This is a genomic window from Flavobacterium sp. N2820 (assembly GCF_025947285.1).
Taxonomy (GTDB): domain Bacteria; phylum Bacteroidota; class Bacteroidia; order Flavobacteriales; family Flavobacteriaceae; genus Flavobacterium.
This window is the reverse complement of record NZ_CP110008.1, coordinates 518,443-633,785: the sequence shown is the minus strand read 5'-3', so window position 1 is coordinate 633,785 and position 115,343 is coordinate 518,443. Positions and strand designations below refer to the sequence as shown.

General features: G+C 31.4%; 111 protein-coding genes and 1 tRNA gene (2 of these 112 only partly in view). 66 read left to right on the top strand and 46 right to left on the bottom strand.

From position 1 onward, the window contains the following. The 8 genes from OLM52_RS02980 to OLM52_RS02945 all read left to right on the top strand — a co-directional run. On the top strand, positions 1–716 hold the 3' end of the coding sequence (locus tag OLM52_RS02980; RefSeq protein ID WP_264549663.1) for a S41 family peptidase. Its footprint begins 1,309 nt before the window's first position; the window shows 716 of its 2,025 coding nt (coding positions 1,310–2,025); the start codon falls outside the window, past its left edge; it ends in the stop codon at positions 714–716. 8 nt (positions 717–724) lie between these two features. Next, positions 725–1,759, top strand: coding sequence for an LIC11966 family surface protein (locus tag OLM52_RS02975; protein WP_264549662.1), 1,035 nt, complete (start codon positions 725–727; stop codon positions 1,757–1,759). 82 nt (positions 1,760–1,841) lie between these two features. Next, the gene (locus OLM52_RS02970; RefSeq protein WP_133606656.1) at positions 1,842–2,561 is read left to right on the top strand and encodes a YebC/PmpR family DNA-binding transcriptional regulator; all 720 of its coding nucleotides are present in this window, start codon (positions 1,842–1,844) and stop codon (positions 2,559–2,561) included. A 135-nt stretch (positions 2,562–2,696) separates the two neighbouring features. Next, positions 2,697–2,912: a hypothetical protein gene (locus OLM52_RS02965; protein WP_264549661.1), complete on the top strand. Its 216-nt coding sequence runs from the start codon at positions 2,697–2,699 to the stop codon at positions 2,910–2,912. Further along, positions 2,893–3,324: an RDD family protein gene (locus OLM52_RS02960; RefSeq protein WP_264549660.1), complete on the top strand. Its 432-nt coding sequence runs from the start codon at positions 2,893–2,895 to the stop codon at positions 3,322–3,324. The genes OLM52_RS02965 and OLM52_RS02960 overlap by 20 nt, the downstream gene beginning before the upstream one ends. Positions 3,325–3,473: 149 nt before the next feature. Then, complete coding sequence (locus tag OLM52_RS02955; protein ID WP_264549659.1) at positions 3,474–4,307, top strand: hypothetical protein; 834 nt, start codon at positions 3,474–3,476, stop codon at positions 4,305–4,307. Positions 4,308–4,370: 63 nt separating this feature from the next. After that, positions 4,371–4,934 (top strand): hypothetical protein, encoded by a 564-nt coding sequence (locus OLM52_RS02950; RefSeq protein WP_264549658.1) that lies wholly within the window; start codon positions 4,371–4,373, stop codon positions 4,932–4,934. Between the two features lie 76 nt (positions 4,935–5,010). After that, positions 5,011–5,373: a hypothetical protein gene (locus OLM52_RS02945; RefSeq protein ID WP_264549657.1), complete on the top strand. Its 363-nt coding sequence runs from the start codon at positions 5,011–5,013 to the stop codon at positions 5,371–5,373. Between the two features lie 32 nt (positions 5,374–5,405). Here OLM52_RS02945 and ung read toward each other — a convergent pair whose 3' ends face one another. Then, positions 5,406–6,068: a uracil-DNA glycosylase gene (ung, locus tag OLM52_RS02940; protein ID WP_264549656.1), complete on the bottom strand. Its 663-nt coding sequence runs from the start codon at positions 6,066–6,068 to the stop codon at positions 5,406–5,408. A gap of 83 nt (positions 6,069–6,151) precedes the next feature. Here ung and OLM52_RS02935 point away from each other — a divergent pair, with 83 nt between their 5' ends. Both OLM52_RS02935 and OLM52_RS02930 read left to right on the top strand, forming a co-directional pair. Further along, positions 6,152–8,320: an endonuclease MutS2 gene (locus OLM52_RS02935; protein WP_264549655.1), complete on the top strand. Its 2,169-nt coding sequence runs from the start codon at positions 6,152–6,154 to the stop codon at positions 8,318–8,320. Between the two features lie 260 nt (positions 8,321–8,580). Beyond that, entirely contained in the window at positions 8,581–9,003 is a 423-nt protein-coding gene (locus OLM52_RS02930) for a thiol-disulfide oxidoreductase DCC family protein (RefSeq protein WP_264549654.1), read from the top strand. A 235-nt stretch (positions 9,004–9,238) separates the two neighbouring features. Here OLM52_RS02930 and aroC read toward each other — a convergent pair whose 3' ends face one another. Beyond that, on the bottom strand, positions 9,239–10,300 hold the full coding sequence (aroC, locus tag OLM52_RS02925; protein WP_264549653.1) for a chorismate synthase: 1,062 nt from the start codon (positions 10,298–10,300) through the stop codon (positions 9,239–9,241). A gap of 122 nt (positions 10,301–10,422) precedes the next feature. Here aroC and OLM52_RS02920 point away from each other — a divergent pair, with 122 nt between their 5' ends. Both OLM52_RS02920 and OLM52_RS02915 read left to right on the top strand, forming a co-directional pair. Then, positions 10,423–11,214 (top strand): hypothetical protein, encoded by a 792-nt coding sequence (locus OLM52_RS02920; protein ID WP_264549652.1) that lies wholly within the window; start codon positions 10,423–10,425, stop codon positions 11,212–11,214. Between the two features lie 65 nt (positions 11,215–11,279). Next, positions 11,280–11,771: a porin family protein gene (locus tag OLM52_RS02915; RefSeq protein WP_264549651.1), complete on the top strand. Its 492-nt coding sequence runs from the start codon at positions 11,280–11,282 to the stop codon at positions 11,769–11,771. Positions 11,772–11,814: 43 nt separating this feature from the next. Here OLM52_RS02915 and OLM52_RS02910 read toward each other — a convergent pair whose 3' ends face one another. From OLM52_RS02910 to OLM52_RS02850, 13 genes are all read right to left on the bottom strand, one after another. After that, a complete protein-coding gene (locus OLM52_RS02910; protein ID WP_264549650.1) occupies positions 11,815–12,246 on the bottom strand; it encodes a protease complex subunit PrcB family protein in 432 nt (143 codons plus the stop codon). After that, positions 12,239–13,375 (bottom strand): N-acetyl-alpha-D-glucosaminyl L-malate synthase BshA, encoded by a 1,137-nt coding sequence (gene bshA, locus OLM52_RS02905; RefSeq protein WP_264549649.1) that lies wholly within the window; start codon positions 13,373–13,375, stop codon positions 12,239–12,241. Before bshA ends, OLM52_RS02910 begins: the two co-directional genes overlap by 8 nt. A gap of 63 nt (positions 13,376–13,438) precedes the next feature. Continuing rightward, positions 13,439–13,894, bottom strand: a complete 456-nt coding sequence (locus OLM52_RS02900; RefSeq protein ID WP_264549648.1) for a DUF1801 domain-containing protein — start codon at positions 13,892–13,894, stop codon at positions 13,439–13,441. Positions 13,895–13,927: 33 nt separating this feature from the next. After that, positions 13,928–16,816: a glycoside hydrolase family 3 N-terminal domain-containing protein gene (locus tag OLM52_RS02895; RefSeq protein WP_264549647.1), complete on the bottom strand. Its 2,889-nt coding sequence runs from the start codon at positions 16,814–16,816 to the stop codon at positions 13,928–13,930. Positions 16,817–16,898: 82 nt separating this feature from the next. Continuing rightward, positions 16,899–17,381 (bottom strand): ABC transporter ATPase, encoded by a 483-nt coding sequence (locus OLM52_RS02890; protein WP_264549646.1) that lies wholly within the window; start codon positions 17,379–17,381, stop codon positions 16,899–16,901. Between the two features lie 2 nt (positions 17,382–17,383). Then, the gene (locus tag OLM52_RS02885) at positions 17,384–17,995 is read right to left on the bottom strand and encodes a hypothetical protein (RefSeq protein ID WP_264549645.1); all 612 of its coding nucleotides are present in this window, start codon (positions 17,993–17,995) and stop codon (positions 17,384–17,386) included. Between the two features lie 4 nt (positions 17,996–17,999). Next, positions 18,000–18,659 (bottom strand): hypothetical protein, encoded by a 660-nt coding sequence (locus OLM52_RS02880; protein ID WP_264549644.1) that lies wholly within the window; start codon positions 18,657–18,659, stop codon positions 18,000–18,002. Position 18,660: 1 nt separating this feature from the next. Then, the gene (locus tag OLM52_RS02875; RefSeq protein WP_264549643.1) at positions 18,661–19,452 is read right to left on the bottom strand and encodes a (Fe-S)-binding protein; all 792 of its coding nucleotides are present in this window, start codon (positions 19,450–19,452) and stop codon (positions 18,661–18,663) included. 72 nt (positions 19,453–19,524) lie between these two features. Continuing rightward, the gene (locus OLM52_RS02870) at positions 19,525–19,971 is read right to left on the bottom strand and encodes a phosphoheptose isomerase (RefSeq protein ID WP_264549642.1); all 447 of its coding nucleotides are present in this window, start codon (positions 19,969–19,971) and stop codon (positions 19,525–19,527) included. Between the two features lie 17 nt (positions 19,972–19,988). Beyond that, positions 19,989–21,314 carry a (Fe-S)-binding protein gene (locus OLM52_RS02865; protein ID WP_264549641.1) on the bottom strand — a complete coding sequence of 442 codons (1,326 nt, stop codon included), beginning with the start codon at positions 21,312–21,314 and terminating at the stop codon, positions 19,989–19,991. A 10-nt stretch (positions 21,315–21,324) separates the two neighbouring features. Next, positions 21,325–22,278, bottom strand: a complete 954-nt coding sequence (locus tag OLM52_RS02860) for an MlaD family protein (protein ID WP_264549640.1) — start codon at positions 22,276–22,278, stop codon at positions 21,325–21,327. A gap of 33 nt (positions 22,279–22,311) precedes the next feature. Then, a complete protein-coding gene (locus OLM52_RS02855) occupies positions 22,312–23,427 on the bottom strand; it encodes an N-acetylmuramoyl-L-alanine amidase family protein (RefSeq protein WP_264549639.1) in 1,116 nt (371 codons plus the stop codon). Between the two features lie 2 nt (positions 23,428–23,429). Next, on the bottom strand, positions 23,430–24,515 hold the full coding sequence (locus OLM52_RS02850) for an N-acetylmuramoyl-L-alanine amidase family protein (RefSeq protein ID WP_264549638.1): 1,086 nt from the start codon (positions 24,513–24,515) through the stop codon (positions 23,430–23,432). 86 nt (positions 24,516–24,601) lie between these two features. Between OLM52_RS02850 and OLM52_RS02845 the strand changes: the two genes are divergently transcribed. Together OLM52_RS02845 and OLM52_RS02840 are read left to right on the top strand one after the other, a co-directional pair. Beyond that, positions 24,602–27,271 (top strand): putative LPS assembly protein LptD, encoded by a 2,670-nt coding sequence (locus tag OLM52_RS02845; protein ID WP_264549637.1) that lies wholly within the window; start codon positions 24,602–24,604, stop codon positions 27,269–27,271. A 25-nt stretch (positions 27,272–27,296) separates the two neighbouring features. Continuing rightward, a complete protein-coding gene (locus tag OLM52_RS02840; protein ID WP_264549636.1) occupies positions 27,297–27,677 on the top strand; it encodes a RidA family protein in 381 nt (126 codons plus the stop codon). Between the two features lie 35 nt (positions 27,678–27,712). Here the strand turns inward: OLM52_RS02840 and glmM are convergent, their stop codons facing one another. Further along, positions 27,713–29,110 (bottom strand): phosphoglucosamine mutase, encoded by a 1,398-nt coding sequence (gene glmM / locus OLM52_RS02835; protein WP_264549635.1) that lies wholly within the window; start codon positions 29,108–29,110, stop codon positions 27,713–27,715. Between the two features lie 185 nt (positions 29,111–29,295). Here glmM and OLM52_RS02830 point away from each other — a divergent pair, with 185 nt between their 5' ends. The 4 genes from OLM52_RS02830 to OLM52_RS02815 all read left to right on the top strand — a co-directional run bounded on the left by OLM52_RS02830 (position 29,296) and on the right by OLM52_RS02815 (position 35,485). Next, positions 29,296–29,883: an ACP phosphodiesterase gene (locus OLM52_RS02830; RefSeq protein WP_264549634.1), complete on the top strand. Its 588-nt coding sequence runs from the start codon at positions 29,296–29,298 to the stop codon at positions 29,881–29,883. Between the two features lie 52 nt (positions 29,884–29,935). Then, positions 29,936–31,753 carry a chloride channel protein gene (locus OLM52_RS02825; RefSeq protein WP_264549633.1) on the top strand — a complete coding sequence of 606 codons (1,818 nt, stop codon included), beginning with the start codon at positions 29,936–29,938 and terminating at the stop codon, positions 31,751–31,753. An 85-nt stretch (positions 31,754–31,838) separates the two neighbouring features. Further along, the gene (gene uvrA / locus OLM52_RS02820) at positions 31,839–34,673 is read left to right on the top strand and encodes an excinuclease ABC subunit UvrA (protein WP_264549632.1); all 2,835 of its coding nucleotides are present in this window, start codon (positions 31,839–31,841) and stop codon (positions 34,671–34,673) included. Between the two features lie 86 nt (positions 34,674–34,759). Beyond that, positions 34,760–35,485 (top strand): TIGR00730 family Rossman fold protein, encoded by a 726-nt coding sequence (locus OLM52_RS02815; protein WP_264549631.1) that lies wholly within the window; start codon positions 34,760–34,762, stop codon positions 35,483–35,485. Positions 35,486–35,525: 40 nt separating this feature from the next. Here the strand turns inward: OLM52_RS02815 and OLM52_RS02810 are convergent, their stop codons facing one another. Next, entirely contained in the window at positions 35,526–35,999 is a 474-nt protein-coding gene (locus OLM52_RS02810; protein ID WP_264549630.1) for a hypothetical protein, read from the bottom strand. Between the two features lie 90 nt (positions 36,000–36,089). Continuing rightward, entirely contained in the window at positions 36,090–38,057 is a 1,968-nt protein-coding gene (locus OLM52_RS02805) for an endonuclease (RefSeq protein WP_264549629.1), read from the bottom strand. A 256-nt stretch (positions 38,058–38,313) separates the two neighbouring features. Between OLM52_RS02805 and OLM52_RS02800 the strand changes: the two genes are divergently transcribed. The 14 genes from OLM52_RS02800 (at position 38,314) to OLM52_RS02735 (ending at position 55,112) form a co-directional block, all read left to right on the top strand. Then, positions 38,314–41,064, top strand: coding sequence for an aminopeptidase (locus OLM52_RS02800; protein WP_264549628.1), 2,751 nt, complete (start codon positions 38,314–38,316; stop codon positions 41,062–41,064). 184 nt (positions 41,065–41,248) lie between these two features. Continuing rightward, positions 41,249–43,651, top strand: a complete 2,403-nt coding sequence (locus OLM52_RS02795; RefSeq protein WP_264549627.1) for a thiamine pyrophosphate-dependent enzyme — start codon at positions 41,249–41,251, stop codon at positions 43,649–43,651. Between the two features lie 206 nt (positions 43,652–43,857). Continuing rightward, positions 43,858–45,258, top strand: a complete 1,401-nt coding sequence (locus OLM52_RS02790; RefSeq protein WP_264549626.1) for an anthranilate synthase component I family protein — start codon at positions 43,858–43,860, stop codon at positions 45,256–45,258. 80 nt (positions 45,259–45,338) lie between these two features. Continuing rightward, positions 45,339–45,902, top strand: coding sequence for an anthranilate synthase component II (locus tag OLM52_RS02785; RefSeq protein WP_264549625.1), 564 nt, complete (start codon positions 45,339–45,341; stop codon positions 45,900–45,902). A gap of 94 nt (positions 45,903–45,996) precedes the next feature. Beyond that, positions 45,997–46,989 (top strand): anthranilate phosphoribosyltransferase, encoded by a 993-nt coding sequence (trpD, locus tag OLM52_RS02780; RefSeq protein WP_264549624.1) that lies wholly within the window; start codon positions 45,997–45,999, stop codon positions 46,987–46,989. A 2-nt stretch (positions 46,990–46,991) separates the two neighbouring features. After that, a complete protein-coding gene (trpC, locus tag OLM52_RS02775; RefSeq protein ID WP_264549623.1) occupies positions 46,992–47,777 on the top strand; it encodes an indole-3-glycerol phosphate synthase TrpC in 786 nt (261 codons plus the stop codon). Then, on the top strand, positions 47,774–48,418 hold the full coding sequence (locus OLM52_RS02770; protein ID WP_264549622.1) for a phosphoribosylanthranilate isomerase: 645 nt from the start codon (positions 47,774–47,776) through the stop codon (positions 48,416–48,418). The genes trpC and OLM52_RS02770 overlap by 4 nt, the downstream gene beginning before the upstream one ends. Positions 48,419–48,422: 4 nt before the next feature. Further along, positions 48,423–49,610, top strand: a complete 1,188-nt coding sequence (gene trpB / locus OLM52_RS02765; RefSeq protein WP_264549621.1) for a tryptophan synthase subunit beta — start codon at positions 48,423–48,425, stop codon at positions 49,608–49,610. 125 nt (positions 49,611–49,735) lie between these two features. Next, entirely contained in the window at positions 49,736–50,503 is a 768-nt protein-coding gene (gene trpA / locus OLM52_RS02760; protein ID WP_264549620.1) for a tryptophan synthase subunit alpha, read from the top strand. A gap of 184 nt (positions 50,504–50,687) precedes the next feature. Beyond that, on the top strand, positions 50,688–51,323 hold the full coding sequence (locus OLM52_RS02755) for a peroxiredoxin (RefSeq protein WP_264549619.1): 636 nt from the start codon (positions 50,688–50,690) through the stop codon (positions 51,321–51,323). A gap of 74 nt (positions 51,324–51,397) precedes the next feature. Next, positions 51,398–51,706: a thioredoxin family protein gene (locus OLM52_RS02750; protein WP_264549618.1), complete on the top strand. Its 309-nt coding sequence runs from the start codon at positions 51,398–51,400 to the stop codon at positions 51,704–51,706. A gap of 131 nt (positions 51,707–51,837) precedes the next feature. Then, on the top strand, positions 51,838–52,095 hold the full coding sequence (locus tag OLM52_RS02745) for a DUF6952 family protein (RefSeq protein ID WP_008257653.1): 258 nt from the start codon (positions 51,838–51,840) through the stop codon (positions 52,093–52,095). Between the two features lie 122 nt (positions 52,096–52,217). Further along, a complete protein-coding gene (locus tag OLM52_RS02740) occupies positions 52,218–53,858 on the top strand; it encodes a S41 family peptidase (protein ID WP_264549617.1) in 1,641 nt (546 codons plus the stop codon). A gap of 183 nt (positions 53,859–54,041) precedes the next feature. Next, positions 54,042–55,112 (top strand): TlpA disulfide reductase family protein, encoded by a 1,071-nt coding sequence (locus OLM52_RS02735; RefSeq protein WP_264549616.1) that lies wholly within the window; start codon positions 54,042–54,044, stop codon positions 55,110–55,112. Positions 55,113–55,258: 146 nt separating this feature from the next. On the opposite strand, the gene arsB is transcribed toward OLM52_RS02735, so the two are convergent. From arsB to rpsA, 11 genes are all read right to left on the bottom strand, one after another. Next, on the bottom strand, positions 55,259–56,290 hold the full coding sequence (gene arsB, locus OLM52_RS02730; protein WP_264549615.1) for an ACR3 family arsenite efflux transporter: 1,032 nt from the start codon (positions 56,288–56,290) through the stop codon (positions 55,259–55,261). A gap of 4 nt (positions 56,291–56,294) precedes the next feature. After that, on the bottom strand, positions 56,295–57,002 hold the full coding sequence (locus tag OLM52_RS02725; RefSeq protein ID WP_264549614.1) for an aromatic aminobenezylarsenical efflux permease ArsG family transporter: 708 nt from the start codon (positions 57,000–57,002) through the stop codon (positions 56,295–56,297). A gap of 2 nt (positions 57,003–57,004) precedes the next feature. After that, positions 57,005–57,412 carry a nitrophenyl compound nitroreductase subunit ArsF family protein gene (locus tag OLM52_RS02720; RefSeq protein ID WP_264549613.1) on the bottom strand — a complete coding sequence of 136 codons (408 nt, stop codon included), beginning with the start codon at positions 57,410–57,412 and terminating at the stop codon, positions 57,005–57,007. A 2-nt stretch (positions 57,413–57,414) separates the two neighbouring features. Beyond that, positions 57,415–57,888, bottom strand: coding sequence for a permease (locus tag OLM52_RS02715; RefSeq protein WP_264549612.1), 474 nt, complete (start codon positions 57,886–57,888; stop codon positions 57,415–57,417). Next, entirely contained in the window at positions 57,869–58,390 is a 522-nt protein-coding gene (locus OLM52_RS02710) for a permease (protein ID WP_264549611.1), read from the bottom strand. The genes OLM52_RS02715 and OLM52_RS02710 overlap by 20 nt, the downstream gene beginning before the upstream one ends. Position 58,391: 1 nt before the next feature. Then, positions 58,392–58,625 (bottom strand): thioredoxin family protein, encoded by a 234-nt coding sequence (locus OLM52_RS02705; RefSeq protein ID WP_264549610.1) that lies wholly within the window; start codon positions 58,623–58,625, stop codon positions 58,392–58,394. A gap of 4 nt (positions 58,626–58,629) precedes the next feature. Further along, positions 58,630–59,241 (bottom strand): low molecular weight phosphatase family protein, encoded by a 612-nt coding sequence (locus tag OLM52_RS02700; protein WP_264549609.1) that lies wholly within the window; start codon positions 59,239–59,241, stop codon positions 58,630–58,632. A 1-nt stretch (position 59,242) separates the two neighbouring features. Continuing rightward, a complete protein-coding gene (locus OLM52_RS02695) occupies positions 59,243–59,860 on the bottom strand; it encodes a class I SAM-dependent methyltransferase (RefSeq protein WP_264549608.1) in 618 nt (205 codons plus the stop codon). A gap of 1 nt (position 59,861) precedes the next feature. Further along, on the bottom strand, positions 59,862–60,338 hold the full coding sequence (locus OLM52_RS02690) for a DUF6428 family protein (protein WP_264549607.1): 477 nt from the start codon (positions 60,336–60,338) through the stop codon (positions 59,862–59,864). Between the two features lie 82 nt (positions 60,339–60,420). Further along, on the bottom strand, positions 60,421–60,744 hold the full coding sequence (locus tag OLM52_RS02685; RefSeq protein ID WP_264549606.1) for an ArsR/SmtB family transcription factor: 324 nt from the start codon (positions 60,742–60,744) through the stop codon (positions 60,421–60,423). Positions 60,745–60,872: 128 nt separating this feature from the next. Beyond that, positions 60,873–62,639 carry a 30S ribosomal protein S1 gene (gene rpsA / locus OLM52_RS02680; RefSeq protein ID WP_264549605.1) on the bottom strand — a complete coding sequence of 589 codons (1,767 nt, stop codon included), beginning with the start codon at positions 62,637–62,639 and terminating at the stop codon, positions 60,873–60,875. Positions 62,640–62,884: 245 nt separating this feature from the next. Here rpsA and OLM52_RS02675 point away from each other — a divergent pair, with 245 nt between their 5' ends. The 5 genes from OLM52_RS02675 to OLM52_RS02655 all read left to right on the top strand — a co-directional run bounded on the left by OLM52_RS02675 (position 62,885) and on the right by OLM52_RS02655 (position 68,579). Continuing rightward, the gene (locus OLM52_RS02675) at positions 62,885–64,009 is read left to right on the top strand and encodes a TlpA disulfide reductase family protein (protein WP_264549604.1); all 1,125 of its coding nucleotides are present in this window, start codon (positions 62,885–62,887) and stop codon (positions 64,007–64,009) included. Positions 64,010–64,174: 165 nt separating this feature from the next. Then, positions 64,175–64,256, top strand: a tRNA-Tyr gene (locus OLM52_RS02670). A 95-nt stretch (positions 64,257–64,351) separates the two neighbouring features. Next, complete coding sequence (pepT, locus tag OLM52_RS02665) at positions 64,352–65,593, top strand: peptidase T (protein ID WP_264549603.1); 1,242 nt, start codon at positions 64,352–64,354, stop codon at positions 65,591–65,593. Positions 65,594–65,698: 105 nt separating this feature from the next. Next, entirely contained in the window at positions 65,699–67,939 is a 2,241-nt protein-coding gene (locus tag OLM52_RS02660) for a M20/M25/M40 family metallo-hydrolase (protein WP_264549602.1), read from the top strand. A 64-nt stretch (positions 67,940–68,003) separates the two neighbouring features. Next, on the top strand, positions 68,004–68,579 hold the full coding sequence (locus OLM52_RS02655; RefSeq protein WP_264549601.1) for a YdeI/OmpD-associated family protein: 576 nt from the start codon (positions 68,004–68,006) through the stop codon (positions 68,577–68,579). An 81-nt stretch (positions 68,580–68,660) separates the two neighbouring features. Here OLM52_RS02655 and prfA read toward each other — a convergent pair whose 3' ends face one another. Further along, complete coding sequence (gene prfA, locus OLM52_RS02650) at positions 68,661–69,734, bottom strand: peptide chain release factor 1 (protein ID WP_264549600.1); 1,074 nt, start codon at positions 69,732–69,734, stop codon at positions 68,661–68,663. Positions 69,735–69,922: 188 nt separating this feature from the next. Between prfA and OLM52_RS02645 the strand changes: the two genes are divergently transcribed. From OLM52_RS02645 to OLM52_RS02620, 6 genes are all read left to right on the top strand, one after another. Next, the gene (locus tag OLM52_RS02645) at positions 69,923–72,067 is read left to right on the top strand and encodes a TonB-dependent siderophore receptor (RefSeq protein ID WP_264549599.1); all 2,145 of its coding nucleotides are present in this window, start codon (positions 69,923–69,925) and stop codon (positions 72,065–72,067) included. A gap of 63 nt (positions 72,068–72,130) precedes the next feature. After that, positions 72,131–73,303, top strand: a complete 1,173-nt coding sequence (locus tag OLM52_RS02640) for a PepSY-associated TM helix domain-containing protein (protein WP_264549598.1) — start codon at positions 72,131–72,133, stop codon at positions 73,301–73,303. 4 nt (positions 73,304–73,307) lie between these two features. Further along, entirely contained in the window at positions 73,308–73,655 is a 348-nt protein-coding gene (locus OLM52_RS02635; protein WP_264549597.1) for a DUF6686 family protein, read from the top strand. Between the two features lie 199 nt (positions 73,656–73,854). Beyond that, positions 73,855–74,310: a hypothetical protein gene (locus OLM52_RS02630; RefSeq protein WP_264549596.1), complete on the top strand. Its 456-nt coding sequence runs from the start codon at positions 73,855–73,857 to the stop codon at positions 74,308–74,310. A gap of 1 nt (position 74,311) precedes the next feature. After that, the gene (locus OLM52_RS02625) at positions 74,312–74,779 is read left to right on the top strand and encodes a hypothetical protein (RefSeq protein WP_264549595.1); all 468 of its coding nucleotides are present in this window, start codon (positions 74,312–74,314) and stop codon (positions 74,777–74,779) included. Positions 74,780–75,157: 378 nt separating this feature from the next. After that, entirely contained in the window at positions 75,158–75,466 is a 309-nt protein-coding gene (locus tag OLM52_RS02620) for a hypothetical protein (RefSeq protein WP_264549594.1), read from the top strand. Between the two features lie 195 nt (positions 75,467–75,661). Here the strand turns inward: OLM52_RS02620 and OLM52_RS02615 are convergent, their stop codons facing one another. From OLM52_RS02615 to OLM52_RS02585, 7 genes are all read right to left on the bottom strand, one after another. Next, entirely contained in the window at positions 75,662–75,799 is a 138-nt protein-coding gene (locus OLM52_RS02615; protein ID WP_264549593.1) for a monothiol bacilliredoxin BrxC family protein, read from the bottom strand. Then, on the bottom strand, positions 75,789–76,187 hold the full coding sequence (locus tag OLM52_RS02610; protein WP_264549592.1) for a response regulator: 399 nt from the start codon (positions 76,185–76,187) through the stop codon (positions 75,789–75,791). Before OLM52_RS02610 ends, OLM52_RS02615 begins: the two co-directional genes overlap by 11 nt. Further along, on the bottom strand, positions 76,184–77,686 hold the full coding sequence (locus tag OLM52_RS02605; protein WP_264549591.1) for a PAS domain-containing sensor histidine kinase: 1,503 nt from the start codon (positions 77,684–77,686) through the stop codon (positions 76,184–76,186). Before OLM52_RS02605 ends, OLM52_RS02610 begins: the two co-directional genes overlap by 4 nt. A 247-nt stretch (positions 77,687–77,933) precedes the next feature. After that, positions 77,934–78,269 carry a bacillithiol system redox-active protein YtxJ gene (ytxJ, locus tag OLM52_RS02600; protein WP_264549590.1) on the bottom strand — a complete coding sequence of 112 codons (336 nt, stop codon included), beginning with the start codon at positions 78,267–78,269 and terminating at the stop codon, positions 77,934–77,936. Between the two features lie 58 nt (positions 78,270–78,327). Then, on the bottom strand, positions 78,328–78,687 hold the full coding sequence (locus OLM52_RS02595; protein WP_264549589.1) for a response regulator: 360 nt from the start codon (positions 78,685–78,687) through the stop codon (positions 78,328–78,330). A gap of 3 nt (positions 78,688–78,690) precedes the next feature. Continuing rightward, entirely contained in the window at positions 78,691–82,260 is a 3,570-nt protein-coding gene (locus OLM52_RS02590) for a PAS domain S-box protein (RefSeq protein ID WP_264549588.1), read from the bottom strand. A 143-nt stretch (positions 82,261–82,403) separates the two neighbouring features. Beyond that, positions 82,404–83,963, bottom strand: coding sequence for a protein adenylyltransferase SelO (locus tag OLM52_RS02585; RefSeq protein WP_264549587.1), 1,560 nt, complete (start codon positions 83,961–83,963; stop codon positions 82,404–82,406). A gap of 167 nt (positions 83,964–84,130) precedes the next feature. Between OLM52_RS02585 and OLM52_RS02580 the strand changes: the two genes are divergently transcribed. After that, entirely contained in the window at positions 84,131–85,150 is a 1,020-nt protein-coding gene (locus tag OLM52_RS02580; RefSeq protein WP_264549586.1) for a M28 family metallopeptidase, read from the top strand. Positions 85,151–85,240: 90 nt separating this feature from the next. Then, positions 85,241–85,714 carry a 23S rRNA (pseudouridine(1915)-N(3))-methyltransferase RlmH gene (gene rlmH, locus OLM52_RS02575; RefSeq protein ID WP_264549585.1) on the top strand — a complete coding sequence of 158 codons (474 nt, stop codon included), beginning with the start codon at positions 85,241–85,243 and terminating at the stop codon, positions 85,712–85,714. A gap of 1 nt (position 85,715) precedes the next feature. Here rlmH and OLM52_RS02570 read toward each other — a convergent pair whose 3' ends face one another. The 4 genes from OLM52_RS02570 to holA form a co-directional block, all read right to left on the bottom strand. Beyond that, entirely contained in the window at positions 85,716–87,914 is a 2,199-nt protein-coding gene (locus OLM52_RS02570; RefSeq protein WP_264549584.1) for an ATP-binding protein, read from the bottom strand. Between the two features lie 72 nt (positions 87,915–87,986). Further along, positions 87,987–89,678 carry an energy-dependent translational throttle protein EttA gene (gene ettA, locus OLM52_RS02565; protein WP_264549583.1) on the bottom strand — a complete coding sequence of 564 codons (1,692 nt, stop codon included), beginning with the start codon at positions 89,676–89,678 and terminating at the stop codon, positions 87,987–87,989. Positions 89,679–89,763: 85 nt separating this feature from the next. Then, positions 89,764–89,946 carry a CAL67264 family membrane protein gene (locus tag OLM52_RS02560; RefSeq protein ID WP_026725732.1) on the bottom strand — a complete coding sequence of 61 codons (183 nt, stop codon included), beginning with the start codon at positions 89,944–89,946 and terminating at the stop codon, positions 89,764–89,766. A 67-nt stretch (positions 89,947–90,013) separates the two neighbouring features. Next, the gene (gene holA / locus OLM52_RS02555) at positions 90,014–91,018 is read right to left on the bottom strand and encodes a DNA polymerase III subunit delta (protein ID WP_264549582.1); all 1,005 of its coding nucleotides are present in this window, start codon (positions 91,016–91,018) and stop codon (positions 90,014–90,016) included. Between the two features lie 63 nt (positions 91,019–91,081). Between holA and OLM52_RS02550 the strand changes: the two genes are divergently transcribed. From OLM52_RS02550 to OLM52_RS02535, 4 genes are all read left to right on the top strand, one after another. After that, complete coding sequence (locus OLM52_RS02550; RefSeq protein WP_264549581.1) at positions 91,082–91,528, top strand: type I restriction enzyme HsdR N-terminal domain-containing protein; 447 nt, start codon at positions 91,082–91,084, stop codon at positions 91,526–91,528. Positions 91,529–91,530: 2 nt separating this feature from the next. Then, positions 91,531–91,938, top strand: a complete 408-nt coding sequence (locus OLM52_RS02545; protein ID WP_264549580.1) for a hypothetical protein — start codon at positions 91,531–91,533, stop codon at positions 91,936–91,938. Further along, a complete protein-coding gene (locus OLM52_RS02540; RefSeq protein ID WP_264549579.1) occupies positions 91,935–92,930 on the top strand; it encodes a glycosyltransferase family 2 protein in 996 nt (331 codons plus the stop codon). Before OLM52_RS02545 ends, OLM52_RS02540 begins: the two co-directional genes overlap by 4 nt. A 71-nt stretch (positions 92,931–93,001) precedes the next feature. Continuing rightward, complete coding sequence (locus OLM52_RS02535; RefSeq protein WP_264549578.1) at positions 93,002–93,838, top strand: flagellar motor protein MotB; 837 nt, start codon at positions 93,002–93,004, stop codon at positions 93,836–93,838. Between the two features lie 91 nt (positions 93,839–93,929). Here OLM52_RS02535 and glyA read toward each other — a convergent pair whose 3' ends face one another. Continuing rightward, complete coding sequence (gene glyA, locus OLM52_RS02530) at positions 93,930–95,204, bottom strand: serine hydroxymethyltransferase (protein WP_264549577.1); 1,275 nt, start codon at positions 95,202–95,204, stop codon at positions 93,930–93,932. A 112-nt stretch (positions 95,205–95,316) separates the two neighbouring features. Here glyA and fahA point away from each other — a divergent pair, with 112 nt between their 5' ends. From fahA to OLM52_RS02495, 7 genes are all read left to right on the top strand, one after another. Beyond that, a complete protein-coding gene (gene fahA, locus OLM52_RS02525; protein ID WP_264549576.1) occupies positions 95,317–96,603 on the top strand; it encodes a fumarylacetoacetase in 1,287 nt (428 codons plus the stop codon). A gap of 180 nt (positions 96,604–96,783) precedes the next feature. Further along, the gene (locus tag OLM52_RS02520; protein WP_264549575.1) at positions 96,784–98,442 is read left to right on the top strand and encodes a T9SS-dependent choice-of-anchor J family protein; all 1,659 of its coding nucleotides are present in this window, start codon (positions 96,784–96,786) and stop codon (positions 98,440–98,442) included. 254 nt (positions 98,443–98,696) lie between these two features. Next, positions 98,697–101,300, top strand: coding sequence for an ATP-dependent chaperone ClpB (gene clpB / locus OLM52_RS02515; RefSeq protein WP_264549574.1), 2,604 nt, complete (start codon positions 98,697–98,699; stop codon positions 101,298–101,300). 100 nt (positions 101,301–101,400) lie between these two features. Continuing rightward, a complete protein-coding gene (locus tag OLM52_RS02510) occupies positions 101,401–101,895 on the top strand; it encodes a DUF4199 domain-containing protein (protein ID WP_264549573.1) in 495 nt (164 codons plus the stop codon). Between the two features lie 8 nt (positions 101,896–101,903). Continuing rightward, complete coding sequence (locus OLM52_RS02505; protein ID WP_264549572.1) at positions 101,904–102,506, top strand: DUF2238 domain-containing protein; 603 nt, start codon at positions 101,904–101,906, stop codon at positions 102,504–102,506. 17 nt (positions 102,507–102,523) lie between these two features. Beyond that, complete coding sequence (locus tag OLM52_RS02500; protein WP_264549571.1) at positions 102,524–103,087, top strand: GNAT family N-acetyltransferase; 564 nt, start codon at positions 102,524–102,526, stop codon at positions 103,085–103,087. Then, entirely contained in the window at positions 103,081–103,926 is an 846-nt protein-coding gene (locus OLM52_RS02495; RefSeq protein ID WP_264549570.1) for an aldose 1-epimerase family protein, read from the top strand. The genes OLM52_RS02500 and OLM52_RS02495 overlap by 7 nt, the downstream gene beginning before the upstream one ends. A 29-nt stretch (positions 103,927–103,955) precedes the next feature. On the opposite strand, the gene OLM52_RS02490 is transcribed toward OLM52_RS02495, so the two are convergent. The 3 genes from OLM52_RS02490 to OLM52_RS02480 all read right to left on the bottom strand — a co-directional run bounded on the left by OLM52_RS02490 (position 103,956) and on the right by OLM52_RS02480 (position 105,639). Further along, positions 103,956–104,498, bottom strand: coding sequence for a hypothetical protein (locus OLM52_RS02490; RefSeq protein WP_264549569.1), 543 nt, complete (start codon positions 104,496–104,498; stop codon positions 103,956–103,958). Positions 104,499–104,518: 20 nt separating this feature from the next. Continuing rightward, positions 104,519–104,800 carry a hypothetical protein gene (locus tag OLM52_RS02485; RefSeq protein WP_264549568.1) on the bottom strand — a complete coding sequence of 94 codons (282 nt, stop codon included), beginning with the start codon at positions 104,798–104,800 and terminating at the stop codon, positions 104,519–104,521. A gap of 173 nt (positions 104,801–104,973) precedes the next feature. After that, the gene (locus OLM52_RS02480; RefSeq protein WP_264549567.1) at positions 104,974–105,639 is read right to left on the bottom strand and encodes an OmpW/AlkL family protein; all 666 of its coding nucleotides are present in this window, start codon (positions 105,637–105,639) and stop codon (positions 104,974–104,976) included. A 136-nt stretch (positions 105,640–105,775) separates the two neighbouring features. Here OLM52_RS02480 and smpB point away from each other — a divergent pair, with 136 nt between their 5' ends. Together smpB and OLM52_RS02470 are read left to right on the top strand one after the other, a co-directional pair. After that, positions 105,776–106,228 (top strand): SsrA-binding protein SmpB, encoded by a 453-nt coding sequence (smpB, locus tag OLM52_RS02475; protein ID WP_264549566.1) that lies wholly within the window; start codon positions 105,776–105,778, stop codon positions 106,226–106,228. Positions 106,229–106,286: 58 nt separating this feature from the next. Next, complete coding sequence (locus OLM52_RS02470; protein WP_264549565.1) at positions 106,287–107,339, top strand: Fic family protein; 1,053 nt, start codon at positions 106,287–106,289, stop codon at positions 107,337–107,339. Positions 107,340–107,364: 25 nt separating this feature from the next. Here OLM52_RS02470 and OLM52_RS02465 read toward each other — a convergent pair whose 3' ends face one another. Then, positions 107,365–108,006 carry a protein-L-isoaspartate(D-aspartate) O-methyltransferase gene (locus OLM52_RS02465; protein ID WP_264549564.1) on the bottom strand — a complete coding sequence of 214 codons (642 nt, stop codon included), beginning with the start codon at positions 108,004–108,006 and terminating at the stop codon, positions 107,365–107,367. Between the two features lie 131 nt (positions 108,007–108,137). Between OLM52_RS02465 and OLM52_RS02460 the strand changes: the two genes are divergently transcribed. The 8 genes from OLM52_RS02460 to miaA all read left to right on the top strand — a co-directional run. Continuing rightward, positions 108,138–109,103, top strand: coding sequence for a Gfo/Idh/MocA family protein (locus tag OLM52_RS02460; RefSeq protein WP_264549563.1), 966 nt, complete (start codon positions 108,138–108,140; stop codon positions 109,101–109,103). A 404-nt stretch (positions 109,104–109,507) separates the two neighbouring features. After that, complete coding sequence (locus OLM52_RS02455) at positions 109,508–110,398, top strand: 3-hydroxyacyl-CoA dehydrogenase family protein (RefSeq protein ID WP_264549562.1); 891 nt, start codon at positions 109,508–109,510, stop codon at positions 110,396–110,398. A gap of 59 nt (positions 110,399–110,457) precedes the next feature. Continuing rightward, complete coding sequence (locus tag OLM52_RS02450) at positions 110,458–111,678, top strand: DUF1015 domain-containing protein (RefSeq protein WP_264549561.1); 1,221 nt, start codon at positions 110,458–110,460, stop codon at positions 111,676–111,678. A 97-nt stretch (positions 111,679–111,775) separates the two neighbouring features. Then, positions 111,776–112,240, top strand: coding sequence for a hypothetical protein (locus OLM52_RS02445; RefSeq protein WP_264549560.1), 465 nt, complete (start codon positions 111,776–111,778; stop codon positions 112,238–112,240). Next, positions 112,240–112,920, top strand: coding sequence for a YggS family pyridoxal phosphate-dependent enzyme (locus tag OLM52_RS02440; RefSeq protein WP_264549559.1), 681 nt, complete (start codon positions 112,240–112,242; stop codon positions 112,918–112,920). Before OLM52_RS02445 ends, OLM52_RS02440 begins: the two co-directional genes overlap by 1 nt. A 60-nt stretch (positions 112,921–112,980) precedes the next feature. Beyond that, positions 112,981–114,342: an exonuclease domain-containing protein gene (locus OLM52_RS02435; protein ID WP_264550513.1), complete on the top strand. Its 1,362-nt coding sequence runs from the start codon at positions 112,981–112,983 to the stop codon at positions 114,340–114,342. A 17-nt stretch (positions 114,343–114,359) separates the two neighbouring features. Next, positions 114,360–115,187 (top strand): ion transporter, encoded by an 828-nt coding sequence (locus OLM52_RS02430; protein WP_264549558.1) that lies wholly within the window; start codon positions 114,360–114,362, stop codon positions 115,185–115,187. A 1-nt stretch (position 115,188) separates the two neighbouring features. Further along, positions 115,189–115,343, top strand: partial view of a tRNA (adenosine(37)-N6)-dimethylallyltransferase MiaA gene (miaA, locus tag OLM52_RS02425; RefSeq protein WP_264549557.1) — the beginning only. 772 nt of this gene lie beyond the right edge of the window; only the first 155 of its 927 coding nucleotides appear in the window; its start codon is at positions 115,189–115,191; its stop codon lies off the right edge, out of view.

Below are 115,343 nucleotides of genomic sequence, written 5' to 3'. Positions count from 1 at the left end.
TGTATAGCGGTCCAATTGTGGTTATTGTGAATGGATTTTCTGCTTCCGCAAGTGAATTTTTTGCGAATGCCATTCAGGATTACAATCGAGGTATAATCATTGGAAATGAAACGTATGGAAAGGCTACAACACAAAGTATAATTCCGTTTAACAGTTCAGGATACAATAAAGATTTTATAAAAATTACAGGCCAAAAATTTTACAGAATTACAGGGAAAAGCCATCAAAATACAGGATTAATTCCGGATATAAAACTGCCATTATTGTTTCAAAATTTTATGCCTAAAGAATCTCGATACAAGCACGTATTGGCCAATGATAGTATAACTCCAAAACTTAGCTTTAAAAAATACACCAATAACTTTGGACCAATTATCTTAAAAAGTCAAAATAGAATTGCTAAGAATATCTTTTTTAAGGAAATTAATAATTTAAACGATAAACTTGAAACGTATATTAAAACTGAAAAAAAACCTTTACTATTGAATTTTAATGCTGTTTTCGACGAAGTTCATCGTTCGGATGCGCTTTATCAAGAAACGGATGCAATTCAAGACAAAACGTTTGATTTTATTATTAAAAACACAACAGCTGAGACTGAAAAAATAAAATATGACTCTTATTCTCAGACCAGTAACGCTGAAAAAATAAAAGAATTGCAAAAAAACGCTCGCGTATTAGAAGCCATCACAATTATTTATGATTTAACACATTAAAAAAACACATGAAAAAAATTTTATTTGCCACAACACTTTTACTTATTACGAGTACATTAATGGCTCAAAACTTTAAAACTCCTGTTGAATATTTAGAATTTATTAATAAAGAAGAAAGTGCTATTTCTAAAAACATGTGGAAATACACTAAAACCATTGCTCACTCAAAAAGTGCAAGAAAAATTGATGCCACGCGAAAAAATTTGGTAAAAACCATTCAAACGGCTAAAAATAACATCAGCAAATTAAAAGATGGCTACAAAGGTGATATTGTGTACAGAGACCAAGTTGTCAAATATTTATCGGTTTCTGAAATTATAATCAATGAAGAATACAGTAAAATTGTTGACATGCAAGAAGTAGCAGAGCAGTCATATGATTTTATGGAAGCCTATATCATGACGCGTGATTTAGTGAACAAAAAAATGGATGACGAGCACGAACTTTTAGTTCAAGGACAAAAAGAATTCGCAAAAAAATACAACATTACACTTACCGAAGGAGAATCTGAATTAGGTAAAAAAATGAAAATTTCAAACGAAGTTTTTTCCTATCATACCGAGTTTTATTTGATTTTCTTTAAATGTAATATTACCGATTTAATGCTTTCTAAAGCAGTGGAACAAAAAGACATTGCGAGTATACAACAAAATGCAAGTTCACTTTTATTGTATGCCGAAGAAGGTTTGCAAAAATTAGTAGAAAAACAACCTTTTAAAAATGATAAAACGTTGTTAGAAAGCACTAAAAAAAGCATGGAATTGTACAAAAAAACGGCAACAGAATATGCTCCTGCCGTTATTGATTTCTTAATGTTCAATACCAAATTTGAAGAAGCAAAAACTTCTTTGGAACGAAAAAAAGACAACGAAAGAACAAAAGAAGAAATTGCTAGTTATAACCAAATGGTAAAAGACATCAACAAAAAAATCAATGATTACAATAAAATAAACACCAAATTTACGCAAGATAAAAACAACATGATTAACCAATGGAACACAACTGGAGACCAATTTATTTCTCGTCATGTTCCAAATGATTAATACTTGTTCAACTGATAAAAAAGTTTAATTTTGCAAAAAAATTAATTAAATAATTTCTTAACAAGAAACATACTATACAGCAATGGGAAGAGCGTTTGAATTTAGAAAAGCCCGCAAAATGAAACGTTGGTCAGCAATGGCAAAAACGTTTACTAGAATAGGAAAAGATATTGTAATGGCCGTTAAAGAAGGCGGACCAAATCCTGAAACCAACTCACGTTTAAGAGCGGTTATTCAGAATGCGAAGGCAGCAAACATGCCAAAAGATAACGTGGAACGCGCTATTAAAAAAGCATCCGATAAAGACACGGCTAACTTCAAAGAAGTATTATTTGAAGGTTACGCACCACACGGAATTGCGATTTTAATTGAAACCGCTACGGATAACAACAACAGAACCGTTGCCAACATTAGAAGTTACTTCAACAAATGCAACGGAACGTTTGGAACACAAGGTTCAGTAGAATTTATGTTTGATCATACGTGTAATTTTAGAATTCCAGCAGAAGGACAAGATGTGGAAGAATTAGAATTAGAAATGATTGATTTTGGTGTAGAAGAAATCTTTGCTGATGAAGACGGCATTTTAATGTACGCGCCTTTTGAAAGCTTTGGAACGATTCAAAAAGAATTAGAAACACGTGGCTTAGAAATCTTATCTTCAGGATTTGAAAGAATACCACAAATAACCAAAGAATTAACACCAGACCAAGTAGCTGATGTTGAAAAACTATTAGAAAAAATTGAAGAAGATGATGACGTAATGAACGTGTATCATACGATGCAAGAAAGCGCAGAGTAATTCTTTTTCTATCTTATATCCTAAATCCTCGCAAAGAACTTGTGAGGATTTTTTTATATATTAGCGGTATTGAAAGTATTAACTTTATGATGCTATTTACTAGTTGGTAGCAATTTTACCGCAGAAAATGGAAATATGACTCAAAAAGAAATTGAAAATAAAATTAGTTTAGTGGAAAATATTGGCGGAATGACTGTCAATGAAAGACTTTACGTTTGCGGTTTAGACAAAGAATTTGAAAAAGCTTTAAAAAATGACAAATTGAAAGCTGAAAGAATATTAGAACTTTTAAAAGTTGACAAATTATCGATTGAATTAATATTGAAAAATAATGGTAGAAAACATAACTAAACCGAATTTACTTAAAAGATTTATTGCAGGATTTATTGATTATTTATTTGTTTATGGTTTTTTCTTTGCTTTTGTTTACTCATTTGGAGAACCGAATGACAAAGATGGATATTCAGTTACAGGAATATTAGCATTGGTACCAATTATTTTTTGGTTTGCGATAATTGTACTTACTGAAGTGTTTTTTGGAGCAACTCTTGGAAATTCGATTGTTGGCTTGAAACCTAAATCTTTGACTAAAAATAATGGAGAATTGAATTTGAGCCAATCAATAAAAAGACACTTATTGGACCCAATTGATATGTTCCCTTTTGGATTAATTGGAATAATGACAATTAAAAACACTGACCGAAACCAACGTTTAGGAGATATTTGGGCGAAAACTATAGTAATGGAAGTTGGAAATAAATAAAAAAACTGCTACCAACAGGCGTTTGGCAAGATTGCGAATTTTGTAGTAAATACACGTTTATTTCTCGCAACAAATTTTATCTTTGATAGAAAATAATCAGTTCCGAAGTTCGCAACCTCGCCAAGCGCCGGAACGTTGTAACTAATTATATGATTCAAAATTTACTTGAAAAATTTAGAGAAATTCAAAATAAAACAAGTTGGGATGCTTATGAAGTTTCCTGTCACTTATTTAGGAATAATAATGAAATTCTCGAATCATGTGGAACTGGAATTTTTTTAAAAATTTTAGATGACTATTTTTTAATTACTGTTGCTCATGTGGCAGAAAGTTTAAATTTTGAATTTTATGTTGGATTAGAAAAACATACGATTTTTAAATTAGGTGGAAATTTGGTTACTAATAAAACTAATAATCGAGATAAAGATAAATTTGATATATGTGTTTTAAAATTATGCTCAGAAACTATTGAGAACATATCTAAAACTTACAACTTCTTAAATTTACAAGAAATCGATATTAATCATGACTATAAAAATTTACCACTTTATGAACTTGTTGGCTTTCCTGCCACAAAATCTAAATACAATAAGTATAAGAAAAAACTATATAGTAAAGCATATCGTTATATAACAACTCCTGTTCTTGAAAAGAATATTTATAAAAATTTAAAATGCTCAACTTCGTATAATGTTATTTTAAATTACGATCGAAAAAAAGTCTATAATTACAAAAAAAAATCTACGCAGATTGGACCAGAACTAGAAGGAATTAGTGGCTGTGGTTTATGGTACACTCCAGTTGAAGAAATAACATCTAAAGAAAAACCAAAAAAATATTTAGTTGCAATAATTACAGAATGGCCAATTAATGACAGAAAATATTTAATTGCTACAAAAATTGACTTATTTACCGAAGTAATTAGACAACATTTCAAAATTGATATCCCGAAGTCAAGTATTACATTTTCTATAACAAAATAACTATTTACAACAACCCGATAGCGCGGAATTGCATTCCGTGCCCACATAACAAAAAAGTAAAAAATGAATCTACTACTTGAACAATTAGAAAAATCTAAACAAAACAAAGAACTACTAAATTTCACAGTTTACAACGAAGATTCCAAATTTTGGTGTGGTTATGTTGTTGATTATTCAGAAGATTTTGTTGCCATTCAACATTTTACAAAATTTGGTAAAAAAGATGGAATAATAGTACATCCAATAGAACGTTTTGAAAGAATTGATTTTAATGACGATTACGTTAAAGCAATGGAATGCGTTATTGATTATAGTGATGAAATTTACAAACCAAACCCAATAAATTTTGTTTTTCTTCAAGAAGAAAGCTACTATGAAAGTGTATTGAAGCAACTTAAAGGAAATAAAAATGTAATTACAAGTTTTGAGATTTCAAATGATGAATATTACTCAGGTTATATTATTGAGGTTTCTGAAACGGATTTCATTATTAATTGCGTTGGTAAAAACGGAGAAGATTTAGGAATGTCTATTTTTAAAATCGAAGATATTACAAGTGTTCAATTAGACGATGTAGATAATAGAAGAAGAAACATTTTATTCAAATGGTTAAAAGCTAAATTGTAATATCCTCTATAACTCAAAATCTCCATCCGTACCCAAATAGTAAAAAAAATATCTGCTAGAATACACAAACTAAAGTATGAAAATCAAAAAAAGATATAGTATAATACTAGCAATGGGATTGCTATTCATTTTCAATTCCTATTATCCTTCTTGGTTAATTACGGGTTCTTACACCAGCAGCATAAGCAATACATTTGCTACTAATGGCATAGAAAATAACGAAAAATTAGAACTTTTTGAAGACGGAACTTTCAAAGGCGACTCTTGGGGTGAAGGCACATGGCAATTAGAACATGGATTAAAAGGAACTGAAATTAAATTTACGTTCGGCGCATTCAATGAGGAAGGTTTTTCCTCTTACTTTTATAGAAAGCTGTTATTTAGTAAACCCAGAATTGTGCTATTTAGAGATTTAAATTCTGAATTTATAAAGAATTAAAAATCAATAGTATCTTTTCAATTCCTGCAAAATTACCATTCTATTATATCTTTTCCTTGCTGATTTAAATAGTCATTTGTCATTTTAAAATGATTGTTTCCAAACCATTTTTTGTGTGAATGCGCAAAAGAAGGATGACCACTTTCTAAAACCAGGTGTTTATTTCGGTCAATACGTTTTCCTTTTTTCTGCGCAAAACTTCCCCAAAGTAAAAAAACGATATGTTCCGATTGTGCATTAATCAAATCAATTACCGCATCAGTAAAAACACTCCATTGCAAATGTTTGTGACTATTGGCTACGTCTTTTCGTACCGTTAAACCTGCATTTAACAACAAAATACCTTGCTTTGCCCAACGCTCTAAATTACCCGAAGTCGGAAAAAGAATTCGGTCATATTCCGTATTAATTTCGGTGTAAATATTTTTTAACGACGGTGGAATTTTAACACCATCATTCACCGAAAAACACAAACCATTTGCTTCACCTACTCCATGGTATGGATCTTGACCAATAATTACCACTTTTGTGTCTTGAAAATCAAATTGTTCAAAAGCAGAAAAAATGAGCTCTTTTGGTGGAAAACAAGTCGTTGTAGCGTATTCTTGTTCCACTTGTTGCATCAATGCTACAAAATAAGATTTCTGAAATTCAGGTGCTAATTGGGTTTGCCAAGACGTGTTTTTGATAAACATTTTATAATTTTTACCAAAAATATAAATTTCTATTGCAATATGCCTTTTTTACTTTGTAACTTTGACCTAACAGAAAAAGAAAAATGATTTCGATTACCCAAAAAACGCTACAAGATTTAGAATTCAATACCGTTTTAGAAACGATTGCTAGCCGCTGCAACACTGATATTGGTGAAACAAAAGCTTTGGCAATAACACCTTTTAAAAACAAAGAAGAGTTGCTTATTAATTTGAAGCAAACTTCTGAATATTTGTCTTCGTTTTCCAACAATAACGCCATACCTAATCACGGATTTGAAAATATCAACTACGAATTAAAATTCTTGGCTATTGAAGATAGTTTTCTGGAAGTAGGAAGTTTTAAAAAAATTGGAAACCTTTCAGAAACGGCTATTACCTTAATTCAATTTTTAAAGAAATTTGAAGACTATTATCCAAATTTATATCAAAAAGCATCCCAAATTGACATTGTAAAATTGATTTTGCAACGCATTGACGAAGTGGTCGATAAATTTGGCATCATCAAAGACAACGCTTCACCTGATTTGATTGAAATTCGTCGCAACATAAATGTGGTTCGAGGCAAAATCAACCAAAGTTTTGGCATGGCTTTGAGCCAGTATAATTCGCTAGGCTATTTAGATGATATTAAAGAAACAGTAGTAGAAAATCGTAGAGTTTTAGCGGTTTTAGCCATGTATCGTAGAAAAGTAAAAGGCTCTATTTTAGGAAGTTCTAAAACAGGAAGTATCGCTTATATCGAACCCGAAGCAGCACAACGTTACTCGCGCGAATTGAACAATTTAGAATTTGAAGAACGCGAAGAAATCATGCGAATTTTAAAACGTTTAACCAATGAAATTCGTCCATTTACCGAAACTATTGCTGCTTATCAAGACTTTTTAAGCGATGTTGATGTCATTGCTGCAAAAGCAAAATATGCCTATAAAATCAATGGAATACTTCCAAATATTATCGAAGAAAAGCGGTTATTTTTTAGAGAAGCCTTCCATCCTATTTTGTATTTAAACAATAAAGAAAAGAAAGCAATTACCTATCCACAAACTATTGAACTACATAACGAAAGTCGCATTATTGTGATTTCTGGACCTAATGCTGGTGGAAAAACAATTTCATTAAAGACTGTTGGATTACTGCAATTGATGTTGCAAAGTGGTATGCTAATTCCGGTTCACGAACGAAGTGAAACGTTTCTATTCGATCGAATTTTAACAGATATTGGCGACAATCAATCTATTGAAAATCATTTAAGTACTTATAGTTACCGATTAAAGAACATGAACTATTTTTTAAAGAAATGTAACGAAAAAACATTGTTTTTAATTGATGAGTTTGGAACAGGTTCAGATCCCGAATTGGGAGGTGCTTTAGCAGAAACCTTCTTGGAAGAGTTTTATGCACGTGAAGCTTTCGGAATTATAACCACACATTATTCAAATTTAAAAATTTTAGCAAACGAACTACCGTTTGCATCTAATGCGAACATGCTATTTGATGAGAAATCGTTAGAACCCATGTATAAATTGATTTTAGGTCAAGCCGGAAGTTCATTTACCTTTGAAGTAGCACAGAAAAATGGTATTCCGTTTGGATTGATTAATCGTGCGAAAAAGAAAATTGAAGGTGGAAAAGTACGATTTGATAAAACAATTGCAACACTTCAAAAAGAACGTTCAAAATTGGAAAAAACATCTTTAAATTTAAAAGAAGAAGAATCTAAAGCGCGTGAAGAAAGCAAGAAAATGGAAACTATCAATGCGAAAATTCAGGATAAATTAGAACGTTATCAAGAATTATATGATGCCAATCAGCGTTTGATTTACATTGGACAAAAAATTGATGATATTTCGGAAAGTTATTTCAATAATAAAGATAAAAAGACATTAATTGGTGATTTTTTGAAAATGGTTGAAATCGAAAATTCGAAACGAAAAAAACTGTCGGTAAAAGAAAAGAAAGTAAAAGAAGTCATTCAGAAAAAAGTTGAAGAAGAAGTTAAGGTTATTGTAGAAGAAATCCGAGTAGTAAAAAAAGAAAAGAAAATCAAAGCCAAAATTGAAGAAGAAAACAAACCAAAAATTACGTTAAAAGTGGGTGACAGAGTCAGAATGATAGACGGAAAAGCTATTGGAACCATTGATGTAATTGAAAAAACAAAAGCAACTGTTAATTACGGAATTTTTACTTCAAAAGTGAGCTTAGATCAATTGGAATACGTGCAACCTGCTTAGTTTAACACAGAGATTCACGGAGTTTTTTAAATTATGTTTATGTTGAAAAGAGCTACACAGAGACGTTTCACTTTTGAGTGCGATTTTAATAACTAAAATAATCTTTCATGAACTTCTAAAAACAAAGTAATTCAACTTTTACAAACTTACATGACTTATATGTTTAATTTTATAACATGAACGTAGTTTTAATAATTTCTAAAATTTTAAAAATCTGTGTTCCTAAATTTTGAAATTGACATTAAAATTAAAATTGATATATGGAAATACAAGATTTACCTCAAGATAAAAAAATCATATTGTTTGATGGCGTTTGCAACCTTTGCGATTCATCTGTTCAATATGTAATTAAACACGATAAAAAAGATGCTTTTAGATTTGTGTCGCTTCAATCTGATTTAGGTCAAAAGATTCTAAAACACATTGGAATCAATCCCATTCATACAGATAGTATTGTGCTATATGAGCCTGGGATTTCTTATTATTATAAATCTACTGCTGCTTTGCATATTGCAAAAGGATTGAGTGGTATTTTTACTTTAGCAACTGTTTTTACAATACTTCCAACAGGATTTCGAGATACTATTTATGATTATGTAGCCAAAAATAGATATAAATGGTATGGAAAAAAAGAAGCTTGTATGATTCCATCACCTGAATTGAAATCAAAGTTTTTAGAATAATTTTTTTATGACAAATATCAGGTAATAAACAATTGCTACCTTTTATCTTTGTATAAATTCTAACCTTTGTAATTATGGCAAATTTATTATTACCTCTTTATTCGCATAACAATGGTACATTCATTATGATTATAGTTTTTGCGTTAGTATGCCTTGGCTTAGTTGCTGCAGTAATACTTATGATGAATAGTGATAAAAAGAAAAAAAACGACCAGTAATTCACTGGTCGTTTTCATTAGGAATATATTTTGTTTTGCAAAAAGTAATCGGCTATAACTAGCGCTGCCATTGCTTCAACAATAGGAACTGCTCTTGGAACAACACAAGGATCATGACGTCCTTTGCCTTGTTGTTCAATAATTTCGCCTTTATTCGTTAATACTTCTTGTTTTTGAATTAATGTAGCCACTGGTTTAAAAGCAACTCTAAAATAAATATCCATTCCGTTTGAAATTCCGCCTTGAATTCCACCAGAAAGATTAGATTGAGTAGTTCCATCATTGTTATACAAATCATTATGGTCGCTACCTTTCATTTTAGCACCACAAAACCCGCTTCCAAACTCAAATCCTTTAACTGCATTTATCGATAGCATTGCTTTACCTAATTCGGCATGCAACTTATCAAAAACTGGCTCACCTAATCCTATTGGTACATTTTGAATTACACAAGTAATTGTACCGCCAACAGTGTCGCCTTGTTTTTTTATTTCTTTGATATAATTTTCCATTTTTTCGGCTGTAGCCAAATCTGGACAACGAACTGCATTACTCTCAATTTTTGAAAAATCTAAATCTTGATAGGGTTTATCGATAAAAATCTCTCCCACAGAAGAAACAAATGCATTAATTTTAATTTCAGGAATAATTTGTTTTGCAATAGCACCACCTACTACTCTACTTGCTGTTTCACGTGCCGAACTTCTGCCACCACCACGATAATCTCGAATACCATATTTTTGTTCATATACATAATCGGCATGACTTGGACGATACGAATTTTTTATATCTGAATAATCATCTGATTTTTGATTCGTGTTGGTTATACTAAAACCTATTGGTGTTCCTGTGGTTTTTCCTTCAAAAATTCCTGATAAAAATTGAACATCATCTTCTTCTTTTCGTTGTGTTACTATTGATGATTGTCCTGGTTTTCTTCGTTGCATTTCTGTCTGAATAAAATCAAAATCTATAGCAATTCCTGCTGGGCAACCGTCTATAATTCCGCCTAAAGCTTCACCATGAGATTCGCCAAAAGTAGTTAACTTGAATAATTTTCCGAACGTATTTCCTGCCATAGCTTTAATTTTTCAACAATTACAAATTTAGTATATTTCGTTAACTAATTTCTTTCAAATTGTAAAAAACTAAAAATCAATTAAAGAGTTTTTATATATTAGCGCAACTAAATCAATATAAAATGAAAAAAATATCTTATTTCTCCCTAGTTTGTTTAATTCCTATAGTATTTTCTTGTTCAAGCGATGATTCTTCTGGTTCCGAAACAAATTTTTCAACACCATTAACCACAGGAAGTTATTGGACTTATGATGTTGTTGGTGAAGCTGGTACAACAAGAGATTCATTATTTGTAGCAAATGATACAACTATTGGTTCAAATGTTTATAAAAAATTTAAAACTAAAAATAATATTGCGACTGGATTTTATTCTTCATCATTGAGAAATAATGGTGTTAGAGAATCAAATGGAAAATTATTATTATCTGGCGATTTAGCATTAGCAAGTGGACAGAATTTACCAATCAATTTAGACTTAACACTAACTGATTTTGTAATATTCAATAAAAATGCATCAAATAATCAAGCATTAAATTCATCTCCAAAAACAGGTACTATAAACGAGGATTTCAATGGTTATCCATTAACAATTAACTATTCTTTACAGTCATTTGCTGGTGAGACATTAGCAACTTATTCCTCTCCTGATGGAACAGTTTATAGCAATGTAAAAATTACTAAAATTAAATTAAACGCTTCAATAGCTACATTGATTTCTGGAATTTCAATACCTGTATTAGCGAATCAAGAAGTTTTAGTTTCAACTCAGTATATAGCTGATGGAATTGGTGTTGTTTATACCAATACTGTTACTTCATACAGTTTAAATGCTTTAGCGGCCTCAGAACTTGGTATTCCTGCTTCAAATAGTCAAACTTTGGAAGAGTTTTTAGATACACACGTAATAAATTAGCATTAACATTTAATTTTGGTACGTTATTTGTAGAAATTTTTCTACATTTGTAAAAACACATTTATATGAAAAAAGTAATTTTATCGGCTTTTATGCTATTAGGCTTAGCATTAAGCGCACAAGCTCAGGACATTTCTAAAAACGCATTAGGTTTGCGTTTAGGTGACAACGATGGCTTTGGAGGAGAAATTTCTTATCAAAGAGGTTTAGGTGGCAATAACCGTTTAGAATTAGATTTAGGGTGGAGAAACAGTAAAGATGTTGATGCTTTTAAATTAACCGGATTATACCAATGGGTTTGGAATATTGAAGGTGGTTTTAATTGGTATGCTGGAGTTGGTGGTGGAGTTGGTAGTTGGAGTTATGATAAAAATGGCTTTAGCGACGATGGAACTATCCTATTTGTAGCAGGTGATTTAGGTATTGAGTATAACTTTAACGAAGCGCCTATTCAACTTTCATTAGACATTCGTCCTGAATTGTATTTCAACTCTGATGATTACAGAGAAGATAGTTTTGGTCCAGATATCGCATTAGGTATCAGATACCGATTTTAATTTGATATATCAAAAAGGGCTCATAATTATGAGCCCTTTTTTATTAGTAAACTTTTATGCTTTTTGTTTTTGGAATAATGGTAATGCAATATGGGGAAGTCAATACCATTGTTACCATTTCATCTTTAGTTGGAAATGTTTCTAGCTTCTTGATCAAAAGTGTTTCATTTTCCCAATTAATTTGAGCAACATCTATAGCATATCCTCCAGATGTTTTTTGTCCTTGATTTAGGACAACAACATCATTTTCTTTAAAATTAATTGTGACCAATTTATTAAATTCTGATTCGTCAATTTTTAAAGTTTCTATAAATTTTATATAATCTTCATTATTGGTTATATGCAAATAACCTGTATTTTCAGCACCACCATTTGAATTTTTATATATCGTAGAAAATGATGTATTCAAAACTACTGGTTTTGGTGTTGTGCACGACAATAATAATATAACTACAAAAGGTACTATTTTATTCATTTTTAGAATGGATTGCTTGATAATAAACTTGTTCATACAAAGGCATAATTTGTTGAATATCAAATAATTTTGCCGTTTCTAATGCATTAATTTTAAATTGTTTAAGTTTTTGTGTGTCTTTTAATAGTGAAATTGCATCGTGACTCATTTTTTCAACATCGCCTACATTACTTAAATAACCCGAAAAACCATCTTTATTTACTTCGGGTAATCCTCCTGAATTACTAGAAATAACGGGAACTCCACAAGCCATAGCTTCTAAAGCAGCTAAACCAAAACTTTCGGTTTCTGAAGGCAACAAGAATAAATCTGAAAAACATAAAATTTTATCAATTTCATTACTATTACCAAAGAAAATTACTTTGTTTTGAATCCCTAATTGGTTGCATAAGTATTCTGCATTTTCTTTTTCAGGACCTTCGCCAACCATCATTAATTTTGCAGGAACTTCTTTTTGTATTTCGTAAAAAATCTTTACAATATCATCAATTCGTTTAACTTTTCTAAAATTAGAAATATGCGTCACTATCATTTCGTCTTCTGAGGCCATCAATGATCGATGACACGGTATATTTTCAACTTGTTTTTCTTTTGTTAATTCGATAAAATTTGGAATAACAACAATATCTTTTTTTATCTCAAACAAACGATGTGTATCATCTTTTAAGCTTTGTGAAACACTAGTAACAACATCTGATTTATTGATACTAAAACTTACTGCTGGCTTATAAAATGGATGGTTTCCAACTAAAGTAATATCTGTTCCGTGCAATGTAGTCACCATGGGAATATGAATACCTTCATCCGCTAACATTTGCTTTGCCATGTAACCCGCATACGCATGAGGAATTGCATAATGAACATGTAGAACATCAATTTTGTATAATTTTACCATATCAACCAACTTGCTCGAAAGCGCCAGTTCATAGGGTTGATAATGAAATAATGGATATTCTGGAACGTGAACTTCATGATAATGTACATTTGGACTCAACAAGGCTAAGCGCACTGGTTGACTGTATGTAATGAAATGGATTTCGTGACCTCTTTTGGCTAATTCTAAACCAAGTTCGGTAGCAACAACGCCACTTCCACCAAATGTAGGATAACAAACTATAGCAATTTTCATTTGTTTTAAATTTTCAATAAAATTACCATTTCTAAAATTGGCAATTATAAAACATTTGTTAATTTATTTATTGAAGGCTTTTTCGTAAAGAGCAATCCAATCGGCAACAGAAATTTTCTTTACCAACTCACCTATCAATTCAAACGGAATATTTTCAGGTTTTTTGATGCGCAAACAACTTTTACCTAAATCTAATTTTTGTTTAGAATGTTTTGGATATTCAGCCACAAACCATTCGTACAATGCTGGATTTGCATAAATTCCCATGTGATAAAAATTGATACTGTTTTTCTGACTTGCAAATCCCATAAAAGGCAACGGTTGTTTTGGATCACAATGATACCCTTTTGGATAAATCGAATGCGGTACAACAAAACCCGGCATACCATATCCCATGGCTTCTTGATATCCTTCTGGAAGATTTTCTAAGATCACATTTCTTAATTTTTGCAACGCTTCTCTTCTTTCTTCAGGAGCTTCGTTGATGTATTGGTCTACTGTTGTTGCTGTTGATGTCATAATTAGATGTATAGAACGTTAGATGTTTAGAAATTATTCTATAATACTCTCATAAATCACTTTTTGAATATTTTCTCTTATATTTTCTTTAGATAATTTATTGGAAGCATTTGAATCGGGAAATGTTCTGTTGGATAAAAAAACGTATACAATTTCCTTTTCTGGGTCAGCCCAAGTCATAGTTCCTGTAAATCCCGTATGTCCAAAACTTGTTAAAGATACACAACCACAAGTTGGTCCTTCATTTCCTAATTGCGGTTTATCAAAACCAACTCCTCTTCTATTGCCATCTTTACAAAAATAACAGGTATTGAACTTTTGTAACGTTTCTTCTGTAATAAATTGTTTACCACCATAATTTCCTTTTTGTAGGTACATTTGCATCACTTTGGCAATATCTAAAGCGTTTGAAAATAATCCAGCATGACCCGAAATTCCACCTTGCATTGCTGCTGCCATATCATGCACATATCCATGCACAGCTTGGTATCTGAAATAATTATCGTTTTCTGTTGGAATTATGACACTTTTATCAAATTTGTGCAATGGATTATAAGTCAAAGAAGTTGCTCCTAAATGCTTATAAAAGTTGTTTTCTGCTAAATATTCTAATGATTTTCCGTTTTCTCTTTCTAAATATTCTTTGAATAAAATAAATGAAAAATCACTGTATTTATATTGTTTTTTTGGCAAAAGCTCACTATCAGCTATTACTTTTAAAATGGTGTCATTATAATCTCTTCTCAAATACAAATCTTCGGCTACTTTTAACTGAAATTCAACTGTTGGACGCGTTCTATAATATTGTTCACTAGGCTTGTTTAAACTATCCAACGTTGCTTTATAAAACGGAATCCAAGGTTGAAAACGTGCTTGATGTGTTAACATGTCTAAAACTGATGCATCTTCTTTATTCGAACCTTTAAAAACGGGCAGCATTGCTTTTAATTTGGTTTCCAATGTTAAATTACCTTTGTCAAATTCTTGCATTACGTTTGGCAATGTCCCGATAATTTTTGTCAACGAAGCAATATCATATAAATCTGTATTTTGCACTTTTGGCGCGCCTTCATCATATGTATGATTTCCAAATGATTTTTGATACACCACTTTTCCTTTTCGAGCTACCACAATTTGCAATCCGGGTGTCATTTTTTTATCGATAGCTAATTTAGCAATAGCATCTATTTTGGTTAAAATTTTAGAATCCATTCCCACATTTTCAGGCATTTCAAAACCTAATCTTTGAATGGCAAGCGTTTCTATTCCTTCATTTACTTTGAAGTGTTCTTCAATGGAAACTGGTAATTTTCCTTTTGAACCAATTGCTCCAAAAATCACTTGAGGAACCACAGTTTGTGAAATAGCATTATTTTGATAACCAATAATTATCGTTTCAATTGATTCGAAATTTTTGATGGTCAACAATGAATACGGTTTCGTGAAAAATGTTAGAATTACATCATTTTGTTTTCCAATTTGATTAATCCAAAGCAATTCTCTAAATGTCAAATTATGATTTCTCCACGCCCCATCAGATTTATGATACCCAATAATTACTTTTGTATAACCCTCTAATTCCGTTAAAACATTGTCTAAATTTTTTGAAGTAATTTCAGTAACATTTGCATAGTTTTTTAATTGTGCTAAAAACACATCCGAAGTATCATTTCCTAATTTTACATAAGCAATTTTTTCTTTATCTAATTGCGCAATAGGAATTGATTTGGTGTCATTTTTAATTACTGTCACTGCATTTTCATACAACTGATAGTTCAATGCTTCAAATTCTACAGCATTCAAATCGTTATATAAATTTTCTAACACAATTGGCTGATAATTATGTAAATTTGCTTTGTATTTATAAGCTAAAATCTTCTTAACCGAATAGGCCAAACGCTCTTCCGTTAATCTACCTTCTTTTTTTGCTTCATTAAATTTTTTGATGGCAACAGGTACATTTTCGGCAAAAAGTAATACATCATTTCCTGCTAAAAATGCTTCCAAATCAATATCACCGGGTTTTTTAAAATTACTTGCACCTTTCATATTTAGTGCGTCGGTAAAAATCAAACCTTCAAATTGCAATTCGTTTTTTAAAATATTTGTTACAACATTATATGAAATTGAAGTTGGATAATTTTCTCTTGGCTCAATACTTGGCACATTCAAATGCGCTACCATTACACTAGCTAAGCCATTTTTAATTAATTCTTTATACGGATATAATTCAACAGCATCCAATCGATTTTTGTCAAATTTTACTATAGGCAATGTATGGTGTGAATCGGTTGAAGTATCGCCATGACCAGGGAAATGTTTTGCTGTTGCGTATACACCTTCGTCTTGTAAGCCTTTCATTAAAGCCAAAGCACGAAGTGTTACATTTTCTTTTGTTTCACCAAATGAACGGTTTCCAATAATTGGATTTTTTGGATTTGTATTTATATCTACAACCGGTGCAAAATTGAAATGAATTCCCATTCGTTTTGACTGTTTTGCCATCTGATTTCCGGCTTTTTCTATCAATTTCATGTCTTGCACTGCACCCAGTGTCATATTCCATGGATAACGATAGGTAGAATCTAATCGCATACTCAAACCCCATTCGGCGTCAATTCCAATAAACATTGGAACTTTTGATTTGGCTTGATAACGGTTTGTCAATTTTGCTTGGCGTACAGGTCCGCCTTGAAAAAAGATCAAACCACCAATTTTATTTTCTTCCACCAATTTATCGATTGACTTGTTGTGTGCTTCATCTTTGTTAGAATAAGCTGCGACCATAAACAGTTGTCCTACTTTTTCGTCAAATGAAAGTTGGTTATAAACGCTATCTACCCAAGCTTCTTGTGAAAGATTGGATTTTTTTTGTGCAAATGAAACAACTGAAAAAAGTATAAAAATGAGTAAATATCGCATGAAATCAGGGTTTTGTATAATAAAAAAATCATCATTAAAATTGGTTTAATGATGATTTTCAAATATAGTTTAAATATTCGTTTTAGAAAAATCTATTATGCCAACTTTCGTTAGCTGGAACTTCCCAAAAATCTTGCCATTCTCCTACGGTATTTACTAAATTATTAAAAACAATTGTATTACCCGAAACGGCTTTTTCTTTGGCTAATTTTTTAAATTCGATTAGTGTTTTAAATGCTACATGTTCACCCATTTTGAAGGTAACGTTCATTTTATCCAATAAATCAACACCATATTTTTGCTCTAAATTTTGAATAAACTGAACAGAAGCATCAATGGAACACCCTGTAGCTGCTTGCACTTCTTGATTCACAGCGATAATGATGAAACGATTGTATTTTGTTACAAAAGAAGCTTCTAATTGTTGTCCGTGAGCTGACCAATCTTCTAAAAAAGAAGTTAAATCTTTTTCAATTTCTTGAATTTCTTCATCAGAGAACTTTCTATTGGATTGGTATATCCAAATTTTTGCTTCTTCAGGTAATGTATCAAATGGTACGTACATTGTTATTTTTTTATAATATCAGTTACTACTTTATAAGTAACAAATTTTGCTAATTTAGCATCAAACACTTCTAATTCGTAGTAATACACTTCTATAGTATCATTTGTTTTTAATACTTTATCTGTTAATAAAAATGCATTATCAAAACTGCTCAATAAAAGAAATTGATTCATTTTACCCGATTGTTCTTTTATCGAAAATGTAAGAAATTGATCAAATTTAATTTCTGTTAAATTTCCAGAAACCATTTCATCTAAAACTTCTTCAACATACTCTTCATCATCACTTTCATCAAAATCATCCATCATAAATTTAAAAACAGAAGGACATTTTGCGCCCATTTTTAAACCAATATCGTATCCCAGTTCTTCCATCTTTTTATCGCTAGAAATAACATTTTTACCGTAATACTTTTCAACATCTTTTTCATGCTTATTTATTGCTTCTAAAAGACAAAGTCCTAAAGTTAACTCCATGTTTTCTTTAGTAATTTCTTGTTTATTAGCACATTCACAACCTATATCAGACATTTTATCTGTAAGTTCCTCTTTTGTAAGTTTTTGTGCAAAAATTGAAGAAGAAGTCAATAATGCAATGAGTATAAATTTTTTCATTTTTTTATAGTTTGGTTATATTTGTTATGATTTTATAGGTCATGAATTTATTTAGTTTAAAATCATATAATTCATTGATATAATAATAAACTTTAACTTTATCATTTGTTAATAATACTTTATCTGTTATTAAAAATGAATTGTCAAAATTGTTCAACAGGATAAAGGTGTTAATTCTACCAGAATCTTCTTTTACAACAATAGTAAGATAGCTTTCAATTTTTGATTCTATTAAAACACCGGAAACATTAAGGTCTTCATTGACGATTTCCTCTTCTACAACTTCGGTTGAAATAGTAGTATCTTTTTTTGAAAAATCGGAAATAATTTCATCCACAAATTTTTCGTCATTCATAATTAATTCAAGTACTTCAGGGCAAATTTCTAACATTTTTTCACCTGCAGCCTCTCCTACTTTTTCAATTAATTCTTTATTAATTTTATTTGTTTTATAAGCTTTCAGTAATTCTGTTTTATGAGAATTCATTGCTTCAATGAGACAAATTCCCAAACCTACTTTTACATTATCTTTTTTAATCTTTCCTTTAGAGGTACACTCACATAGAGATGTAGTTATTTTTGTAATCACTTCATCTTTTTTTGAATTTTGAGCAAAAGAAAATGAAATTGAAAATAAGAATAATACTACTATAATTTTATTCATGTTATAAATCTTGAGCATTTGCAATTAATTCGGCAACGTCAAGGACCTTAACAGAAGCTTCTTTTTCTTTAAATTTTATTCCGTCAGTTAACATTGTATTGCAAAAAGGACAACCGGCAGCAATGATTTCGGGCTGGGTTTCTAAAGCATCTTCTGTTCGTTCAATGTTGATGTCTTTGTTTCCTTTTTCTGGCTCTTTGAACATTTGAGCACCACCTGCACCACAACATAATCCATTGGCACGAGAACGTTTCATTTCTACTAATTCAGCGTCTAATTTTTGAATTAATTCACGTGGCGCTTCATAAACATTATTGGCTCTACCTAGATAACATGGATCATGAAAAGTAATTCGTTTTCCTTTAAATTGTCCGCCTTCAATAGTTAATTTACCTTCGTTTAATAATGATTTAATGAATTCTGTATGATGCAAAACTTCATATTTTCCACCTAATTCTGGATATTCATTTTTAATTGTATTGAAACAATGTGGACAAGCTGTTACTATTCGCTTCACTTCATAAGCATTCATGACTTCAATATTTGTCATAGCTTGCATTTGGAACAAGAATTCATTTCCTGCTCTTTTTGCTGGATCACCGGTACAACTTTCTTCTGTTCCTAAAACTGCGAAAGAAACATTTGCTCTGTTTAATATTTTAACAAAAGCTTTAGTGATTTTTTTGGCTCTATCATCAAAACTTCCTGCGCATCCTACCCAAAACAAAACATCTGGTTGTTTGCCTTGTGCCATCATTTCGGCCATTGTAGGAACTATTAAATTTTCTGACATAATTATAGTTTATAAGTTTTAAAGTTTATGAATTTAAAAGTTTTATCAAACTTATGATCACATACTTATTTATTATTCTTGATGTTCATCGTCAAATACTTGAATGGTAACTTCTTTGTCAATTAAATCGGTGAATTTTCCTTTGTAACGCGTTGCTTTTACTAAGTGATTATCAATCCAGTGGTAGTTTCCTCCTCTTGGTTTTCCCATTAACATACCATGATATTTGAATCCATGCAATTTCAACCATGCTTCAGTAACTTCTCTATGTGCTTCTGTTCTTGAAGTAAAAAAGAAAATAATGTGGCCTTCATCATACCATTTATTTAGTGTAACCAACGCATCTGGATATACAGCTGCTGTTGCCATTCTTTCAGGTTCTTCATTAGGAATGTCATCGCAAATTGTTCCGTCAATATCTATTAAATAGTTTTTTATTCCTTCTGGTAATATTGGGCTTAATTGCTCTCCATTTACAGAAATAGCCTGTAATTTACCTTCGATTTCTTCTTGTTTCATTATTCTAATAGTGTGTGTTATTCTTCGTTTGCCCAGTTTAAGCGATCCATCTGATTATATTGCCATGGTGCTCCATTATTTTCAATATTTGTCATTACATTATTTAATTCGGTTGGAGCAGCACTTTGTTCCATAACTAAATAACGACGCATATCTATAATAATTGAAAGTGGACTAATATTAATTGGACATTCTTCTACGCAAGCATTACAAGAAGTACAAGCCCATAATTCTTCGGTTGTGATGTAATCATTTAGTAATGATTTTCCATCTTCAACAAAAACGCCTTTGTTTAAATCTATATTTTTTCCAACTTCCTCTAGCCTATCTCTAGTATCCATCATTATCTTTCTTGGCGATAATTTTTTACCGGTTTGATTTGCAGGGCAAGATGAAGTACAACGTCCACATTCGGTACAACTGTATGCATTGAGTAGTTGTACCCAATTTAAATCTTGCACATCTGAAGCTCCAAATTTAGCTGGAACTGCATCTGGATTTGATGGCGCTGCAAAAGGATCTGCCGTTGGATCCATCATTAATTTAACTTCGTTGGTAACACTTTCTAAATTATCTAATTTTCCTTTTGCATTCAAATCGGCAAAATAAGTATTTGGAAATGCTAATAAAATATGTAAATGCTTTGAAAAATATAAATAATTTAAGAAAATTAATATTCCGACGATATGTAACCACCAAGCAGTTCTTTCAATGATAACAACAAGACCTTCGCTCATCCCATTAAAAATAGGTGCGATAAATTGAGAAATTGGAAAACTTCCTGCTTGATTGTAATGGCCAATTCCTAAATTTTGCAAATGTAAATCAGCTGCATTCATTAACAGAAATAAAGACATTAATACAATTTCAAAATATAAAATATAATTGGCGTCGTTCTTTGGTTTACCTTTCAAATCTGAGCTAGTAAAACGTGCAATGTTTGTAAAATTTCTTCTAATCCAAAATACAATTACAGCAACTAAGACTAAGAAGGCTAAAATTTCAAAAGAACCTATTAAAACATCATAAAATACACCCATGAAAGAAAGTACTCTATGTGTTCCAAAAAGACCATCAATAATAATTTCAATTACCTCAATATTGATAATGACAAAACCGACATACACAATAATGTGCAAAAAACCAGCAATTGGTCTTTTGACCATTTTGGATTGTCCAAGTGCAACCATAGCCATGTTTTTCCATCTTTCAGAGGAATTATCACTACGATTTACATCTCGGCCTAAATTGATATTTCGGATTAATTTTTTAACATTGATTGCAAAATAACCTATACCTACTGCTAAAAGCAATGCGAAGAAAATATTATCTAAAAAATTCATTGTATAAAATTTATTTTTTGATTGTATCGTTTATTGGAGCTACATATGGTTTGTTTTTCTTGCCAAACAAAGAAACATTTACATATCTTGTTGGGTTTAAACGTAAATCTTGTAATAATAATTCAAGTTCGTTTGATGCTTTAGAAAAATTAGTATACATGGTTTCGTCTTTCATTAATTTCCCCATTGTCCCTTTACCTTGTTCCATGTCAGCCATTAATTTGTCAACACTTGCTAGGGTTTTTTCCAAATTCTTAACAGTTTGACCCAAATTGGCTTTTGCGAGCGAATCAGACATAGTTGCAAAATTTGCAGCAGTTTTATCAAAATTAGTGATTACTGAGCTTAATTTTGTTTTATTGTCAGCAATTAAACCATTGATGTTTTTTGATGCTACACTAAATTCAGATAAGGTTTTATTTAATTCAGCAATGCTACTTTTAAGATTTTGACGCGTTTGTGCATCTAAAACATCATTTACATTCGTAAATAAAACATCCGCATTATCTAATAATTTCTGAATTTTATCTTGTAATGGTTCTAATTGCTGTGCTAAAGCATCTGTTAAACCTAACTTACTTGATGCTTTTAAATAATCTCCAGAAACTGCCAAGTTAGAATCACTATCATTTGGAATGATTACAATTTCTTTACCTCCAAGTGGAGAAGAACCTTGAAGTTCAGCTATACTTGTTTTAGAAATGGGATAATCTGATGTAATAGACATTTCTACTAACACTTTTTTGTTTTGTAAAAATGAATACGAATTTACTCTTCCTACAGGAACACCCTTAATCGTTATTGCTGATGAAGGAGCTAAACCCTCAACAGATTCAAAAATAACATATAATTTATTGCTAGTGTCGAATAAATTTTTTCCTTTTAGAAAATTGTATCCCCATATGAATAAAATAATGGATACGATAACTAAAATTGCCGTCTTAATTTCTTTTGTTAGTTTCAAAGCAAATATTTTTAACAAAAATAAACTTTTATTTTATTTAATAGCATCAGAAATGCTTATTTTTATTCCATCTTTATAAGCAACTACGAAGGCCGAAGTATAACCTTTTTGTTTTGCTTCATCAACTCTTTTTTTAGATTCTTCGTATGACTTTTCAGAACCGTAAAAATATTTATATAATTTACCAGATTGCTCTATCGAAATATTTTTTAATCCTTTGAAATTTGATGATGTTGTGGCTATTTTTTTTGAGCTTGCAGAAATTTGAACTTTAAAGATAATTCCATTGTCTTTTGCTATTTCTTCTTTTTTTGGTTGTTCTTTTTGAGTAACTTTTTCTTCAACTTTTGGCGTTTTATCTACTTCCTTTTCTTTAATCGCAGGTACTTTTGTAGGATTAAAAAACTCATTTTTATAATCCAATATAGAACCAGCTATTGCTTCGGCTAATTTTTCTTGCCCTTGTTCCGAATTTAAAAATGCTCCTTCTGCTTTATTGGAAACAAATCCCATTTCTATTAAAACTCTAGGCATTGTTATTTGTCTCAAAACTAAAAAACCAGCTTGTTTAACACCTCTATTTTTATTACTTGTTTTTTTTGTGAAAAATTGCTGAACTCTTCCTGCTAATTCAATACTCTGATCTAAATGTTCTTCTTGTAATATTGAAATTCCAATTACAGATTCAGGCGAATTTGGGTCAAATCCATCGTATTTTATTTTGTAGTCGGATTCTAAAGTAACTACTTCATTTTCCATTTTTGCAACTTCTAAGTTGGAAGTATTTCGGGTAATTCCCATTACGTATGTTTCGTTACCAGAAGCTGATTGATTTTTATTGGCATTGCAATGCATTGAAACAAAAATGCTCCCTTTCGATTTATTAGCAATATTTGCTCTTTGTTGCAATTCGATAAAAACATCTGATTTTCTAGTGTAAATCACATCAATTTGTGGATCTTTTTCTAAAATTGCACCTACTTTTAAAACCGTTTGAAGTGCAATATTTTTTTCAATATTTCCATGATAAACCGCGCCATAGTCTTTTCCTCCATGTCCAGCATCTAAAACTACTTTAAATTTTGTAGTTTGACCTTGCACTAGAGAAATATTGAGTAAAATTAATAGAATTAAAATCTTTTTTATCATTGTTATTTGTTTTCAAAAGTTACAATATAGGCGGATTTATACCCTTTCTTTTTTGCTTCTTCTAATAGTTTTTTACAGGATTCATAATCTGTTTCGTTACCATAAAAATATTTGTATATCTTATTTTCATGCGCTACAGAAATGTTTTGCAAACCCTTAAAATTTGCTGGTTTTGTATCAATTTTACTTGAGCCAGCTTCTAGTTGTACTTTGTAAATTTTACCTTTGTGTTCAGTCGTCTCAGGAACTTTAGAATTGTTTGATTCAGAGGAATCATCTTTTACAATAGCGGGTTCAAAATTATTCTCTAAAGTAGCAGAATAAAAATTATTTTTATACGTAATAATTGCATCCGAAATTGATTTAGACATTTCTTCTTTTCCTTCCTCAGAACTAATATACTTTCCTTCTTCTGCATGAGAAACAAAGCCAAGTTCAATTAATACACCTGGCATTACAGTAGCATCTAATACCCAAATAGGTTGTTGTTTTACACCTCTTGAAAATCGATTATTTTTTGAAATAAAATTATTTTCAATTTCAGATGCCAATTCAATACTTTGTTCTAAAAATTCTTCTTGTAAAATTTTTAAGCCTAATAATGTTTCAGGATTATTTGGATCAAAACCCTTATATTTTTCGTTGTAGTCTTCCTCTAAGAAGATTACGCCATTTTCTTTTTTAGCGATATCTAAGTTTGTATCTGTTCTGGACATTCCCATAACAAACGTTTCAGTTCCTTTGGCAGCAGTACTTTTTACGCCATTGCAATGCACCGAAATAAACAAATTAGCTTTAGCTTTATTAGCAATATTCGCTCTTTCACGTAATTCGATAAAAACATCCGTTTTGCGGGTGTAAACAACTGTAATATCTTTGTTTTGTTCTAAAATTTTTCCAATTTTTAGTACAACATCTAATACGATATCTTTCTCTTTTATGCTTCCACGCATGGTTCCTGGATCTTTTCCACCATGACCAGCGTCTAAAACTACTTTGAATTTCGGTGTGTTTTGTCCAAAATTAAGTGTTGAAACAAACAATAAAGCTAACAAAATTAAATATTTAGAGTGGTTTTTATATCGCATAAAGTTATTCCGAGAGATTATAAGTTATAATTTTATTAAAACGTTATTTTTGCAAAAAAATATATGTAAGTTTGACACTTCAAAAAGTGAGCCAAATTTTTACAAAAATACTATTAAAAGCATTGCATACAAAGTTATTTCATATCGTTTTTTCAGTAATTTTACTAACATTAGGAACAACGTCAGTTTTTTCTCAAGAAATTAAGTTTACCGATTCTATAAAACTTAATTCTATTGACCTTGTAAAAGTAAAAGATTCTACTGTCCAAGATTCATCTAAAAAAAAGAAACCCTTTTTAGATGGAATTGTGAATATGAAAGCAAAGGATTATGAAAAAATGGATCAGAAAAAAAAGCAACTCACTTTGTATAATGAAGCTTCAATTAAATACACGGATTTTGATATAAAAGCAGGAAAAATTGTATATGATTTTGATAAAAAACAAGTGTATGCTGGAAGAATTAAAGATTCAGCCGGAAACTTTATTCAACGTCCTGTTTTTACACAAGGAAGCAATGTAGTTGAACCTGATTCTATTGTTTACAATAATGTTACTGGAAAAGCTTTAATTTGGAATTCAAGAACCAAACAAGGTGAATTAAACATTAAAGCTGAAATTTCTAAACGTGAAAATGACTCTGTTTTTTTCATGAAAAATGCACGATTAACATCCTCTAAAAATATTGATGATCCAGAATACTATATTCTAATTCGAAAAGTAAAATTTGTCCCAAAGAAAAAAGTAGTTGCAGGCCTAAGTAATTTAGTAATTGCAGATGTACCCACTCCTATTGGACTCCCGTTTGCTTATTTTCCGATGACCGAAGAAAGCATTTCTGGATTTATTATGCCAACACCAGGACAAAATAACAGACAAGGTTATTTTTTACAAAACGGTGGCTATTATTTTGCTTTAAGTGATTATTATGATTTGGCCGTGCTTGGTGATTATTATACCAATGGTAGCTATGGATTAAGGGCCGAGAGTAGTTATGCCAAACGTTATAAATTCAACGGACGTGTAAATCTTCGTTTTGAAAACAATATTCAAAGTGAAAAAGGTTTTCCTGATTATATAAAATCTAAACAATATAATATTCAATGGTCGCACAGCCAAGATGCAAAAGCGGCTGCTAATTCTAGGTTTTCAGCTTCTGTTAACTTGGGAAGTAGTCAATATTTTAGACAATCTGTAAATTTAAATAATGTAGGAGCTGGATTAAATAACAATTTAAGTTCTTCCGTTTCGTATTCAAAAACTTTTCAAACTGTTCCACAAGTAAATATGTCGTTATCGGCTACACATTCTCAAAATACTAATTCGGAACAAATAGATATGACTTTACCTACATTTCAAGCAAGTGTAGATCGAATTTTCCCTTTTGCTCCAAAAGATGGAGTAAAAAAAGGTTTTTTTAAGAACATCAATTTACAATATAACATAAGAGGCGAAAATAGAATTAAAACTGCAGATTCATTATTTTTTAAATCACAAATGTTTAGAGATGCAAAAACAGGATTTCAGCACAGTATTCCAATCAACACCAACTTTAAAATTTTTAAGTATTTTAGTGTTTCGTTAGGAGCTGCTTACAATGAAGTTTGGGCATTTAACACCGTAAAAAAATACTTCAGTACAATTGAAAACGAAGTAATTACGGAAGATCAAAAAGGATTTGAAGCTTTTAGAACTTATAACTTTAGTGCAGGAATTGGAACTACAATTTATGGTACATTTAATTTCGGCGAAGACAAAAAAATCCAAGCCATTAGACATGTAATGCGTCCAAATATTTCCTATGGTTATACACCAAGTTTTGAACAATATTTCGACACTTATGCAATTGATGCAACTGGATTAACAACAGAAGAATATACTAAATTTGATGGTGGATTATTTGGTGCACCTGGAAAAAGTTATTCAAATAATCTAGGTTTTTCTTTAAGCAACACATTTGAAGCTAAAGTTAAGGATAACGAAAGTAAAAAAGGAGAACCTAAAAAAGTAATGTTAATTAATAACTTAAATTTAGCAACAAGTTACAATTTAGCAGCTGATTCATTGGCTTGGTCACCAATGCGTATTTCAGGAGGAACGCAATTGTTCAAACAAAAAATGAATATCAACTTTGCAACAACTCTTGACCCTTATGCAATAGACAACTCAGGAAAAAGAATTGAAAAATTCAATATTGACAATGGAGGAAGTCTTTTTAGAATGACTAGTGCAAACATGACAATTAATTATGCTTTTTCTAGTACCGATAAGGAAAAGAAAACCGATAAACAAAACCTACAAAACGGTGGAACAGGTGACGATTTATTTGGCACAAGCTCCGATTTAAGTGATTCTAGACAAAGTCTATTTAACAAAGATGAGGAAGAAACTGAAAAGGAAGGTAATTATGAATGGTATGCTACAAAACTACCTTGGGATTTACGTTTAGCCTACTCGGTAACCTATAGTAATTCAAATCGCGAAAATGACATTTCATCACAATCTTTAATGGCTTCAGGAAATGTTGAATTAGCACCTCGATGGAAAGTGGGATTTTCCTCAGGATATGATTTCAAACAAAAAGGGGTTACTTTTACACAATTGCGTTTTGAAAGAGATTTAGAAAGTTGGCGCATGAGTTTTAATTGGGTTCCATTTGGTACAAACACCTATTGGGGATTTTTCATAGGAATTTCTTCTTCTGTGTTGAGCGATATAAAATATGACAAACGTCAATTACCAGATAGAGTATTTTAATTAGATTTTTAAAAATTAAATTTCCATGAAAAAAATAATTTATACCGAAAATGCGCCTGCTCCTATTGGTCCATATAACCAAGCGGTTTTGGTGGGAAACACTCTGTATACATCAGGACAAATTGCCCTTAATCCACTAACTATGGAATTGGTTTTAGATGACATTGAAACTGAAACCAAACAAGTAATGGAAAACATGAAAGCAGTTTTAGCAGCAGCTGATATGACATTCGAAAATGTAATTAAAACTTCCATTTTTATTATGAATATGAACGATTTTACACGAATCAATTCTGTCTACGGGAGTTATTTTGATGAAGCAACTGCTCCAGCCCGAGAAACGGTTCAAGTAGCTTGTTTACCAAAAAATGTAAACATTGAAATTTCAATGATTGCCATAAAATAATAAAAAAGGTCAGATTAAACTCTGACCTTTTTTATTTAAATCCCTGCTATTTCTTTTAGTTCCTTAACAAATCTTTCGGCTAAAATATCAGCTTCTGATTGTGTGGGCGCTTCTGTATAAATTCTAATAATTGGTTCTGTATTTGATTTTCTTAAATGTACCCATTCAGTAGGGAAATCAATTTTTACTCCGTCAATAGTCGTAATGTTTTCCGATTTATATTTTTCGGTTAACGTAGCTAAAACATTATCTACATCAATTTGAGGCGTTAATTCAATTTTATTTTTACTCATGTAATATTGCGGATAAGAAGCTCTAATTTCGGCAACTGTTTTATCTTGATTTGCCAAATACGTCAAAAACAAAGCAACGCCAACCATGCTATCTCTTCCATAATGCGATGTTGGATAAATGATTCCACCATTACCTTCACCTCCAATAATCGCATTGGTTTTCTTCATTAATTCTACAACATTAACTTCTCCCACAGCACTTGCCTGATAGGTTCCACCATGTTTTTCTGTAATATCGCGTAAAGCACGAGAAGACGACATGTTTGAAACGGTATTTCCTGGAGTTTTTGATAAAACATAATCAGCTACAGCTACCAAAGTATATTCTTCGCCGAACATTTCACCATCATTTGAAATGAAAGCCAATCGATCCACATCTGGGTCAACTACGATTCCAAAATCGGCTTTTTCTGCTACAACCAATTTACAAATATCACCCAAATGTTCTTTCAAAGGCTCCGGATTGTGCGGAAAATGACCATTTGGTTCGCAGTATAATTTTACGACTTCCACCCCCATTTGTTCTAATAAATTAGGGATAATAATTCCACCAGACGAATTCACACCATCAACTACTACTTTGAATTTCTTCGTTTTTACCAAATCAGCATCAACCAAAGGCAATTCTAACACTTCATCTATGTGAATATCCATATAAGCATTGTTTTCAATAACTTCGCCCAAATTGTCTACATCCGAAAAATCAAAAGCTTCATTCTCAGCAATCTCTAAAATTAACTCACCTTCTTTTCCACTTAAAAATTCACCTTTTTCATTTAACAATTTAAGTGCATTCCATTGTTTGGGATTGTGTGAAGCTGTTAAAATAATTCCTCCATCAGCTTTTTCAAGCGGAACAGCAATTTCAACTGTTGGCGTAGTTGACAAACCCAAATCAATTACATCGATTCCTAATCCAACCAAGGTATTCATTACTAAATTATGAATCATTGGTCCCGAAATTCGTGCATCACGACCAATAACTACTTTCAATCGTTCGTTACCTTTTGAAGCGTGTCTTATTTTTAAAAAAGAACCATATGCAGAAGCAAATTTTACGGCATCAACTGGAGTTAAATTGTCACCAACTGCACCGCCAATTGTGCCTCGAATTCCTGATATTGATTTTATTAATGTCATTTAATCTTAGTTTAAAAAGTTAAAGGTCTAAAAGTTTAATAGTAAACCAAATTATACTACAAATATAAAAAGTTAGAAATTGGATTTAGATAAAACTTGGAAAGATTTTTATATATTTACGAGAGAAATTTCTGAAATTAAAACCTTTAAACTCCTAACCACTTAACCCTCTAAGCTTTTTCAATATGAACTATCTTGCACATATTTACTTATCAGGAACCAACGATTTGTTAAAAATCGGAAATTTCATGGCAGATAGTATCAAAGGAAACGATTATGAAAAGTATGCACCTGAAATCAAAAAAGGTATTTTATTACACCGCCACATTGATAGTTTTACTGATTCACACCCCATTTACAGACGAAGCAAACACCGTTTACATGAAAAATATGGTCATTATTCGGGTGTGATTATGGATATTTTGTATGATCATTTTTTGGCAAAAAACTGGAGCAAGTTTTCCAATGAAAAATTAGAAGATTATGCCAACGATTTCTATCAATTATTACAAGACAACTACGATATTTTAACGGAAAGAATCAAAGGAATGATGCCGTATATGATTGCCCGAAATTGGTTGGTTAGTTATGCAACAATAGAAGGTTTAGAAATGATACTGTTTCAAATGGATTACAAAACCAAGCACAGAGCCAATATGCAAGAAGCTGTTGTGGAATTACAAGATTTTTACTCCGAATTTGAATCGGAATTTTTTCTCTTCTTTGAAGAATTAACTGTTTCGTGTCAACAAAAAATAATTGATTTGGAATGATTTTTTATTTTTTAAATTAATTCAAGTACCTTCGTAAAATAGTTTAAAAAAAATGCCAAAAGATAGAGCCTTTCAGTTAAAAAGATTCCTAAACAGAAGTTTTAGAAAACTTGAACGATTGATTTTTATTTTGAAAGCATTACTCACGCCGAGACAATTCATCTATTTATCTTGTGTTTTAGTGGGTATTTCATCAGCCTTAGCCGTAATAATTCTAAAATCGTTTGCACACTGGGTTTTTAAATCATCCCAAAAATTAGATGACATCTTACACCTTCCGTTTAGTAATAGTACTTTGCCTATTATCGGAATTATCATCACGGTAATCATTATTAAAAAAGTATTAGAAGGTTCTATAGAAAAAGGAACTTCGCAAATTATGTATGCTGTAGCCAAAAAGCGAGGCATTATGCCCAGAAAACAAATGTTTGCCCAAATTATAACGAGTTCGTTTACTGTTGGTATGGGCGGAAGCGCAGGTTTAGAATCACCAATTACCATTACTGGAGCTGCTTTTGGAAGTAATTATGCACAAAATTACAGACTAAGTTATAAAGATAGAACGCTGTTATTAGCCTGTGGTGTTGCAGCCGGTATAGGTGCTGCCTTCAACGCTCCAATAGCAGGTGTTTTATTTGCTATTGAAGTAGTTTTAGCCGAAATTAGTATTACCGCATTTATTCCAATTATGATTAGTGCGGCAACAGGTGCTTTAATTTCTACAATAGTTTTGAACGATACCATTTTATTTTCCTTTAAAAAGGTACAATTTTTTGATTTTCATAATCTGCCTTATTACATTTTATTAGGTGTTTTAAGCGGATTTGTTTCAATAAATTATGCCAGAACATTCCGAAAAATAGAACATTATTTTGCTAAATTAAAATTTAATTACATCAACAAAGCTTTATTTGGTGCGGGAATTTTAGGTATTTTAATTTTCTTTTTTCCATCACTTTTTGGCGAAGGATATGAAAGCATCAAGTTATTAGCCGACAATCAGTCCGCAAAATTAGTGCAAAATACAGTTTTTGAACGCTTCCAAGATTCATCTTGGATTTTGCTAATTTTTGTTAGTTTAACGATGTTAATCAAAGTGTATGCAACCAGTTTAACGCTTGGTGCTGGTGGAAATGGAGGCAATTTTGCTCCTTCCCTATTTGTGGGTTCCTATTTAGGGTTTTCGGTGGCTACCTTTTTTAATTTAACAGGTTTTACAAAGCTTCCTATTGGAAATTTTACTTTAGTAGGAATGGCAGGAATTCTAAGCGGATTGTTTCATGCACCTTTAACCGCAATTTTCTTAATTGCAGAAATTACAGGTGGTTATAATTTGATGGTTCCTTTAATGATTGTTTCATCTGTGAGTTTTGCCATTTCTAAACGTTTTGAACCCTATTCATTTGACATTAAAAATTTAGCAGATAAAGGGGAAGTTTTCACCGATAATCGCGATACCAATATTTTAAATTCTATCGATGTTTCTAAACTTATTCAAACCGATTTTAAACCAATTTCGTTGAGCAATAGTTTAGAAGAATTGGTTCAGAAAATTCAAGAAACAGACGAACATATTTTTCCCGTTTTAGACGAAAAAAATAACTTGTTAGGACTTATTCATTTGGATGAAATTCGCCCTATTGTTTTCTCACAATTCAAAGTGAAATATACATCGGTTGAAGAAATCATGCAGCAACCAAAAGAACTAATTTTCTATGATGAAACACTTGAAACCATCATGGATAAATTTGATGCTTCAGAATGTAAAGTTTTACCGGTACTAAAAAATGGTGTCTTTCTTGGTTTTATGCACAAACAATTAATTTTGGAAAAATATAGACATCGCCTAAAATCGATGATTATTGAATAAATGTACCATATTTAACAAATTCTTATTCTTACTTCTACCTAAATTTTAGCACTAAAATCAGTATCTTTGCGTTTTGCCAAAAATTATGCAACACACTACAGAAGAAACTATTGAAATTATTGGTGCCAGAGCCCATAACCTTAAAAATATTGACGTATCTATTCCACGTGAAAAACTTGTGGTTATTACAGGTTTATCAGGTTCCGGAAAATCGTCATTGGCATTTGATACAATTTATGCCGAGGGTCAACGAAGATATATTGAAACGTTTTCTGCTTATGCACGTCAATTTCTTGGCGGATTAGAACGTCCAGATGTTGATAAAATCGACGGTCTTTCTCCTGTGATTGCCATTGAGCAAAAAACCACTAGTAAATCGCCTCGTTCAACCGTTGGAACTATTACAGAAATATATGATTTCTTACGTTTGTTGTATGCAAGAGGTGCCGATGCATTTAGCTACAACTCAGGCGAAAAAATGGTTTCGTATTCTGATGACCAAATAAAACAGTTGATTTTAGAAGATTTTAATGGAAAACGCATCAATATTTTAGCACCAGTTGTTCGTTCTCGTAAAGGACATTATCGCGAATTATTTGAACAAATTGCCAAGCAAGGTTTCTTAAAAGTTCGTGTGAATTGTCAAATTCGGGATTTAGAATTTGGCATGAAAGTCGATCGTTATAAAACGCATGATATTGAAATTGTTATTGATAGAATGGCAATTGATACCGAAGAAGATACCGACAAGCGTTTATCGGAAAGTATCAAAACCGCTATGTATCATGGTGATGACGTAATGATGGTGATTGAACAAGAAAGTCAAGAAGTGCGCTTTTACAGCCGTAATTTGATGTGTCCAACTTCTGGAATTTCGTATCCAAATCCTGAACCAAATAATTTTTCATTCAATTCTCCAAAAGGAGCTTGTCCGTGTTGTAACGGATTAGGAACTGTGAATGAAATCAATTTACAGAAAATTATTCCGAATCCGAAATCATCAATTAAAAATGGTGGTTTTGCACCTTTGGGAGAATATAAAAGTTCTTGGATTTTCAAGCAATTGGAAATAATTGCTCAAAAATATGATTTCAAAATAACCGATGCCATTGAAGATATTCCGCAGGAAGCAATGGATATGATTTTGTATGGAGGAAACGAAAAATTCTCAGTCGTATCAAAGGTTATGGGGATTACTAAAGATTATAAAATCGATTTTGAAGGGATTTCAAACTTCATTAAAAATCAATACGATAATTCCGATTCGGCAAGCATTAAACGCTGGGCAAAAGAATTTATGGACGAAAATAATTGTCCAGATTGTGAAGGCACACGTTTGAGAAAAGAATCATTATATTTCAAATTAAACGGAAAAAACATCGGCGAATTAGTTCAAATGGACATTGCCGAATTATCAGTATGGTTTGCAGATTTAGATAATCATTTATCTGAAAAACAAAAAGTTATTGCAGTTGAAGTTGTAAAAGAAATTACAGCGAGATTGCAATTTTTATTAGACGTTGGTTTGAATTATTTATCATTAAACAGAAGTTCCAAATCGCTTTCTGGTGGTGAAGCACAACGTATTCGATTGGCTACGCAAATTGGTTCGCAATTGGTTGGTGTTTTGTATATTTTAGATGAACCAAGTATTGGTTTGCACCAAAGAGACAACGAACGATTAATAAAATCGTTAGAAAGTTTACGTGACATTGGAAACTCAGTAATCGTAGTAGAACACGACAAAGACATGATCGAACGTGCCGATTATGTCATTGATATTGGTCCTAAAGCCGGTCGTTTTGGAGGACAAATCATCAGTAAAGGAACACCGAAAGAACTATTAAAAGAAGATACGATTACCGCACAATATTTAAACGGTAAAATGAAGATTGAAGTACCAAAAACACGTAGAGAAGGCAACGGAAAATCAATCAAACTATCAGGTGCAACGGGGAATAATTTAAAAAATGTTTCAATTGAAATTCCATTAGGAAAATTAGTTTGCGTTACGGGTGTTTCGGGAAGTGGAAAATCGACATTGATTAACGAAACCTTGTATCCGATATTAAACGCACATTTTTTTAATGCGGTAAAAAAACCACAACCTTATAAGAAGATAGAAGGTTTAGAACATATTGATAAAGTTATCGACATCGACCAAAGTCCGATTGGAAGAACACCACGTTCAAATCCAGCTACTTATACCGATGTTTTTTCAGAAATAAGAAGTTTATACACACAAACGCCAGAAGCCATGATTCGTGGTTATAAACCAGGAAGATTTAGTTTCAATGTAAAAGGCGGTCGTTGTGAAACTTGTGAAGGTTCTGGTGTTAGAACGATTGAAATGAGCTTTTTACCAGATGTATATGTGGAATGCGAAACCTGTATGGGAAAACGCTTCAATAGAGAAACTTTAGAAATTCGTTACAAAGGAAAATCGATTTCAGATGTGTTGAACATGACAGTAGATGAAGCAGTAGAATTCTTTGAAAATATTCCGAAAATCTATCGAAAAGTTAAAACGATTCAAGATGTTGGATTAGGTTATATTACATTAGGTCAACAAAGCACAACACTTTCAGGTGGTGAAGCCCAACGTATTAAATTGGCTACAGAACTTTCCAAAAAAGATACGGGTAACACGTTTTATATTTTAGATGAACCCACTACAGGATTACATTTTGAAGACATTCGAGTATTAATGGATGTAATTAATGTCTTGGTTGAAAAAGGAAATACAGTGTTAATTATTGAACATAATTTAGATGTTGTGAAATTGGCAGATTATGTAATTGATATTGGTTACGAAGGTGGAAAAGGTGGTGGAGAGGTTGTAGCAAAAGGAACTCCCGAAGAAATTGTCAAAAATAAAAAAAGTTATACAGCGCAGTTTTTGAAAAAAGAATTATCTTAGCAACATAATTACTACACACAACAACACTGCTAAAACTTTATTATTAACTTTAATATTTTGTTTTTCAACAAATAAATAAAATTATTATGGCAGCAGATCAATACGAAAACGACGATCACAGAATTCAAGAAAAATTCAAGCAAAAAACTTGGAACGAAATACGATCAAACGATTCTTGGGCAATTTTTAAAATTATGTCAGAGTTTGTAAATGGTTATGAATCTATGGGAAGAATAGGTCCTTGTGTATCTATTTTTGGTTCGGCAAGAACCAAACCTGAAGATAAAAACTATTTATTGGCCGAAAAAATTGCATTCAAAATCAGTAAAGCGGGTTATGGTGTAATTACGGGTGGTGGTCCTGGAATCATGGAAGCAGGAAACAAAGGAGCACATTATGGAGGCGGAATTTCTGTTGGTTTAAACATCGAATTGCCTTTCGAGCAACATTTTAATCCATATATCGATAAAGATAAAAATTTAAATTTTGATTATTTCTTCGTAAGAAAAGTAATGTTTGTAAAATACTCGCAAGGCTTCGTGGTGATGCCAGGTGGTTTTGGAACTTTAGACGAATTATTCGAAGCCGTAACATTGATTCAAACTAAAAAAATTGGAAAATTCCCTATTATTTTGGTAGGAACAGAATTTTGGTCCGGTTTATTAGATTGGATTAAAACCGTTATGATTGACAAAATGAAAAATGCCAATCCAGAAGACATGAACTTAATCAAAGTAGTAGATACGGAAGATGAAGTATTAGAAGCGTTAGATAACTTCTACAAAAAATACAATTTATCACCAAACTTCTAATAATTAAAAAGGTCAGATTAAATAATCTGACCTTTTTAATTTATTTATCGTTTCCTTTTCCTTTATTTCCTTTTCCACGATTATCATTTTCTTTATCTTTTCTTCCGTTATTAGTATCTTTAAATTTTGGTTTAGATTTATAATTTGGAGCATTTTTTTGTTTCTTTTTATATTTATATTTTATCTTATGATCACTATTAAAATATTGAGGATAACTTCCAAAATAATCCAATTGAATCTGAGTACTTTTTCCTAAATTAATTGTTCCAAAAATTGATGGTAAACGAATTCCAACTTGCCACTTTCCTCCATTAACATAGATATATACTTTCTTTTGTAAATCAAAATAAAAATTATGATCCGGAAAATAAATATGTCTTGTTTTGGCTCTATATCCGTGAGCAGGAGCCCAAGGTGGTGGACCTTGTGAAAAAACATCTGCAGGCATTACCAACATAAATACTAAAATCAATGCCCCAATAATAGTTACTGTTTTGTTCTTAATCATTTTCATAGTAGGTAATTTTAATCGTTATTCTAAAGGTTAAACAAGAATACTGCCAAAATTATTATTTTTAAAATTTTTACATGAATTTTAAAAATATCATCTCACAATAATTTTCTTTGTTGTAGATTGATTTCCGTTTGTGACTTTAACCAAATACATTCCTGCATTCAAATCTAAATTTATTTGAACATTGTTTTCAAAATCTTGAATTAGAACCAATTGACCAGTTATAGTGTAAATTTCTACTTTTGAAATTCCTTCTAAGCCAGAAACTATCAAATATTCCGTTGCTGGATTTGGATAGACCACTACTCTATTTTCAATAGGATTTTGTGTAGATAACGTTGAAGACCAAGGCTGTCCAAAATTAGCTCCAAAAATATAATCCGCTAAAAGAGGATAATCAATAAAAGGATTACGATTCATTTGCCAAGTATAAATGTAATTATTTCGGTTCATTTCAAAATCATCTCTAGGATCGGTATTATTCCAAGTTAATAGCGTAGCTAAATCACCCATTTGACCAACAATTGCATCCGAAGGATTACCATTAACTAACGTTAAACCGTTGTATCGAACAGCCATATAGAATAATGAACGAGCCACATCTCCATTCCAACTACCTTGATTTCCAGCTGGTCCATTATAGTCAGAACCATAATCACGATTACTTCTTGTCGAATTTTCTGCTCCGTCTTCAGCTCTTAAATGATGAGCATCGGCATGTCCAGCTAATATATCATCTGCATTTGTAGGCAACCAAACACCTATTCCGTCCGCAGTAGAGGAAGTTCCTCCAGAAAACCCTCCTCTTGATTGAGGAAAAATATGTTCTCTATTCCAAACTCCAATATTACTAGAACCAACTTGGTAATCTAAAATAGCCCTTGGAGACTCTACATACATTTGCCAAACTTGATTAGAATTCGATGGATTTTTATCTGCTTCTTTTAAAATGTATTCTATATCTCCATAACTATGAGCACGAACAACCGCAGGATTTGCAATAATATTTTGTAATTCTTGTTTCAAAGCATTACCAGATAAACCCTCTAAAGAATCATAATAACCGGCCGGGATTGTTGGTGCAACTACTCCATAGGTTGGCGATAAGGGTGAACCATAACTTTGAACTACAAAATCATTATCATAAATTCTTACTATAATATTATTGTTATTAGATACATAGCCAAATGGCAAATTTTGAACATTTATGAGCATTTCCTCATCACCTTCATCTGTTGTATCATCAAATAGAAAAACTGTGTTTTGTGTGGTTGTAGAACCTACGGGTATACTTACTGTTAAATTAGTTCCTGAATAATCATTAACCATAAAATTCCCATTTACAAGGGTAAAATTAAATATTAAATCAGAACCAGATACAGGTTGACTTGTTGTAAAAGTTATGGGAATATTTTCACCTTCAATGTAATTCGTTTGGGGTAATGATACACTAATGTAATTTAATACAACTCCACTTCCATCATTATTTACACCAGGCGTAGGAATTTTTACTTCATAGGTACCATCATTTTTTCTTTGAATAGAATGAGCAGTGCCCTGACTATTTGCATTTTCATTGGAACAAATCGTTATTCCTAAAATTGACATTAAATTTGTTGGAACTGAAGCTGTATTATTGTGTGCAACTGCATCAATCAAATTTGTCGCTGTTGCAAGTGTTCCTGGCTGAACAACATATTGAAAATCGGATGCATTACCAAGATACAAAGCCACAACATCAGGACCATTCTGAATCCTATTGTTTGAAATAATTCCAGCTGGTGCGGGTGTTACTTGAGAGTTTCCAAAATGAATTATCCCATTGATGTCGGTTATAAAACCATCTAAATCATAAGCATAATAACACGATGTATTGGTTTCATTAAAAAAAACCAAGACGTAACCGTCTAATGAAAAATTAGGCGAAACTGACTTCAATTCAACAAATTCTAACAAATCAGAACCAGGTGTATCGGCATCAATTTCGTTGATTACGACTTGGGCTGAGGAGAAAAAACTAAAAAATAAAAAAAACGCAAAAAATAAATGTGAGGGCATGATACTATTTTTATCAAATATACCTATTTTATTAGGAAAGTAAAACAATTTTAAGTTATTATTGCGTAAATATTAAGCATTTGATAAGTTATTTCTACTTTGTTTTGTATATTTTTATAAAAAAATTAGAATTTTCTTACGCAACCAATTAATCAATAAAATCATCTAAAGAAAAAATTCCAAGTTGAAATCTAACTATATATACATTTTTTTAATCATTTTTTCTGTTTCAGTTTCTGCGCAGCATTCTTCAAAAATGAATGTTAAAGTGGACACTGAAAAAAAATTATTGTATGTTAATCATCTTTTAACTTATAATAATACTTCAAATGACACTTTGTATAATTTGATTCTTAATGATTGGAACAATGCTTTTTCAAGTAAAAATTCAGCGTTAGCTAAAAGATTTTCAGATGAATTTTCAAGAGTTTTTCATCTAGCGAAAGAAGAAGATCGAGGAAATACTTCTATAAAGGCCATTGTTGATTCTACTGCTAAAAATATAAGTTGGGAACGCCCAAATAACCGTGTTGATGTAATAAAAATTGCTTTAAACACCCCTATTCTTCCTTGTTCAAAACAAACTATCACATTGCTTTATGTGGTAAAAATTCCAAATGAGAAATTTACAAAATATGGTTTTGACTCTGAAGGAAATATAACATTAAAACATTGGTTTTTAAATCCTTCTAGATATGAAAACAAACAATTTGTAATCCAAAGCAATGAAAATTTAGACGATATTCCTAATGCGTTTACAAATTTTGAAATTGAACTAGTTATCAATGAAAATTATACTGTTTCTAGTAATTTAAATGAGATAAACCAACAACTGAACAAGTCAAAAAAACATTATGTATTAAATGGAACAAACAAGAATGAAGTTACATTATCATTGGAACTTAAAAATTCTTTTGTTTCATATAAAAATGAAATCATTGAAGTGAGTTGTGGTTTGGACGACTCAAAAGTTAATGAAGTGGAAAAAGCAATTATCATAGATAAAATTACCCGATTTACAGCTTCAAAGTTAGGAAATTCACTTACTTCAAAAATTTTAGTTACTCAAGAAGATTATCAACGCCAACCTTTTTATGGATTAAATCAATTACCTGGATTTTTAAGTCCGTTTCCTAACGAATTTATGTTTGAATTAAAATTCCTGAAAACATATTTAAATAATTATTTAAAAGAAAATTTACAATTAAATCCAAGAAAAGAGTATTGGATTTATGATGGAATTCAGGTTTTTCTAATGATGAAATATATTGAAGAGAATTATCCTGATCTAAAAATGACTGGAAATTTAGCAAATATGAAAATTTTAAAATCATATCATTTTATTAATCTGCCATTTAACCAGCAATATAATTATTTGTATATGTTAATGGCTCGCAAAAACTTAGACCAGCCACTTAGCGAACCAAAAAACAAACTAATAAAATTTAATGAACAAATTGCTAGTAAATACAGAGCCGGATTAAGTTTAAATTATCTGGACGATTACCTTGGAAATGAAATTGTTCTTTCAAGCATCAAAGAGTTTATTCAAGAAAATCAATATGTAGAATCTAATTCGAGACAATTTGAGACAATTCTTGAAAAAAATGCCTCAAAAAAAATTGATTGGTTTTTTAGAACGATCATCGAAACTAGAGAATTAGTAGATTATAAATTTGGGAAAGTATCCAAAACAAATGACTCTATTTCTGTAAATATTATAAACAAAACCAATACTAATGTACCCATTTCTTTATATCAATTAAAAGATAATAAAGTAGTTAACAAAATGTGGTTAACCAATATTAAAACAGATTCAACTCTAGTAATTCCTAGAATGGGAGCTGATAAAATCACTTTAAATTACAATAACGAAGTACCCGAATATAATCTCAGAAATAACTGGAAATCATTAAAAGGCTTTTTTTTTAATAACCGCCCTTTAAAATTTAGTTTTTTCAAAGATTTAGAAGAGCCCTATTATAATCAAGTTTTTTATGTTCCAGAAGTGGAGTTCAACATTTATGATGGAATTGCTTTAGGAATGCGAATTAACAATAAGTCCATTCTAAATAAACCTTTTACTTTTAGTGCAACCCCAATGTATTCAAGTAATACAGGAACACTTGTAGGGAAATTTTCTGCTTTCGTTGATGATAATATTCGTGAAAAAGGCAAACTTTACAACATTCGATATTTAGTTACTGGAAGTCGTTTTCATTACACAAAAGATGCATTTTATACCGATTTTGTTCCTATCATCCAATTTAGATTTAGAGATGAAGATTTGAGAACAAATAAAAATGAATTTATTCAACTTAGACAAGTCTACGTTAATCGCGATAAATCTCAATTTACTACTGACACCAATACAGAAAACTACAATATTTTTAATGCAAAATATGGAAATTATCAGTCTGAAGGAACTAAACATTTTTCTATATTAAATGATTTACAAATTGCAAGTTCTTTTGGAAAAATAGCAACTGAAATTCACTACAGAAAATTATTTGAAAATAATCGCCAAATAAGTTTTCGCTTTTTTGCAGGAGCATTTATGTTTAATAGTACAAACTCTGACTTTTTTAGTTTTGGGTTAGACCGACCAAATGATTATATGTTTGATTATAATTTATTAGGAAGAAGTGAAACAACAGGAATTTACAGTCAACAATACATTTATGCAGAAGGGGGATTCAAATCTAAATTTAATACTCGCTTTGCTAATCAATGGATGACAACTATGAATGGCACATTTAATATTTGGAATTGGATACAAATTTATGGTGATGCTGGAATGCTAAAAAACAAATATGATAGTGCAAAATTTGTTTATGATTCAGGGTTTCACTTAAATTTAGTTCCTGATTATTTTGAACTCTTTTTACCCGTTTACTCTTCGAATGGGTTTGAATTGAATGCAAACAATTATGGCGAAAAAATTCGTTTTGTAGTTACGCTAAGTCCTAAAACATTAGTTTCTCTATTTACAAGAAAATGGTTTTAATAGTAAATCCGTAATTTTATTACGATATTCATAATTAAAAACCCCTTTATATTAAATTCATTAGTTTTTTTCAATTAAAAACGTTGATAAATTACTAATAATTAAAAAAAACTCAAGCAGTATATTGTTTTATAATTCCCTTTTAATTAAATTTGTTGAATTATCAATTTTGATTTGACTAGTTATGAATACATCAACAACTGCTGAAATAGTGTCTTTTGAAGATTTTAAAAAAGAAGTAATCAACGATTATAAAATAGCTACAATTAGTAGAGAGTGTAGTTTGCTTGGAAGACGCGAAGTACTTACTGGTAAAGCAAAATTTGGAATTTTTGGTGATGGTAAAGAAATACCCCAATTAGCATTAGCAAAAGCGTTTCAAAACGGAGATTTTCGCTCAGGATATTACCGCGATCAAACCTTTATGATGGCAATTGGAGCTATGAATATTGAACAATTCTTTGCGGGATTATATGGTCATACCGATATTAATTTTGATCCAATGAGTGCTGGTCGTCAAATGGGCGGTCACTTTGCAACACATTCGTTAGACGAAAAGGGTAATTGGAAAAACTTAACACAACAAAAAAATTCGAGTGCTGATATCTCTCCTACTGCTGGGCAAATGCCTCGTTTGTTAGGATTGGCTCAGGCTTCAAAAATATATAGAAATGTTTCAGGCATTAACCAAACCAACTTCTCTGAAAACGGAAACGAAGTAGCTTGGGGAACTATCGGAAATGCCTCTACTTCTGAAGGTTTATTTTTCGAAACCATAAATGCTGCTGGTGTTTTACAAGTACCAATGGTAATGAGTGTTTGGGACGACGAATACGGAATTTCAGTTCACGCACGTCATCAAACTACAAAAGAAAACATCTCGGAAATCTTAAAAGGTTTCCAACGTGACGAAGAAAACAACGGTTACGAAATCTTACGTGTTAAAGGTTGGGATTACCCTGCTTTAGTAGAAACGTATCAAAAAGCATCGCAAATTGCACGAGAAGAACATGTTCCAGTTTTGGTACACGTTCAAGAATTAACACAACCGCAAGGTCACTCTACTTCTGGAAGTCACGAACGCTACAAAAATGCAGAACGTTTGGCTTGGGAAGCAGAATTCGACTGTTTGACTAAAATGAAAACGTGGTTAATCGAAAACAATATCGCTACTTCAGAAGAATTAGAAGAAATTGATAATCAAGCTAAAAAAGACGTTTTAGAAGGTAAAAAAGCAGCTTGGAGTAACTTTACGGCTCCAATAAAAGCAGAACAACAAGAATTAGTTGGTTTGTTGAATAATATCGCTTCACAAAGTGAAAATAAAGTATTTATTGAAAAAATTGCTAATGATGTTGCATCAATAAAAGAACCAATTCGTAAAGATCTTTTAGTGGCTGCACGTAAAGTGTTGCGCATGATTATCAAAGAAAATTCTCGTGCAACTTTAGCTACATGGATAGAAAATTACACAGAAAAAATTCAGCCAAAGTTTAGTTCTCACCTATTTTCACAATCCGATAAAACCGTTTTAAAAACGAAAGAAGTTGCTCCAACTTATGATGCAACTGCTGAAGATGTTGATGCTCGTTTGGTTTTAAGAGACAACTTCGATGCTATCTTTTCAAAATATCCTGAAACATTAATTTTTGGTGAAGATTCAGGAAATATTGGTGATGTTAACCAAGGTTTGGAAGGCATGCAAGAAAAATACGGAGAATTACGCGTTGCCGATGTCGGAATTCGTGAAGCTACAATTCTTGGTCAAGGTATAGGAATGGCCATGCGAGGATTGCGTCCAATTGCTGAAATTCAATACTTAGATTATTTGTTGTATGCTATTCAAATTATGAGTGATGATTTAGCGACATTACAATACAGAACGGCTGGTCGTCAAAAAGCACCGTTAATCATCAGAACTCGTGGTCACCGTTTAGAAGGCGTTTGGCATTCAGGTTCACCTATGGGAATGATTATCAATGCAATCAGAGGAATTCACGTTTTGGTGCCAAGAAACATGACCAAAGCAGCTGGTTTTTATAATACTTTATTAGAAACAGACGAACCAGCATTGGTAGTAGAATGTTTGAATGGCTACCGTTTAAAGGAAAAAATGCCAACAAATCTAGGCGAATTCAAAACACCTATTGGAGTGGTAGAAACCATCAAAAATGGGACTGATATTACACTGGTTTCTTATGGCTCAACTTTACGTTTGGTAGAACAAGCCGCAAACGAATTAGAGTCGGTTGGAATTAGTGCCGAAATTATTGATATTCAATCATTATTGCCTTTCGATATCAATCATGACATTGTGAAATCGGTAGCAAAAACAAATCGTTTATTAGTCATTGACGAAGATGTTCCTGGTGGTGCAAGTGCTTATATTTTACAAGAAATTGTAGAAAACCAAAAAGCCTATCAACATTTAGATAGCGCACCGCAAACATTGGCTTCAAAAGCACATAGACCTGCTTATGGAACCGATGGTGATTACTTCTCAAAACCTTCAGCAGAAGACATTTTTGAGAAAGTATATGCGATTATGAATGAGGCAAATCCAACAAAATATCCAAGTTTATATTAAAAAATTTGTTTATTCGAAAATTAATTAGAAATATTTGCAACATACAATTAAGAAAATGATTTCAATTTTAAACAATACTTGGTGGTGGTCTAACTTACGTCGAACTTCGTGAGCGAAACCTGCTATAGTATCATTTAAAACCAAATACATAGAAAAGGCTTGTCAATCACGACAAGCCTTTTTTTATTGCCAAAAATTAACATCACATGCAAAAATATAAATTACATACCCATTACAAACAAATTCTTGCCGACACCATTACGCCAGTGAGTGTTTACTTAAAAATTCGTGATAAATTTTCGAATAGCATTCTGCTTGAAAGTTCTGATTATCATGCAAATGACAATAGTTTTTCTTATATCTGTTTTAATCCGATTGCTTCTTTTAAAGTGGAAAATCAAAAAATTGAAACGAATTTTCCAGATGGTTTTTCTGAAATCATTCCGATTGATTCCGATGTAAACGTGGCTAAAGAAATCGAAAATTTTTCAAAACAATTTCAAACTAAAAAATCTGATTTTAAATTCATTACACAAGGATTATTTGGTTACATAAGTTATGATACGATTCAATATTTTGAAAAAATTTCGATTGCTAATAAATCATTGGAAAACAAAATTCCAGAAATATATTATGCAGTTTATCAGAACATTATCGCCATCAATCATTTCAAGAACGAAGCCTATTTATTTTGTCATAGTATTGATGGAACTAATAACATTGCTGAAATCGAACAATTATTACAAGCAAAAAACTTTGCTTCCTTTTCGTTTCAAAAATCAGGAATCGCATCTTCTAACTTAACCGATGACGAATTCAAGAATTACGTTTCTTTAGCCAAAAAACATTGTTTACGCGGTGATGTCTTCCAATTGGTACTATCTAGAAGGTTCTCACAAGATTTTAAAGGGGATGAATTCAATGTGTATCGTGCTTTACGGAGTATTAATCCTTCACCCTATCTCTTTTATTTCGATTACGGAAATTTCAAAATTTTTGGCTCATCACCTGAAGCACAATTGATCATCAAAAATAATTTTGCCGAAATTCACCCAATTGCTGGAACGTTCAAACGCACAGGAAACGACGAAAATGATGCCGAATTAGCAAAAAAATTAGGCGAAGATCAAAAAGAGAACAGTGAACACGTTATGCTAGTAGATTTAGCAAGAAACGATTTAAGCCGAAATTGTCATGAAGTGAAAGTTGAAAAATACAAAGAAGTACAATTTTTCTCCCATGTGATTCATTTGGTTTCAAAAGTATCGGGAAAATTAAAAGAAAATCATACTTTTATGCAATTAGTTTCGAACACTTTCCCGGCAGGTACACTAACCGGTGCACCAAAAGTAAAAGCCATGCAATTGATCGAAAACATTGAAAAAACCAATCGAAGTTTCTACGGTGGTGCTATCGGAGTTTTAGATTTTGAAGGTAATTTCAATCACGCGATTATGATTCGTTCCTTTTTGAGTAAAAATCACACCTTACATTTTCAAGCTGGAGCAGGAATTGTAGAAAGTTCATCAGAAGAAAACGAAATGCAAGAAGTGTACAACAAGTTAGGTGCTTTACAAAAAGCTTTAGATTTAGCTGAGAAAATTTAATAATTTAAAAATTCAAAGATTAAAAAATTACAGGATAATAAATTTTCAATCTTTAAATCATTCAATCATAGAATAAACAAATGAAAATAGCAGTTATAGATAATTACGACAGTTTTACTTACAATTTAGTCCACTATTTAGAGGATTTGAATGCGAATGTAACCGTTTTTAGAAACGATGAATTTGAATTGAATGAATTAGAAAAATTCGATAAAATATTACTTTCGCCAGGACCAGGAATTCCAGATGAAGCGGGTTTGTTGAAAGAAGTTATTATAAAATACGCAAAATCAAAAAGTATTTTCGGAGTTTGTCTTGGCTTACAAGCTATTGGAGAAGTTTTTGGTGGAACTTTAACCAACTTAGAAAAAGTATATCACGGTGTCGCTACAAAAATTTCAAAAATAGAAGACGACTTTATTTTCAACGATTTACCAAATGAATTCGAAGTTGGGCGCTACCATTCTTGGGTCGTTTCCAACGAAAATCTTCCAGCCGATTTAATCGTAACTTCTACTGATGAAAACGGCCAAATTATGTCAATGAAACACGCTCATTTTGATATTCGAGGGGTGCAATATCATCCTGAAAGTGTTTTAACACCTTTCGGAAAAAAAATCTTAGAAAATTGGCTTAGCCATTAATTAGCAACTACATACACGCTTAATTTCTTACTTTACTAAAACAAAATCAGTGAAGTACAGCCCAACTTATGTCCAATTTTAAAACTCAAAACATATGAAAAATATATTAAATCGATTAATTCATCACGAAATATTATCCAAACAAGAAGCCAAAAACGTTTTGGTCAATATTTCTTCAGAAAGTTATAATCCAAGCCAAATTGCTGCTTTCATGACAGTTTACATGATGCGAAGTATTACTATTGAGGAATTAGCAGGTTTTCGTGAAGCTTTGTTAGAATTGTGTATTCCAATTGATTTTTCTGCTTACAACACTATTGATTTGTGCGGAACTGGAGGCGATGGAAAAGATACATTCAATATTTCCACTTTAGCTTCCTTCATAGTAGCTGGAGCTGGAATTAAAGTCGCAAAACATGGAAATTATGGCGTTTCCTCGATTTCGGGTTCGAGTAATGTAATGGAAAAAATGGGTGTAAAATTTACGAATGATTCCGATTTTTTGACCAAATCTATAGAAGAAACCAATATTGCTATTTTGCACGCACCACTCTTCCACCCTGCTATGAAAAATGTGGGTCCGATTCGAAAAGAACTAGGTGTGAAAACGTTTTTTAATATGTTGGGGCCAATGGTAAATCCTTCGTTTCCAAAAAACCAATTGGTGGGTGTTTTTAGTTTAGAATTGGCACGAATGTATGCTTATTTGTACCAAAATACTTCTACCAATTACTCTATTTTACATGGTTTAAGTGGTTTTGACGAAGTTTCATTAACCGATGAAGTAAAAATCATTTCCAACATATCCGAACAAATTTTAAAACCATCTGATTTCAAATTACCAGAATGCCAATTAGCAGCCATTAAAGGCGGAACAACTGTTGAAGAATCTGCTGAAATTTTCTACAATATCATTTCTGGAAAAGGGACAACAACGCAAAATAATGTAGTTTGTGTTAATGCAGCAATAGCGATTCAAACTGTTGAAAAATCAAGTTATGAATCAGCATTAGCCAAAGCACAAGAAAGTTTGGCCAGCGGAAAAGCATTTGAAAAATTAAAAAAATTAATCGCAATAAGTAATTAATCATGAACATCTTAGATAAAATCATTGCTGATAAAAAACGAGAAGTCGAATTAAAGAAAAGTATCATACCTATTTCTCAATTTGAAGCTTCAGTTTTATTCAATTCACGAACCTATTCATTAGTTAAACTTTTGAAAAATAGCCTTTCAGGAATTATTGCGGAACACAAACGTCGTTCGCCATCAAAAGAAGTAATTAATAACAATCATTCTGTTGAAGATGTTGTTTTAGGCTACCAAAATGCAGGTGTTTGCGGAATTTCTGTATTAACTGATACAACGTATTTCGGTGGAAGTTTAGAGGATTTGCTATTGGCAAAAGCTTCGGTAAATATTCCATTATTACGAAAAGAATTCATTATTGATGAATATCAAATTTTAGAAGCCAAAGCTCACGGAGCTGATGTTATCTTGCTAATTGCTGCGGTTTTAAGTCGAAAAGAAATCAAAAAACTGTCAGGTTTTGCACAAAGTTTGGGTTTAGAAGTATTGTTGGAGGTTCACAATATAGAAGAATTAGAAACTGCCATAATGCAGAGTTTAGACATGATTGGCGTAAACAATCGCAACTTAAAAACCTTCGAAGTGAACTTAGATTATAGCAAAGAATTAGCTTCTAAAATTCCAGATGAATTTGTGAAAATTTCAGAAAGTGGTATAAGTTCATTTGAAGCTGTAAAAGAATTACAACAATATGGTTTTCAAGGATTTTTAATGGGCGAACATTTCATGAAATCTGAAAATCCTGGATTAGAGGCTCAAAAATTCATTCAAAAAATGATACTATGAAAAACATAAAACTAAAAATTTGTGGCATGAAATATCATGAAAATATTGTGGAAATATCCGCTTTACAACCTGATTATCTGGGGTTTATTTTCTGGGAAAAATCAATTCGGAATATGGATATTGAATCGATTCCAAAAATCCAACCGAGTATTAAAAAAGTGGGAGTTTTTGTTGATGCTTCAATTGATGAAATTAGAGCAAAAGTAAATTTATTTCAACTCGATATTATCCAATTACATGGAAATGAAACGATTGCTTTTTGTAAAGAATTAAAAAAACTGAATATCGAAATCATCAAAGTTTTTTCTATCAATAACTTTTTTGATTTTAGTATTTTAAAAGATTTTATTCCTCAAATAGATTACTTTCTTTTCGACACAAAGGGAAAATTACCCGGTGGAAACGGCATCACATTCGATTGGAAAATTTTAGAAAACTATCCTTACGAAAAACCCTTTTTTTTAAGTGGTGGCATCGGAAAAACTGAAGTAGATGCTATTAAAGATTTTTTCCAAACAGAAGTAGCTAAAAAATGTATTGCCATAGATGTCAATAGTCGATTTGAAACAAAACCAGCATACAAAAGTGAAATCAAACTAAGAAAATTTAAAAAATTGCTTTGTGAAATTACCTATAAATAAAAATATGAAAACAAAATATAATGTAGACGAAAACGGATTTTATGGTCATTTTGGAGGTGCTTTTATTCCTGAAATGCTGTATCCAAATGTGGAAGAATTAAAGGGAAATTACCTGAAAATCATGGCTGAACCTTCATTCCAAGAAGAATTTAATACTTTATTGCAGCAATTTGTAGGACGACCAACACCATTGTATTTTGCAAAAAGACTATCTGAAAAATACAACACTAAAATCTATTTAAAACGCGAAGATTTGTGTCACACTGGAGCTCATAAAATTAACAATACTATCGGGCAAATTTTAGTAGCTAAGCAGTTAGGAAAAACCAGAATTATTGCTGAAACTGGTGCAGGTCAACACGGTGTTGCAACGGCTACCGTTTGCGCCCTAATGGGATTAAAATGTATTGTTTATATGGGCGAAGTCGACATCAAAAGACAAGCACCAAACGTAGCACGAATGAAAATGCTTGGGGCAGAAGTTCGTCCAGCTACTTCTGGATCAAAAACATTAAAAGATGCTACAAATGAGGCCATTCGTGATTGGATAAATAATCCTATAGATACGTTTTATATCATTGGTTCTGTGGTTGGGCCACATCCTTATCCCGACATGGTGGCACGATTTCAAAGTGTGATTTCTAAGGAGATTAAATCCCAACTATTAACACAAGAAGGAAAAGAAAATCCAGATTACGTAATTGCTTGTGTGGGCGGAGGAAGCAATGCTGCAGGAGCTTTTTATGAATTTTTAGACGACGATTCAGTAAAATTAATTGCGGTTGAAGCGGCTGGACACGGTGTAAATTCTGGAGAAAGTGCTGCCACCTCTGTATTGGGTAAAATCGGAATTATTCATGGAAGTAAAACCTTATTAATGCAAACCGAAGACGGACAAATCACAGAACCTTACTCTATTTCAGCAGGTTTAGATTATCCTGGAGTTGGTCCGCTTCATGCACATTTACACGATACAAAACGTGCAGAATTTATTGCCATAACTGATTCTGAAGCCATGCAATCAGGGTTAGAAGTATCAAAAACAGAAGGAATTATTCCAGCAATTGAAACAGCGCATGCATTTTCGGTTTTAGACAAAAAACAATTCCAACCAAATGATATTGTGGTCATCAACTTATCAGGAAGAGGTGATAAAGATTTGAATACGTATATCGATTATTTTAAATTTTAAACTCTAACCGCAAAGAACGCAAAGAGAATCGCAATGCTCGCAATGGTTTATCAATTCTTTGCGAACATTGCGTAAAACCTAGCGTCTTTGCGGTTAAATCAACAAAACCCTTAGTATCTTAAAAAATGAACAGAATCAACCAAAAATTACAAGAAGATAAGAAAGTATTATCCATCTATTTTACAGCGGGATTTCCAAAATTAAACGATACCGTTTCCATTATTCAAGAATTAGAAAAAAATGATGTAGATATGATTGAAATTGGATTACCTTTTTCAGATCCGCTAGCCGATGGTCCAATAATTCAAGAAAGTTCGACTATTGCCATTGAAAATGGTATGACGACTTCACTCCTATTCGAACAATTAAAAGAAATACGAAAAACCGTTCAAATTCCCTTAATTATTATGGGATATTTCAACCCAGTGCTGCAATTTGGAATGGAAAAATTTTGTCAAAAATGTGCTGAAGTGGGAATTGATGGATTGATTATTCCCGATTTACCTTTACAAATTTATGAAACTGAATACAAAACCATTTTTGAAAAATATAACTTGAAAAACATCTTTTTAATTACACCACAAACTTCATTGGAACGCATGCTACAAATTGATGCAATTTCAGATAGTTTCATTTATATGGTGAGTTCTGCAGCGGTAACAGGAAGTCAATCGGGTTTTGGTACAGAACAATTGGAATACTTCAAAAGGATAGCAAAAATGAAGTTAAAAAACCCACAAATCATTGGTTTTGGAATTAAAGATTTGACCACTTTAAATCAAGCAACGGAATTTCAAAAAGGAGCTATTATTGGTAGTGCTTTCATCAACTTTCTGAAAAAAAATCCTGTAACAAACATTTCAAATTTTATAAGACGTATTACATGCGGTTAATATTTTGTAATTCATAAAAAAAGCAACCAAAATATATGATATTCATATAAAATTTCATAAGATTTTTTATCATAAATTTTATTTATAACTTCATAAGAAATTAGCATTAAATTACTATGTTATCACTTCGATTTTGAGTAATTTTGCACTCAGAAAACAATAATAACTTTTTAAATAAAAAATCATGGCATTAGTAGGAAAAAAATTTCCAAACATTACAGTTGACGCAATCTCATTTATGGGAGACAACCTAAAAATCAACGTTTTAGAACAAGCGGTTAACAACAAGAAAAAAGTAATCTTATTTTGGTATCCAAAAGATTTTACTTTTGTATGCCCAACAGAATTACACGCTTTTCAAGCTGCTTTACAAGAATTTGAAAAAAGAAACACAATGGTTATTGGTGCTTCTTGTGACACAAATGAAGTACACTTTGCTTGGTTAAACACTGCGAAAGATAATGGTGGAATCGAAGGTGTAACTTACCCACTTTTAGCTGATACAACAAGAAACTTATCTGCTGCTTTAGATATCTTAGATGCAGAATGGGTTTATAATGAAGATTTAAATGATGAAATCTTAGAAGGTTCAAACGTAACTTTCAGAGCAACTTATTTAATTGATGAAGATGGAAAAATTTTCCACGAAAGTGTAAACGATATGCCATTAGGAAGAAACGTAAACGAGTATTTAAGATTAATTGATGCTTACACTCACGTTCAAACTAAAGGTGAAGTTTGTCCAGCTAACTGGGAAGAAGGAAAAGATGCAATGAGTGCTGATAGAAATAGTACTGCTGCTTATTTAGCTTCTCATTAATAATTTTGTTTCAAATTTCAGGTTTCAGGTTATTCAACTTGGAACTTGAAATTTGAAGCTTTAAACTAAAAAAAATGTTTACAGAAATAGAACAAGATAATTTAGCCGAAGTAATAGCAAACAACGAAACTGTTGTAGTTCAATACTCAGCTTCATGGTGTGGAAATTGTAGAATTATGAAACCAAAATTCAAAATGATGGCTTCACAAAACGAATCAATTCCTTTCTTAGTGGTTGATGCAGAAAAATTTCCAGAATCAAGAAAATTAGCAAAAGTGGACAATTTACCAACGTTTGCAACTTTCAAAAATGGTGTTTTAGTCAATCAAACACAAACTAACAAAGCAGAAGTTTTAGCCGAATTAGTAGCAGAAGTAGTTTAAAAGTTTAGGGTTTAAAAGGTTAAAAAGACATTGTGGCTATACTTTATCTCAATTCTATTTAACCTTATAATTTTAAATATATGTAAACCCTTTTAAACATTTAACCCTATAACCTTTTAAACAAAAAACAAATGAAATTACCTGTAATAAAACAGTTAACCCAATTTATTGAGGATAACGATCAAGATTATTTAGTTGAAACTATTGAAGTGTTAGAAAACCTTTGTGAAGTTTCTTCCTTAAAAGATGAAGAATTAGATGTAATTGCCGAATTAATTTCTAATATGTATGGTGCACTTGAAGTAAACCAAATGATAAAAGAAGGCAAAGACAAAAAAACAGCCTTAAACGATTTTATGAAACGCGTTTTAGGTTCAATTGACAAATAAAAAAAACTCTCAAGCAATTGAGAGTTTTTTTTATATTTACATTTCATTATTAATTAAATAGAAAACATGCAGTTATTAATGAGTTAGGTGATATTGCCCTAAAAAATTAAAAATTAAAAACTGTGAAAAAAAATATTCTTATATTTATTTTAATTGGATCTCAATTTGTATTTTCTCAAGAATTAAAAGAAGTAGAAAAGTTATCAAGTCTATGCAAAGTCTGGGGATTTCTAAAATATTATCATCCAAATGTTGCAAAAGGTAATTTTAATTGGGACGAACAATTATTAAATACTTTACCTAAAATAATACAATCAAAAACTAAAGAAGATATTTCAAAAGTTTATTTGGTTTGGATTGAAAGTTTAGGTGAGATTAAAAAATGCGGAAAATGTAGTGATATTAATGAAAAAGAATCTTTTAACAAGAACTTCAATCTTACTTGGATGCAAGACCAAACAATCTTTACAAGTACACTTTCAGAGAAATTAAAATATATTGAAAACAATAGATTCCAAGGAAAAAACAACTATGTTTCTACCTCAAACAATGGTAATATAATTATAAAAAATGAAGTACAATATAATAATTTTGAATTTCCTGACACAAACTATAGACTTTTAAGCTTATTTAAGTATTGGAACATTATAGAATATTTTTTTCCATATAAATATCTTACAGATCAAAAATGGGATGATGTACTTTTTGAAATGATTCCGAAATTTAAAAATGCAAAAAATGCAACAGAATATCAATTAGGATTACTTGAAACAGTTATTAAACTTGATGATACTCATGCAAACTTATATTCAAATAAAATTCATGACTACTTTGGAAGAAAATATATACCTGTAAAATTTAATTTAATTGAGAATAAAGCTGTTATAACAGGATTTTATAATGATTCTTTAGCCAAAGAAAATGATTTAAGATTAGGAGATATTCTTGAAAAAGAGAATGAAAATGATGTATTAAAAAAGATGATTGAAACAAGAAAATATGTTAATGGATCAAATAATAATACAAAAGCAAAAAATTATGATTTTGTAATTTTTAACGGTTCAACAGATTCTATTAAGATAACAATTAATCGTAATGGTACAAAATTACTTAAAACTGTAGGTCGTTATGATGAGAAAAAATTAAATTCTCAAAAAGAAATTATCCCAGAAAAATTTAGACTTTTAGGCAATAATATTGGTTATATAAACATGGGAGTACTAGAAATGGACGATGTTGAGAAAATGATGGATAGTTTTAAATCTACAAAAGCTATAATAATTGATTTCAGAAATTATCCAAAATTTGCACCTTATTTATTAGCCAGAAGATTTATAAAAACTGAAAAAGAATTTGCAAAGCTTACAGAACCTGACTTATCTTATCCAAGCAAATTCAAATGGAAAAAAACAAAAACAATAACCCCAATACACAACCAATTTTACAGCGGCAAAATTATTATTTTAGTTAATGAAGAAACCCAAAGTGCGGCTGAATATTCAACTATGATGTTACAAACAGGAGAAAATACAATTACAATTGGAAGTCAAACAGCGGGTGCTGATGGGAATATTTCGCTTGCAGAATTTATTGGTTTTAAATCATATGTAAGTGGACTTGGCGTTTATTATCCTGATGGAACAGAAACACAAAGAAAGGGAGTGAAAATTGATATTGAGGTTAGACCAACTATTAAAGGAATTTTAGAAGGAAAAGATGAAATATTGGAAAAAGCAATTGAATTAATAGAAAAAGAAAAATAAATACTTCTGTCAGCAGCGGTTATAAGAAATTGGGCTTTAGGACTTAATTTAAAGTTTGTTTTGTACTTTTGAATTTCAGTTTTAATCGAAAGTTAAGGGGTTTATAAATCCCAAACTTCTTAAAACCGCAAAACGCTGTTTGGAAGCTAAATTCTGAATAATAAAAATAACATAAAACTAATAATGAAATTAAATTATTTGAAAATACTTCTTAATTTGCTTATATTCTTATCTCTTGCTAGTTGTAACAAATTAAAACCAAATACATTTATTTTAAATGGAACTATAAAAGGAAACTATTCAGGGTTTATATATCTTCATTATGATTCTAAACAAGACAGTTGCTTAGTTACAAACAATAAATTTCGTTTTGATGGCACAATATTATCAACTACAGCTGCGCGATTAGGTACAAAAAGGCGAACATCCGCAATGGAAAAGGATTTCTTTCTTGAAGAATCCGAAATCACAATAAACATAGAAATTCAACAAAAAAAAATAGGCGAAACTGAACTAGATTGGATTATTATTAATTCAAGTAAAGGAAGTAAAATTGCTGATTTGCAAAACGAATTTGAAAGTTATAAAACAAAGTTTAAAGATAGTAAAGATTGGGAAAACAAAAAGTATTTGAAAATCGATGAAATTATAACAAAAAATCCAAAAAGTAAATACAGTGCAAATTTACTTGCAGAAGAATCCTGGAAGTCTAACTCTGATATTTCGAAGTTGAAGAAAATGTACGAAAAATTAGATTTAAAATTTCAAGATTCATCAACTATAGCTGTTTTAAAAAGTAATTTATTTCCAGAAAAGATTACATTAGTCGGTAAACCAATCTTTGACTTTGAACTCCCAAATGAAAATGGAAAAAAATTACAATCAAAAAATTATAGAGGTAAAATATTATTTATAGATTTTTGGGCTTCATGGTGTGAACCATGTAGAAAACAAATGCCTGAAATTAAGAGAATTTACAGTAAATTTAAAAAACATAAATTTAAAATACTTGCTGTTTCGCTCGATTCAAAAAAAGACAAACAAAAATGGCTAAACACGATCATTAAGGAAAATTCGACTTGGGATAACGTAATTGAAACTGGAGAATTTGATAGCAAAATTGCCAAAATGTACAATATACAATCAATTCCATCAAATTTTTTAATTGATGACAAAGGTATAATTATTGATCAAAATATTTCTCCCGAAGAATTGGAAGAACAATTGCATACATTGTTTAAAACGGTAAAATAATTAAAGTCCGAACACAATAGAGGTTTACTTCAATGGCTACCTCCAGGTTTTACGTTAGAAAATCCGTTGCTGAATGAAATGTTTAATTATATTCTTAAAGACTTAGTGCTGACTCAACACCACTTAAAGTAAGCCTCAAAACGTTTCTATGAAAACCACTTTTTTCGTAACCAAAACGCCACATTTACTAGTATAATTAAAGCGGGAACTTCTACTAAAGGTCCGATAACACCTGCAAAAGCTTGTCCGCTATTAATTCCGAAAACACCGATTGAAACAGCGATGGCTAATTCAAAATTATTTCCAGAAGCAGTAAACGATAATGCTACAGCATCGCGATAGTTGGCTCCGATTTTTTTGGCTACAAAAAACATCAAGAAAAACATAATCGTAAAGAAAATCACTAATGGAATAGCAATTCTAACAACATCCATTGGTAAATCAACAATCATTTCACCTTTCAAACTGAACATGACGACAATTGTAAAAAGCAAAGCAATCAACGTAATTGGCGAAACAAAAGGAATGAACTTTTGATTAAAAAATTTATCTCCCAAATACTTTTTAATCGCATAACGACTAATCACAGCCAAAGCAAAAGGAATTCCGAGATAAATTCCAACCGTTTGAGCAATTTCGGTGATTGTAATATTTAATTTTAAACCTTTTATTCCAAACAAAGGCAACATGATTTCCAAATAAAAATAAGCATACAAACTGAAGAAAAACACTTGTAACAAACTATTTATTCCGATTAAACCAGCAGCTAATTCTCTGTTTCCTTCAGCAAGTTCATTCCAAACAATTACCATAGCAATACAAGGCGCAATTCCGATGATAATCAATCCCGTCATATACTCAGGATAGTCTTTCAAAAAGAAAGTAGCCAATAAAAACATTAAAAAAGGGCCAAAAATCCATGTAATAAAAAACGAAGCCGATAATAACTTAGGTTTTTCAAACATTAGAGGCACTTTTGAAAAATCGATTTTAGTTAATGGTGGATACATCATTAAAATCAAGCCAATCGCCAACGGAACATTCGTAGTTCCTGATGAAAAGGAATTAATAAAATCAGCTGAATTTGGAATAAAATAACCTATTCCTACTCCAATTAGCATTGCTAAAAAAATCCAAAGCGTTAAAAATCGGTCTAAAAATCCTAATCGTTTTTTCATTTGTCTAAATTATTTTTAAATAAATATTGATATAATACAATCCTGTAATGATGAACGTTAGAGCCGCAATTATTCGCATTACTTTTTCAATTTTAGTTATGGTTTTGAAATAATTTCCTAATTTTTCCATACTAAAAGCAATCACAAAAGCGAAGAAAATTACGGGTAAACCTGTTCCAATAGAAAAAACTATTGGCAATAATAAACCTTCACTTGATGCTAAGGTCATTGGAATCAACATAGCAAAAAATAAAGCTCCACTATACGGACAAAATGCCATAGCAAACAAAGCACCTAATAAAAATGAGCCTAATAATCCTTTGGTTTTAAACGTTTCAGATAATTTTTCGGTAAAATTAAATCCTTTGATAAAATTCAACTTAATTACATCTAACATAATTAAACCTATAATTGTCAAAACATAACCTATATATTTTTCCCCATTTCCTTGAAACAACTTTGCTACTTGAAATTTGCTTGCTCCAAAATAAATCATCGCCCCAATTAAGGTGTACGAAAACATTCTTCCCAAAGTATAAAGCAATCCGCTCAACAATACTTTTTTCTTATTATTGATGGTTTTTGCAATAAAAGCGGTCGCCGTAATATTTGTCGCCAACGGACACGGAGCAATTGCAGTAAGTAATCCTAAAGCAAAAGCAGCAAGAACAGGAAACTCTTTATTTTCGGCAAAAGTTTGAATGAAATCCATAATTACTTGAATGCGGAAATTTCTTTTTGAAGTTCGGTTTTAAACTTATCGCCTTCATTTTTGGCATACATAAAAGCCATTTCGGTTAAATCTTTAGTAAATCTAGTTTTGGAATTATACAAGTATAAAGAAGTTCCAGTAGCTTCAAATTGTTCGGCTACTTTTGCGTTTTTTTCATCATCTACATTGTACAAAACAAACGAAATTGCTTCGTTTCCTTTAATGGTTTCTTTGCTTAATTTCTCAATGTTATTGCAGGTAATACAACGATGCTCGGTATGAAATTGAATCAATTGAATTTCCGTAGTTATTGAATTTTCTACTATTGGTTGTACTTCTTCTTTCACTTCGTTTTTACACGAAAAAAATGTTGTAAATACCGCTAATACTATGATAATTTTTGACTTCATTTTTATAAAATTAAATTAAATACATAACCTGAAATAATGATGCAAATTGCCACAACTCCAAAGAAAATGGCGATTAGCTTCCATGTCATTACTTTTTTAAGCATTGTAGCTTCTGGAATGGATAAACCCACCACTGCCATCATAAATGCAATGGCTGTTCCAATAGGAATTCCTTTTTGCACAAAAACTTGAATTATGGGTAATACTCCAGCGGCATTACTATACATTGGAATACCTAAAATTACAGCTATTGGCACAGCAAACGGATTATCTTTACTAATATAAGTTTCAAAAAATCCTGTTGGAATAAATCCGTGCATCATGGCTCCTATTCCAATTCCGATAATAATGTACCAAAAAACGCCTTTGATTATGGAAAGTGCTTCTTTAAAAATGGAAGGCAAACGTTGTGAAAAAGTTTGTTTTTCTTCTTCTAAATCACCTTCTTTTTCTGAATTAGCTAAAACACCTTGCACCCATGGCGATAAGTGTTTTTTCTAGTTTTAATTTGCCAAGAATTATTCCGCCAATCATACCTAATAGAATTCCACTTGAAACATAGATTAATGTTGCTTTTAAGCCAAACATACCAATAAATAATGCAATTGCAACTTCATTTACTAAAGGCGATGTTATTAAAAAAGCGAATGTTACTCCAAGTGGAATGCCTCCTTTTACAAAACCTATAAACAATGGAACCGAACTACATGAACAAAATGGTGTAATTGCTCCAAATGTTGAGGCAAACAGGTATTCTAAACCAAAAAGTTTGTTTCTAGAAAGGTAATTTCTGATTTTATCCACTGGAAAGTACGAATTAACAACACCCATAACCATTGTGATGAGAAACAATAAAATCAAAATCTTTATCGTGTCATACACAAAAAAGTTGAGTGCATCGCCCAATTTTGTGCCTTGAGCAATGTTAAAAATCGAATAAATCAGCCAATCAGAAAGGTTTTGTAGCCAATCAAACATCTTATGAAAGTGCTTCTAAAATTTCGGCTTCACTTGGAACTTTTCCTTTTATTTTTACGATTTCATCCACCACAACTGCAGGAGTTGATAAGATATTATATTCCATAATTTGCTGAATATCTTCTACTTTTTCTACCGTTGCATCAATGTTATTTTTGGCAATTGCATCTCTAACAGCTTGTTCAGTAGCTTTGCATTTGGCACAACCAGTTCCTAGTATTTTAATTGTTCTCATGATATTATTTTTTAATTTGTGAGAATACATAATGCATTTCACTTGCAATTTGCAAACTACGTTCTGTGTATTTTTCGTTCATCATATCCGTTCCATCAAAGGCTTTTGGGTCATCGTATTTGATTGGAAATCGGGCTTCGGCACCAAAAACCATTGGACAACCTTCGTCGGCGTTATTGCAAGTCATGATGGCTCCAAAGCTGTTTTTCGGATTAAAATCATCGAAATACGTTTTAGAAAAACAGATAATTGGATGTTGATTGTCATCAAATTTCACTGCATACACTGGATTTTGTTCTTGGCTTAATTGCTGAATTTGAAATCCTTGATTGACTAATGTTTCAGCCACTTTTGGAAACATTGCTGTTGCTTCCGTTCCGCCAGAATAACAAAAAACATTCTTTATTTCGAATTGAAAAGCCATCGTTTGTGCCCAAATTTGCGACAGATGACTTCTTCTGGAATTGTGCGTACAAATGAAGTTCAATCGAATTTCTTCGTTTGTATTGACTTTATTTTGAATGTAATCCGATAACGGTTTCAAAACCTCTTTTCGTGCTTCTGAAACTGAAATATCCTTTATAATTTGGATGGTTTTTGATAAATTTTCGAACATATTATGATTTTTTATAATGACAAAAAATGAAATTTTGAACCGTATCAAAAGGCGTTTCGTGATCTTCTGTAAAGCAATTTTCTAATTCGAAATCTGCACCGAAAACCGCTTCCATTTTTTCAACTGAATATTGCATAATAGGTAAACCACTACATTTTAAAGGACCATCTTCCGAGAAAGTTCCGATAATAAAATGTGCATTTTGATTGGTATTTGCAATTACATTAGCTTTATATTGCTCGATATCATTCTCTTCTGTAAAAAAATGAAAAGATGCTCTATCGTGCCAAACATCAAATTTTTCATTTGATTGAAAATGCAAACTATCGGAAACTATAAAAGTCACGTTCTTAGCTTGAGCTCCTAATCTAATTTTAGCACGTTCAATAGCTGCAGCTGAAATATCCAACAAGAATAAATTTGTGTAACCTAAATCAAGTAAACTATCAATCAAATAGCTATCACCACCACCAATATCAATAATTTTGGCATCTTTAGTAACTTTACAAGCTTGAATTAATTGAATTGAAGTTTTCGGTTCGCTCTGATACCAACTTACTTCATTTTCTGCTTTTGTAGTAAAAACAGTTTCCCAATGTTGTTTTTTAGTATTTTCCATATTAACAACAACCTGAATCTGGTGTACAACAAGACGTTTCTTTCGGTTTCCACTCACCTATTTTGACTTTCATTTTTTCTGGTGGAATACCGCAATTGTCTTTAGCTAAACAATCGGTTAATTTTGATTTCAATTGGAAGTTAGTTCCGTCGAAATCTAAACTGAATTTTCCGATAGTTTCCTTCATTTGATATTCGACTTCGATTTCTAAATCAGGAATTTGAAGTTTTTGCTCGGACAATTCAATAATATGAACCAATTTTTCAGGATGTAATCTATGATCATAATCATTGGCTTCCCAAAGTTGGAAGTTGACTACTTCTTCTGTACGAACAACTCCACCGCAATCGATAAAATGCTTTGTGATTTTACCTACTTCGGTTACATGAAAATGATTCGGTACTAAATCACCATTTGGCAATTGAAAAGCTATTGTTGTTAGCTTTTTTAATTCGGATTTGATTTCTGATAGTTTCATTTTAGATTATTTAGAAAGTTGGATTGTTAGATTAATTAGATTCTTAGATGTCTAAATTTCTAAGACAGTTAACCCATCTTTTTTAACAGCATTTATTCTTTAACTTATGACGAATCATCCCAAAATGATTTTCAATTTTATCAATCGTATCTGGATTAATACAGTAACAAATGGCCGTTCCTTCGATAGTTCCTTTAATAATATTAGCGTTTTTTAATTCTTTAAGATGTTGTGAAATCGTAGGTTGCGCTAAAGGCAATTCATTTACAATATCACCACAAATACAAGTATCAACAGTTAACAAATAGTCAACAATTGCAATACGTGCCGGATGCGACAAAGCTTTAAACAACGTTGCCATTTCGTTTTGTTCCACTGAAAAGGATTCTGATTTTGATGCTCCCATAATTTTTATAAATTATTATATTGCAATATTACGATAAACAAATATAATACGCAATAAAAAATCCCGAAATTTCTTTCGGGATTAATTTTATAGCTGCTGAACTGAATTCAGCAGGACAAAAAGTGAGATTATTTACCTCCTTTTTCCATTTTAGCTTTTAATTCAGCAAGAATATCGTTATTATCACCTAAAGTAGATGTTTGAGCTGAGCTATTTGATGTAGTTTCAACTGCAGTTTTAACGTTTTTCTCTTCTTCTTCTCTGAAGATAGCTGTATGAGAAGCTACTACTCTTTTGAATTCTTTATTGAATTCAATAACTTTAAAGTCAGCAGTATCTCCTTTTTTCAATTTTTTACCGTCTTCTTTTTCTAAGTGACGTGTAGGAATGAAAGCAACGATATCGTCACCAAATTCTACAGTAGCACCTTTGTCAACGATTTCAGAAATTGCTCCGTTGTGGATTGTTCCAACAGCGAATGCATCTTCATATTTATCCCATGGATTAGCAGTAGTTTGTTTGTGACCTAAAGATAATTTACGTCCTTCAACATCTAATTCTAATACAACAACGTCTAATTTTTCACCAACGTTTACAAATTCAGATGGGTGTTTGATTTTCTTAGTCCAAGATAAATCAGAGATATAAACTAAACCGTCGATACCTTCTTCTAACTCTACGAAAATTCCGAAGTTAGTAAAGTTTCTAACGATTCCAGTGTGTTTAGAACCTACTGGATATTTAGCCGTGATATCAGTCCATGGATCTTGCGTCATTTGTTTGATACCTAAAGACATTTTTCTTTCGTCTCTGTCTAAAGTTAAAACAACTGCTTCAACTACATCACCAATTTTCATGAAATCTTGAGCACTTCTTAAGTGAGTTGACCAAGACATTTCAGAAACGTGGATTAAACCTTCTACACCTTCAGCAACTTCGATGAAAGCACCGTAATCAGCTAAAACAACAACTTTTCCTTTAACTTTATCACCAACTTTTAATTCAGTTCCTAAAGCATCCCAAGGATGAGCATTTAATTGTTTTAAACCTAATTGGATTCTTGTTTTCTCATCATCGAAATCAAGGATTACAACGTTTAATTTTTGGTCTAATTCAAGAACTTCACTTGGGTGATTAATTCTTGACCAAGATAAGTCTGTAATATGGATTAATCCATCTACACCACCTAAATCAATAAACACACCATAAGAAGTAATGTTTTTAACAACACCCTCTAATACTTGTCCTTTTTCTAATTGACCAATGATTTCTTTTTTCTGTACTTCAATATCAGCTTCGATAAGCGCTTTGTGAGATACTACTACGTTTTTGAATTCGTGGTTGATTTTCACAACTTTAAATTCCATAGTTTTGTTCACATATTGATCGTAATCACGGATAGGTTTCACATCAATTTGTGAACCTGGTAAGAATGCTTCAATTCCGAAAACATCTACAATCATACCACCTTTAGTTCTACATTTAACGAAACCATTAACGATTTCTCCTGTTTCGTTAGCAGAAATAACTCTATCCCATGCTTTGATAGTTCTAGCTTTTCTGTGAGATAATACTAATTGACCTGTTTTGTCTTCACGAACGTCGATTAATACTTCTACTTTATCACCAACTTTTAAGTTAGGATTGTAACGGAATTCGTTTAAAGAAATAACACCTTCAGATTTAGCGTTGATGTCAACGATTGCGTCTCTTTCAGTAATTCTAACAACTACACCTTCTACTACTTCTTCTTGATCTGTAGCAATGAACGTTTTAGTTACTAATTCTTCAAATTCTTGCAAGTTTTTTTCATCAACTGGATCAATTCCTTCTTGGAAGTTATGCCAGTTAAAATTCGCTAAAAACTCTTCTTGTGTTTTGTTAATTTCAGACATGCTGATTAAAAATTTGTATGCTGTGTTTCTTGCGTTTCGAAATGCGATAGAAAACTACAACAGTGTTTTACATTTAAATACTTGATACCTAATAGAAACGCTCCTCGCTAAAAGGTGCGCAAAATTACAACTATATTTTTGATTGACAAAACTTTAATAACGAGATTTTACACAAATCCTAACATTTATTTATGTTTTGTAAATGAGGAATTTTAAATACATTTGCCAAAATTTAATTTATTAAAATGAAAAAAATAATATTGATTACTACTGCAGCATTATTTGCTATTGCTTGCAACCAATTAAAAGACAATGAATTTGTTATTAATGGAGATGCTACAGGTGTAGAAAACGGTAAAAAAGTTTTTGTAGAAATTCAAAGTGAAACAGGAAGTATTGTTAAAGATACTGGTGTTATAGAAAATGGAAAATTTGAATTAAAAGGCTTTACTGAAGGCATTGATTTAGGATTTGTAAGAATTGAAAACGAACAAATTAGTTTGCCTATTATATTAGAAAAAGGAGAAATTAGCATATCAATTAAAACAGATACCGTTCAAAACTCTATAATTGGTGGAACACCTAACAATGAGAAATTTCAATTATTCAACAATGAATCTAAAGTAATTGCTAGAAAATTAGGTAAATTTCAAAAAGCAAATGCAGAAAGAATAAAAGCTGCTAAAATTGCAAACGATACAGCAACAGTTAATCAAATCATGAGAGAATACAATAGCTTTCAAGAAGACATGAACAAAGTTTCTGTAAAATTCATTAAAGAAAATAAAGATGCTTATTTATCTGTTCTTTTATTAGAAAACTTTTTAATGAGACAATACTTAACACCAGAAGAAGTAAAGGGATACTATGAAAAATTAGACAAAGGGTTGCTAGAAACTAAAAGTGGTAAAAACATTAAAAAAGTATTAGATTCTGTGTCTGAAATTTCAATAGGTAAACCTGCTCCAAATTTTTCAGCTCCTTCACCTGATGGAAAAGTAATTTCATTAAAAGAATCATTAGGAAAAGTGACTATTATTGATTTTTGGGCATCATGGTGTGGTCCTTGCAGAGTTGAAAATCCAAATGTAGTTGCTATGTATAATGAATTACATGACAAAGGACTAAATATTATTGGTGTTTCTTTAGATAAAGATGCAACAAAATGGAAAGAAGCTATTGCAAAAGATAAATTAACATGGAATCAGGTTTCAAATCTTGAACAATGGAGTGAGCCTATTGCTAAACAATACAACGTACAATCAATACCTGCTACTTTTATTTTAGATGCAAAAGGGAATATTGTTGCAAGAGATCTTAGAGGTGATGCTTTAAAAGCAAAAGTAAAAGAACTTTTAGGGGTTAAATAATTCCAACATAAAATATATTTTAAAAAATCTTCTTCGGAAGATTTTTTTATGTTTTTCATTTACAGAAAGTTATAAAATAGTCTATAAAATAGTGGAAAATATCTTTGCAGGAACAAAAAACAATTCTATATTTGCAACCGCTTAGTCAAATAAGCAAGATGGCTTGGGGAGATACTCAAGCGGCCAACGAGGGCGGACTGTAAATCCGCTGATTACATCTTCGCAGGTTCGAATCCTGCTCTCCCCACTAAAGCACTTCATTTGAAGTGCTTTTTTTATTTACCAAACTCTTACTTTTAAATACCTATTCAATTTCCTATATTTGTATAAATTTTAAAATTCATGCAACACATTATTGACCGCTTTATTAGCTACGTAACTATTGATACAGAATCTGATCCAAATTCAGATACTACTCCAAGTACTAAAAAACAATTAGACCTTGCAAATCTTTTAGTTAAAGAACTAAAAGCAATGGGAATGACAGAAGTAACCATAGATAAAAATGGCTATGTAATGGCTACTTTAGAAAGTAATGTAAAACACAAAGTTCCAACAATTGGATTTGTTTCGCATTATGATACAACTCCAGATTTCACTGGCGCTAACGTAAAACCTCAAATTGTAAAAAATTATGATGGAGGTGATATTGTTTTAAATAAAAAACAAAACATCATTTTATCACCAAGTTATTTTAAAGATTTATTACAATATAAAGGCCAAACCCTAATCACAACAGACGGAACAACCCTTTTAGGAGCCGATGACAAAGCCGGAATTACCGAAATTATGTCGGCAATGGAATATTTAATTCAACATCCCGAAATCAAACACGGAAAAATTCGTGTAGGTTTTACTCCAGATGAAGAAATTGGTCGTGGTGCGCATAAATTTGATGTTGAAAAATTTGGTTGCGAATGGGCTTACACTATGGACGGAAGTCAAATTGGCGAACTAGAATATGAAAATTTTAATGCAGCTGGCGCAAAAATTGTTTTTAAAGGAAAAAGCGTTCATCCTGGTTATGCTAAAGGAAAAATGATAAATTCAATGCTCTTAGCCAATCAATTTATTTCCAAATTACCTAAGAATGAAATTCCAGAAAAAACAAAAGGTTATGAAGGATTTTTTCATGTAGTAGGAATTTCAGGAAGTATCGAAGAAACTGTAGTTGAACTAATTATCCGTGACCATAGTGCAAAAAAATTCAAAGAGAGAAAAGAATTTATCCACGAATTAGCAAATAAATTCAACAAAAAGTGGAAAAAACAATTTGGCGAAGAAATTGTAATTGCTGAAGTAAAAGATCAATATTACAACATGAAAGAAAAGGTAAAACCAGTTTTTCATATCGTTGAAATTGCAGAAAAAGCCATGAAAGAATTAGGTATAAAACCATTAATCAAACCCATTCGAGGTGGAACAGACGGCTGTCAATTATCCTATAAAGGCTTACCTTGTCCAAATATTTTTGCAGGCGGACATAATTTTCACGGAAAATATGAATATGTTCCTGTTGAAAGTATGGTTAAAGCTACAGAAGTAATTGTAAAAATTGCAGAAATCACTGCAACTACTAAATAATCTATTTCAGCATAGAAAACAATTATAAAAGACAGGTTTTTGATGACTTGTCTTTTTTGTATATTCGTAATTCATTTTTATTCATTATAAATAAAAACACCATTTATGTTTCAAACAATAAATTTTAATAAAAAGTTTTTACTCGTACTAATTACATCTTTTTCAGTACTTGCTCCAGCTCAAGAAAAACATTTAAAAAACATCAAACAACTCACTTTTGGTGGCGACAATGCCGAAGCCTACTTTAGTCCAAAAGGGGATCAATTAACACTTCAAGTTACCAACAAAGCATTTGGTGTTTCTTGTGACCAAATCTTCATGTTAGATTTAAAAGCACAAGAATTCAATGAAAAAAGCTTGCAATTGGTTTCAACTGGAAAAGGAAGAACCACTTGTTCTTATTATATGCCCGATGGAAAACACATTTTATATGCTTCCACACACGCATCAGACCATGCTTGTCCTGCTCCTCCAAAGCCAATTGAAGGAAAATATTTATGGGCGATTTATCCTGAATTTGATATTTATATTGCCGATTTAAAAGGAAACATCACAAAACAGCTAACAAATACGCCAGGTTATGATGCTGAAGCTGTTGTTTCTCCAGATGGTAAAAAAATTGCTTTTACTAGTATTAGAAGCGGCGATTTAGAAATTTACACCATGGATATCGATGGTAGTAATTTAAAACAAATTACTTTTGGATTAGGATATGATGGCGGTTGTTTCTTTTCGCACGATAGTAAAAAAATTGTTTTTCGTTCATCTCGACCTAAAACTGCTGAAGCTGTTAAAGAATATAAAGATTTATTAGCTCAGAATTTGGTTGCTCCATCTGAAATGGAAATCTATACTTGCAACATTGATGGTTCCGATTTAAAACAAATTACGAATTTAGGAAAAGCCAATTGGGCACCTTACTTCCATCCTACCGATAAAAAAATTATTTTTTCGTCTAATCATCACTCAACAAGAGGATATGATTTCCAGCTATTTATGATTGATATTGATGGCGAAAACTTACAACAAATTACATACGAAAGTGAATTTAATGCTTTTCCGATGTTTTCTCCTGATGGAAAAAAATTAGTTTTTTCGAGTAATAGAATGCAAAGTAAGCCTAGAGAAACCAACGTTTTTATTGCCGATTGGATTGAAGGTGACAAAACTGAAATTGCTCAACCAAAAACATTAAAAAAACATATTTCTTATTTATCATCTGATGAATTACAAGGTAGATTGACTGGTTCGGCTGGAGAAAAAAAAGCAGCAACATATATTGTAAAAGAATTTAAATCTTTGGGATTAAAGCCTTATGCAAACCAATCGTATTTACAAACTTTCAATTATAAGGTAAAAATTAATCCGCACAGCACAGATGCTTCAAGCGATAAAGCAAATAGTGGCACAAATGTGATTGCATTTTTAGACAATAAAGCTTCAAAAACAATTGTAATTGGAGCACATTACGACCATTTGGGATTAAACGAACACAATCATTCTTCGAAGCCTAATTCACATGGCGAAATTCATAATGGAGCAGACGATAATGCATCAGGTGTTGCCGCAGTACTTGAATTAGCACGTATGTTTTCACAAAATAAAACAAAAGAGAATGTCAATTATATTTTTGCTTTATTTTCGGGAGAAGAAGATGGTTTAATTGGTTCAAAACATATGGCAGAAACACTGAAAAGTTTATATCCAAATGTAGTGACCATGATAAATTTAGACATGATTGGTCGTTTAGATAAAGATAAAAGTTTAACTGTAGGTGGAATTGGAACTGCTCCAGAATTTTCAACTATTATAACCAAAAACAAACCCGCTGGTTTCAACGTTACTTTAGACAATGCAGGTCAAGGTCCTTCTGATCATACTTCATTTTATTTAAAAGATATTCCCGTTTTATTTTTCTTTACAGGAACACATGCAGATTATCACAAACCAAGTGATGACGAAGATAAAATCAATTATTATGGTGTAAGAAACATTGTTGATTATGTATTTAGAGTATCCAATGAAATTGCATCATTAGATAAAATCGAGTTTACTCAAACAGCAATGAATGCAGGAAAAACTGTTCCAAAATATAAAGTAACTTTAGGAATTATGCCTGATTATACTGACCATGGTGATGGTTTACACATTGATGGAGTTACAGAAAATCGTCCAGCACATGCGGCTGGTATATTAGAAGGCGATATTTTAATAAAAATTGGTGATTGCGAAATTAAAGAAGTCTATGGATACATGGATTGTTTAGCCAAATTAACAGTTGGTGATGAAAAAGACGTAACCGTAATGCGAAATGGAAAACCAATAACAATGAAAGTGAAATTCTAAGAATAAACTAAAGAGGACAATGTTCCTCTTTTTTTTATATTTGATAAACTAAAAATAGAATAACTTGGAAAAAGAAAACAAGTGGAACAAAACCAATCAATGGGAAAATGAAATTGAGCAATTGCATGCGATTATTCGTAAAACTTCTTTAGTTGAAACTACTAAATGGGGCGGTTCTGTTTATACACACAAGAATAAAAATGTGTTAGGAATTGGTAGTTTTAAATCTTATTTTGGAATTTGGTTTTATAATGGTGTTTTTCTGAAAGATGAAAAAAAACTACTCATTAATGCTAATGAAGAAAATACCAAGTCATTGCGACAAATGCGATTTACCTCGGTCAATGAAATAGATGAAAAACTAATTTTATATTATATTAATGAAGCGATTGAAATAGAAGAAAAAGGGTTGGTTATCCCAAAAGAAAAAAAAGAAACTATAATTCCAGAACTTCTTCAAAACGAATTGGATAAAAATCAGGAACTTTTAACCAAATTCAATGAATTTTCTCCTTATAAACAAAGAGAGTTTATCGAACACCTCACTTCAGCAAAACAAGAAAAAACACAATTAGCACGATTAGAAAAAATAATTCCGCAGATTATAGAGGGAAAAGGATTAAATGATAAATACAGATAAATACAGATAAATCCATTTTATCTTAACAAAAAAAAGTCAAACTAAATAAATAGTTTGACTTTTTTGTACAATTATTTTTGATTAGAAAACCTCGTTTTCTTTTAATTTTTCCATGTTGTTCACCATTTGAAGCTCATCAACAAACTTTTGAATTTTTCCATTCATTACACCATCCATATCAAAAACATCTAAACCAATTCGGTGATCAGTTACACGACCTTGCGAATAATTATAAGTTCTAATTTTTGCCGAACGGTCACCTGAACTCACTTGCGAAGAACGTTTTGTAGCATCTTCTGCTTGTTTGATTGCTAATTCCTTTTCATACAAACGAGAACGCAATACATCTAATGCTTTATCTTTATTTTTGTGTTGTGATTTTTGATCTTGACACTGCGCTACTAATCCAGTTGGAATGTGTGTTAAACGAACCGCTGACTTAGTTGTATTTACCGATTGCCCACCCGGTCCAGACGAACAGAAAAAGTCCACACGAACATCGTTCATATCAATTTGTACATCAAATTCTTCTGCTTCAGGCAATACCATTACTGTTGCTGCCGAAGTGTGTACTCGACCTTGTGTTTCCGTTTGTGGCACACGCTGTACACGGTGTACTCCTGCTTCAAATTTCAATGTTCCGTAAACATCTTCTCCAGTAACTTCAAAAATTACCTCTTTGAATCCACCAGAAGTTCCTTCACTAACATCCACTACAGAAGTTCTCCAACCACGTGCTTCACAATATTTAGTGTACATACGGAATAAATCACCAGCAAAAATCGAAGCTTCATCACCTCCTGTACCCGCACGAATTTCAACCATTACGTTTTTCGCATCTTCTGGATCTTTTGGAATCAACATAAATTTGATTTCTTCTTCTAATTGCGGTAAACGCTCTTTTGCCTCGTCTAATTGCATTTTGGCCATTTCTACCATTTCGGCATCAGACCCATCAGCAATAATTTCATTTGCTTCCTTAATATTTGCATCAATTGTGATGTACTCCTCACGCTTTTCTACTAAACCTTTAAGGTCTTTGTATTCTTTATTTAATTGTACATAGCGTTTTTGATCGGCAATTACATCAGGTTGAATAATCAAATCTGATATTTCATCGAAACGTTGCTTCACATATTGTAATCTATCTAACATAGCAGTCACTTATTTTGGAGTGCAAAGTTACAATTTTAGTTTAAAGTTTAAAAGTTTAAGCGTTTAAAAGTTTTAGAACTGAAAACCAAAACTTTATAAAATTTATTTTAAATAAGTCTAAATAAGTTTTGTAGATTCAATTTGGCTTTATATTTTTGCTGTGTTATTTTAATTAAATCTAAATAAGAATGAAAAAAATAGTTATTACTTCCTTATTAATATCTTCTGTCTTTGCTTTTAGTCAAGAAAAAAATGACTCGATCAAAGTTTTAAAAGAAGTTACCGTAGAAGGAATTCGAGAAAACAAATACAAAAAAGAAGCCAGTACAACCGTTTCTAAAATGCCTTTAAAGGATATTGAAAATCCGCAAGTGTACAATTCTATTCCAGCAAACCTGTTAAAAGAACAAGTAGTTACGAACTTTAACGATGCGTTAAAAAATGCAACGGGTGTAACTAGACTTTGGGAATCAACAGGTCGTAACGGCGATGGAGCTGAGTATTATTCTATGAGAGGTTTTGCAGTACAACCATCAATGGTGAATGGTTTACCGGCTTTAACCAACACAACAATTGACCCAATTAACATTGACAACATCGAAGTCATCAAAGGACCTTCGGGAACGCTGTTTGGAAGTAGCGTGATTTCATATGGTGGATTAATTAATATTGTAACTAAAAAACCACATCAAGTTTTTGGTGGTGAAATCAGCTACAACAACGGAACGTATGGCAGCAATCGTGTTACCGCAGATGTAAATCTTCCTCTGAATGAGAAAGCTGCGGTTCGTGTAAATTCAGCTTATACCACAGAAGAATCATTCCAAGATGCAGGATTTTCAAATGCTTTCTTTTTAGCGCCTTCATTAAAATATGAAGTTAGTGATAAATTGACTTTCTTAGTAAACACAGAATTTTACAAAAATACCTCAGCAAAAGCGAGTATGATTTTCTTAAGTCGCTACGCACCTCTTTCATTTGATAACATGAGTTTGTTTGACAAAAACTACAAAAGATCATTTACTTCAAATGACTTAACTATGAACAACAATTCGTTCAACATGCAAATGCAAGCCTTGTATAAACTATCAAACAATTGGAATTCACAAACGGTTTTATCTAAAAGTTCAACCAAAACAAATGGTTACTATCAATATTTATGGGATTCCGCAAATGGGGATGAATTCACAAGATTTATATCTAAAGCAGATGGAACGTTCTACACAACAGACATCCAACAAAATTTCATAGGCGATTTTAAAATTGGAAACATGAGAAACCGCTTAGTAACTGGATTGGATTATTACAATTCGAGATTGATTAATGGTGGTTCGGGTTGGGTTTCTAACGGAGTTGTTTCATTAGTTAACGGAACAGATAGTGGAGTTTTAACACAATCAGGAACTGATGCTCTTTTAACCGAAAGTTTTGCAGGAAACACAGAAGCCAACCAAGAAATTATGAGTGCTTATGTTTCAGATGTATTGAATATTACCAATAAATTATCAGTGATGGCAAGTTTACGTTTGGATTATTTTGACGGAAAAACTTCGCAATATGATGGCGTAGAAACAAAAGGACAAGTAGCTTTATCTCCAAAATTTGGTGCTGTCTATCAAATCGTAGAAAACAAAGTATCTGTTTTTGGTAATTACATGAATGGTTTCCAAAACGTAGCTCCAACAACGGTTGCAGATATCGACGGAAGCAATCCAAGAACCAAAGAATTTGATCCAGAACAAGCCAATCAAATTGAAGTGGGTTTAAAAACAAGTTTGTACAAAGACATTATTTCGGCATCGGTAAGTTATTATGACATTCGTGTGAAAGACCGCGTAATTACGGATCCAAACAACATCAACAACTCCATTCAAGGGGGTGAAGTAGAAAGCAAAGGTGTTGAAGTAAGCATTGTTGCCAATCCAATTAAAGGATTAAATGTTATTGCAGGTTTCAGTCATAATGATGCAGAAGTTACGAAAGAATCTCCTGGCGACGGTTATTTAGGCTTACGTCCAGAAGAAGCGGGACCAGAAACTTTAGTGAATTTTTGGGCAAATTATACCGTAACAAATGGACAATTGAAAGGTTTCGGAATTGGTTTTGGTGGCAACTACGCTAGCGAATACAAAACTTTGAACAGAGCCACTACAGGAACTTTCGCCTTACCTGATTACACGGTTTTAAATTCGGCATTATCGTATGACAACGACAAGTTTAACGTATCCTTAAAATTGAATAATATGTTGAACGAAAAATATTATTCAGGTTGGTCAACGGTTACACCTCAACGTTTACGTAGCATCACCGCTGGTGTTACATATAAATTTTAGTTTATTTTCTGTTTAGTTTAAAGCAAGCTCCTCATTTCGGTGGGGAGTTTTTATCGTAATCACATGCAAAAATCAAGTTTCAAAAAAGGCATTCGAAAACTACATCTTTGGTTAGGTTTATCAACCGGTTTAATCGTTTTTATCATTTCGATTACGGGTGCAATTTATGTGTTTCAGGAAGAAATAACCAATTCCCTTCGAAAAGATGCTATTTATCATCACGAATCGAATATCGCCAACAAACAACCGCTTTCGCTTAAAGTTTTAGAGCAAAAAGTAGATGCATTTACCAATGAAAAATATCCGATTCACTGGGTAACTGTTCCTATTGATAAAAGCCGAAGCTACATTTTCTATTACTACGAAAGAAATCCGGAAGGTTGGAACTTTTACGAAGAATATGTTGTTTACAAATCGGTTTATGTAAATCCGTTTACGGGCGAAGTTCGTGGCGTTTATGATGAAACGACAGATTTTTTCAATATCATCAAATCGATTCACTTCAGTTTTATGTTGAATACCGAATGGGGAACGTATGTGTGCGGGATTCCAACATTGATTTTTGTTTCCATGCTGATTTCGGGCATTATTTTGTGGTGGCCAAAAAACAAAAACGCCAGAAAACAACGCTTTGCTTTCAAATGGAAAAATGTAAAAAGTTGGAAACGCAAAAATTATGACTTACATAATGTTTTAGGGTTTTATGTTTCGTCATTAGCTTTTGTGGTTGCCTTTACGGGATTATTTTATGCGTTTTTCTTCATTCAAGCGATTTTATACTTCGTATTTTCGGGCGGAAGCACAACGTATCCTGATTTTTCCCACATTCAAACCAAAGCGCCTATCGAAATACGAAACGAACATACGTTGGATAAAATTGGCAAAAAAGTCGAAGAATTATATCCTGATGCGTTTCAATACAGTTTGGATTATGGATACGAACATTTAGACGACCACGAACATCCGAATTATGATGTGTTTGTGAAACAACTCTCCTACTCGTATCATGTGAATCACAGTTTGATTTTTGATGAAAACTCAGGCGAATTATTGCACCAACATTCGCACAATGATAAAAATTTAGGCGAAAAAGCAGTCGCTGCGAATTACGATATTCACATTGGTGCAATTTTTGGCATTTGGACAAAGATTTTAGCGTTGATTATTAGTTTAGTTTGTGCGTCATTACCGGTTACAGGATTCTTTATTTGGTGGGGAAAACGAAATAAAAAATAAAAGTATGTGTTGCAATTATTCCATTTTAAAACAAACCCCAAACGGCATGCTGATTTTCTTGAAAGGTTGTGGCAATTACCAATTAACCTTCAATAACCTCAACTTTAGCCTTTCTGAAGACGAATTAATTGCTTTTAAAAAGTATTTAAAACAAATTAATATTGAGTATTGGGAAAAGGAATACGAACGCTCCATTTACAAAAAGAAAATCCCTATTCCAACGTTGCAAAGCAATTTTATTATTCTAGTGAACCGCTTTGAATTGTATGAGTTGCTCTTACTCCTCAACATCGACAACACCAACGAAATGTTAAGTTACAACGATTTAAAAAATGGAATATTTTGGAATTGAAGCTCACTTTGGTGGGCTTTTTTGTTCTTTAAACGATTAAAATTTTAATGGATGATTTGTAAGAAAAAATCGTTATATTTGATTAAGTAAAAGCGATATAAAACTTCGCATATCTACCTAAAATGGATGTATATACGAAGTTTTATATCTTATATTTACTAATTATGCATAATGTTACCTTAATAACAACTATAAAATTATGAACATCGAAAAAGCGTTATTTAACATCCAAAGAATACAAATTCTCCAATGTAAAATTAATCCAGAAACTTCAAATTTGATTTCGAATGATTATGCATATGCTTGGGACGTATCTATGTTTCCTTTGTTGGAATTTTCTGAATTACATTTACAATATGAAGAACAATTCATAATCAAAAAAGAAACTGTAGATATTGTCACCGATTTTGCTGACAAAGAATGGTTAAATAAAAAATACTACTCATTTTATGAGTATGAAGATTTTTTTGTTAGAGGCGAAAAATTCTCAATAAAAACTGAACGATTTCATTTAATTGCTATTTTTAGATACATGTTTTTAAGAGGATCATTCGACCAAATGTTTTGGGATAAATTGGTAGAAAATGGCAACTGCCCAATTGAAGCTTTTAGTATTGTTAGAAATTTTGATATTAATGAACTAAGTCTAGTATAATATGAAATGGTATGAAATAATAGGCTTATTAGGTTCATTAGTATCTATCGGAGCGGCATTGTATACTTATAAATATTCTACAATCATAAAGAAGACAAAAGATGAAATATTTGGCTTATTTAAAGTCATGAAATTTTCTAATATTAATGAAAATACAACAACTACAATTGAACAAATTAAAAAAATTGCTCATAGACAAAAGATTGCAAGGGGAACAAATGTTGACGAAATAATAAATTCATTAAATATTTATTTTGAAAAAATTTTCAAATTAAAAAATGAAAAAGAGGTTGAAGCTTCCTCAAAATTAAATTTATTAATTGATAATTATAGACAAAAAGTAGTTGATATAACAAACTCAAGAAATGATGAAATTAAATTGATTCAATGCTTTAATGAAATTTATGAGTTAACTCTAAATATTGACCAAGAATTTGGAAAACTTACAAAAAAAATTGTTGAAAAATAAACACTATGCATAACAGCCGTTTGTAGCAATTGCTAGGCTTGGTGTGTGTTCGGAATTTTCTCCGAAAATTCTACGAGGAGTTTTGTACTTGCAATCTTTTGTTATAAATTTACGCAACTGCCACAAGCGGCAACACGTTAACTGCAATTTTAAATCAGCTATATGCCAAAAATTAAAACTTACACATTATTTAATTTCAAATTTCTATTTGCATCATTACTATTTTTGCTTTCGTGTTTTATCTGTACATTCTGCATTTTTGCAGGAATAAATTTTTTCCCTAGATTTTTTAGTTCTAATTACAAAACTATTTTTTTAGCAATATTTTTTTACTTCTTACTATTCTATTTATTTTATCGTTGTGGTCAATTAGCTTATATGTATTTGAAATATTTTTGGCACGAAAAATTCACAAGAATTATTATTGATTATCAAAATGAAACAATTACAACAATTAATAATTCTAGATACATTTTTAATTCGGAAAATTTGAAGCTTATAGAATTTCACTTATCTACTAAAGATCACAGAAATCCTTTGTATGATTTTGGATATACAAAACTATATTCTCACGATGGAAAAGAAATAATCATTACCAGTTTAATATTAAATTATTCAAATATTGAAAACATACTCGATGGTGTGAAAAAAATTAAAAAACTAGATGAAGTAATTTATCTGCCATAAAAAAACTGCAGTTAACAGCTACTACAACGGATTTGGGCAATTGGCTTAATGGAAAGTTGGTTTTGTGCTTTAAAGTTCAGTACTAAACCGAAAATTAAGGCGTACTTTATCCCAAACCCGCTGTAGTACCAAAACGTTAAAATTAAAAAACTGTTCCTGTCTACTCTGGATTTTGTTTTAATTTACAACACAATCCTACAACCACTTCGCAATCTCTTCAGGTTGAATGCTATGATGTGAAACACGATAAACGACTTCTTTATTTTTCAATACGATAATTTGTGGCGATTGGTGTATTACATGCAGTTCATCGGCAATAAAATTAAAACGCACTAACAATTTCTGTTAACTTCTCTTTTGTTATTGGTTTAATAATAAAATCTGTTACGTCACTAATACTTTTGGCACGTGTAATATCATATGGTGATATAGAAGACGAACAAATGTAGACCGTTATTTTACTTTTGTTTTTAATTTCTAATAAAGCGTACTCATCTAGAAACTGCCAACCATCCATAACAGGCATTGATAAATCTAGGAAAATAATATTAGGCAAATGTGTATCGTTATTTAAATTTTCTTTTAAATAGTTCAAAGCATATAATCCATTATCAAAAACCTTAACTTCTTTAAAATGGTTTGTTTTTTCTATAATTTTTTCTGTTATGAATACAAAAGCAGGGTCATCATCAATTAGGGCAATAATTTCAATTTTCTTCATATTGTGTTGGAGTTTAATCTAATATAAAAGGTACTTCCTACATCGGGTAGGCTATCAACCCATATTTCACCACCCATTGCATCTACTTGGGTTTTTGTTATAAATAATCCAAAACCACGAGAATCAGGATGCACATGAAATACTTTACGAATTTTAAACATACTATTTTTGTGTCTGTTTAAATCAATTCCTAAACCATTATCTGCAACAGATAAAACCAAACCTTTATCGTCGTAGTAGGTTTTCACATCCAAAGTAAGCAATCGGTTAGGTGATTTATATTTTAATGCATTACTTACTAAATTCGTTAAAATACTGTCGGCATATTTTTGAGAATATGTTACAATTGTTTCTTCTAAATCAATTTTTACATTGGCGCTATATTGATTAATTTGTGTCTCAAAAACCATTAAAATAGTATCAAGGGTTTTCTTCAAGTCAACAGGTGTTAAATCAATTTCCGAATCTTGTTTGATTTGTAATGATTCTACTAATTCGTCAAAAATAGTGTTCAAATGATTTACAACAGGTTTTAATTTACTTAGTATTTTAGTTCTTTCTTCTTCCTCATCACAGGTTTCCAAAAATTCAATTAACATAGAGATATTAATTAATGGCGATCTAAGATTATGAGAAACAATATTACAAAAGTCAACCAATTGTGTGTTTTGTTGTTCAATATCTAGTAATATTTTAGCAATTCTTTCTTCTCCTCTTTTTCGTTCAGAAATATCGGAACGAATGGCTACATATTGATAAGGCTTACCTCGTTCATTTAAAAAGGGAACTATGGTAGTATCAACCCAATAAGCAGACCCATCTTTTGCTTTGTTTTTAAGTTCACCTTTCCACACTTTGCCATTAGCAATAGTAGTCCACAAATCTTTAATAAACTCTTTAGGATGATGAGATGAATTAATAATACGATGATCTTTTCCTATTAATTCTTCGCGACTATACTTAGATATTTTGCAAAAATTATCATTTACGTGGGTTATAATTCCTTTTTGATTTGTAATAGCAACTATGGAAGATTCGTCTAAAGCATATTTGTAATCGGAAATTTCTTTAATCTTTTTAAGCAACTCTTCTTCGCCTCGTTTACGCTCCGTAATATCGGAACGAATGGCTACGTATTGATAAGGTTTTCCATCTTCATTTAAAAAAGGAACAATCGTAGTATCTACCCAATAGGCCGACCCATCTTTTGCTCTATTTTTAAGTTCTCCTTTCCAAATTTTACCACGTGCAATAGTTGTCCAAAGGCTTTTAATATATGATTTCGGATGATACCCAGAATTGATAATGCGATGATCTTTTCCTAAAAGTTCTTCACGTGAATACTTTGATATCCTGCAAAAGTTATCGTTTACATGATGAATTATTCCTTTCTGATCTGTAATTGCAAGTATTGATGATTCATCTAATGCATATTTGTAATCGGAAATTTCTTTAATCTTCTTAAGAAGCTCGTCTTCCTCAGTTTCTTTTTTAATCATACCTAAAAGATTTGTTGCATATAAATTTTCCTAAATAGAGAATTAATTTAGATTGAAACATTATCAAATTTAAGCATCTTTTTTTACAATTCACATTTTTAAATGTTAAATTATCAGTATTTGCTTAAATTTAATAATAATTCTTCAATTTTATGCAACAATTAATGCGAATTTTATTTTTATAAAAAATTTAAAAAATAATCAAATAGATATAAAAATTAATTATCATAAAAAATAGTATTTGTTATTACAAATACTTCGCAATATCTTCGGGTTGAATGCTATGATGTGAAACACGATAAACGACTTCTTTATTTTTCAATACGATAATTTGTGGCGATTGGTGAATTACGTTCAGTTCATCGGCAATAAAATTAGAAACACTTCGGTATGAAAGTAAGTCTAAATAATTAAAATCGGCTTTAGCTATCAATAGATCATTTCCGCTAACCAAACGCTCTTTTGCATAAGCACTGATGCCACAGGTAACGCTATCTTTAAAAATAATTTGCGGCTTTTCAACCGAATTTTCAATGATCGTTAAAACGTCTTGTGCTGTTGTAATTGGATTCCAATTTTTCATACTTTTTTTTAAACTACGAAGTTAGAACAAAGTACAGACTTTAAAAAATTAATTCCTTTTATGTTAAAAACAAATCAATCGTTGCTTTTAAATCTTTAAAAGTAAAGGGTTTTGTAATATAATCTTTTACCCCAAGCGCGATCCCTTTTTCTTTGTCTCTTGGCTCCACTTTAGCCGATAAAAACAAAACAGGTATGTGCTTATAATCAGACGATTGATGGTGTTCCATAAAACCATATCCGTCTAAAACTGGCATCATAATATCACAAATTATCAAATGGGGTTGCACACTTTTTACCTTTTCTAAGCCATCTAAACCATCGGTAGATAAGTAAATTTCATACCCTAAATAAGTCAGCATTTCTGCTATTGTTTCGCGTAGATTAATTTCGTCATCAATAATCAATATTTTTGGCATACTCTATTGTTGAAGGGTTACTAATGGGAATTTTAAAGTTACTTTGGTTCCTTTTCCTAATTGACTTTCTAATTTTACTTTTCCAGAATTTTTCTTGGTAAACATTTTAATAATGTATAAACCAAGTCCGGTACCCTGAATACCGTTTGAGTTACTCGCTCTGTAAAATGTATTGAAAAGTTTTGACTGGTCTTCTTGTGGAATTCCTATACCAAAATCTATAACTTCAATAACTACATTTTGTTCTTTAATAAAAAGGTGCAGTTTTACATTTTGTGAACCTTCTGAATATTTAAAGGCATTACTAAGTACATTAAATAAGGTATATTTTATCAAATTGACATCGGCAAATATAATTGCTTCATCTTCATAAGTTGCATCTACTCCTCTACTGTCTTTTAAATGTCCATAACTGGTTTCAATAACATCTAAACAAATTTCTTTTAAATTACAATAAACAGGACTGAAATTAGTTTTACCCGCATCATCTTTTGAAATTGTTAAAACAGCATCCATTAATTCAACGATTCGATCTATTTCTTCTGTAATTGTTTGAACCCTTTTTTCTACTTGAGGATTGAAGTTAAATTCGCTTCCTTCCAAATACATCGTAATCAACTCTGCACTGGTTCTAATCGTTGTCATAGGAGTTCTAAACTCGTGTGAAATTGTTGATACTAAGTTGGTTCTTAATTCGTTTAACTGACGTTCCTGCACCAAGGTATCTTCGATAATTTTTTCTGCTTTTTTACGTTGCGTAATATCCCTAGTACTGGATTGAAAACTAACAGGGATGCCATTTTCAAAAACTAAAGTTGCATTGGTTTCGAACCAGGAATATTCTCCCGATGCGTTTCTTAACCTTAATTGCTCTGAAAAACCACCCGTACGTGAAAGAATTTTTTTAGATTGTTTTTTGAACTTCTCTAAATCATCTGGATGTACTAATTGTTCTGGAAGTGTCCCAATTAATTCTTGAGGACTATATCCTAATAAAGTTTTTACAGAAGGTGAAACATATTGAAAAGTTGTATCTAAACTATGCAAACAAACCAAATCAATAATATTATCTGCCAATAATCGATACATGTTTTTAACCTCATTTAATTGTATGGCTTTGTTTCTATTATTTTCTTCTATCAATATTCGGTTTTCCTCTTCCATTTTCTTTCGTTCCGAGATATCGATAATTTGTGCAACATAATGCTGAATTTTACCCTGTGCATTTCGAACTAAAGAAACCGATAACAATACCCATATCAAAGATTTGTTTTTATGAACATATCTTTTTTCCATACTAAAACCGGGCTGTTCTCCTTTAACCAGTTTTGCTTTATTGTCTAAATCTTCCGCTAAATCTTCAAAATATGTTATTTCAGAAAAGGTAAGTTTTTTAAATTCTTCATTTGTATAGCCTAAAATTTGACACAATCTGTCATTTACTTCAATCCAATAGCCATCTAAATCAACAATAGCCATTCCAAGTGAAGAATGAAAGAAAGCACCTTTAAAGCGTTCTTCACTTTGTAATAATTTATCGTTTAATTTTTTCTCTTTGGTAATATTTTGCATAGCACCAATCATACGAACAGGATTGCCTTTATCATCTCTAATAATAATAGCTTTATCACTAACATAAGCATAATTACCATTCGCCTTTAAATAACGATATTCATGAGACCATTTTGTATTGCCTTCATCTAGTGCTTTATCAATAGATGCATCATAACGTTCTTTATCTAAAGGATGAACAAAGCTTTCACATATTTCTGCAGGAATGATATTATCTTTAAATTGATAGCCAAATAAATAGGAATAACTTTCCCCTACAAAAATTTCATTGTTGATAATATCCCAATCCCATAAGGCATCTGAAGTAGCCTCACTGGCATATGTAAATCTTTCGTTGCTAATTTTTAAAGCATCTTCGGCTTTTTTTCTGGCGGTAATATCATTAAAAGTACAAATAACATAAAGCAATTCTTTTGACTCCCCTAATACAGGAATGGCGTCTACAAGCAACCATACTAAATCATTCGTAATTGGTCTATGTACTCCCATTGTGATATTGTTAATAGGAATTTCTTTTTTAATTGCTTGAGGTACAGGATGTTCTTCGGGTTTAAATTCTGTTCCATCTAAATGAATAACCTTCCAATGTGGATCAAATGATGACTTCCCTAACATTTGGTCTTCTGTAAGGCCTAGCATTTCACAAGCGGCTCTGTTGTATTCTAAAAATTCAGATTGAGGACCTTGAACAATTATACCTACAGCGGCATTTTGAATGACACTATTAATTAATTGACGACTTCTTAAAATTTCTTCATTAATTCTTTTGCTTTCAGTCAAATCAATTCCGTAACCCGTCATCATATCAAAGCTACCATCATCATTGTAAATTGGAATAAATTTTCGAGTATGAAAAAACAGTTCTCCTTGCAAACCAATAATTTGATCTTCCCACTCTACAATTTCTCTGGTATCTAATGCCTTAACAAATCGCTCTCTACGCAATTTTGCAAAAGTATCGTCTCTTTTGGTATGCTTAGCATAATCAAAATCGTCTTTTCCAATAATAAACTTTCTTAGCTCATTATTTCGAATAGCCGCTTGATTTAAGTATAAATATTTATGATTTATGTCCCAAACACCCAAATCGATAGGCAAACGATCTAATATCTTTTCATAAAACTCTTTTTGATAAGAAATTTCTTCTTGAGCCTTAATAAAATTAGTAATATCCCTACAATTTCCAATGTAATAAAACTGATTATCGCGTTCAATCAACTTGACATCAGTTGAGTGCCAAACATAATATCCATTTTTGTGAAGTAGTCTATATACAACCGCTTCAGCACATTTTTGATTGACAATTAATTTGCTTAAAAACTCATAAACACTTTCTATATCATCTGGATGAATTAAGTTGGCCGTATTTTTTCCTATTATTTCATCGACTTCATGCCCAATATTTTCTGTCCAACTTTCTGAAACATAAAGTATTGTTCCATCCAATTGAAGTTCATAAAAAATCTCTTTAGAATTTTCTATAAATAAATCAAATCGTTCTTTACTTTTAGTAATGGCTTTTTCAAAATTAAAATTTTCAAGGTGTAATTTTAAGAAAGATTGTAGATTGTCAATAGAAAACTGTATAGTTTTCAAATCTTTATCTGAAAACTCTTTATTCGTTATATCTAAAAAACAAATAGTTCCTATTACTTCTTTTTCATGAATTGTAATAGGAAAACCTGAAAAAAACTGTATTTCTGTAGAGGAATGAACTAGGTTTAATTTTTCCTTTAAATTTGATTTTATACAGGACGTATTATTTGCAATAATTTGATTCGTAAATTCCGTAAAAGCTGATGGAAGAAATGAAGGCTCAAAATTGCCACTTATTTTATAAAAAGTTTCATCTTCTTGAGAAAGAAAAATATAAGCATAAGGCAATTCAAGATAATCAACTAAATAATTAATTGTATTATCTAATTGTTTACTAATAAAATCATCTAAAACAAAATCCCTAAATTCTTTGAAATTATTCTGTAGGGGTACAATGTCAATCATAAAAAAATTTATGTTACATTTATTTCAAAGTAGGGGGAATTTGTTACAAATAAACATTAATTTTTTTAATAAAAAAAATAAATATTAAATTATCTGTAATTTTTTTTAACTAAAAAACACATAAAGTGCTGTAAAAGAACAAATTAAGAACTACAAGACAACATAGAACATCCAACTTTATTGCGAGCCCACTCTGGTCGTTTTGCAAACCATTTTTCATGCTCTAACTGTTCATTGTATGGATTTTTAAGCAAAACATACAATTCATTAATAACAGAAAAATCCTCTTTTTCTGCAGCTTCAATAGCCATTTGTGCCATGTAATTTCGCAATACATATTTTGGATTAACTAAATTCATGTCTTGTTTTCTTTCTTCGTCTGAAAAATTTTCAGCTTTAATTTTCTCTAAATATGATTTCATCCAATTCACCCAACGTGCTTTTAAATCATTAATAATGTTCTCAGGTTGATAAAAAGCAACCTCAACTTTGGCTAAAGCTTCTTCTGATGAGTCATTTTTTAATATATTAGCTAAATTGCGATAAAAAATAGTCATATCGGTTTCAGAAATGGTTAATAAAGTTGTCAATTCATCCTGAAAATTTGCATCATAATTAGAAGTCAATCCTACTTTTTGTTGCATCATTTTAGGAAACTCCAAGTCAAATGTTTTACTATAACCATTTAAAACCTCTTCCATGGCATGAATATCTTCAATTAAAGGATACAAAGCATTTCCAAGCTGCACCAAATTCCATAAAGCAATATCGGGTTGATTTCTAAAACGATATCTTTTTCCTTCGGCATCAGTTGTATTGGGTGTCCAATCTGGGTCATAATCTTCTAACCAACCATATGGACCATAATCAATTGTTACTCCTAAAATAGACATATTATCGGTATTCATAACCCCATGTACAAATCCTACGCATTGCCAATGCAAAACCATTTTTAAAGTTCGTTGAATGATTTCTTGATAAAATTGCACGTATTTATCTTTCCCAGAAGTGGTGATTTCAGGATAAAAATAGTGAATGGTATAATCCGCCAAAAGCTGAAGGTTTTTAATGTCTTTACGAGCAGCAAACAACTGAAAATTTCCAAATCGAATAAAGGTCGGAGCAACTCTACATACAATAGCACCTTCTTCATAAGCTGCATTTCCATTGTATAAAACATCCCGTAAAACTTTGTCTCCACTCGTTACCAAAGCTAGCGAACGAGTAGTTGGTACTCCTAAATAATACATCGCTTCACTACACAAATGCTCCCGAATTGAGGAACGCAAAACCGCTAAGCCATCTGCTGTTCTGGAATAAGGTGTCTCTCCTGCCCCTTTTAATTGTAAGGACCAACGTTTATTATTATATAAAATTTCAAATAAATTAATTGCTCTTCCATCACCTAATTGCCCGGCCCAATTACCAAATTGATGTCCAGCATATGCCATTGCATAAGGTTTAGTATTGGGATAAATTGTAGCACCTGAAACTAAATTTAAAAAATCTGACGACTTGGTTACTGAATCGGTAATACCTAATAATTGAGCAACTTCATCAGCAACATGAATTAATTTTGGACAAGAAGGAATACGTGGTGACACAAATGAAAAAGCAGCATCAAACACTTGCCTTCTTGTATTTGATGTATTTAAATCGGCTGGTAATTTCTTATTAAATGTATCGTCTAAGTATAATTTCATTGTACAAAAGGGTTGTTTTATGCAAAGTTACTCAATGTAAATTTGTGTTAATCAGTATTAATCTTCAAATTTTGTTAAAATTAGCATTGAAAGTGTAATAAAAAAACTATTTCTGCTACTAACTAATTATATTTGTTTTACAATTAAAAACCAAAAAACCAATTTTTATGAAAAAAATATTGTTTTCAGGTGCTGTTTTGTCTTTGATTTTGATGAGTTGTTCATCAACAAAGCTTGCTACAAAAGCAGATCTTGGCACTTACATTAACACAATTACGGCTCCAGAGTTAAGCAAACATCTTTATGTGGTTGCTGGTGATGAAATGGAAGGTAGAAATACAGGTGAAACTGGACAAAAAAAAGCAGGAAATTATTTAATTGAAGAGTATAAAAAAATGGGCGTTTCTTTCCCAGAAGCGGCAACAGATTGGTATCAAAAAGTGCCTTCTGATTTTATGAAAAGAGGGTTTGCGCCTAAATTAAATGATTCAGAAAACATTTGGGCATTTATAAAAGGTTCAGAAAAACCAGAAGAAATTGTTGTTATTTCTGCACACTATGACCACGTAGGTATGAAAAATGGAGAAATTTATAATGGTGCAGATGACGATGGTTCTGGAACAGTTGCTTTATTAGAAATAGCACAAGCTTTTAATGAAGCCGTAAAAAAAGGTCATGGTCCTAAACGTTCCATTTTATTTTTGCATGTAACCGGCGAAGAACACGGATTACATGGTTCAAGATTTTATTCTGAAAACCCTTTGTTTCCTTTAAAAAATACTGTGGCAAATATTAACATTGATATGATTGGTAGACGCGATACTTTGCATCCAAATACCAATAATTATGTATATGTAATTGGTTCAGATCGATTGAGTAGTGAATTACATACAATCAATGAGGAAGTAAATTCAAAATACACAAAATTAGATTTTGATTATAAATACAACGATAGAAATGATCCTGAAAGAATTTACTACCGTTCGGATCATTATAATTTTGCAAAAAAAGGAATTCCAGCAATTTTCTTTTTTAATGGGATTCACGCAGATTATCACAAACCTACTGATACTCCTGATAAAATTGAATATGATGCACTAGCAAAAAGAGCTCAATTAGCCTTTGGTTTAGCATGGGAATTAGCAAATCGTCCTGAAAAAATTAAAGTTGATAGAGACGGAAAATAAATCTTTAAAACAATAAAAATATAGGTGAAATTATAGTTTATTTTAAAACGTAAACTTTAATTTTGCCTATATTTTTTTTATTCAATTTACATGAACATTAGGCTAATAGCTATAGGAAAAACAGATAATAAATCGTTACAAACGTTAATTGATGATTATATCAAACGATTGTCTTTTTACGTAAAATTTGATTTAGAAATAATTCCCGATATTAAAAACGTAAAGAATTTATCAGAAGCACAACAAAAAGAAAAAGAAGGCGAACTAATTTTATCAAAGATTAGTGCAACTGATCAGTTGATTTTATTGGATGAAAATGGAAAAACCTTTAGTAGTGTAGCCTTTTCTGATTATTTACAAAAGAAAATGAATGCTGGAATAAAAACATTGGTTTTTGTCATTGGAGGTCCGTATGGTTTTAGTGATTTAGTGTATCAAAAAGCACAAGGAAAAGTATCGCTATCAGAAATGACTTTTTCGCATCAAATGGTTCGTTTGTTTGTAATAGAACAAATTTATAGAGGTTTTACGATTTTAAGAAATGAACCTTATCATCATCAATAATCTATTTATCGACAAATCGTTTAATAACCTCAAAAAGCTTTGTGCTATCAAATGGTTTAACAATTACTTCATCAATTTCAGCATCTTTGATTTTTTCTTCAATATCTTGTTTGTCAAATGCAGTGACCGCTATAATTGGAATCGAAATTCCCTTTTGTCTAATGAGTTTAGAGGTGTCAAATCCATTAATTAATGGCATATTAATATCCATTAAAATAGCATCAAATTTTTTATTTTCTAAAATTTCTAAAGCAGCATAACCGTCACTAACAATTACACATCTAAAATGATTGTTTTCTAACAATTTTTTAGTCACCACTTGATTAATTTTATTGTCTTCTACTACTAAAATATTGTAATCTTTTTTAGCCGATAAGTCTACTTCTAAATTGTTAATTATTTGATTTATTTTATTGCTATCAGCATCTAAATTAATTATAAAAGTAACGATTGTACCAATATTTTCCTCACTTTCTAACTCAATAGTTCCTTGGAATAATTCGACCATTTTCTTCACAATAGTAAGCCCTAAACCAGTTCCTTGATAATCATCTTCTTTGCGATAGACTTGTACAAATTTTTCAAAAACCTTTTCTTGATCTTTCTTAGCTATTCCAATTCCATTATCAATTACTTGAAATTTAACTTGACAATTATTGTCTTTTAGTGCCAACAAATCAGCTTTAATAGTCACATATCCATTGTGTGTAAATTTCAACGAATTACTTATCAGATTGATAAAAATTTGTGATAATCTAATTTTATCTCCAATCAAATGAACAGGAATTTGACTATCAATTTCTAAATGAATTTGGTTGTTATTTTTAATTGCTAAAAAATGTAACGAATCTTTAATAACCACTAATTCATCATGAAGGTTAAATACACTATCTTGAAGTACTACTTGGTTTTCTTCAATTTTATAAACCTTCAAAATATCGTTTACCAATGACAATAAATATTTAGCAGAAAATTTTAAAGACTTCAAATGTGGACTATTTTTTAATTCTTTGTGCTCGTCTAAAATAATATCTGTAATTCCTACAACACCATACAACGGTGTTCTCAATTCATGACTTATGGTTGAAATAAACTGTGTTTTTAATTGTGAGGCTTCCTCTGCTTTTTCCTTGGCGATTAATAATTCCGTATTTGCAAGCTTAAGTTCAGAATTAATTTTTGACTTTAGTTTGTTATTTCTAATGAATGAAAGTAAAAGAAGGATTAATATTATAACGATTATGGCTGAAAAAATTATAAATTGCTTGTTATTTTTTAGTTTTTCATCCTGAATTTTTTTCTCAGATTCAATTTGGCTGATTTTTCTATTGATTTCATCATGTTCAATTTCTAAACCTGCAATTTTAACTTCATTTACTCTATTTTCATTGTAAATTTCATCTTGAAGTTTGTCGTGTTTTGCCAAATAAAAATGGGCTTTTTCAAAGTTTTTGATTTTAAAATAGAAATTAGAAATATCTTCATATACTACTGAAGCATTTGATTTAATTAATTCAATGTCATTTTTTTCACAAAAAGCAACGGATTTTAAATAGTATTCTTCCGCCTTTTTATCCATATTTAATGCATTGTAATATAATCCATAATTTGAATAAAGAGATATTTTAGCTTCAATTTCGCCTTCTTTTTCTATATAATCTTTAATTTGGTTTAAATAAACAATTCCTGAATTAAAATCTTCGTTGGCAAAATAAGCACTAACTATGTTTAATTTTGAAAACGTTATTTCATAAATATCATTTAATCGTTCTGAATATTGGATTCCTTTTTTATAATAATGGATTCCTTTTTTAAAATCAATTTTTCGATAACAATAAACATTTCCTAAATTATTATTTAACCACGCTTTAACTGTATCGTTAGAAGTTTTGTTTGCTAAAACCAACCCTTTATTGTAATATTCAATTGCTTTTTTATAATCAGAAAACTCATCAAAATTTAGCCCGATTAAATTATAAGCTTTTGCTGCCAACAGATAATCATCATTTTTTAAAGAAATTTCTAATGATGATTTAGCAAAATCGAGTGATTTTTTACATTCTAAATTTAAAAAACTTTGACCCGCCTTTTTTAATAATTCTTTTGCTGACTTTATATCGCTTGAATTATGTTGCGAATAACTAGGCTGTACAACCCAAAACAAAACAAATATGACTGTAAAATGCTTTAAAAACATCATTTTTTAGGGATATATAGTAAAAGTCTAAAATAAAAAAAAATCCTGACTAAATCAGGATTTTTTAACAAATGTTTATCGAATTAATTTTTTGTATTTAATACGTGTTGGAACTACATCCTTTCCTAGACGTTTGCGTTTATTTTCTTCATATTCAGAAAAACTACCTTCAAAACAATACACTTGCGAATCGCCTTCAAAAGCTAAGATGTGTGTACAAACTCTATCTAAAAACCATCTGTCATGCGAAATAATAACCGCACAACCCGCAAAATTTTCTAAACCTTCTTCTAAAGCTCGTAAAGTATTGATATCTAAATCATTTGTAGGCTCATCTAAAAGTAAAACATTTCCTTCTTCTTTTAATGTCATGGCTAAATGCAATCGGTTTCGTTCACCTCCAGAAAGGGCAGCAACTTTTTTGTTTTGATCACTTCCGCCAAAATTAAAACGAGACAAATAGGCTCTCGAGTTTACTTGTCTTCCACCCATTAAAATAAGTTCTTGACCATCACAAAAGTTTTCCCATATCGATTTATTCACATCAATATTGGAATGCGATTGATCTACATAGGCAATTTTTACAGTCTCACCAATTGAGAATGTTCCTGCATCAGGTTTTTCTTCACCCATAATCATTCTGAAAATAGTAGATTTTCCAGCACCATTTGGCCCAATAATACCTACAATTCCAGCTTGAGGAAGTACAAAGTTCAAATCATCATATAATAATTTATCACCAAATGCTTTAGCAACACCTTTAGCTTCAATTACATTAGTTCCTAATCGAGGTCCATTAGGAATATAGATTTCTAATTTTTCGTCTAATTCTTTTTGGTCTTCGTTTAATAATTTATCGTAATTCTGCAAACGAGCTTTTTGTTTGGTTTGACGACCTTTTGCTCCTTGACGAACCCAATCTAACTCACGTTCTAGTGTTTTTCTGCGTTTCGAAGCCACTTTTTCTTCTTGCTCCATACGTTTTGATTTTTGATCTAACCAAGAAGAATAATTTCCTTTCCATGGAATACCTTCTCCCCTGTCTAATTCTAAAATCCAACCTGCAACATTATCTAAGAAATATCTATCATGCGTTACTGCAATAACAGTTCCTGCATATTGTTGTAAATGTTGCTCTAGCCACAGTACCGATTCAGCATCCAAGTGATTCGTAGGCTCATCAAGTAAAAGTACATCAGGTTGTTGTAATAATAAACGGCATAAAGCTACACGGCGCTTTTCTCCTCCTGATAATACACTTATTGGTGTATCTGCTTCTGGTGTGCGAAGAGCATCCATTGCAATTTCTAATTTGGTATCAATTTCCCAAGCACCACAAGCATCAATTCTGTCTTGTAATTCTGCCTGACGATCCATTAGTTTTTGCATTTTATCGGCATCTTCATATACTTCAGGCAAACCAAAATCATCATTAATTTTATTGAATTCTTCCAGTAATGTAAAAATTTCGGCTGCACCTTCACGAACCACTTCAATTACGGTTTTTGTTTCGTCTAATTGTGGTTCTTGCTCTAAATAACCAACAGAATAACCTGGCTGAAACACCACATCTCCTTGATAATTTTTATCAACTCCAGCAATAATCTTTAACAAAGATGATTTTCCAGATCCATTTAGACCTAAAATACCAATTTTTGCTCCGTAAAAGAAACTTAAGTAAATATTTTTTAATACTTGTTTATCACTTCCTTGGTAACTTTTACTCAATTTTTGCATTGAGAAAATTACTTTCTTATCGTCTGACATTTTTTAGATTAATTTGATTGTTAGATTATTAGAATTTTAGATTAATTGGATTTATAATAGTCATAATTCTTAATTCTTAATTTAATTACACTCTTCCTTTTAAGGCATTAAAAACCCAAGCAATGGCAAAAAATCCAACACCTACAGCAGAAAATCCCCAACCAGCAACATCTGCATAGCGATAAATTCCTAGACCAATTAAAAGCAACCCCATTAAAATCATTATGAAAGTTGCCCAAGCTAATATTGTATTTTTATTCATTCCCATAATACCTGTTTTTTGCTAAATTTTAGGACTGCGAAGTTACAAATTTTAAAACTTTTATTTCGTTCAATTAATTGAAAATTTTAATCAATAATTCCTTTAATAAATCGTGTTGTGACATAGAAGAAGCGCCAACACCTTTGCTTTTTACATCAATATCACGCAAAGCAGCAACAATAGCACTAACTTTTTTCATTGGATAATTTCTAAATGCCACTTCATAATCTTTTACAAAATAAGGACTCACTTTTAATACTTTAGCTGCATTGAATTGCGATTTATCTTTTAAACCATGATATTGTAACAATTGCGAAAAGAAACCAAAGACCAATCCCGTAGTAACCACCATTGGATTATCTTTTGGATTTTGAGCAAAATAATCTATAATTTTATATGCTTTTAATTGATTTTTTTCGCCAATAGCTTTTCTAAGTTCAAAGTTGTTATAATCCTTACTAAAGCCTATATTCTCTTCAATATCTTTTGCTGTAAACGTATGTCCTTTTGGTAAAATAATCTTTAATTTATTCAATTCATTACTGATTTTTGACAAATCGGTTCCTAAGAATTCTACTAAAATAGCGGCTGCTTTGGGTTCAATAGCATACCCTTGTCCTGATAAAACACGTTTAATCCAATCGCCAACTTGATTTTCATATAACTTTTTACTTTCGTAAACTACTCCAACTTTGTCTAGAAGTTTGGTGATTTTTTTACGCTTGTCTAATGTTTTATATTTATAAGCAAAAACCAAAACCGTTGTAGGTTGCGGGTTTTCGGCATACGCCTCTAATTTTTCAATATGACGCGATAATTCTTGAGCTTCTCTAACCACTACAACTTGCCGGTCAGCCATCATTGGAAATCGTTTAGCACTGCCAATTACGTCTTCCATAGTAACATCGCGACCATATAATACAGATTGATTAAAATCGCGCTCGTGTTCTTGTAACACATTTTGCTCAATAAAATCGGTTAATTTATCAATATAATAGGGTTCTTCACCCATAAAAAAATAAATAGGTTTGATGTTTCCGGCTTTTATATCTTTTGTAATTTGAATTACTTCATCCATTGTTTTAAGTATTCAGTGTTCAGTAGCAGTTGGCAGTTAGTTTAAAATAACTATTTTTGCTTCATGCAAAAGTTGAACTTTCCAGTTTATTCCTTTCGGTTCAAAAATAGTGAAAATAAAGTGTCTATTTTTGATGAAATTAGAAAAAAATTTATTCTTCTTACACCAGAAGAATGGGTGCGTCAACATGTAATTCAGTTTTTGTTACAAGAAAAAAAGTATCCAAAATCACTTATCAATGTTGAAAAATTAATCAAGATTAACGATTTAAATAAACGATATGATGGTGTCGTATTTCAACCCAACGGTGAAATATTCCTTTTAATTGAATGCAAAGCACCTGAAGTTCCAATATCGCAACATACTTTTGACCAAATTGCGCGTTATAATTTAGTATTGAAAGCTAAATATTTAATGGTAACTAATGGATTGAATCATTATTTTTGTCAAATGGATTTTGAAAACGAAAAATATGTTTTCTTGAAAGAACTTCCTGAATATTCGAATTAACCATGGAAAAACGTGATTTTATACAAGCAGAAATTGAAAAATTAGGTTTTTTTCTACAAAGGCTGTTAGCAAATTTTTTAAATAGCAATTCTGCAGCAAATTCAATCGAAGCAATAAATTCAGTTACAAATGAGCTTAAGTGTGAATTAGATTTCGATTTACCTCTCTTTGTTTCACTTTCAAAAGATGAAATGAAAAAGTATCTTTCAAATTTTAAATTTAATGAACAACATCTAGAAAAATTAGCCGATTTAATGACAGAATTGAGTTCTTCAAAAGCAAATAATGAATCTAAGGCCTATTTAACAAAAACAATAGAAATACTTGATTTAGTAGACGAACTTTCTAACTCTTATTCATTCGAACGAAATCTCAAAAAATCACAAATTCAAAAATTAATAAACAATTGAAAAAAATAGCTGTAGTCATTTTAAATTGGAATGGAGCAAAATTACTTGAACAGTTTTTGCCCTCAATACTTGCTTTTTCTGATGAAGCTACGATTTATGTGGCCGATAACGCTTCTACTGATGACTCAATTGAAGTACTTAAAAACCAATTTTCTTCAGTGAAAATTATTCAAAACTCGGGTAATTTTGGTTTTGCAAAAGGCTACAACGAAGCCCTGAAATTTGTTGAAGAAGAATATTATGCCTTGGTGAATTCTGATATTGAAGTAACGAAAAATTGGCTTACTCCTATTTTAGAGCTATTCGAAACGCAACCAGAAACTGCAATTATTCAGCCTAAACTTTTAGATTTTAAAAGAAAAACACATTTTGAATACGCTGGTGGCGCTGGTGGTTTTATTGACAAATTTGGCTATCCGTTTTGCCGAGGTCGAATTTTTGATACTGTGGAAGAAGACAAACATCAATACGATGATGATATCGAAATTTTTTGGGCAACAGGCGCTTGCTTTTTCATACGAAAAGAAGTCTACCGAAAACTAAATGGTTTTGATGATGAGTTTTTTGCTCACCAAGAAGAGATTGATTTGTGTTGGAGAGCTTTTAATCAAGGTTATAAAGCAAAATATACTTCAAAATCAATTGTTTATCACGTTGGTGGCGCTACTTTAAACGAAGGAAATCCGAGAAAAACTTTTTTGAATTTTAGAAACTCATTATTGATGTTGACTAAAAATCTTCCAAAAAACCAATTGTTTACAATTATATTATCACGCTTGTTTCTAGATGGTTTAGCTGGAATACAATTTATTTTCAAAGGAAAGTTTAAACATTTTTGGGCAATTATTAAAGCCCATTTTGCTTTCTATTACCTTGTAAATCAATTTTGTAGAAAACGAACTACAACTCAAAAAAATCATTATTATAAAATCAAAAGTATTGTTTTTAGTTATTTCATCAAGAATGGCAAGGTGTTTGTTGATTTGTTTTAACAATAGTTTAGGTTTAAAAAAGCTATTTTTTAACAATTTCCAGTTAATTTTGTAAAAAATAAAAAAACATTATGAAAAGAGTAATCTTAATCATGACATTAGCAACTATGTCACTTACATCGTGTGTTTCTAAAAAGAAATTCACCGAATTAGAAGCTAAAAACAAAGAAATCCAAGATTTATTAAACACTGCAACTGTTAAATTAAACACATGTTTGACAGAAAAAGAAGCGTTTGCTAATCAAATTGATTTTTTGAAAAAGAACAATTCAGACTTGATTAACAATATGGGGAATTTAACCACTTTGACAACAAAAGGAGCTGAAAATCTTGAAAAATCATTAGAAAGTTTAAAAGAAAAAGATTTAAAAATCAATCGTTTACAAGATGCCTTAACTAAAAAAGACAGTGTAACTTTAGCTTTGGTAACAAGCTTAAAACGCGAAGTAGGAATTGACGACCCAGACATTAACATCAATGTTGAAAAAGGAGTTGTGATGATTTCAATTGCCGATAATTTGTTATTCAAATCAGGAAGTTATGAAGTTAGTGATAAAGCAAAAGGTGTTTTAGCTAAAGTAGCTAAAGTGATCAATAGCAAACCTGATTTTGAATGTATGGTTGAAGGTCATACTGATAATGTGCCAATTAAAAACTCAGTTTTATTAGACAACTGGGATTTATCTGTAAAAAGAGCTACTTCAATTGTAAGAGTTTTACATAAAGAATTAGGTGTTAGTCCAAAACAATTGATTCCAGCCGGTAGAAGTTCATATATTCCTTTAGTAGAAAACGATTCACCTGCAAATAGAGCAAAAAACAGAAGAACTCGTATTATCATCATGCCTAAAATTGACCAATTTTATGAAATGATTGAAAAAGAAATGAAAACATTAGCAAAAGAATAGTTTTTACAGCAAACTTCATATTAAAAAAGCCATCTCTATATTTTAGAGATGGCTTTTTTAATTTATGTCTATTATTTCTTTAAAGTAAATGTTAGAAAACAAACATTGCTCTTTCACTCATTAAATCATTTACTTCTTCGGCTACTTGTTCTAAAACAGCTTCATCAGAATAATTCATTAATACTTTATCGATTAAAGCTACTACAGTTTCCATATCTTCCTCCACTAAACCACGAGTAGTAATTGCAGGAGTTCCTACACGAATACCAGAAGTAACAAATGGCGATTTATCATCAAATGGAACCATATTTTTATTCACTGTAATTTCAGCTTTTACCAAAGCATTTTCAGCATCTTTACCCGAGATTCCTTTGTTTCTTAAATCAATCAACATCATATGATTATCAGTTCCACCAGAGATTAATTTGTAACCTCTTTTATTAAAAGCCTCTGCCATCGCTTGTGCATTTTTCTTAACTTGCATAGCATAACGGAAAAACTCATCTGTTAGACACTCACCAAAAGCAACAGCTTTAGCAGCAATAATATGCATTAAAGGTCCCCCTTGATTACCAGGGAAAACAGACATATCTAACACATGGCTCATCATTCTAATTTCTCCTTTTGGAGTAGTTAATCCCCATGGATTTTCAAAATCTTTACCCATCATAATCATTCCACCTCTTGGACCTCTTAATGTCTTATGAGTTGTAGTAGTTATAATATGACAATGAGGAACTGGATCATTTAATAGTCCTTTTGCAATTAAACCTGCTGGATGTGAAATATCGGCTAATAATAAAGCCCCAACACTATCTGCGATTTCGCGAAAACGTTTAAAATCCATATCGCGAGAATAAGCTGAAGCTCCAGCAATAATCATTTTTGGTTTGTTTGCAGTTGCAATTTCTTGAATTTTATCATAATTTAAAACACCTGTCTCCTCTTCTACACCATAAAAAACAGGATTATATAATTTTCCTGAAAAATTTACTGGAGAACCATGTGTTAAATGTCCACCATGAGATAAATCAAACCCTAATATAGTATCACCTGGCTTCAAACAAGCCGCAAATACAGCTGTATTAGCCTGAGAACCCGAATGAGGTTGAACATTTACATATTCAGCACCAAATAAAGCTTTTGCTCTGTCAATGGCAATTTGCTCAACTATATCTACTACTTCACAGCCACCGTAATATCTTTTACCGGGATATCCTTCAGCATATTTGTTTGTTAAACATGAACCTGCAGCTTCCATTACTTGGTCACTTACAAAGTTTTCAGAAGCTATTAATTCAATTCCATGAATTTGTCTATCTTGTTCGTCAAGAATTAAGTCAAAAATTTGTTCGTCGCGTTGCATTGCAATAAATATTCGTTAAAATTAGGTCAAATTTACAAAAAAGGTTTGTTACATTGCTAGATAATTTTATATTTGATTCATAATTTTTCAACAACAAACTAACAATATACATATGCCAAATATTGCAAACGACCCCCAAAGAAAATCTTGGATAAATGTTCCTGAAAATAGTGACTTTCCAATCCAAAATATTCCATTTGGTGTATTCATCACAAAAGAAGATGTTATTACTATTGGAACCCGAATTGGAAATTGCGCTATCGATATGGGTGCTCTTCAACAATTAGGATATTTTGAAGGAATTGAACTTACAGATGATATGTTCATGCAAGACACGCTTAATGATTTTATTTCTGACGGAAAGAAAACTTGGCGTTTAGTAAGAAATCGTTTAGCCGAGCTTTTTGATGAAACTAACGCAACTTTAAGAGACAACAAAGAGCACAGAGAAGTTGTCATCTTCAGTGTAGATGATATCGAAATGCTTTTACCTGTTCAGATTGGAGATTACACTGATTTTTACAGTTCAAAAGAACACGCTACAAACGTTGGAAAAATGTTTCGTGATCCAGAAAATGCACTGTTACCAAATTGGTTACATATTCCTGTAGGTTATCATGGAAGAAGTTCTACGATTGTTCCGTCAGGAATTCCGGTACATAGACCTTACGGTCAAACATTACCAAACGGAGAAACTACTCCTGTTTTTGGCCCTTCAAGATTAGTGGATTTTGAATTAGAAACTGCTTTTATTACAACTGATGCTAATTTAATGGGAGAACCAATTCCTGTAGAAGAAGCCGAAGAACATATCTTCGGAATGGTTTTATTTAATGATTGGAGTGCACGCGATATTCAAAAATGGGAATATGTACCACTTGGACCTTTCTTAGCGAAAAACTTTGCTTCGTCAATTTCTCCTTGGATTGTAACGATGGATGCTTTAGAGCCTTTCCGAGTAAAAGGTCCTGAGCAATCACCAGAACCAATGCCTTATTTACAACAAAAAGGAGCTAAAGCTTTTGATATTAATTTAGAAGTAGCAATTAAGCCGGAGAATGCTCAAGAAACTGTTGTTTCACGATCAAACTTTAAATACATGTATTGGTCAATGGCACAACAATTAGCACATCATACCATTAATGGTTGTAGAGTAAATTCGGGCGATATGATGGGAAGTGGAACCATATCTGGTCCAACAGAAGACTCTTATGGTTCAATGTTAGAATTGAGTTGGGGCGGGCAAAAACCATTGCAACTGAATGATGGATCTGAACGTAAATTTATTAATGACAACGACACAGTAATTATTAGAGGGTATTGTCAAAAAGAAAACCTTAGAATTGGTTTTGGTGAGGTTTCAAGTAAACTTTTACCTGCAATCGATTTGAAATTTTAAATTATATATTCAAGTTAAATTAAAAACTCCGAAATCATCTTTCGGAGTTTTTTTATATACAACCCTATCCTATAAAATTTAAATAGACAAATTGATTAAATGTACTTATTTTGAACGATTTACACTAATAACGGATAATTAAATCTATATTTGCTTTTAATGTAAAAAAACAAATATATTATGAAAAAAAAATACTCTTTATTAGTTATTATTTTTTGTTTCTATTTTTCTGGACAATCACAAACAATATTTTTTGAAGATTTTGAAGGAACAGGAGGAACATTCCCTACAGGATGGACACTTTTCAATGTAGACGGATTAACTCCTAATGCTAGCGTTTCCTATATGACAAACGCATGGATTGTTAGAGCTGACCCAAATAATGCAGCAAATATTATGGCTACAAGTACATCTTGGTACACTCCTGCTGGAGTGTCAAATGACTGGATGATGTCACCTCCTATAACTTTGACAAACAACAATGTTTTATCATGGGATGCTTACTCACCTGATGCTGCTTTTCCAGATGGATATGAAGTAAGAATATCGACCACTACTGCAGATATAGCTGCTTCTAGTGTCGTTTTATTTTCTACAACTGCAGAGAGCTCAACAATAACAAATCGTTCAGTTGATTTATCAGCATATTCAGGACAAACTGTATATATTTCTTGGAGAAACAATAGTAATGACAAATTTTTACTTTTAGTAGATAACATAGAAGTAATTTCTACTTTAAGTTATGATTCGAATATAAGTGCAACCTCTTCTAACGAGTATTCAAGAATACCTTTTTCTCAAGCTGGAAATTTAAATTCAAATATAACAGTTTCTAATTTAGGCGTCAATGCAATGACTAATCTAGTAGTTACATTAAATGTATATGATTTAGCATCAACACTTGTATATACTGAAAACAGTACCCCTATTGCAAGTTTAGCATCAGGAGCAAATCAAACTGTAAATTTGGTAGGATATACTCCAACAACTTCTGGTAGCTATACATTTACTCATGTACTTACAAGCACAGAAACAGATTCAGATTTATTAAACAATACGATAAGCTATAGTAAAGAAATTGAAAATACTTATGCAAGAGACAATAATATTATAACTGGATCTTTAGGGATTGGAGCAGGAACAAGTGGACAACTAGGACAAGAGTTTGAAATTGTAAATCCAACAAATATTGTGTCAGTAAGTTTTATTCTAAATAATTCAGATGGTACTTTAACAGGAACAACAACATATGCAACTATTTGGGACATGGTAGCTGGTGTACCTAATGCAATTATTGCACAAACTGTTCCAGTAACAATTGTTAGTACTGTAAATAATTTATACACAGCCAATATTGTTAGTGGAAATTTCACACTTACTCCAGGAACATATTTAATTGCTATTGAAGAAGGTACCTTAAATATCCAAGTTGCAAATACAGATGCAATTTTTACTCCTGGTACTGTTTGGGTAAATTGGCCAACAATTCCATCAGGTTCATGGGCTAATGTTGAAACATTTGGAGCTAATTTTGCCAAAAGTTTTGTAATTAGACCAAATTTCATGGATATATTAAGTACAAATAATAATCAATTAGATACTGATTCAATAACTTTATATCCAAATCCAGCTAAAAACAATATCAGAATATTAAACAATAGTGAACTAAATTTAATCAATGCAACTATTTATGACATTAGCGGTCGCATTGTATCTTTCTATAATTTAAATAATAATTCAGTAAACAATTTAGATATATCAAAATTAAGCACTGGAAATTATACAATTAATATCCAGTCTGAATCTGGTGCAATTACAAAGAAGATGATTATTAATTAACATCAAAATTATTTTTTCAATACTAAAACTCCGAAATCATCTTTCGGAGTTTTTTTGTTAAAATAAAATAAAAACACAACATTTATTTATTTTTAAATTTTAATAAAAAAACAGGTTTTTGTCAAAAAAATGACATTTTGACATCAAATTTCATCATTTTTTATTATAAAATGTCATTTTGACCGATTATTTTACATTGGAATACATATTGAATAATCCATATCAAACAACTAACTAAAAAGACAATTTAAAAAATGAACATCAATAAATTCACAATCAAATCGCAAGAAGCTTTGCAACAAGCACAGCAAATTGCACAAAGTTTTGGGCAACAACAACTCGAAAACGAACACTTATTTAAAGGAATTCTCGAAGTCGATGAAAATGTAACGCCTTTCATTTTGAAAAAACTCAACGTTAATGTGGAGCTTTTCAAAAAAGTATTGGATAGCACCATTCAAAGTTTTCCGAAAGTTTCTGGTGGCGACATTATGTTCTCTCGTGATGCTGCAACTACTGTAAACGAAGCCGAAATCATTGCTAAAAAAATGAACGATGAATTTGTTTCTATCGAACATTTAATCTTAGCTATTTTCAAATCGAAAAGCAAAGTCGCACAGATTTTGAAAGATCAAGGTGTTACTGAAAAAGGATTGCATGCCGCTATAGACGAAATGCGTAAAGGTGAACGAGTAACTTCTGCATCTGCGGAAGAAACTTACAATTCCTTAAATAAATACGCTAAAAACCTCAACGAACTAGCCAAAAGTGGTAAACTCGATCCTGTGATTGGTCGTGACGAAGAAATTCGAAGAGTTTTACAAATTCTAACTCGTAGAACTAAAAACAATCCGATGTTGGTTGGTGAGCCTGGAGTTGGTAAAACAGCCATTGCCGAAGGTTTAGCACACCGAATTGTAGATGGCGATGTTCCTGAAAATCTAAAAGATAAAATCGTTTATTCTTTAGATATGGGCGCATTGATTGCAGGTGCAAAATACAAAGGTGAGTTTGAAGAAAGACTAAAAGCAGTCGTAAAAGAAGTTACATCTGCAGAAGGTGATATCGTACTTTTCATTGACGAAATCCATACGTTGGTTGGAGCTGGCGGTGGCGAAGGTGCCATGGATGCAGCCAACATTCTTAAACCTGCTTTGGCTCGTGGCGAATTGCGCGCGATTGGTGCAACAACTTTAGACGAATACCAAAAGTATTTTGAAAAAGACAAAGCACTCGAAAGACGTTTCCAAAAAGTAATGGTCGATGAACCTGATACAGAAAGTGCGATTTCGATTTTACGTGGTATCAAGGAAAAATATGAAACCCACCATAAAGTGCGAATCAAAGACGATGCTATTATTGCGGCTGTCGAATTATCGCAACGTTATATTACCAATCGTTTTCTTCCAGATAAAGCAATTGACTTGATGGACGAGGCGGCTTCTAAATTGCGTATGGAAATCAATTCAAAACCCGAAGAATTGGATGTTTTGGATAGAAAAATCATGCAATTAGAAATCGAAATTGAGGCTATTAAACGTGAGAATGATGAAACCAAGTTAAAAGTTCTTGGTTTGGATTTGGCAAACTTAAAAGAAGACCGAAACGAAATTTTCACCAAATGGAAATCTGAGAAAGATGTTGTTGACAATATTCAAAACGTCAAACAAGAAATTGAAGATTTCAAAATGGAGGCCGAACAAGCCGAACGCAATGGTGATTACGGAAAAGTAGCCGAAATTCGTTATGGAAAAATTAAAGAAGCGCAAGAGCGATTGGATGCTTTGCAAATTCAATTAGCAGAAAATCAAGCAGGAACTTCCTTAATTAAAGAAGAAGTAACTCGCGAAGATATTGCCGAAGTCGTAGCCAAATGGACTGGAATTCCAGTAATGAAAATGTTGCAAGGTGAAAGAGAAAAACTCTTGAAACTAGAAGACGAATTACACTATCGAGTGGTTGGTCAAGAAGAAGCAATTGAAGCGGTGAGCGATGCTGTGCGAAGAAGTCGTGCCGGATTGCAAGACATGAAAAAACCAATCGGTTCGTTCTTATTCTTAGGAACAACAGGTGTTGGAAAAACCGAATTAGCCAAAGCGTTAGCCGAATATCTATTTGACGATGAAAACGCGATGACTCGAATTGATATGAGTGAATATCAAGAGCGTCATTCGGTAAGTAGATTAGTTGGTGCGCCTCCAGGATACGTAGGTTATGACGAAGGCGGACAATTGACTGAAGCGGTGCGAAGAAAACCGTATTCTGTAATTCTTTTGGACGAAATTGAAAAAGCGCATCCTGATACGTTCAATATCTTATTACAAGTTTTGGACGAAGGACGATTGACTGATAACAAAGGTCGTGTGGCGGATTTCAAAAATACCATTATCATCATGACTTCTAATATGGGAAGCGCGATAATTCAGGACAAATTTGATAACCTAAAAGGAAATATCGAAGCCGTAACCGAAGCTGCCAAAGTAGAAGTTTTAGGTTTATTAAAACAAACAGTACGACCTGAGTTTATCAATAGAATTGACGAAATTGTAATGTTTACGCCATTAACGAGTGCCAACATCAAGCAAATTGTTGGTTTGCAACTGAAAAGCGTAACCAAAATGTTAGCACACCAAAACATAACAATGGATGCAACTCCAGAAGCGATTGATTATTTAGCCGAAAAAGGTTACGATCCACAATATGGAGCACGACCAGTGAAAAGAGTCATTCAAAGAGAGGTTCTTAATCAGTTGAGTAAAGAGATTTTGGCTGGAAAAGTAACTACTGATAGTATTATTTTGCTAGACGCTTTTGACGGGCAATTGGTTTTTAGAAACGAAAGTGAATTAGTAAAATAAATTAGTTTTTATAGATTTGATTAGTTGAACACTTAGCATCTTAATTGATGTTAAGTGTTTTTTTATTACATTTGAGTAACTAACCAAAAAACAAACAACCATGAACAAGATTATTTTAAAAAACGGATTATTTGGAAGCATTATTGTCTCGGCATTGTTAGTATTTGTTACCATGTATATGAGAGCAAATCCAGAAAAAGAAGTAAGTATGCTTATTGGATTTACCGTTATGACTCTTGCCTTTTTCTTTCTATTTTGGGGAATTAAACAACAACGAGAAGCAAATAATGGGTTAATTTCATTTGGTAAAGCTTTCATGACAGGCTTCTGGATTTCGCTAATTATTTCAACAATTTATGTTTTAGTTTGGCTTATAATATTATATAATTTTTTTCCAAATTTTGCAGAACATTATACTGACATGGCTATTCAAAAAGCAAGTCCGGATGAAGTGGCAAAAGTAACCGAAGAAATGAATTCTTTTAAAGAAATGTATAAAAATCCAATTATGGTTATTTTATTCACTTACATGGAAATTTTACCTTTAGGAATTGTAATTTCTTTCATAAGTGCTTTAATTTTGAAAAAAAAATAAATTCATCAATGAAGCTCCCATACATTTTTATTTCGCTATTTTTTATCGGGCTAATCCTCTCAGGAATCAATCCAAAGGAATATTTTACTTGGTTTTTAGAAGTTTCTCCAGCAATTATTGGTTTACTTATTTTAATTTTTACTCATAAAAAATTTCAATTTACTAATTTTACCTATTTATTTATTCTGATACATTGTTATATATTGTTCTTAGGCGGACATTACACCTATGCAGAAGTACCGCTTTTTGATTGGATTAAAGAAACGTTTGACCAAAGCAGAAATAATTACGACAAAGTAGGTCATTTTGCGCAAGGTTTTGTTCCAGCTATGATTACACGTGAATTATTTATTCGTAAAAATGTAATCTCAAACTCTAGTTTCTTTAACTTCATTATAGTTGCAGTATGTTTAGCGATTAGTGCAGCTTACGAATGGTTAGAATGGGGAGTTTCGCTTTGTACTGGTGATGGTGGCGATGCTTTTTTAGGAACACAAGGCTATGTTTGGGATACACAATCTGATATGCTATATGCAACCATTGGTGCCATTTGTATGCTGATTTTCTTCAGTAAAAAACACGATAAAGCGATTCAAGAGCTAATCCATTAACAAAATAATACTATAAAATGTTACAACTTAACTTCTCTCCTTTTCCAATACTAGAATCTGAACGTTTGCGTTTTAGAAAATTAACTAATGAAGATGCACCCGAAATTTTAGCACTTCGCGGCAATCCCGAAATCATGAAATTTATTCCAAGGCCATTGACTACAAATATTGACGAAGCACTTGCTCATATTAAAATAATTAATGATAAAATAGATGAAAATCTTGATATCAATTGGGCGGTAACCGAAAAAGGAAGTGATAAATGCATTGGAATTATGGGATTTTACAGAACACAACCAGAACATTTTAGAACCGAATTAGGCTATATGATTTCACCCGAACACAACGGAAAAGGTTATGTTACTGAAGCAGTTAAAACACTATTAAATTATGCTTTTAACACCTTAAACTTTCACTCAATTGAAGCAGTAATTGATTCCAGACACGTTGCATCTGAGCGTGTTCTCCAAAAAAATGGATTTATAAAAGAAGCCCATTTTAAAGAAAATTTTTATTACAACAATGAATTTACAGATACCGTAATCTATGGATTGCTAAAACGAAATTTCAATCAATGTTAATTACACTATCAAATACTAAAATTTCGGCATCGATTAATACAATTGGCGCCGAATTATCTCGATTAGAAAAAAACAACAAAAATTACATTTGGACTATTGATGAAGATTTTTGGAATAGAACTTCCCCTATTTTATTTCCAATAGTTGGAAGATTAAAAAATGACACATATCGTTTCAAAAACAAAACTTATCCTTTACAAAGACATGGTTTTGCTCGAAATTTTGATTTTAAAATTGAAAATAAAACCGAAAATTCAGCGCTTTTTTCTTTGGTAAGTACAACAGAAACTTTGCTACAATTTCCGTTTGAATTTGAATTAAAAATGGAATATCGTTTAACCGAAAATGGTTTAGAAATTACCTATTTTGTGTGCAACAAATCCGATGAGGTAATGCCCTTTTCAATTGGAGCGCATCCAGCTTTTGCAATTGATCATACATTTGATAATTATAGTTTGGTTTTTAATCAATCTGAAAAAATGATTTCGCATCAATTAGAAAATGAACAATTTGATGGCTCTATTAGAGAAATTGAAGCAAAAAACGGAAAAATCAATCTAGATTATTCGCTTTTTGAACAAGATGCTTTAGTTTTTAAAGAAATGAAGTCAAACGAAATTTCGCTTCATTATAATGATGAATTTATTTTAAAAATGAGTTTTGAAGGTTTTCCTTATTTGGGAATTTGGACAAAACCAAACGCTCCATTTTTGTGCATTGAACCTTGGTGTGGCTTAGCAGATAACCTCAATCATAATGGTAGTATTGAAGAAAAAGAAGGAATTAACTTTTTACAACCACAAGCAATTTTTACCCGAACTATAAAAATAGAACTATAAAAAAATCCCGATTTCTCGGGATTTTTAATTTAATCAATGTATGTTTTATTACCATTTTTATTGATGTAATATTTTCCACCTCTTGGTCCAGTATATACTTTTTTTCCTTTATACACTCCTGTAGCTTTATCAGTAACCTTTTTTTCAGCAGCTTTTGAAGCGGCAGTTTCTTTTAAATTATCTTTTTCAGCAACTGCAGTTTTTTGGGTCTTTGGTTTTGTTGTAGTAACTTTTGTTTCTTTTTTCGATTTTACCGCATCTTTTTTGGCGTCGACTTTAGCTTTTGTTTCCGTTTTTTTTGTATCTACTTTCTTTTTTACAGCTGTAGAAGTCGTTTTTCCTTTTTCTGATGCTGTGGCTGTTTTAGATTTAGATTCTTTTGTTTTAGCGGATGCTTTTTCTTTAGTCGTTTTTGCTTTTGCACTTGTCTCCTTTTCTGTGCTTTTAGCCTTAGCTGTACTCGCTTTTTTTTCAGTCTTAACTTCTTTTTTTGTTGTTTTTGTTTTATTATCCTGAGCTATTACGCCAAGAGAAAACAAAAACGATAATCCAAGTAGGGTGATTTTTTTCATTTGTTTTTTGTTTTTTATAGTTATACAATTTTGTGAATTCTATTTACAGGTATCACAACGCCCTGTTTAAGAATTACCCTGCTATCGGTAACACCCCAAATGGTAGTTTCAACCGCTTTTTTTGAAGAATTATCTTCAAAGAATATTTTTATCTTAACGTGCTCTAAATTTCCTAATGATAATGCTCTATCCAAATCATTTTTTCTTTGAATAATAGCGTCTTTCTCTTCTAAAACTTCTTTTTTTGGAAAAACTAACGAGGATATAGTTTCTTTGTCTATTAATTGAAATTCACTTGTCATAGTTTAATGGGTTGGTTAGTTGTATAAAATTACTAAAAAAATAAAAACAAAATCATTTTTAGGATATAAAATAAACCTTACACAATTAACAATTCAAAGAATCGTAATGACACAAAAAAAAAGAGACTGTTTTTACACAATCTCTTTTAAGATAAAACTAACCAATACCCCAATTAAAACTTCATACCAACACCTACTCCAAACAACCAAGGATCAATGTCTACTTTAGCCGGAATACTTAAACCTGGAGCTAAATTTGAAGCGTCAACTGTAACATCTGTGCTTAAAAATAAACGTTTAGCATCTACGTTTATAAAAAATTTATCATCTAACATTAAGTCAAAACCTAATTGCGCTGCATATCCTAATGCATTATCATATTCTACATCTGCAACACCACCTGATTTTACATTGTAGAAAAAAGTATAATTTAAACCCGCTCCAATATAAGGCTTGAATATTTTTTTATCAGAAGTATAAAAATGGTATTGTGCTGTTAATGTTGGCGGCAATAACCAAACACTTCCTAAATCAACATTTCCAGCAGCAGTATTAACAGCTTTTACTTCGTGTTTTGCTGTACCTAAAATTAATTCCGCAGCAAAATGTTCAGTAAAAAAGTAAGTGAAATCTAATTCTGGAATAAAAGCATTAGAAATTTCAACGTCTCCACCAATAATACCAATTTTAGCACTTTCATTAGGAGTAACTACACCAACTCCTCTTAAACGAACTTGCCATCTTTTAAATTCAGTCGATTTTTCTTCCTTATCTTGTGCATTAACAAAATTTACTGTCATTAAAGACAAAGCCATGATTGCAAAAACTATTTTTCTCATTTTTTAATTAGTTTAAAATTATAGTACAAATGTAAAAGTCACATTTATTTTAAAACCTGATATAAATCATAGATTAAAAATTATTAAAATATAGATTTAGCTTTAAAATCCTATATTTTTAATTTACATTTGCCAAATGCTTAAAACAGTTAACATACTCAATAAAAGAGCCAAATTCGATTATGAAATACTCGATAAATATTCGGCTGGAATTGTTTTAACTGGAACCGAAATCAAGTCTATTCGATTAGGAAAAGCATCAATTACCGAAAGCTTTTGTGAGTTTCATGATGGTGAACTGTTTGTAATTAATTCAAATATAGAAGAGTATTTGTATGGAACGCATTACAATCACAAAACTAAAAGTGAACGAAAACTTCTCTTAAATAAGAAAGAATTAAAAAAATTATTTAAAGATTCAGACAACAAAGGATTAACTATTGTGCCGCTTCGTTTGTTTACCAATGAAAAAGGATTAGCCAAACTAGAAATTGCACTTTGTAGAGGTAAAAAGAACTACGACAAACGCGAATCGTTAAAAAAACAAGATACCAAAAGAGATTTAAATCGAATAAAAAAGGCTTTTTAGCTTTTTTTTATTAAAAATTATGACTAATTTTGTCATGACAATTAAATAATTTTGAATCATGAAAACACTATTAAAAAATGCAAGAGAGCAAAAAAACATCAAAACCAGAGAGTTGGCACAACTTTTAGGTATTGATCAGGCATTAATTAGTAAGTTTGAAAATGGTTCAAGAAAACCAACACGTGAACAAATTTCAAAGTTAGCAACTGCGCTAGACATTAATTTTGAAGAGTTAATGATTGCTTGGCTAAAAGAAAAAATTCTTTATGAAATTGGAAAAGATGATTTAGCGTTAAAAGCAATGCAACTTGCAGAAGAAGAAATCAAATACAACATAAGCTTTGTTAGAAAATCATTATCTAAAAACTTGCAAATTTTATTAAATGAAATTGATGAACTAAAATCAAGATTAGATAATTTTCGTCAGTTTGATAGTTTTAGAATCAAACAAGCATTAGAATTAGAATATACTTTTGAAAGCAATCGCATCGAAGGAAATACACTAACTTTAAGAGAAACTGATTTGGTTATCAACGAAGGTTTAACCATTTCTGGAAAAAGTATGCGCGAGCATTTGGAAGCTATTAATCATAAAGAAGCCATTGATTACATTAAACAATTGATGGATAAAAGCACTTTGTTAATTGAAAGAGAAGTATTGGGAATTCATAATTTAATTCTTCGCGGAATTCACTCTGAAGATGCCGGCAGATATCGCAAAGTGCAAGTAATGATAAAAGGAAGTTCACACATGCCACCACAGCCTTTTTTGGTTGCTAAAGAAATGGAAGATTATTTTATTTGGTATGAAGAAAACAAATCAAAAATGCATCCTGTGGTTTTAGCTGCCGAAATGCATGAACGTTTAGTTACCATTCATCCATTTATTGATGGCAACGGTAGAACTTCTCGCTTGGTTATGAATTTGATTTTATTACAACACGGATATGTAATTGCAAATATAAAAGGTGATTATGATTCTCGAATGAAATATTATCAAGCATTAGAAACGGCTCAAACTTCCAATAATAAAGAAGATTTTTTAGTATTTATTGCTCAAATTGAAAAAGAAAGTTTAGAACGTTATCTAAGTATCATTCAACCTGTATAAAAAAAGTCCTGCAATTCCCAGGACTTTAATTTTTGTTTTCTAAAAGAGGTACAAATTTAAAATCACCAAATTCGTGTTTTTCAAATTGGGTTTCATTTTTACGAATCAACAAAGTCATAATTTGGTCTTTTTCACCTACTGGAATTACTAACCTTCCTCCTACTTTTAACTGTGCCATCAAAGGTTGCGGTATAAATGGTGCACCAGCAGTTACAATTATACTATCAAAAGGTGCATAATTTGGCAACCCTTTGTAACCATCTCCAAATGATAAATGTTTAGGTCTAATACTTAATTTTGGTAATAAAATCGAAGTAGTTTTAAACAATTCATTTTGTCTTTCAATTGAATACACTTTGGCTCCCATTAAACACAAAACTGCTGTTTGATAACCGCTTCCTGTGCCTATTTCTAAAATTTTATGGTCTTTTTGGACTTCTAATAATTGCGATTGAAAAGCAACTGTGTAAGGTTGCGAAATAGTTTGTCCGGCACCAATAGGAAACGCCTTATCTTGGTATGCAAAATCTTCAAAACTTGAATTTAAAAACAAATGGCGAGGAATTTTACTAATAGCAGCCAACACATTTTTATCAGTAATTCCTTTTTCTTCCAACTGTTTTACCAACTGATTTCTAAGTCCTTGATGTTTATTAGTATCTTTCAATTTGGGTAATTATTTATTTCGTAAAAATAGCTTGAAAAATCTAAATATCAAATGTAAATTTTCTGAAACTTTTAAACTTCTAAACTTTTAAACTTTAAACTAAAATTGTACTTTTGATAAAATTTAATTTTATGCTAAAAGTTGGCGTTTTAGGTGCTGGACACCTTGGAAAAATACATTTACGATTATTAAACCAATCCGAAAAATACGAATTAGTAGGCTTTTACGATGCTTTAGATGAAAACGCAAACAAGGTAGCGGCAGAATTTGGTTACAAAAAATTTGATACCATTGCCGAATTAATTGCTGCGGTTGATGTAGTGGATATTGTAACTCCAACCCTACAACATTTTGATTGTGCGAAACAAGTTATCGAAGCGGGTAAACATATTTTCATTGAAAAACCAATCTCAAATACGGTTGAAGAAGCAGAAGAAATTATTGCTTTAGCCAAAAAACACAATGTAAAAGGTCAGGTTGGACATGTAGAACGTTTCAATCCTGCATTTACTGCTGTGAAAGACAAAATTAAGAATCCAATGTTTATCGAAACCCATCGCTTGGCTGAATTTAATCCACGCGGTACTGATGTTCCTGTGGTTTTAGATTTGATGATTCACGATATAGATGCTATTTTAAGTGTTGTAAAATCGAAAGTAAAATCTATTAACGCCAGTAGTGTTGCAGTGATTTCAGATTCACCAGATATTACCAATGCACGAATTGAATTTGAAAACGGTTGTGTAGCCAATATTACTTCGAGCCGAATTTCAATGAAAAACATGCGTAAATCGCGTTTCTTCCAAAAGGATGCATATATTTCAGTAGATTATTTAGACAAAGTGTGTGAAATTGTTCGCATGCAAGACGCTCCTGAAGTACCCGGCGATTTTGATATGATTTTACAAAATGCTGAAGGTGTAAAAAAACAAATCTATTTTGACAATCCAAATGTACAAGCTAATAATGCAATTTTGGACGAATTAGAAACATTTGCAGACGCTATCAATAATAACACAACACCAATCGTAACATTAGAAGATGGAACCGAAGCACTTCGTGTGGCGTATCAGATTATTGATTGTATGAAAAGATAAAAATATTAGATGACTAGGAAAGAATTTATTGCAACACTCATTGAGAAAAAACTAAAACCTTTACTATATTTAATAGTTTTAGCTTATTTCGTTATCTATCTTTTAAACGTCTTTAATAACGATACAAATAACAATATTAATAGTATTTTCAATCTATTATTAGTAATCTCTATATTTTTTTTGATTTTAGGAGTTATAAAATATATCATTGACTTAATAAATTATAATTTACCTAATTCAACCAAAAATATTTTAGTAAGCTTATCAAAATTTTTAAATATGGTAAGTTATTTCGGCTTGTTTTTCATCGCTTATTTTTCGTATTCAGAAGGAAAATTTATCCAAACAATTTTAATAACATCAGTTATAATTTATTTAACACATTTAAAATTTAAAATAACAAAATGAACACAATCGCAGTTATAGGAGCAGGAACTATGGGCAACGGAATTGCACATACTTTTGCACAAAGCGGATTTACCGTAAAATTAATCGATATTTCAGATAAATCATTAGAAAAAGGAATGGCAACTATTGCTGCTAACCTAGACAGAATGGTTTCAAAAGGAACAATCACTGAAGAAGACAAATTCAAAACCATTGGAAATATTATTACGTACACTGACATCAAAGATGGTGTTGTAGGTTGTGATTTAGTAGTTGAAGCAGCTACCGAAAATGTTACTTTAAAAATGAATATCTTCAAACAATTGAGCGATGTTTGTGACCATAACGTAATTTTAGCTTCAAACACTTCATCTATTTCTATTACGCAAATTGCAGCACAAGTAGTACATCCTGAAAGAGTTATCGGAATGCACTTTATGAATCCGGTGCCAATTATGAAATTAGTTGAAATTATCCGTGGGTATTCTACTTCTGATGAAGTGACTAAAATTATCATGGATTTATCAGTTAAATTAGGAAAAACTCCAACAGAAGTAAACGATTATCCTGGTTTCGTAGCCAACAGAATCTTAATGCCAATGATTAACGAATCAATTGAAACGTTATACAATGGTGTTGCAGGTGTACAAGAAATTGATACGGTGATGAAATTAGGTATGGCACATCCAATGGGACCATTACAATTAGCCGATTTTATTGGATTAGACGTTTGCTTGTCGATCTTAAATGTAATGTACGACGGATTCAAAAACCCAAAATATGCTCCATGTCCGTTATTAGTAAACATGGTAATGGCTGGAAAATTAGGGGTGAAATCAGGTGAAGGTTTCTACGATTATTCGGAAAGCAAAAAAGCAGAGAAAGTTTCGAAACAATTTTTAAAGTAAACAGTCACAGTTTTCAGTCGCAGTTAAATCTGAAGACTGAGACTGATAACTAAATAAAAATGGCTAAAATAAAACCTTTCAAAGCAGTTCGTCCCGCTTCTGATAAAGTAGCGTTGGTTTCGTGTAGAACGTATGACGATTATAGTTCGGCTGAGCTTGCTGCATGGTTGAATTTTAATCCGTATTCGTTTTTACATGTAATTCATCCTGCGTATGCGAATGCACAAAAAATTACGATGGACAAACGTTTTAAAGGGGTGGCTCATAAATATCAAGATTTTAAACAAGAACAAATTTTAATTGCAGAAGAGCATCCCGTTTTTTATCTGTACGAAATTCAGTCAAAAGGACAAGTTTTTACTGGAATAATTGCTGGAACTTCTGTTGATGATTACCAAAATAATGTCATCAAAAAACACGAAGACACCTTACAATATCGTGTGGAATTATTCAAAGATTATTTGCATCAAACGAATTTTAACACTGAACCCGTTTTAATTACATATCCCGATAGTGTTGAAATCAATACGTTTATTTCGTTACGAAAAAATAGCAAGCCTGTTTACGAATTTTCGACAACCAATAAAGAAAAACACACACTTTGGAAAATTGATACCCAAAGTGAAATCGATTGGCTACAAGAACATTTCGAAAAAATACCAAATTTATACATTGCTGATGGACATCATCGTTCGGCATCCGCCGAGTTATTGTATGAACAAGACAAACATTTAGGCAACGAAAACCTGAATTATTTCATGAGTTTTTTAATTGCCGAAAGTAATGTCAAAATCTACGAATTCAATAGATTGATTCGCGATTTGAATGGTTTGAGTAAAGATGATTTTGTTAAAAAATTATCAGAACATTTTATTATTAAATCCAAAGATCAAGAATTGTGGAAACCACAAAATAAGTTTGAATTTGGCATGTATTTAGATGGAAGTTTTTATGCATTGTTCTATAAACATGAAAACCACAACGAAACTTCGATTTTAGATAGTTTAGATGCCCAAATTTTATATGATAAAGTACTTTTTCCATTGTTAGGAATTGAAGATTTGCGCAACGACGAACGCATTGATTACATTCCAGGAAAACAATCCATTTCTGTTATAAAAGATTTAATTGACGAAGGCGAATTTGAAGTAGGCTTCATGCTCTACCCTTCTGATATCAACGAAATAAAAGATTTGGCTGATAACAATTTAATCATGCCTCCAAAATCAACGTATATCGAACCAAAGTTTAGAAGTGGTTTGGTGGTGTATGAATTGTAGTTTTTAGAAAAAAAAGCAAGAGAAAAGAAAAAAGACACAATTTTGTAATTGTGACCAAGTCGAGCGATAGCGAACAGATGAAATAAATTACATAAAAATGAAAAAAATATTATTCTTTTTATTGTTTGCCAACTTTTGTTTTTCGCAAGAGAAAGTATTAACTATTCATGAAATTGACAGTATTGTTAAAACTTCAAAAAATAAAATTCAAACGAGTGGAATTATTAAAAAAAATAAAAAAACAATAGGTGGATTTAATTTGACAGAGATTATTTTTAACAATAAACTTATTTATTCAAGTTACGGAGAAAACACAGCTAATAAAGAGACTATTTTTAATCATTTTTATGAATTCTATTTTATTGATGAAAATCCGATTTTAGCTAATATTCAAATCAGTAAAACTAATAATAAAAATAATACTGAAGAAATCTTTGAAACTATTCTAAATGAAAATCACCTTCATTCATTCAAAGAAATAGCAAATCCATTTTCATTAAAACTTAGAATAAAAATAAATTCAATACTAATTGATATTGTTAATAATAAAAAACCCGAATAATGTCAATCCAACAAAACCTCAATACCATAAAATCTCAACTTCCAGCACACGTTACATTGGTTGCAGTTTCTAAAACCAAACCTGTAGCCGATTTAATGGAAGCCTACAATGCTGGGCAACGTATTTTTGGAGAAAATAAAATCCAAGAAATGACCGACAAATGGGAAATCATGCCAAAAGACATTGAATGGCACATGATTGGTCACGTGCAAACCAACAAAGTCAAATACATGGCTCCTTATGTGAGTTTGATTCACGGTGTGGATAGTTTAAAATTATTGCAAGAAATCAACAAACAGGCGGCTAAAAATAACCGTGTGATTGATTGTTTATTACAAGTCTATATTGCCGAAGAAGAAAGTAAGTTTGGATTAGACGAACAAGAACTGGAAGAGCTACTGAAACAAGTTCAGCATGACAAAGAGAATTTTAAAAACATTAGAATCGTTGGTTTAATGGGAATGGCAACGTTTACCGAAAATAAACACCAAATCGAAAAAGAATTCAAACATTTGAAAACGATTTTTGATAAGATTGCTGCTAGTAAAGACGGTATTAGTAAAGACACGATTAATCGCGTCTCTATCCTATCAATGGGTATGTCGGGCGATTATCAACTCGCAATTTCATGTGGAAGTACGATGGTTCGAATTGGAAGTAGTATCTTTGGCTCTAGATAAAAAGTAAAGACACGATTCATCGCGTCTCTATGAAACATATAACCTTTAAACATTTAAACTATTTACTGTATACTCGACATAGAAACCACTGGAGGCCAATTCAACGAAGAAGGAATTACCGAAATCGCCATATATAAATTTGATGGCCATGAGGTGGTAGATCAATTTATCAGTTTGGTAAATCCTGAAAAACCAATTCAACCTTTTGTGGTAAAATTGACTGGAATTAACAATGCCATGTTGCGAAGTGCACCTAAGTTTTATGAAATAGCCAAAAGGGTTATCGAGATTACAGAAGGTTGTATCGTTGTTGCACACAATGCTTCATTTGATTATCGTATTTTAAAAACTGAATTTAGACGTTTGGGGTATGATTTCAAAAAACAAACACTTTGCACCGTTGAATTAGCTAAAAAATTAATTCCAGAACAAGAATCGTATAGTTTAGGAAAATTAGTTCGTGCTTTAGGAATTCCTATGGCAGATCGTCATAGAGCTAGTGGTGATGCGATGGCAACAGTAAAGTTGTTTAAAATGTTAATGGTAAAAGACGTTGAAAAAGAAATCGTAAAAAGTTTCATTAAAACGGAAATCAAATCAGGAATTTCACCAAAACTATTAGATATTGTTGAAAGTTTACCATCAAAAACCGGAATTTATTATATTCATAATGAAAAAGGTGATTTAATATACATTGGAAAAAGTAAAAACATCAAAAAACGTGTTAACCAACATTTTACAGGAACTTCTAGTAAAAGTAAAAAAATTCAACGCGATGTGTATGCTGTTACATTTGAAGAAACGGGCAGCGAATTGATTTCGCTTTTAAAAGAGAGCGAAGAAATCAAAATAAACAAACCTATTTACAACCGAGCACAACGCAAAAGTATTTTCCAATATGCCTTATATATAAATAAAAACGCAGAAGGTTATTTGGCTTTAAGTGTTGAAAAAGCAGATGGTCGTAAAAAAGAAATCACTTCTTTTACAACTCTACAAGAAGGAAAAAACGCTTTGTTTAAAATTACCGAAAAATATAATCTGTGTCAAAAAATTAATGGTTTATATGAAACTAAAAACGGCTGTTTTCAATACAAAATTAAAGAATGTAATGGTGCTTGTATTGGAGAAGAAGAGCCCGAAATTTATAACGAAAGAGTCAAGGAATTTATAGACGAATGTTCTTTTGAAAACAACAACATGGTCATTGTAGATCGTGGTAGAACTTTTGATGAAAGAAGCGCCGTTTTAATTGAAAATGGAATATATAAAGGCTATTGTTTTTATGAATTAAATTATCAAATTAACAATATTGATATTTTAAAAAATATCATCATTCCAATGCAAAACAATCGTGATGTAAAAACAATTATTCAAAGCTACTTACGCAAAAACAAAGTATATAAAGTAATTCATTTTTAATTGCTTAATTTTGTTGTATGAGTGAAATTAAATCAAAATACGAGATTTTTAAACAGAAAGTTCATATAATTATTTATGGTACAAATACTGTTGCTGGACGACTTTTCGATTTAATTTTATTGGGTTTAATTGTTTTAAGTGTGCTTTTAGTTATGCTTGAAACCGTAAAAGGTTTTGATACAAAATATCACACTTATCTAGTGTTTTTTGAATGGGTTATCACAATATTCTTTACTATAGAATACATTTTACGAATTATCACCATCAAAAAACCAATCAACTACATTTTAAGTTTCTACGGAATAATCGATTTGATTGCGATTTTACCTATGTATTTATCCTTTTTTATTGCAGGAACTAGTGTGTTTGCTGTTATTAGAGCGTTACGATTGTTGCGTTTATTTAAAATTTTAAATCATCCCCAATTCAATAATCAATCTTCGCATTTGCGAGAATCTTTAGTGGCTAGTAGAGGAAAAATATTGATTTTTATGTACTTTATGCTAATCAGCACCATCATTATTGGTTCTGTAATGTATGTAATTGAAGGCGAAGCAAGTGGTTTTACAAGTATTCCAACCGGAATATATTGGGCAATTGTAACTTTAACTACCGTTGGCTATGGCGATATTTCACCAGTTACGCCGATCGGTCAGTTTATAGCGTCGTTTGTTATGATAATGGGTTACGGAATTATAGCGGTTCCAACTGGGATTGTCTCTGCCGAATTTGCAAAAAATAAACCAACTGTAAAAGAAAGTGAAACCAAAGTGTGTCAAAATTGTGGAAGTCACAAACATTATGTAAACGCGAAATTTTGTCAAGATTGCGGACACGAATTATAAAATGAATTACCTAATTACTATTATCGGGCCAACAGCCATTGGGAAAACAGCGCTAAGTATTTCTTTGGCGCAACATTTTGGTTGTGCTATTATTTCGTGCGATAGTCGTCAGTTTTTTAAGGAAATGAAAATTGGTACTGCTGTTCCTAATGATGA

Excerpts from the sequence above, each read along its gene's own strand:
- OLM52_RS02975 (WP_264549662.1), top strand. The coding sequence starts at position 725 with ATGAAAAAAATTTTATTTGCCACAACACTTTTACTTATTACGAGTACA.
- OLM52_RS02970 (WP_133606656.1), top strand. The coding sequence starts at position 1,842 with ATGGGAAGAGCGTTTGAATTTAGAAAAGCCCGCAAAATGAAACGTTGG.
- OLM52_RS02965 (WP_264549661.1), top strand. The coding sequence starts at position 2,697 with ATGACTCAAAAAGAAATTGAAAATAAAATTAGTTTAGTGGAAAATATT.
- OLM52_RS02960 (WP_264549660.1), top strand. The coding sequence starts at position 2,893 with ATGGTAGAAAACATAACTAAACCGAATTTACTTAAAAGATTTATTGCA.
- OLM52_RS02955 (WP_264549659.1), top strand. The coding sequence starts at position 3,474 with ATGATTCAAAATTTACTTGAAAAATTTAGAGAAATTCAAAATAAAACA.
- OLM52_RS02950 (WP_264549658.1), top strand. The coding sequence starts at position 4,371 with ATGAATCTACTACTTGAACAATTAGAAAAATCTAAACAAAACAAAGAA.
- OLM52_RS02945 (WP_264549657.1), top strand. The coding sequence starts at position 5,011 with ATGAAAATCAAAAAAAGATATAGTATAATACTAGCAATGGGATTGCTA.
- ung (WP_264549656.1), bottom strand. The coding sequence starts at position 6,068 with ATGTTTATCAAAAACACGTCTTGGCAAACCCAATTAGCACCTGAATTT.
- OLM52_RS02935 (WP_264549655.1), top strand. The coding sequence starts at position 6,152 with ATGATTTCGATTACCCAAAAAACGCTACAAGATTTAGAATTCAATACC.
- OLM52_RS02930 (WP_264549654.1), top strand. The coding sequence starts at position 8,581 with ATGGAAATACAAGATTTACCTCAAGATAAAAAAATCATATTGTTTGAT.
- aroC (WP_264549653.1), bottom strand. The coding sequence starts at position 10,300 with ATGGCAGGAAATACGTTCGGAAAATTATTCAAGTTAACTACTTTTGGC.
- OLM52_RS02920 (WP_264549652.1), top strand. The coding sequence starts at position 10,423 with ATGAAAAAAATATCTTATTTCTCCCTAGTTTGTTTAATTCCTATAGTA.
- OLM52_RS02915 (WP_264549651.1), top strand. The coding sequence starts at position 11,280 with ATGAAAAAAGTAATTTTATCGGCTTTTATGCTATTAGGCTTAGCATTA.
- OLM52_RS02910 (WP_264549650.1), bottom strand. The coding sequence starts at position 12,246 with ATGAATAAAATAGTACCTTTTGTAGTTATATTATTATTGTCGTGCACA.
- bshA (WP_264549649.1), bottom strand. The coding sequence starts at position 13,375 with ATGAAAATTGCTATAGTTTGTTATCCTACATTTGGTGGAAGTGGCGTT.
- OLM52_RS02900 (WP_264549648.1), bottom strand. The coding sequence starts at position 13,894 with ATGACATCAACAGCAACAACAGTAGACCAATACATCAACGAAGCTCCT.
- OLM52_RS02895 (WP_264549647.1), bottom strand. The coding sequence starts at position 16,816 with ATGCGATATTTACTCATTTTTATACTTTTTTCAGTTGTTTCATTTGCA.
- OLM52_RS02890 (WP_264549646.1), bottom strand. The coding sequence starts at position 17,381 with ATGTACGTACCATTTGATACATTACCTGAAGAAGCAAAAATTTGGATA.
- OLM52_RS02885 (WP_264549645.1), bottom strand. The coding sequence starts at position 17,995 with ATGAAAAAATTTATACTCATTGCATTATTGACTTCTTCTTCAATTTTT.
- OLM52_RS02880 (WP_264549644.1), bottom strand. The coding sequence starts at position 18,659 with ATGAATAAAATTATAGTAGTATTATTCTTATTTTCAATTTCATTTTCT.
- OLM52_RS02875 (WP_264549643.1), bottom strand. The coding sequence starts at position 19,452 with ATGTCAGAAAATTTAATAGTTCCTACAATGGCCGAAATGATGGCACAA.
- OLM52_RS02870 (WP_264549642.1), bottom strand. The coding sequence starts at position 19,971 with ATGAAACAAGAAGAAATCGAAGGTAAATTACAGGCTATTTCTGTAAAT.
- OLM52_RS02865 (WP_264549641.1), bottom strand. The coding sequence starts at position 21,314 with ATGAATTTTTTAGATAATATTTTCTTCGCATTGCTTTTAGCAGTAGGT.
- OLM52_RS02855 (WP_264549639.1), bottom strand. The coding sequence starts at position 23,427 with ATGATAAAAAAGATTTTAATTCTATTAATTTTACTCAATATTTCTCTA.
- OLM52_RS02850 (WP_264549638.1), bottom strand. The coding sequence starts at position 24,515 with ATGCGATATAAAAACCACTCTAAATATTTAATTTTGTTAGCTTTATTG.
- OLM52_RS02840 (WP_264549636.1), top strand. The coding sequence starts at position 27,297 with ATGAAAAAAATAATTTATACCGAAAATGCGCCTGCTCCTATTGGTCCA.
- glmM (WP_264549635.1), bottom strand. The coding sequence starts at position 29,110 with ATGACATTAATAAAATCAATATCAGGAATTCGAGGCACAATTGGCGGT.
- OLM52_RS02830 (WP_264549634.1), top strand. The coding sequence starts at position 29,296 with ATGAACTATCTTGCACATATTTACTTATCAGGAACCAACGATTTGTTA.
- OLM52_RS02825 (WP_264549633.1), top strand. The coding sequence starts at position 29,936 with ATGCCAAAAGATAGAGCCTTTCAGTTAAAAAGATTCCTAAACAGAAGT.
- uvrA (WP_264549632.1), top strand. The coding sequence starts at position 31,839 with ATGCAACACACTACAGAAGAAACTATTGAAATTATTGGTGCCAGAGCC.
- OLM52_RS02815 (WP_264549631.1), top strand. The coding sequence starts at position 34,760 with ATGGCAGCAGATCAATACGAAAACGACGATCACAGAATTCAAGAAAAA.
- OLM52_RS02810 (WP_264549630.1), bottom strand. The coding sequence starts at position 35,999 with ATGAAAATGATTAAGAACAAAACAGTAACTATTATTGGGGCATTGATT.
- OLM52_RS02805 (WP_264549629.1), bottom strand. The coding sequence starts at position 38,057 with ATGCCCTCACATTTATTTTTTGCGTTTTTTTTATTTTTTAGTTTTTTC.
- OLM52_RS02800 (WP_264549628.1), top strand. The coding sequence starts at position 38,314 with ATGAATGTTAAAGTGGACACTGAAAAAAAATTATTGTATGTTAATCAT.
- OLM52_RS02795 (WP_264549627.1), top strand. The coding sequence starts at position 41,249 with ATGAATACATCAACAACTGCTGAAATAGTGTCTTTTGAAGATTTTAAA.
- OLM52_RS02790 (WP_264549626.1), top strand. The coding sequence starts at position 43,858 with ATGCAAAAATATAAATTACATACCCATTACAAACAAATTCTTGCCGAC.
- OLM52_RS02785 (WP_264549625.1), top strand. The coding sequence starts at position 45,339 with ATGAAAATAGCAGTTATAGATAATTACGACAGTTTTACTTACAATTTA.
- trpD (WP_264549624.1), top strand. The coding sequence starts at position 45,997 with ATGAAAAATATATTAAATCGATTAATTCATCACGAAATATTATCCAAA.
- trpC (WP_264549623.1), top strand. The coding sequence starts at position 46,992 with ATGAACATCTTAGATAAAATCATTGCTGATAAAAAACGAGAAGTCGAA.
- OLM52_RS02770 (WP_264549622.1), top strand. The coding sequence starts at position 47,774 with ATGAAAAACATAAAACTAAAAATTTGTGGCATGAAATATCATGAAAAT.
- trpB (WP_264549621.1), top strand. The coding sequence starts at position 48,423 with ATGAAAACAAAATATAATGTAGACGAAAACGGATTTTATGGTCATTTT.
- trpA (WP_264549620.1), top strand. The coding sequence starts at position 49,736 with ATGAACAGAATCAACCAAAAATTACAAGAAGATAAGAAAGTATTATCC.
- OLM52_RS02755 (WP_264549619.1), top strand. The coding sequence starts at position 50,688 with ATGGCATTAGTAGGAAAAAAATTTCCAAACATTACAGTTGACGCAATC.
- OLM52_RS02750 (WP_264549618.1), top strand. The coding sequence starts at position 51,398 with ATGTTTACAGAAATAGAACAAGATAATTTAGCCGAAGTAATAGCAAAC.
- OLM52_RS02745 (WP_008257653.1), top strand. The coding sequence starts at position 51,838 with ATGAAATTACCTGTAATAAAACAGTTAACCCAATTTATTGAGGATAAC.
- OLM52_RS02735 (WP_264549616.1), top strand. The coding sequence starts at position 54,042 with ATGAAATTAAATTATTTGAAAATACTTCTTAATTTGCTTATATTCTTA.
- arsB (WP_264549615.1), bottom strand. The coding sequence starts at position 56,290 with ATGAAAAAACGATTAGGATTTTTAGACCGATTTTTAACGCTTTGGATT.
- OLM52_RS02725 (WP_264549614.1), bottom strand. The coding sequence starts at position 57,002 with ATGGATTTCATTCAAACTTTTGCCGAAAATAAAGAGTTTCCTGTTCTT.
- OLM52_RS02720 (WP_264549613.1), bottom strand. The coding sequence starts at position 57,412 with ATGAAGTCAAAAATTATCATAGTATTAGCGGTATTTACAACATTTTTT.
- OLM52_RS02710 (WP_264549611.1), bottom strand. The coding sequence starts at position 58,390 with ATGTTTGATTGGCTACAAAACCTTTCTGATTGGCTGATTTATTCGATT.
- OLM52_RS02705 (WP_264549610.1), bottom strand. The coding sequence starts at position 58,625 with ATGAGAACAATTAAAATACTAGGAACTGGTTGTGCCAAATGCAAAGCT.
- OLM52_RS02700 (WP_264549609.1), bottom strand. The coding sequence starts at position 59,241 with ATGTTCGAAAATTTATCAAAAACCATCCAAATTATAAAGGATATTTCA.
- OLM52_RS02695 (WP_264549608.1), bottom strand. The coding sequence starts at position 59,860 with ATGGAAAATACTAAAAAACAACATTGGGAAACTGTTTTTACTACAAAA.
- OLM52_RS02690 (WP_264549607.1), bottom strand. The coding sequence starts at position 60,338 with ATGAAACTATCAGAAATCAAATCCGAATTAAAAAAGCTAACAACAATA.
- OLM52_RS02685 (WP_264549606.1), bottom strand. The coding sequence starts at position 60,744 with ATGGGAGCATCAAAATCAGAATCCTTTTCAGTGGAACAAAACGAAATG.
- rpsA (WP_264549605.1), bottom strand. The coding sequence starts at position 62,639 with ATGTCTGAAATTAACAAAACACAAGAAGAGTTTTTAGCGAATTTTAAC.
- OLM52_RS02675 (WP_264549604.1), top strand. The coding sequence starts at position 62,885 with ATGAAAAAAATAATATTGATTACTACTGCAGCATTATTTGCTATTGCT.
- pepT (WP_264549603.1), top strand. The coding sequence starts at position 64,352 with ATGCAACACATTATTGACCGCTTTATTAGCTACGTAACTATTGATACA.
- OLM52_RS02660 (WP_264549602.1), top strand. The coding sequence starts at position 65,699 with ATGTTTCAAACAATAAATTTTAATAAAAAGTTTTTACTCGTACTAATT.
- prfA (WP_264549600.1), bottom strand. The coding sequence starts at position 69,734 with ATGTTAGATAGATTACAATATGTGAAGCAACGTTTCGATGAAATATCA.
- OLM52_RS02645 (WP_264549599.1), top strand. The coding sequence starts at position 69,923 with ATGAAAAAAATAGTTATTACTTCCTTATTAATATCTTCTGTCTTTGCT.
- OLM52_RS02640 (WP_264549598.1), top strand. The coding sequence starts at position 72,131 with ATGCAAAAATCAAGTTTCAAAAAAGGCATTCGAAAACTACATCTTTGG.
- OLM52_RS02635 (WP_264549597.1), top strand. The coding sequence starts at position 73,308 with ATGTGTTGCAATTATTCCATTTTAAAACAAACCCCAAACGGCATGCTG.
- OLM52_RS02630 (WP_264549596.1), top strand. The coding sequence starts at position 73,855 with ATGAACATCGAAAAAGCGTTATTTAACATCCAAAGAATACAAATTCTC.
- OLM52_RS02625 (WP_264549595.1), top strand. The coding sequence starts at position 74,312 with ATGAAATGGTATGAAATAATAGGCTTATTAGGTTCATTAGTATCTATC.
- OLM52_RS02620 (WP_264549594.1), top strand. The coding sequence starts at position 75,158 with ATGTATTTGAAATATTTTTGGCACGAAAAATTCACAAGAATTATTATT.
- OLM52_RS02610 (WP_264549592.1), bottom strand. The coding sequence starts at position 76,187 with ATGAAGAAAATTGAAATTATTGCCCTAATTGATGATGACCCTGCTTTT.
- OLM52_RS02605 (WP_264549591.1), bottom strand. The coding sequence starts at position 77,686 with ATGATTAAAAAAGAAACTGAGGAAGACGAGCTTCTTAAGAAGATTAAA.
- ytxJ (WP_264549590.1), bottom strand. The coding sequence starts at position 78,269 with ATGAAAAATTGGAATCCAATTACAACAGCACAAGACGTTTTAACGATC.
- OLM52_RS02595 (WP_264549589.1), bottom strand. The coding sequence starts at position 78,687 with ATGCCAAAAATATTGATTATTGATGACGAAATTAATCTACGCGAAACA.
- OLM52_RS02590 (WP_264549588.1), bottom strand. The coding sequence starts at position 82,260 with ATGATTGACATTGTACCCCTACAGAATAATTTCAAAGAATTTAGGGAT.
- OLM52_RS02585 (WP_264549587.1), bottom strand. The coding sequence starts at position 83,963 with ATGAAATTATACTTAGACGATACATTTAATAAGAAATTACCAGCCGAT.
- OLM52_RS02580 (WP_264549586.1), top strand. The coding sequence starts at position 84,131 with ATGAAAAAAATATTGTTTTCAGGTGCTGTTTTGTCTTTGATTTTGATG.
- rlmH (WP_264549585.1), top strand. The coding sequence starts at position 85,241 with ATGAACATTAGGCTAATAGCTATAGGAAAAACAGATAATAAATCGTTA.
- OLM52_RS02570 (WP_264549584.1), bottom strand. The coding sequence starts at position 87,914 with ATGATGTTTTTAAAGCATTTTACAGTCATATTTGTTTTGTTTTGGGTT.
- ettA (WP_264549583.1), bottom strand. The coding sequence starts at position 89,678 with ATGTCAGACGATAAGAAAGTAATTTTCTCAATGCAAAAATTGAGTAAA.
- OLM52_RS02560 (WP_026725732.1), bottom strand. The coding sequence starts at position 89,946 with ATGGGAATGAATAAAAATACAATATTAGCTTGGGCAACTTTCATAATG.
- holA (WP_264549582.1), bottom strand. The coding sequence starts at position 91,018 with ATGGATGAAGTAATTCAAATTACAAAAGATATAAAAGCCGGAAACATC.
- OLM52_RS02550 (WP_264549581.1), top strand. The coding sequence starts at position 91,082 with ATGCAAAAGTTGAACTTTCCAGTTTATTCCTTTCGGTTCAAAAATAGT.
- OLM52_RS02545 (WP_264549580.1), top strand. The coding sequence starts at position 91,531 with ATGGAAAAACGTGATTTTATACAAGCAGAAATTGAAAAATTAGGTTTT.
- OLM52_RS02535 (WP_264549578.1), top strand. The coding sequence starts at position 93,002 with ATGAAAAGAGTAATCTTAATCATGACATTAGCAACTATGTCACTTACA.
- glyA (WP_264549577.1), bottom strand. The coding sequence starts at position 95,204 with ATGCAACGCGACGAACAAATTTTTGACTTAATTCTTGACGAACAAGAT.
- fahA (WP_264549576.1), top strand. The coding sequence starts at position 95,317 with ATGCCAAATATTGCAAACGACCCCCAAAGAAAATCTTGGATAAATGTT.
- OLM52_RS02520 (WP_264549575.1), top strand. The coding sequence starts at position 96,784 with ATGAAAAAAAAATACTCTTTATTAGTTATTATTTTTTGTTTCTATTTT.
- clpB (WP_264549574.1), top strand. The coding sequence starts at position 98,697 with ATGAACATCAATAAATTCACAATCAAATCGCAAGAAGCTTTGCAACAA.
- OLM52_RS02510 (WP_264549573.1), top strand. The coding sequence starts at position 101,401 with ATGAACAAGATTATTTTAAAAAACGGATTATTTGGAAGCATTATTGTC.
- OLM52_RS02505 (WP_264549572.1), top strand. The coding sequence starts at position 101,904 with ATGAAGCTCCCATACATTTTTATTTCGCTATTTTTTATCGGGCTAATC.
- OLM52_RS02500 (WP_264549571.1), top strand. The coding sequence starts at position 102,524 with ATGTTACAACTTAACTTCTCTCCTTTTCCAATACTAGAATCTGAACGT.
- OLM52_RS02495 (WP_264549570.1), top strand. The coding sequence starts at position 103,081 with ATGTTAATTACACTATCAAATACTAAAATTTCGGCATCGATTAATACA.
- OLM52_RS02490 (WP_264549569.1), bottom strand. The coding sequence starts at position 104,498 with ATGAAAAAAATCACCCTACTTGGATTATCGTTTTTGTTTTCTCTTGGC.
- OLM52_RS02485 (WP_264549568.1), bottom strand. The coding sequence starts at position 104,800 with ATGACAAGTGAATTTCAATTAATAGACAAAGAAACTATATCCTCGTTA.
- OLM52_RS02480 (WP_264549567.1), bottom strand. The coding sequence starts at position 105,639 with ATGAGAAAAATAGTTTTTGCAATCATGGCTTTGTCTTTAATGACAGTA.
- smpB (WP_264549566.1), top strand. The coding sequence starts at position 105,776 with ATGCTTAAAACAGTTAACATACTCAATAAAAGAGCCAAATTCGATTAT.
- OLM52_RS02470 (WP_264549565.1), top strand. The coding sequence starts at position 106,287 with ATGAAAACACTATTAAAAAATGCAAGAGAGCAAAAAAACATCAAAACC.
- OLM52_RS02460 (WP_264549563.1), top strand. The coding sequence starts at position 108,138 with ATGCTAAAAGTTGGCGTTTTAGGTGCTGGACACCTTGGAAAAATACAT.
- OLM52_RS02455 (WP_264549562.1), top strand. The coding sequence starts at position 109,508 with ATGAACACAATCGCAGTTATAGGAGCAGGAACTATGGGCAACGGAATT.
- OLM52_RS02450 (WP_264549561.1), top strand. The coding sequence starts at position 110,458 with ATGGCTAAAATAAAACCTTTCAAAGCAGTTCGTCCCGCTTCTGATAAA.
- OLM52_RS02445 (WP_264549560.1), top strand. The coding sequence starts at position 111,776 with ATGAAAAAAATATTATTCTTTTTATTGTTTGCCAACTTTTGTTTTTCG.
- OLM52_RS02440 (WP_264549559.1), top strand. The coding sequence starts at position 112,240 with ATGTCAATCCAACAAAACCTCAATACCATAAAATCTCAACTTCCAGCA.
- OLM52_RS02430 (WP_264549558.1), top strand. The coding sequence starts at position 114,360 with ATGAGTGAAATTAAATCAAAATACGAGATTTTTAAACAGAAAGTTCAT.